The organism is Marinobacter sp. V34, assembly GCF_055524115.1.
This window is the reverse complement of the sequence record NZ_JBUPZY010000002.1, coordinates 401,588-516,930: the sequence shown is the minus strand read 5'-3', so window position 1 is coordinate 516,930 and position 115,343 is coordinate 401,588. Positions and strand designations below refer to the sequence as shown.

Annotated in this window: 107 protein-coding genes (2 of these 107 running past the window's edge); 50 read left to right on the top strand and 57 right to left on the bottom strand. The window is 57.9% G+C overall.

What is annotated here, in order from left to right; all coding sequences use genetic code 11:
* Together AC0B60_RS05400 and AC0B60_RS05395 are read right to left on the bottom strand one after the other, a co-directional pair.
* Positions 1-1,314, bottom strand: partial view of a methyl-accepting chemotaxis protein gene (locus AC0B60_RS05400; protein WP_465084644.1) — the 5' portion only. It extends 264 nt beyond the left edge of the window; the window shows 1,314 of its 1,578 coding nt (coding positions 1-1,314); the start codon lies at positions 1,312-1,314; the stop codon falls past the left edge of the window.
* A 157-nt stretch (positions 1,315-1,471) separates the two neighbouring features.
* Complete coding sequence (locus AC0B60_RS05395; protein ID WP_465084642.1) at positions 1,472-2,338, bottom strand: carboxylate/amino acid/amine transporter; 867 nt, start codon at positions 2,336-2,338, stop codon at positions 1,472-1,474.
* Between the two features lie 165 nt (positions 2,339-2,503).
* Between AC0B60_RS05395 and AC0B60_RS05390 the strand changes: the two genes are divergently transcribed.
* On the top strand, positions 2,504-3,892 hold the full coding sequence (locus AC0B60_RS05390) for an MATE family efflux transporter (protein WP_465084702.1): 1,389 nt from the start codon (positions 2,504-2,506) through the stop codon (positions 3,890-3,892).
* Between the two features lie 14 nt (positions 3,893-3,906).
* Here AC0B60_RS05390 and AC0B60_RS05385 read toward each other — a convergent pair whose 3' ends face one another.
* On the bottom strand, positions 3,907-4,902 hold the full coding sequence (locus tag AC0B60_RS05385; RefSeq protein WP_465084640.1) for a GGDEF domain-containing protein: 996 nt from the start codon (positions 4,900-4,902) through the stop codon (positions 3,907-3,909).
* Positions 4,903-5,141: 239 nt separating this feature from the next.
* Between AC0B60_RS05385 and AC0B60_RS05380 the strand changes: the two genes are divergently transcribed.
* Positions 5,142-6,266, top strand: coding sequence for an HD-GYP domain-containing protein (locus AC0B60_RS05380; RefSeq protein ID WP_465084638.1), 1,125 nt, complete (start codon positions 5,142-5,144; stop codon positions 6,264-6,266).
* Between the two features lie 18 nt (positions 6,267-6,284).
* On the opposite strand, the gene fghA is transcribed toward AC0B60_RS05380, so the two are convergent.
* The 3 genes from fghA to AC0B60_RS05365 all read right to left on the bottom strand — a co-directional run bounded on the left by fghA (position 6,285) and on the right by AC0B60_RS05365 (position 8,675).
* Positions 6,285-7,130: an S-formylglutathione hydrolase gene (fghA, locus tag AC0B60_RS05375; RefSeq protein WP_465084636.1), complete on the bottom strand. Its 846-nt coding sequence runs from the start codon at positions 7,128-7,130 to the stop codon at positions 6,285-6,287.
* A 36-nt stretch (positions 7,131-7,166) separates the two neighbouring features.
* Positions 7,167-7,586: a CBS domain-containing protein gene (locus tag AC0B60_RS05370; RefSeq protein WP_465084635.1), complete on the bottom strand. Its 420-nt coding sequence runs from the start codon at positions 7,584-7,586 to the stop codon at positions 7,167-7,169.
* A gap of 117 nt (positions 7,587-7,703) precedes the next feature.
* Positions 7,704-8,675 (bottom strand): alpha/beta fold hydrolase, encoded by a 972-nt coding sequence (locus AC0B60_RS05365; protein ID WP_465084634.1) that lies wholly within the window; start codon positions 8,673-8,675, stop codon positions 7,704-7,706.
* Positions 8,676-8,918: 243 nt separating this feature from the next.
* Here AC0B60_RS05365 and AC0B60_RS05360 point away from each other — a divergent pair, with 243 nt between their 5' ends.
* The gene (locus AC0B60_RS05360) at positions 8,919-10,277 is read left to right on the top strand and encodes an alanine/glycine:cation symporter family protein (RefSeq protein WP_465084632.1); all 1,359 of its coding nucleotides are present in this window, start codon (positions 8,919-8,921) and stop codon (positions 10,275-10,277) included.
* Positions 10,278-10,415: 138 nt separating this feature from the next.
* Positions 10,416-11,069: a peroxiredoxin gene (locus AC0B60_RS05355; protein WP_465084630.1), complete on the top strand. Its 654-nt coding sequence runs from the start codon at positions 10,416-10,418 to the stop codon at positions 11,067-11,069.
* Between the two features lie 76 nt (positions 11,070-11,145).
* On the opposite strand, the gene AC0B60_RS05350 is transcribed toward AC0B60_RS05355, so the two are convergent.
* The 3 genes from AC0B60_RS05350 to AC0B60_RS05340 form a co-directional block, all read right to left on the bottom strand.
* Complete coding sequence (locus AC0B60_RS05350) at positions 11,146-11,928, bottom strand: MetQ/NlpA family ABC transporter substrate-binding protein (protein WP_465084629.1); 783 nt, start codon at positions 11,926-11,928, stop codon at positions 11,146-11,148.
* A gap of 181 nt (positions 11,929-12,109) precedes the next feature.
* Positions 12,110-12,787 carry a methionine ABC transporter permease gene (locus tag AC0B60_RS05345; protein WP_007155138.1) on the bottom strand — a complete coding sequence of 226 codons (678 nt, stop codon included), beginning with the start codon at positions 12,785-12,787 and terminating at the stop codon, positions 12,110-12,112.
* Positions 12,787-13,794, bottom strand: coding sequence for a methionine ABC transporter ATP-binding protein (locus AC0B60_RS05340; RefSeq protein ID WP_465084700.1), 1,008 nt, complete (start codon positions 13,792-13,794; stop codon positions 12,787-12,789). Before AC0B60_RS05340 ends, AC0B60_RS05345 begins: the two co-directional genes overlap by 1 nt.
* A gap of 201 nt (positions 13,795-13,995) precedes the next feature.
* On the opposite strand from AC0B60_RS05340, the gene AC0B60_RS05335 reads away from it, so the two are divergent.
* Positions 13,996-15,417 carry an HDOD domain-containing protein gene (locus AC0B60_RS05335; RefSeq protein WP_465084628.1) on the top strand — a complete coding sequence of 474 codons (1,422 nt, stop codon included), beginning with the start codon at positions 13,996-13,998 and terminating at the stop codon, positions 15,415-15,417.
* A gap of 18 nt (positions 15,418-15,435) precedes the next feature.
* Here the strand turns inward: AC0B60_RS05335 and AC0B60_RS05330 are convergent, their stop codons facing one another.
* Genes AC0B60_RS05330 through AC0B60_RS05320 form a run of 3 tightly spaced genes read right to left on the bottom strand, consistent with a single transcriptional unit; the run spans position 15,436 to position 17,855 of the window.
* Complete coding sequence (locus AC0B60_RS05330; protein WP_465084627.1) at positions 15,436-16,143, bottom strand: anti-sigma factor; 708 nt, start codon at positions 16,141-16,143, stop codon at positions 15,436-15,438.
* Positions 16,140-16,694, bottom strand: coding sequence for a sigma-70 family RNA polymerase sigma factor (locus tag AC0B60_RS05325; protein WP_465084626.1), 555 nt, complete (start codon positions 16,692-16,694; stop codon positions 16,140-16,142). Before AC0B60_RS05325 ends, AC0B60_RS05330 begins: the two co-directional genes overlap by 4 nt.
* 36 nt (positions 16,695-16,730) lie before the next feature.
* A complete protein-coding gene (locus tag AC0B60_RS05320; RefSeq protein WP_465084625.1) occupies positions 16,731-17,855 on the bottom strand; it encodes a PLP-dependent cysteine synthase family protein in 1,125 nt (374 codons plus the stop codon).
* A gap of 167 nt (positions 17,856-18,022) precedes the next feature.
* Here AC0B60_RS05320 and AC0B60_RS05315 point away from each other — a divergent pair, with 167 nt between their 5' ends.
* From AC0B60_RS05315 to AC0B60_RS05300, 4 genes are all read left to right on the top strand, one after another.
* Entirely contained in the window at positions 18,023-19,495 is a 1,473-nt protein-coding gene (locus tag AC0B60_RS05315; RefSeq protein ID WP_465084623.1) for a DUF4331 domain-containing protein, read from the top strand.
* Positions 19,496-19,505: 10 nt separating this feature from the next.
* Positions 19,506-19,754 carry a hypothetical protein gene (locus AC0B60_RS05310; protein WP_465084622.1) on the top strand — a complete coding sequence of 83 codons (249 nt, stop codon included), beginning with the start codon at positions 19,506-19,508 and terminating at the stop codon, positions 19,752-19,754.
* A gap of 88 nt (positions 19,755-19,842) precedes the next feature.
* The gene (locus AC0B60_RS05305; protein ID WP_465084621.1) at positions 19,843-20,940 is read left to right on the top strand and encodes a tetratricopeptide repeat protein; all 1,098 of its coding nucleotides are present in this window, start codon (positions 19,843-19,845) and stop codon (positions 20,938-20,940) included.
* Positions 20,937-22,058, top strand: a complete 1,122-nt coding sequence (locus AC0B60_RS05300) for a HupE/UreJ family protein (protein WP_465084620.1) — start codon at positions 20,937-20,939, stop codon at positions 22,056-22,058. The genes AC0B60_RS05305 and AC0B60_RS05300 overlap by 4 nt, the downstream gene beginning before the upstream one ends.
* A 58-nt stretch (positions 22,059-22,116) precedes the next feature.
* On the opposite strand, the gene AC0B60_RS05295 is transcribed toward AC0B60_RS05300, so the two are convergent.
* Both AC0B60_RS05295 and AC0B60_RS05290 read right to left on the bottom strand, forming a co-directional pair.
* Complete coding sequence (locus AC0B60_RS05295) at positions 22,117-22,752, bottom strand: hypothetical protein (RefSeq protein ID WP_465084619.1); 636 nt, start codon at positions 22,750-22,752, stop codon at positions 22,117-22,119.
* Between the two features lie 150 nt (positions 22,753-22,902).
* A complete protein-coding gene (locus AC0B60_RS05290) occupies positions 22,903-24,390 on the bottom strand; it encodes an amidase (protein ID WP_465084618.1) in 1,488 nt (495 codons plus the stop codon).
* 52 nt (positions 24,391-24,442) lie between these two features.
* Between AC0B60_RS05290 and AC0B60_RS05285 the strand changes: the two genes are divergently transcribed.
* Entirely contained in the window at positions 24,443-25,561 is a 1,119-nt protein-coding gene (locus tag AC0B60_RS05285) for a lysozyme family protein (RefSeq protein WP_465084617.1), read from the top strand.
* 14 nt (positions 25,562-25,575) lie between these two features.
* Positions 25,576-26,340 (top strand): sulfite exporter TauE/SafE family protein, encoded by a 765-nt coding sequence (locus tag AC0B60_RS05280; RefSeq protein ID WP_465084615.1) that lies wholly within the window; start codon positions 25,576-25,578, stop codon positions 26,338-26,340.
* On the opposite strand, the gene AC0B60_RS05275 is transcribed toward AC0B60_RS05280, so the two are convergent.
* The gene (locus AC0B60_RS05275; protein WP_465084698.1) at positions 26,341-28,695 is read right to left on the bottom strand and encodes a sensor domain-containing diguanylate cyclase; all 2,355 of its coding nucleotides are present in this window, start codon (positions 28,693-28,695) and stop codon (positions 26,341-26,343) included.
* 218 nt (positions 28,696-28,913) lie between these two features.
* Here AC0B60_RS05275 and AC0B60_RS05270 point away from each other — a divergent pair, with 218 nt between their 5' ends.
* The 6 genes from AC0B60_RS05270 (at position 28,914) to AC0B60_RS05245 (ending at position 32,875) form a co-directional block, all read left to right on the top strand.
* Positions 28,914-29,714, top strand: a complete 801-nt coding sequence (locus tag AC0B60_RS05270) for a MotA/TolQ/ExbB proton channel family protein (RefSeq protein ID WP_465084614.1) — start codon at positions 28,914-28,916, stop codon at positions 29,712-29,714.
* Positions 29,701-30,102: an ExbD/TolR family protein gene (locus tag AC0B60_RS05265; protein WP_465084612.1), complete on the top strand. Its 402-nt coding sequence runs from the start codon at positions 29,701-29,703 to the stop codon at positions 30,100-30,102. Before AC0B60_RS05270 ends, AC0B60_RS05265 begins: the two co-directional genes overlap by 14 nt.
* Positions 30,099-30,509: an ExbD/TolR family protein gene (locus AC0B60_RS05260; protein WP_465084610.1), complete on the top strand. Its 411-nt coding sequence runs from the start codon at positions 30,099-30,101 to the stop codon at positions 30,507-30,509. The genes AC0B60_RS05265 and AC0B60_RS05260 overlap by 4 nt, the downstream gene beginning before the upstream one ends.
* The gene (locus tag AC0B60_RS05255) at positions 30,509-31,276 is read left to right on the top strand and encodes an energy transducer TonB (protein ID WP_465084608.1); all 768 of its coding nucleotides are present in this window, start codon (positions 30,509-30,511) and stop codon (positions 31,274-31,276) included. The genes AC0B60_RS05260 and AC0B60_RS05255 overlap by 1 nt, the downstream gene beginning before the upstream one ends.
* Before the next feature lie 197 nt (positions 31,277-31,473).
* On the top strand, positions 31,474-31,992 hold the full coding sequence (locus tag AC0B60_RS05250; RefSeq protein ID WP_250086986.1) for an Hcp family type VI secretion system effector: 519 nt from the start codon (positions 31,474-31,476) through the stop codon (positions 31,990-31,992).
* 445 nt (positions 31,993-32,437) lie between these two features.
* Positions 32,438-32,875, top strand: coding sequence for a hypothetical protein (locus AC0B60_RS05245; RefSeq protein ID WP_465084607.1), 438 nt, complete (start codon positions 32,438-32,440; stop codon positions 32,873-32,875).
* A gap of 46 nt (positions 32,876-32,921) precedes the next feature.
* On the opposite strand, the gene AC0B60_RS05240 is transcribed toward AC0B60_RS05245, so the two are convergent.
* The 3 genes from AC0B60_RS05240 to AC0B60_RS05230 form a co-directional block, all read right to left on the bottom strand.
* Positions 32,922-33,143 (bottom strand): hypothetical protein, encoded by a 222-nt coding sequence (locus AC0B60_RS05240; protein WP_465084606.1) that lies wholly within the window; start codon positions 33,141-33,143, stop codon positions 32,922-32,924.
* Positions 33,144-33,210: 67 nt separating this feature from the next.
* Positions 33,211-34,116, bottom strand: a complete 906-nt coding sequence (locus AC0B60_RS05235; RefSeq protein WP_465084604.1) for a nucleotidyl transferase AbiEii/AbiGii toxin family protein — start codon at positions 34,114-34,116, stop codon at positions 33,211-33,213.
* 30 nt (positions 34,117-34,146) lie between these two features.
* Positions 34,147-34,767, bottom strand: a complete 621-nt coding sequence (locus AC0B60_RS05230; protein ID WP_465084602.1) for a type IV toxin-antitoxin system AbiEi family antitoxin domain-containing protein — start codon at positions 34,765-34,767, stop codon at positions 34,147-34,149.
* Positions 34,768-35,025: 258 nt separating this feature from the next.
* Here AC0B60_RS05230 and AC0B60_RS05225 point away from each other — a divergent pair, with 258 nt between their 5' ends.
* Complete coding sequence (locus tag AC0B60_RS05225) at positions 35,026-35,727, top strand: hypothetical protein (protein WP_465084600.1); 702 nt, start codon at positions 35,026-35,028, stop codon at positions 35,725-35,727.
* Here the strand turns inward: AC0B60_RS05225 and AC0B60_RS05220 are convergent.
* Positions 35,707-38,379 carry a nitrate reductase gene (locus tag AC0B60_RS05220; RefSeq protein ID WP_465084599.1) on the bottom strand — a complete coding sequence of 891 codons (2,673 nt, stop codon included), beginning with the start codon at positions 38,377-38,379 and terminating at the stop codon, positions 35,707-35,709. The genes AC0B60_RS05225 and AC0B60_RS05220 overlap by 21 nt on opposite strands.
* Positions 38,380-38,850: 471 nt before the next feature.
* Between AC0B60_RS05220 and AC0B60_RS05215 the strand changes: the two genes are divergently transcribed.
* From AC0B60_RS05215 to AC0B60_RS05175, 9 genes are all read left to right on the top strand, one after another.
* A complete protein-coding gene (locus tag AC0B60_RS05215; RefSeq protein ID WP_465084597.1) occupies positions 38,851-39,477 on the top strand; it encodes an ANTAR domain-containing response regulator in 627 nt (208 codons plus the stop codon).
* A 22-nt stretch (positions 39,478-39,499) separates the two neighbouring features.
* Positions 39,500-40,735 carry a CmpA/NrtA family ABC transporter substrate-binding protein gene (locus AC0B60_RS05210; RefSeq protein WP_465084595.1) on the top strand — a complete coding sequence of 412 codons (1,236 nt, stop codon included), beginning with the start codon at positions 39,500-39,502 and terminating at the stop codon, positions 40,733-40,735.
* Positions 40,736-40,947: 212 nt separating this feature from the next.
* Positions 40,948-42,303 carry a CmpA/NrtA family ABC transporter substrate-binding protein gene (locus AC0B60_RS05205; RefSeq protein WP_465084593.1) on the top strand — a complete coding sequence of 452 codons (1,356 nt, stop codon included), beginning with the start codon at positions 40,948-40,950 and terminating at the stop codon, positions 42,301-42,303.
* Positions 42,304-42,327: 24 nt separating this feature from the next.
* A complete protein-coding gene (locus tag AC0B60_RS05200) occupies positions 42,328-43,323 on the top strand; it encodes an ABC transporter permease (protein WP_434049977.1) in 996 nt (331 codons plus the stop codon).
* 189 nt (positions 43,324-43,512) lie between these two features.
* Positions 43,513-44,406: an ABC transporter ATP-binding protein gene (locus AC0B60_RS05195; protein ID WP_465084696.1), complete on the top strand. Its 894-nt coding sequence runs from the start codon at positions 43,513-43,515 to the stop codon at positions 44,404-44,406.
* Between the two features lie 304 nt (positions 44,407-44,710).
* Complete coding sequence (locus tag AC0B60_RS05190; protein ID WP_465084591.1) at positions 44,711-45,940, top strand: NAD(P)/FAD-dependent oxidoreductase; 1,230 nt, start codon at positions 44,711-44,713, stop codon at positions 45,938-45,940.
* Between the two features lie 29 nt (positions 45,941-45,969).
* The gene (gene nirB / locus AC0B60_RS05185; RefSeq protein ID WP_465084589.1) at positions 45,970-48,483 is read left to right on the top strand and encodes a nitrite reductase large subunit NirB; all 2,514 of its coding nucleotides are present in this window, start codon (positions 45,970-45,972) and stop codon (positions 48,481-48,483) included.
* Between the two features lie 227 nt (positions 48,484-48,710).
* Positions 48,711-49,079 (top strand): nitrite reductase small subunit NirD, encoded by a 369-nt coding sequence (nirD, locus tag AC0B60_RS05180; RefSeq protein WP_465084587.1) that lies wholly within the window; start codon positions 48,711-48,713, stop codon positions 49,077-49,079.
* A 117-nt stretch (positions 49,080-49,196) separates the two neighbouring features.
* Complete coding sequence (locus tag AC0B60_RS05175) at positions 49,197-50,564, top strand: WS/DGAT/MGAT family O-acyltransferase (protein WP_465084586.1); 1,368 nt, start codon at positions 49,197-49,199, stop codon at positions 50,562-50,564.
* 3 nt (positions 50,565-50,567) lie between these two features.
* Here AC0B60_RS05175 and AC0B60_RS05170 read toward each other — a convergent pair whose 3' ends face one another.
* From AC0B60_RS05170 to AC0B60_RS05135, 8 genes are all read right to left on the bottom strand, one after another.
* On the bottom strand, positions 50,568-50,975 hold the full coding sequence (locus tag AC0B60_RS05170) for an NINE protein (RefSeq protein ID WP_041332848.1): 408 nt from the start codon (positions 50,973-50,975) through the stop codon (positions 50,568-50,570).
* Between the two features lie 60 nt (positions 50,976-51,035).
* A complete protein-coding gene (locus AC0B60_RS05165) occupies positions 51,036-52,181 on the bottom strand; it encodes an iron-containing alcohol dehydrogenase (RefSeq protein WP_465084584.1) in 1,146 nt (381 codons plus the stop codon).
* 45 nt (positions 52,182-52,226) lie between these two features.
* A complete protein-coding gene (locus AC0B60_RS05160; RefSeq protein WP_465084583.1) occupies positions 52,227-53,612 on the bottom strand; it encodes an aldehyde dehydrogenase family protein in 1,386 nt (461 codons plus the stop codon).
* A gap of 9 nt (positions 53,613-53,621) precedes the next feature.
* The gene (locus AC0B60_RS05155; RefSeq protein WP_465084581.1) at positions 53,622-54,989 is read right to left on the bottom strand and encodes a glutamine synthetase family protein; all 1,368 of its coding nucleotides are present in this window, start codon (positions 54,987-54,989) and stop codon (positions 53,622-53,624) included.
* A 101-nt stretch (positions 54,990-55,090) separates the two neighbouring features.
* The gene (locus tag AC0B60_RS05150) at positions 55,091-56,137 is read right to left on the bottom strand and encodes a TRAP transporter substrate-binding protein (protein WP_465084580.1); all 1,047 of its coding nucleotides are present in this window, start codon (positions 56,135-56,137) and stop codon (positions 55,091-55,093) included.
* Between the two features lie 90 nt (positions 56,138-56,227).
* Complete coding sequence (locus AC0B60_RS05145) at positions 56,228-57,550, bottom strand: TRAP transporter large permease (protein ID WP_465084578.1); 1,323 nt, start codon at positions 57,548-57,550, stop codon at positions 56,228-56,230.
* On the bottom strand, positions 57,550-58,056 hold the full coding sequence (locus tag AC0B60_RS05140; RefSeq protein WP_465084577.1) for a TRAP transporter small permease subunit: 507 nt from the start codon (positions 58,054-58,056) through the stop codon (positions 57,550-57,552). The genes AC0B60_RS05145 and AC0B60_RS05140 overlap by 1 nt, the downstream gene beginning before the upstream one ends.
* Before the next feature lie 185 nt (positions 58,057-58,241).
* Positions 58,242-59,348, bottom strand: coding sequence for a helix-turn-helix transcriptional regulator (locus AC0B60_RS05135; RefSeq protein WP_465084576.1), 1,107 nt, complete (start codon positions 59,346-59,348; stop codon positions 58,242-58,244).
* A gap of 244 nt (positions 59,349-59,592) precedes the next feature.
* Here AC0B60_RS05135 and AC0B60_RS05130 point away from each other — a divergent pair, with 244 nt between their 5' ends.
* Complete coding sequence (locus AC0B60_RS05130) at positions 59,593-60,483, top strand: metal-dependent hydrolase (protein ID WP_465084574.1); 891 nt, start codon at positions 59,593-59,595, stop codon at positions 60,481-60,483.
* A gap of 13 nt (positions 60,484-60,496) precedes the next feature.
* Here the strand turns inward: AC0B60_RS05130 and AC0B60_RS05125 are convergent, their stop codons facing one another.
* Together AC0B60_RS05125 and AC0B60_RS05120 are read right to left on the bottom strand one after the other, a co-directional pair.
* Positions 60,497-61,600, bottom strand: a complete 1,104-nt coding sequence (locus tag AC0B60_RS05125) for a GGDEF domain-containing protein (protein WP_465084573.1) — start codon at positions 61,598-61,600, stop codon at positions 60,497-60,499.
* 137 nt (positions 61,601-61,737) lie between these two features.
* Positions 61,738-62,553: an SDR family NAD(P)-dependent oxidoreductase gene (locus tag AC0B60_RS05120; protein ID WP_465084571.1), complete on the bottom strand. Its 816-nt coding sequence runs from the start codon at positions 62,551-62,553 to the stop codon at positions 61,738-61,740.
* Positions 62,554-62,789: 236 nt separating this feature from the next.
* On the opposite strand from AC0B60_RS05120, the gene AC0B60_RS05115 reads away from it, so the two are divergent.
* Both AC0B60_RS05115 and AC0B60_RS05110 read left to right on the top strand, forming a co-directional pair.
* Complete coding sequence (locus tag AC0B60_RS05115; protein ID WP_465084570.1) at positions 62,790-63,248, top strand: NfeD family protein; 459 nt, start codon at positions 62,790-62,792, stop codon at positions 63,246-63,248.
* 2 nt (positions 63,249-63,250) lie between these two features.
* Positions 63,251-64,285, top strand: coding sequence for an SPFH domain-containing protein (locus tag AC0B60_RS05110; protein ID WP_465084568.1), 1,035 nt, complete (start codon positions 63,251-63,253; stop codon positions 64,283-64,285).
* Between the two features lie 32 nt (positions 64,286-64,317).
* Here AC0B60_RS05110 and yfbR read toward each other — a convergent pair whose 3' ends face one another.
* On the bottom strand, positions 64,318-64,911 hold the full coding sequence (gene yfbR, locus AC0B60_RS05105; RefSeq protein ID WP_465084566.1) for a 5'-deoxynucleotidase: 594 nt from the start codon (positions 64,909-64,911) through the stop codon (positions 64,318-64,320).
* A gap of 110 nt (positions 64,912-65,021) precedes the next feature.
* Between yfbR and AC0B60_RS05100 the strand changes: the two genes are divergently transcribed.
* A complete protein-coding gene (locus tag AC0B60_RS05100; protein ID WP_465084565.1) occupies positions 65,022-65,864 on the top strand; it encodes an amino acid ABC transporter substrate-binding protein in 843 nt (280 codons plus the stop codon).
* A 14-nt stretch (positions 65,865-65,878) separates the two neighbouring features.
* Here the strand turns inward: AC0B60_RS05100 and AC0B60_RS05095 are convergent, their stop codons facing one another.
* Positions 65,879-68,791, bottom strand: a complete 2,913-nt coding sequence (locus tag AC0B60_RS05095) for a DUF748 domain-containing protein (RefSeq protein ID WP_465084563.1) — start codon at positions 68,789-68,791, stop codon at positions 65,879-65,881.
* Between the two features lie 233 nt (positions 68,792-69,024).
* On the opposite strand from AC0B60_RS05095, the gene pdxH reads away from it, so the two are divergent.
* From pdxH to AC0B60_RS05080, 3 genes are all read left to right on the top strand, one after another.
* Positions 69,025-69,660 carry a pyridoxamine 5'-phosphate oxidase gene (gene pdxH / locus AC0B60_RS05090; RefSeq protein WP_465084561.1) on the top strand — a complete coding sequence of 212 codons (636 nt, stop codon included), beginning with the start codon at positions 69,025-69,027 and terminating at the stop codon, positions 69,658-69,660.
* A 40-nt stretch (positions 69,661-69,700) separates the two neighbouring features.
* A complete protein-coding gene (locus AC0B60_RS05085; RefSeq protein ID WP_465084560.1) occupies positions 69,701-70,288 on the top strand; it encodes a DNA-3-methyladenine glycosylase I in 588 nt (195 codons plus the stop codon).
* Between the two features lie 219 nt (positions 70,289-70,507).
* The gene (locus AC0B60_RS05080) at positions 70,508-70,960 is read left to right on the top strand and encodes a DUF3429 domain-containing protein (RefSeq protein WP_465084558.1); all 453 of its coding nucleotides are present in this window, start codon (positions 70,508-70,510) and stop codon (positions 70,958-70,960) included.
* On the opposite strand, the gene AC0B60_RS05075 is transcribed toward AC0B60_RS05080, so the two are convergent.
* From AC0B60_RS05075 to AC0B60_RS05040, 8 genes are all read right to left on the bottom strand, one after another.
* On the bottom strand, positions 70,957-71,937 hold the full coding sequence (locus AC0B60_RS05075) for a sigma-70 family RNA polymerase sigma factor (protein ID WP_465084557.1): 981 nt from the start codon (positions 71,935-71,937) through the stop codon (positions 70,957-70,959). The genes AC0B60_RS05080 and AC0B60_RS05075 overlap by 4 nt on opposite strands.
* Before the next feature lie 119 nt (positions 71,938-72,056).
* On the bottom strand, positions 72,057-73,499 hold the full coding sequence (locus AC0B60_RS05070; protein WP_465084555.1) for an aspartate kinase: 1,443 nt from the start codon (positions 73,497-73,499) through the stop codon (positions 72,057-72,059).
* Between the two features lie 51 nt (positions 73,500-73,550).
* Positions 73,551-74,819 (bottom strand): diaminobutyrate--2-oxoglutarate transaminase, encoded by a 1,269-nt coding sequence (gene ectB, locus AC0B60_RS05065; protein WP_465084553.1) that lies wholly within the window; start codon positions 74,817-74,819, stop codon positions 73,551-73,553.
* 131 nt (positions 74,820-74,950) lie between these two features.
* On the bottom strand, positions 74,951-75,466 hold the full coding sequence (gene ectA / locus AC0B60_RS05060; protein WP_465084552.1) for a diaminobutyrate acetyltransferase: 516 nt from the start codon (positions 75,464-75,466) through the stop codon (positions 74,951-74,953).
* A gap of 149 nt (positions 75,467-75,615) precedes the next feature.
* Positions 75,616-76,590, bottom strand: a complete 975-nt coding sequence (locus AC0B60_RS05055; RefSeq protein WP_465084550.1) for a hypothetical protein — start codon at positions 76,588-76,590, stop codon at positions 75,616-75,618.
* A gap of 11 nt (positions 76,591-76,601) precedes the next feature.
* Positions 76,602-78,005 carry a sodium:solute symporter family transporter gene (locus AC0B60_RS05050; protein ID WP_465084548.1) on the bottom strand — a complete coding sequence of 468 codons (1,404 nt, stop codon included), beginning with the start codon at positions 78,003-78,005 and terminating at the stop codon, positions 76,602-76,604.
* Between the two features lie 52 nt (positions 78,006-78,057).
* Complete coding sequence (locus AC0B60_RS05045; RefSeq protein ID WP_465084546.1) at positions 78,058-79,020, bottom strand: radical SAM protein; 963 nt, start codon at positions 79,018-79,020, stop codon at positions 78,058-78,060.
* Between the two features lie 76 nt (positions 79,021-79,096).
* Entirely contained in the window at positions 79,097-81,286 is a 2,190-nt protein-coding gene (locus AC0B60_RS05040; protein WP_465084544.1) for an FAD-dependent oxidoreductase, read from the bottom strand.
* A 216-nt stretch (positions 81,287-81,502) separates the two neighbouring features.
* On the opposite strand from AC0B60_RS05040, the gene AC0B60_RS05035 reads away from it, so the two are divergent.
* Both AC0B60_RS05035 and AC0B60_RS05030 read left to right on the top strand, forming a co-directional pair.
* On the top strand, positions 81,503-82,123 hold the full coding sequence (locus AC0B60_RS05035; RefSeq protein ID WP_465084542.1) for an RNA polymerase sigma factor: 621 nt from the start codon (positions 81,503-81,505) through the stop codon (positions 82,121-82,123).
* The gene (locus tag AC0B60_RS05030; RefSeq protein ID WP_465084540.1) at positions 82,117-82,380 is read left to right on the top strand and encodes an anti-sigma factor family protein; all 264 of its coding nucleotides are present in this window, start codon (positions 82,117-82,119) and stop codon (positions 82,378-82,380) included. The genes AC0B60_RS05035 and AC0B60_RS05030 overlap by 7 nt, the downstream gene beginning before the upstream one ends.
* 25 nt (positions 82,381-82,405) lie before the next feature.
* Here AC0B60_RS05030 and AC0B60_RS05025 read toward each other — a convergent pair whose 3' ends face one another.
* On the bottom strand, positions 82,406-83,350 hold the full coding sequence (locus AC0B60_RS05025) for a DUF3179 domain-containing protein (RefSeq protein WP_465084538.1): 945 nt from the start codon (positions 83,348-83,350) through the stop codon (positions 82,406-82,408).
* A gap of 175 nt (positions 83,351-83,525) precedes the next feature.
* Here AC0B60_RS05025 and AC0B60_RS05020 point away from each other — a divergent pair, with 175 nt between their 5' ends.
* A complete protein-coding gene (locus tag AC0B60_RS05020) occupies positions 83,526-83,936 on the top strand; it encodes a hypothetical protein (protein ID WP_465084536.1) in 411 nt (136 codons plus the stop codon).
* Between the two features lie 87 nt (positions 83,937-84,023).
* Complete coding sequence (locus AC0B60_RS05015; RefSeq protein ID WP_465084535.1) at positions 84,024-84,776, top strand: YiiX/YebB-like N1pC/P60 family cysteine hydrolase; 753 nt, start codon at positions 84,024-84,026, stop codon at positions 84,774-84,776.
* A 121-nt stretch (positions 84,777-84,897) separates the two neighbouring features.
* Here AC0B60_RS05015 and AC0B60_RS05010 read toward each other — a convergent pair whose 3' ends face one another.
* From AC0B60_RS05010 to AC0B60_RS04995, 4 genes are all read right to left on the bottom strand, one after another.
* Complete coding sequence (locus AC0B60_RS05010) at positions 84,898-85,557, bottom strand: hypothetical protein (protein WP_465084533.1); 660 nt, start codon at positions 85,555-85,557, stop codon at positions 84,898-84,900.
* A 38-nt stretch (positions 85,558-85,595) separates the two neighbouring features.
* Complete coding sequence (locus tag AC0B60_RS05005) at positions 85,596-86,159, bottom strand: DinB family protein (protein ID WP_465084531.1); 564 nt, start codon at positions 86,157-86,159, stop codon at positions 85,596-85,598.
* Positions 86,160-86,246: 87 nt separating this feature from the next.
* The gene (locus AC0B60_RS05000; RefSeq protein WP_465084529.1) at positions 86,247-86,546 is read right to left on the bottom strand and encodes a hypothetical protein; all 300 of its coding nucleotides are present in this window, start codon (positions 86,544-86,546) and stop codon (positions 86,247-86,249) included.
* A gap of 81 nt (positions 86,547-86,627) precedes the next feature.
* Complete coding sequence (locus AC0B60_RS04995) at positions 86,628-89,003, bottom strand: amylase (protein WP_465084526.1); 2,376 nt, start codon at positions 89,001-89,003, stop codon at positions 86,628-86,630.
* 225 nt (positions 89,004-89,228) lie between these two features.
* Here AC0B60_RS04995 and AC0B60_RS04990 point away from each other — a divergent pair, with 225 nt between their 5' ends.
* From AC0B60_RS04990 to AC0B60_RS04965, 6 genes are all read left to right on the top strand, one after another.
* Entirely contained in the window at positions 89,229-89,900 is a 672-nt protein-coding gene (locus AC0B60_RS04990; RefSeq protein WP_465084524.1) for a TVP38/TMEM64 family protein, read from the top strand.
* 18 nt (positions 89,901-89,918) lie between these two features.
* Positions 89,919-91,235 (top strand): DsbA family protein, encoded by a 1,317-nt coding sequence (locus tag AC0B60_RS04985; RefSeq protein WP_465084522.1) that lies wholly within the window; start codon positions 89,919-89,921, stop codon positions 91,233-91,235.
* Between the two features lie 89 nt (positions 91,236-91,324).
* Positions 91,325-92,497 carry an ADP-ribosylglycohydrolase family protein gene (locus AC0B60_RS04980; protein WP_465084521.1) on the top strand — a complete coding sequence of 391 codons (1,173 nt, stop codon included), beginning with the start codon at positions 91,325-91,327 and terminating at the stop codon, positions 92,495-92,497.
* 71 nt (positions 92,498-92,568) lie between these two features.
* A complete protein-coding gene (locus AC0B60_RS04975; RefSeq protein WP_465084519.1) occupies positions 92,569-93,324 on the top strand; it encodes an amino acid ABC transporter substrate-binding protein in 756 nt (251 codons plus the stop codon).
* A gap of 26 nt (positions 93,325-93,350) precedes the next feature.
* Positions 93,351-94,025 carry an amino acid ABC transporter permease gene (locus AC0B60_RS04970; protein WP_465084517.1) on the top strand — a complete coding sequence of 225 codons (675 nt, stop codon included), beginning with the start codon at positions 93,351-93,353 and terminating at the stop codon, positions 94,023-94,025.
* Positions 94,022-94,768 carry an amino acid ABC transporter ATP-binding protein gene (locus tag AC0B60_RS04965; RefSeq protein WP_465084516.1) on the top strand — a complete coding sequence of 249 codons (747 nt, stop codon included), beginning with the start codon at positions 94,022-94,024 and terminating at the stop codon, positions 94,766-94,768. Before AC0B60_RS04970 ends, AC0B60_RS04965 begins: the two co-directional genes overlap by 4 nt.
* 18 nt (positions 94,769-94,786) lie before the next feature.
* On the opposite strand, the gene AC0B60_RS04960 is transcribed toward AC0B60_RS04965, so the two are convergent.
* The 4 genes from AC0B60_RS04960 to AC0B60_RS04945 are packed head-to-tail and all read right to left on the bottom strand — an operon-like array spanning position 94,787 to position 97,932.
* Positions 94,787-95,485: an SDR family NAD(P)-dependent oxidoreductase gene (locus AC0B60_RS04960; protein WP_465084515.1), complete on the bottom strand. Its 699-nt coding sequence runs from the start codon at positions 95,483-95,485 to the stop codon at positions 94,787-94,789.
* Between the two features lie 47 nt (positions 95,486-95,532).
* A complete protein-coding gene (locus AC0B60_RS04955) occupies positions 95,533-95,727 on the bottom strand; it encodes a hypothetical protein (protein ID WP_465084513.1) in 195 nt (64 codons plus the stop codon).
* Positions 95,728-95,741: 14 nt separating this feature from the next.
* Positions 95,742-96,956, bottom strand: a complete 1,215-nt coding sequence (locus AC0B60_RS04950) for a YeeE/YedE family protein (protein WP_465084512.1) — start codon at positions 96,954-96,956, stop codon at positions 95,742-95,744.
* A 19-nt stretch (positions 96,957-96,975) separates the two neighbouring features.
* Entirely contained in the window at positions 96,976-97,932 is a 957-nt protein-coding gene (locus tag AC0B60_RS04945; protein ID WP_465084510.1) for a sulfurtransferase, read from the bottom strand.
* A gap of 229 nt (positions 97,933-98,161) precedes the next feature.
* Between AC0B60_RS04945 and AC0B60_RS04940 the strand changes: the two genes are divergently transcribed.
* Positions 98,162-98,326, top strand: a complete 165-nt coding sequence (locus AC0B60_RS04940; protein WP_465084508.1) for a hypothetical protein — start codon at positions 98,162-98,164, stop codon at positions 98,324-98,326.
* 60 nt (positions 98,327-98,386) lie between these two features.
* On the opposite strand, the gene AC0B60_RS04935 is transcribed toward AC0B60_RS04940, so the two are convergent.
* On the bottom strand, positions 98,387-99,229 hold the full coding sequence (locus AC0B60_RS04935) for a DUF547 domain-containing protein (RefSeq protein ID WP_465084507.1): 843 nt from the start codon (positions 99,227-99,229) through the stop codon (positions 98,387-98,389).
* A 154-nt stretch (positions 99,230-99,383) separates the two neighbouring features.
* Between AC0B60_RS04935 and AC0B60_RS04930 the strand changes: the two genes are divergently transcribed.
* Positions 99,384-101,471, top strand: coding sequence for a TonB-dependent receptor (locus tag AC0B60_RS04930; protein ID WP_465084505.1), 2,088 nt, complete (start codon positions 99,384-99,386; stop codon positions 101,469-101,471).
* Between the two features lie 33 nt (positions 101,472-101,504).
* Here AC0B60_RS04930 and AC0B60_RS04925 read toward each other — a convergent pair whose 3' ends face one another.
* Together AC0B60_RS04925 and AC0B60_RS04920 are read right to left on the bottom strand one after the other, a co-directional pair.
* Positions 101,505-102,422, bottom strand: coding sequence for a sucrase ferredoxin (locus tag AC0B60_RS04925; RefSeq protein ID WP_465084503.1), 918 nt, complete (start codon positions 102,420-102,422; stop codon positions 101,505-101,507).
* Positions 102,419-103,285, bottom strand: a complete 867-nt coding sequence (locus tag AC0B60_RS04920) for an ABC transporter ATP-binding protein (protein ID WP_465084501.1) — start codon at positions 103,283-103,285, stop codon at positions 102,419-102,421. The genes AC0B60_RS04925 and AC0B60_RS04920 overlap by 4 nt, the downstream gene beginning before the upstream one ends.
* 111 nt (positions 103,286-103,396) lie before the next feature.
* Here AC0B60_RS04920 and AC0B60_RS04915 point away from each other — a divergent pair, with 111 nt between their 5' ends.
* From AC0B60_RS04915 to AC0B60_RS04905, 3 genes are read left to right on the top strand one after another with little or no spacing between them, the layout of a single operon-like run.
* Positions 103,397-104,353: an ABC transporter substrate-binding protein gene (locus tag AC0B60_RS04915; protein ID WP_465084499.1), complete on the top strand. Its 957-nt coding sequence runs from the start codon at positions 103,397-103,399 to the stop codon at positions 104,351-104,353.
* Positions 104,347-105,351, top strand: coding sequence for a FecCD family ABC transporter permease (locus AC0B60_RS04910; protein WP_465084497.1), 1,005 nt, complete (start codon positions 104,347-104,349; stop codon positions 105,349-105,351). Before AC0B60_RS04915 ends, AC0B60_RS04910 begins: the two co-directional genes overlap by 7 nt.
* Positions 105,348-106,394, top strand: coding sequence for a FecCD family ABC transporter permease (locus tag AC0B60_RS04905; protein ID WP_465084495.1), 1,047 nt, complete (start codon positions 105,348-105,350; stop codon positions 106,392-106,394). Before AC0B60_RS04910 ends, AC0B60_RS04905 begins: the two co-directional genes overlap by 4 nt.
* 48 nt (positions 106,395-106,442) lie before the next feature.
* On the opposite strand, the gene AC0B60_RS04900 is transcribed toward AC0B60_RS04905, so the two are convergent.
* The 6 genes from AC0B60_RS04900 to AC0B60_RS04875 form a co-directional block, all read right to left on the bottom strand.
* Entirely contained in the window at positions 106,443-108,572 is a 2,130-nt protein-coding gene (locus AC0B60_RS04900) for a TonB-dependent receptor (protein ID WP_465084493.1), read from the bottom strand.
* A gap of 119 nt (positions 108,573-108,691) precedes the next feature.
* Positions 108,692-108,913, bottom strand: coding sequence for a formate dehydrogenase subunit delta (locus AC0B60_RS04895; RefSeq protein WP_465084491.1), 222 nt, complete (start codon positions 108,911-108,913; stop codon positions 108,692-108,694).
* Positions 108,906-109,757: a formate dehydrogenase accessory sulfurtransferase FdhD gene (gene fdhD / locus AC0B60_RS04890; protein WP_465084489.1), complete on the bottom strand. Its 852-nt coding sequence runs from the start codon at positions 109,755-109,757 to the stop codon at positions 108,906-108,908. The genes AC0B60_RS04895 and fdhD overlap by 8 nt, the downstream gene beginning before the upstream one ends.
* Before the next feature lie 16 nt (positions 109,758-109,773).
* Positions 109,774-112,689, bottom strand: coding sequence for a formate dehydrogenase subunit alpha (fdhF, locus tag AC0B60_RS04885; RefSeq protein ID WP_465084488.1), 2,916 nt, complete (start codon positions 112,687-112,689; stop codon positions 109,774-109,776).
* A gap of 24 nt (positions 112,690-112,713) precedes the next feature.
* Positions 112,714-114,252 (bottom strand): formate dehydrogenase beta subunit, encoded by a 1,539-nt coding sequence (locus AC0B60_RS04880; RefSeq protein WP_465084486.1) that lies wholly within the window; start codon positions 114,250-114,252, stop codon positions 112,714-112,716.
* 16 nt (positions 114,253-114,268) lie between these two features.
* The gene (locus AC0B60_RS04875; protein WP_465084484.1) at positions 114,269-114,799 is read right to left on the bottom strand and encodes a formate dehydrogenase subunit gamma; all 531 of its coding nucleotides are present in this window, start codon (positions 114,797-114,799) and stop codon (positions 114,269-114,271) included.
* A 93-nt stretch (positions 114,800-114,892) separates the two neighbouring features.
* On the opposite strand from AC0B60_RS04875, the gene AC0B60_RS04870 reads away from it, so the two are divergent.
* Positions 114,893-115,343: the 5' portion of a substrate-binding domain-containing protein gene (locus tag AC0B60_RS04870; RefSeq protein ID WP_465084483.1), read on the top strand. It continues 677 nt past the right edge of the window; the window shows 451 of its 1,128 coding nt (coding positions 1-451); its start codon is at positions 114,893-114,895; the stop codon falls past the right edge of the window.

Below are 115,343 nucleotides of genomic sequence, written 5' to 3'. Positions count from 1 at the left end.
CTCCAGGCCCCTGCCGGCATCCTGCTCCCCTTCACGGGTGGCCTGAACGGCTTGCTCCACCTGGCTACGAAAATCATCAATGACTTGCTGTATACGTACTGTGGAGTCCCGGGTGCGGCGGGCCAGCGACCGGACCTCGTCCGCCACCACAGCGAACCCACGCCCCTGCTCACCGGCACGCGCGGCTTCGATGGCCGCATTCAGCGCCAGCAGGTTGGTTTGTTCAGCAATGTCTGAAATCAGACTGGCGGCCTCACCGATGCTTTCCGTCGAGGCACCAAGTTTCTGGATAGCCGTACCGATGCCGTTAACCCGAGTGACCAGCTGTTCGATGGCCGTCAGAGCCTCACCACTGCGTTTGCTGCCGGTGGCTGCCATTCGATTGGCCTCTTCCGCCACTTTTGCGTTGCCGTTAACGGTTTCGGTAACTTCCTGGATCGACACCGTCATTTCGTTTATAGCCGACGCGGTCTGGTCAGTTTCGGCCCGCTGTTTGCCAATCGACTCGGCGCCCTCACTGATATAACCATGGCTGGCTCTGGCATGCTCATACAGAAGCTCCGCCTGGTCATCAATCCGGGCCAGGGCTGTACGAATCCTCGCTTTCTCACTCATGATCAGCATGGCCATTTGCGAGAACAGGCCGCTTTCATCGCTGTAGGTCCGTGCCACAATGGCATCGCGGAAGGCATCAGGGCGCAAGTCAAGCAGGCTCTGCAGGCGAACGGTAATGGACCTGAGGGTTAGCCCCGCTGCCAGCACATGGGCAAGCACGATCACGCCGATGGCCATCCCGGAATTGCCCAGCATGGTCAACGCCATCAGGCTCAAGACCAGCGACAGGGCAAAGGGCCATCCTGACCGCAAGACGGATGCAATCCGACTCTGGACACTGACAGCTGCCTTGCCGGAAGACAGCTTCGGGTAAAGCTTTTCAGCCCGTGCCACCTGCTCACGGGTTGGCGACACCCGTACCGACTCGAAGCCAGTCATTTTCCCGTTCTCAAGAATAGGGGTCACGTAAGCGCTCACCCAATAGTGGTCACCGGTCCTGGTGCGGTTCTTGACCACGCCCATCCAGGGTTTACCGGCCTTAAGGTACTCCCACATACCCTGGAATACGGCTGACGGCATATCCGGGTGGCGGATTACGTTGTGGGGCTGGCCTACCAACTCCTCTCGAGAGAAACCACTAATGTCGACGAACTCGTCGTTGCAGTAGGTAATTACACCTCTTGGATCGGTGGTGGTAATCAGTCGACCGCTTTCGGACATTCTGACTTCACGCTGGGTAACCGGAAGGTTTTTTCTCATTGCAGGCTGTCTCCCTGACATGGCCATTCCACATTTGGTCTGGCAATTATGGCAACTGTAAGCGTAGACGCCGTCAGCGAATATTGTGAAATATACGATATCCCGAGGATGTCAGAGCGAACCCGGGACCGCCCTTTGCAGGCAACCGGGAATACCGTTACGCCGCCAGCCTTGCCTGCGGATGAAAACGCGCATTCAGCCACAGCGACAGGGCGATAACACCGCCGCCGATAGCCAGTCGCAACAGGTCGGCATCCCGGTTCCATATCACCAGATTAACGAGCAGTCCCGCGGGCACCAACACGTTATTCATGATCGCCAATGTGCCTGCATCCACGTGGCACGCACCCCGGTTCCACAGGAACAGACCGATACCGGACGCTGCCAGGCCCAGCCAGGCAAGAATGCCCCACTGCAGTGAGGTGCTGGGTAGGCGGCTGGCGTCGCCGAAGATCAGGAAAGATGGCAGGGCAATGATCAATGCCCCGAAAAAGAAATAACCAAACGTGCGGTAGGCTGGCAGTTCCGTCGGGAAGCGCATCATGGTGTGCTTGTAGCCGACCTGGCCCGCCGCAAAGGTGAAGTTGGCCACCTGCAACAGCAGGAAACCGGTGATGAAGCCCTGGCTCAGGCCATCGTAACGAATGATTCCCGCACCCAGCGTTGCTACAGCCGCCGCAACCAACGCAACCGGCGAGAAGCGACGGTAGAAGGCGTCGTCGATCAGGGTGACGTACAGCGGCGTGAAAATGGTAAACAGCAGAACTTCCGGCACTGTCAGGTAGCTGAATGAGCGATACAGGCACAAATAGGTCACACCGAACTGCAGCATGCCGGTGACCAGTACGCCCAGCTTCAAGCCGCCTGGAACCCCTCGCCAGCGGGTCAGCGGCAGAAACACCAGGGCGGCAAGAACCACACGGGTCAAGACCGCAAAATCGCTGTCCACACGCCCGGCCAGAAATTCGCCAATCAGGCTGAACGAGAATGCCCACAGGACTGTTACGAAAATCAGAAGACCCATACTACCCGCACCTGAAACATTGGAAAGCGGCACTTTACCCGCTACTACACTGAGTTGTACACAGTGCCCCGGAAACACCTTATGACATCCGGAATGAGGAATAGGGTACCATCCCGCGTTCCTGACAGTTTCCGATTTACGTTTCCGGCCCGGGCTCACGAATCCATGGACGAAACCCACCAGCCATTACCCGAAGTCCGCCAGCCGCTGGTCCAGCGAACGCTGACCGAGTGGCGCACGCTGGCCGTGCTGGGCGGACCGATTTTGATCGCCCAGGTGGCGCAGATGGCCAACGGTGTCATTGATACTGTGATGGCAGGCCATGCCAGTGCAAAGGATCTGGCTGCCGTGGGTATTGGCAGTAGCCTGTGGATGCCGGTGTTCCTCTTTTTCATGGGGCTTTTGGGGGCCCTGCAGCCGATCATTTCCGGTTATAACGGTGCGCGCACCACCGAGAAAATCATGCCCGCAACCTGGCAGGGGCTTTATATCGCAGCCGGCGGTTCGGTGCTCATGATTCTGCTGCTGACCAACGTGCACCCGGTACTGGATGCCCTCAAACTGGAGACCGGCACCGCCCGTATCACCCAGGGTTACCTGGACGCCTTCGCTTGGGGCATCCCTGCGATGTTGATGATCATGGCACTAAGGGGGCTGACGGACGGGCTGGGCCATACCCGGGTGATTATGGCCTTCTCAGTGCTAGGAACCCTGATCAACCTTCCCCTCAACTACATCTTCATATACGGCAAACTCGGCCTCCCGGCCATGGGCGGAATCGGCTGCGGATGGGCGACATCCATTTCCAACGGCGTTGCGGCCCTGGCGTTGCTGATCTACCTGAACCGCAGTGAGGTGTATCGCCGCTTTCACCTGCTGGCGGACTGGGCCAAGCCAGACGCCGAGGGCATCCGCTACATCCTGCGCCTGGGTATTCCCATTGGTTTCACCATCTTCGTGGAAGCCAGCATGTTCTCGGTTATTGCCCTGTTCCTGGCCCCGCTGGGGCCAGTGATTGTGGCAGGGCACCAGATCGCGCTGAACGTGGTATCGCTGGTATTCATGCTGCCGCTGAGTATCGGCATGGCGTTGACCCTGCGAGTGAGCTTCCTGGTGGGTGCCAAAGCGCCGAATACTGCCCGGCTCATCGCCCGCAGTTCGCTGATTCTGGCGTCAGCGGTGGCGCTGGTATTTGCCGTGTTGCTGTTTGTATTCGCAGAGGGTATTGCAGCGCTTTACACCAGCGAGCAGGGTGTTCAGGCCGTGACAGTTACGCTGCTGGTGTATGCGGCCTTCTTCCAGATCGCCGATGTAATTCAGGTGACCTGCATCAGCGCCTTGCGGGGGTACAAGGACACCAGCATTCCCATGTTCATCATGTTGTTTTCGTTCTGGGGAGTAGGGTTGCCACTGGGATGGATACTGACGTTTACCGACTGGCTACTACCTGCCATGGGGGCCGCTGGTTTTTGGGTTGGGCTTACCTGTGGGCTGGCATCCGCCAGCATCCTGCTGGGGTTGCGATTGTTCCTGTACTCGCCAAAACCAGAATAATCTTGCGGGGGCAGTCACGCAGGGCTGGCGACAACATCGTCCGCGTAGACAATACGGTCGCGCCCGGTGTCCTTTGCCTCGTAAAGCGCTTCATCCGCCCGTGCCAGCCAATCGTCAGGCTTTTCGCCAGCCTGGAGTAGGGCAACGCCAAAGGAGGCGGTAACCTGTCCCCCGGGGTGACGCAGGAACTTGTGCATGATGTGCTGCAGGTTGTGCATGACCGCCCTCAACCCGGTTGAGTCCACCCCCGGCATCAGCAACACAAACTCTTCACCGCCGAAGCGGAAAAGTTGATCGGACTTGCGGATGTTCTGCTCGATTAACGCCACCATTTCCACCAGCACGTCATCGCCCACGTTGTGCCCATACTCGTCATTGATCTTCTTGAAATAGTCGATGTCCAGCAACACCAGGGCGTAGGAGATACCGTTTCTGGAGGCGCCGGCAACGGCCATTGCCAGTTCCTGATCCATGGAGCGGCGGTTTTTGACGCCCGTAAGGGGATCGATTGTGGCCAGGTGTTCCAAGCGCTCCCGCTGGTTCTCGTTCCGATGGGCAAAAACATAGGCACAGCAACTAACGACCATAGCCGTGGCGGCAAAGGTCCACATCTGGACAAGAGAGCTGAAGGCCACGCCATGCACCATCAGGGCCAGCACGGCGGCCAAATTGATAAATATTGCGTAGCGGGGCTCCGTCAGGAAGAAACTTGTCACCAGGCACGGATATAGCCAAAACAGCCCAGGCTCTCCGACCAACGCTCCGACTGTGACCGCCCCACCGCAGGCCACCAGGGCCATGGCAAATCCACTGCGGGCGGTATCACCTGTTATCCAGGCATAAAGCGTTCCTGCAGTGATCGCCAACATAATACCGAGATCGACCACCCCGGCCAGCACGTTGCCCTGGACAAACCGCATTACCGCAAAGGGGGTGATTCCCAGAATGGCACTGATGGCCAGCAGCGTGATGATGGACAGCCTGAAATCGGTTTTCAGACGATAGAGCATAGTGACAGTACATCCCTGCCGGGTTCTTGTTAGCAAACTATCATAGCGCAAGATTTACCCCGCAAAGACGGACGCAACGAAATTTAACAAACACACAAATGAAATACCTTGTTAAATAGCGGGACGCTGATTCCCATATCATCACAAACGCCCCATCTCGTCCTTTCAACAACTGGAGTTGCTATCGGCATAGGGGGTAAACTTGAGCATTACTATAATAAGCACCAGGAAGCCATCGAGTGCAGAACCTTCTTCGTATCGCACCCGGCGCATTGACCATCGGAAAACCCTTGCCCTGGACGGTCTATGACGCCGATGGCAATGTACTGCTGAGGCAGGGCTACGTCATCCAGAATGATCTTCAGCTGGAGCAACTGTTCGAGCGTGGATTGTTCCAGCCCCGGACGATTGAGCGCCCCAGCGATGATGATGTTCAGGAAGATATCCGTGCCCGCAACCCATTTGCGGATTACCCCGTGTTGCTGCAAACACTGGAGTCCACGCTAAACACCATTACCAACCAGGATGACAGCGCCCGTCAACGGGTACTTGGCCTGTCGCGAATGATTGACCAGATGTGCCAGGAATCGCCGGAGGCCAGCCTGGCACTGGTGCACCTGTACTCCATCGAACCCACCATTCATGAACAGATCCTGTTCTACGCCATTCTCTGCCAGTTTACTGCACGCCGGTTCGGGCTTGATGACAAACGGACGGCTGTACTGATCAGCGCTGCGCTGACAGCGAACCTGGCCCTGGTGCCGGTAGCCGACAAACTCAATGCTTCCAACCGGGTATTGACCGACGAGCAACGCGCGGTGATACGCAAACACCCGGAACGCAGTGTTCAGGCACTCAAAGAGGCCGACATCACCAGCCCACTGCTACTCAAAATCATTGCGCAACACCACGAACAGGCGGACGGTTCGGGCTATCCCAATGGGTTGAGTGGTACCGACATACGGGGTGAGGCGGAAATCCTGGCGCTGGCGGAACGCTATGTGGCGATGATAACGAAGCGGGCCTACCGCGAACGAATGAATATTACCGAAGCCCGCAAACTGATCGCTACGCTGGCCGACGGCAAGTTCCGCCCTGCCATTCCGCGGGCTCTGCTGGCGATTCTGACCGACTATCCGCCGGGAACTCTGGTGAGGCTCGCTAACAACGAGGTGGCGGTGATCGTTCGGCGTCCGCACCGGCACCGTGGCCCGTTCGCCAAAGCCATCATCGGCCCCAGGGGCAACCGTTACGGCGGAACCTTTGAGCGGGACTGCAGCCAGCTGGATTTCAATATCGTGGACGTTGAGCAGCCTGAAGTGATGCCTTCCATGGATTTCGGGCTGCTCTGGGGCTTCCACTAACGCCCTACGCGTTCCGCATTATCCCAAGCCCAGCGCCTGGGCATGATGTTCGAGATGATCGTCAATGAACGAGGCGATGAAGAAGTAGCTGTGATCATAACCCCGGTGCATTCGCAGGTTGATGTGGTGATGGACTTTCTCACATGCTTCAACCAGCGCTTCGGGATTGAGCTGACTTTCAAGGAAGTCATCCGCTGTACCCTGGTCCACCAGCAGCGGTAAGCGTTCCCTCGCTGCGGAAATCAACAGTGTCGCATCCCACTCTTCCCAGGCTTTGGGGTCATCCCCCAGATAACCGCTGAACGCTTTCTGACCCCAAGGACACTCGCTAGGGTTGGCAATCGGCGCAAAAGCAGACACTGATTTGTACTGCCCGGGATTCTTCAGCGCAGCGATCAGTGCCCCATGACCACCCATGGAATGGCCACTGATACTGCGATCCTCCGTCACCGGCAAGTGGCCTTCCACCAATTGCGGCAATTCCTTTACCACATAATCGTACATGCGGTAGTGAGGGGCCCAGGGTTGCCGTGTGGCGTTTAGATAGAAACCGGCACCGCTGCCGAAGTCGTAACTGTCATGCTCTCCGGGCAGATTCAGACCACGAGGGCTGGTGTCAGGGCACACTATGGCGATTCCCAGCTGCGCCGCTTTTTTCTGGGCTCCGGCCTTTTGCATGAAATTCTGATCGGTACAGGTCAATCCTGACAACCAGTAAAGAACCGGCACTTTTTGAGGGTTGCTGCCCACGGCAACAGGGGGAAGATACACCGCAAACTCCATATCGCAGTCCAAAGCTGCCGAGTGGTGCTGGTAGCGCCGGTGTTCGCCGTCGAAACAGACGTTGGTGGAGAGCAGTTCCATGGGTACCTCTCAGTAGGAAAATTCACAGTCTTCTGACTACGCGTATTTCGGTACTTCTATGCCGTAACCGGCCTTTGCAAACTCTGCCAGGATGGCGGTGCGGGTCACAATGCCGATCAAACGGTCATGATCAACCACCGGATAGACTTTGGGCTTGCCTGCACCGAGGTTCTGGGCCAGATCCACGACAGACATTTCCGGAGATATGGTGACCGGATTGCGAAACATAACGTCGTCCACGATCGGGTCACCTTCGTGGTGGTAGTTGCTCACTAACAGGGCGTGAATACAGTCCTGCTCGGAAACAAACCCGATCACCTTGCGGTGATCATCTACGACCGGCAGACCCGTGACGTGGTTATGAAGCAGTGTCTTGACCACTTTGGTTAAAAGCGTTCCACGACGAATGGGCTCGATGTGGTTCCACATGACATCGGATACTTTTAGCGATTGCATGGCAGGCTCCCTGACCAGTCATATTCTGGATTCGTCCCTCTTTAAACATAGGCAATGGGGGCGAAAACTGGAAGTATAAACCCTCCACCCGCGATCTCTTTTTGCGGGCACGGGCCGTCAGCCGTTGCCCTGCCATGGCTGTGGCGACATGGTTTCAAACCCGATCTCGGCAAAACGCGACAACAGAGGTTCCGGAAGATCGTGGCCCATGCCGTCAATCATCTCAACGCGGGCATGGGGCATCAGGTATCCCAACTGCTCCGCAGCCACCGGCCGCACCAGCGGGTCAGCCTTACCATGGATCACAGATACCGGCACCCGTATACGGCGTGTCGCCGATGACAGGCTGCCAGTGGCGAGGATGGCACGGGTCTGGCGGAGAATCCCGGCCGGATGATAGCTACGCCGGAACTCCCGTACGATCCGGTCCCTCACTTCCTGTTCGCGAGGTGGGTAGCCTGGGCTCTGAATCGCCTTCCAGAAGTCCAGGGAGCGTGCGACGACCGCAGCCTCGTCATGCCCTTTCGCTCCGATCCCTGCCAGGCGCCAGATCAGCTTTGATTTCGGCATTGGCAGGCGCGGGCTGTTGGTGGAGGTCATGATCAGCGTTGCAGAGCGCACGCGCTCGGAATGGTTGGCCGCCACCAACTGGCTGATCATTCCTCCCATGGACACACCCACCAGATGGGCACTGGTCAAGCTCAGAGCGTCCATCACGTTGCACACATCCTCCGCCATGTCATGCAGGGTATAGGGCGCGGCGATCGGCAGGCCCATCCGGTGCCTCGCCATGACCGCAACCGGGTGGCCCTCAAGACGATTCTTGAGGTGGGATGAAAGTCCAATGTCACGGTTATCAAACCGGATTACCCGGAAGCCCTCACGGGCGTACTGGTCCAGAAGCGCTTCCGGCCAGAGCGTCATCTGCGCCCCCAACCCCATTACGAAGATCACAGGCTCCCCGGCGGGATCTCCCCGGGTTTCCACACAAAACGAAAGCTCGCCTGCCTGGACGTTAACGGTCTCGGGCGTGGCGTTGACCAACGTATCGGCAGCGCTGCAATCAGAATGTATTAGGGTTTCCGGCATAGAGGGACTCCTGAGATAACCAATCCACAGCTTAACCCGAGAGCCTCCAAATCCAATAGCTTTGCAGACCCACGGCGCGTCAGAACGGCAAATTCTTTACAGCGAATATTTACAGACAAAAATAAGCATATAAACTCAATGAGTTATACGCCTCCGCCAAGCTCAGATCTGTATTATTCAGATCCATATTTTCCTTGTCGCGGAAGCGCCTCAATACCAAGGCACAAACACAGGGAGATTCCCATGGAAGCCTTTGAGTCGTTTATAAGCAGCATTAACGCACTGGTCTGGGGCCCACCCATGCTGGTGATGATTCTTGGTGTCGGCCTGTTTCTGAGCATTGGCTTGAAGCTGATGCCGGTATTGAAACTGCGGGCCGGTTTCCAACTGATGTGGAAGGGCCGAACCGGCGCCGAATCAGAGGGTGAAATACCCCCGTTTCAGGCCCTGATGACCGCGCTGTCAGCCACTGTCGGCACCGGTAATATCGCCGGCGTTGCCACGGCGGTGTTTCTGGGCGGGCCCGGTGCCCTGTTCTGGATGTGGCTGACCGCCCTGGTAGGGATGGCGACCAAATATTCGGAGGCGGTACTGGCCGTGCGGTTCCGGGAAGTGGACGAACGCGGCGCCTACACTGGTGGCCCCATGTATTATATTCGCAACGGCCTGGGCAAAAAGTGGGCCTGGCTGGGTGTGCTGTTTGCGATCTTCGCAGCAGTGGCCGCGTTTGGCATTGGTAACACGGTGCAGGCCAATTCGGTGGCTGATGTTCTGGAAACCAACTTTAACCTGCCACACTGGATTACCGGCCTTGTGTTGATGGTACTGGTGGGCCTTGTCCTGATCGGCGGCATCAAACGCATCGGGCAGGTGGCGAGCACGTTGGTGCCGTTTATGGCCATCGCTTATGTCCTGGTTGGCCTGATGGTACTGGCCATTAACGCCGATCAAATCCCGAGTGCCATCGCCATGGTGTTCACTCACGCATTCAGCCCGGTTGCCGCCGAAGGTGGCTTTGCAGGCGCCGCCGTCTGGGCCGCTGTTCGCTTTGGTGTGGCTCGCGGCATTTTCTCGAATGAGGCCGGCCTGGGTTCCGCCCCTATCGCCCACGCGGCAGCACAGACCAAAAACCCGATCAACCAGGGCATGGTCGCCATGCTGGGCACATTCATCGACACGATCATCGTGTGCAGCATTACCGGTCTTGTCATCATCAGCTCTGGCGCCTGGACCTCTGGTGAAACCGGTGCCGCGCTGACCTCGTTGGCCTTTGAAACCGGCCTCCCCGGGTTTGGCAATTACGTTGTCGCCATCTCCCTGGCGGTTTTTGCTTTTACCACCATTATTGGCTGGTCGTTTTACGGCGAGCGCTGCATTGAGTTCCTGTTCGGCGTCAAAGCCATCGTGCCGTACCGCGTGATCTGGATATTGGCGATACCGGTCGGTGCCACCATCAACCTTGGCCTGATCTGGCTGATCGCCGACACGCTTAATGCCATGATGGCGCTGCCGAACCTTGTGGCCCTGCTGTTATTGAGCCCTGTGGTGTTCAAGCTCACCCGTGAACATTTCGAGAAGGAGCGTTCACTCGGTGTTGACTGATACGCAGTCGGAGACGGATGAGGCAGGTCAACGCCCCTTGGTTTTCCCCCATCCGTCTCCACTGTTTATCGTATAGACTGAATCTTATGCCGGCGCTTCGTCCGGCCGGACTTTTGTGTCATCAAAGGAGGAAACGCGATGAGTTTACGTCTGGGAGATACCGCACCGGATTTTGAACAGGATTCCAGTGAAGGCAGGATCGATTTTCACGAATGGCTGGGCAACAGCTGGGGCATACTGTTCTCACACCCCGCTGATTTTACCCCGGTGTGCACCACAGAGCTGGGCCTGACGGCCAAGCTGAAAGACGAATTCGCCAAACGTGACGTCAAGGCGATCGCTCTGAGCGTGGACCCGGTCGATTCCCACAAGGAGTGGATCAAGGACATCAACGAAACCCAGGGTTGTGCCGTCAATTTTCCGATCATTGCAGACCATGATCGCAAGGTGTCCAGCCTTTACGACATGATCCACCCCAGCGCCAATGAGACGCTGACCGTGCGGTCGCTGTTCGTGATCGACCCGAACAAGAAAATCCGCCTGATGATCACCTACCCGGCGAGCACCGGCCGCAACTTCAACGAAGTGCTCCGGGTAGTCGATTCTCTGCAGATGACCGACATCCATAAAGTGGCGACACCTGGCAACTGGGAGCCCGGCGGCGACGTGGTGATCGTGCCGTCCCTGCAGGATGAGGATGAAATCAAGGAACGTTTCCCGAAAGGCTATAGGGCGGTGACGTCCTACCTTCGGATGACGCCGGACCCAGGGTCGAACTGGAGTGGCGAATAAGCGCTGAACGCGCGATTCGCTGAAACGAAAAAGCCGGGCTGATGCCCGGCTTTTTTATGCCATATCGTTCCTGGCCTCAGAATGCCGGAACCACGGCTCCCTCGTACTGCTTCTTGATAAACGCCTTGACCTCATCGGTGGTCAGCACCTTCGCCAGTTTCTGGATTGTCTCGTCGTTGGCGCGGCTTTCATGGGCCACCAGGATATTCACGTACGGTGACTCAGCACCCTCGATCACCAGTGCGTCCTCAGTCGGATTAAGCCCGGCTTCCAACGCGTAGTTGGTGTTGATCAGCGCCAGATCCACCTGGTTCAGAATACGCGGCAGGGTAGCTGCCTCCAGTTCCTTGAATTCCAGGTCTTTCGGGTTATCAGCGATATCACGCGGCGTAGCGGTGATCTTGCTGCCGTCCTTCAGGGTGATCAGACCGGCTTTCTGCAGCAGAAGCAATGCGCGGCCACCGTTGGTGGGATCGTTGGGAATCGCCACTGTGGCGCCGTCTTCAAGGGCTTCCAGAGAGTCAATCCGGCTTGAGTAGGCACCGAACGGCTCAACGTGAACACCCACTACGCTGACCAGATTGGTACCACGGCCGTCATTGAACTCGTCCAGGTACGGCTGATGCTGGAAGAAGTTCGCGTCCATCCGCTTTTGATCCACCTGTACGTTCGGTTGAACGTAATCGGTAAACACCTTCACATCCAGCTCCACACCCTGTTCCGCCAGCTTGGGCTTAACAAATTCCAGGATCTCGGCGTGAGGTACCGGGGTGGCTGCCACGGAAAGCTTTTCCGCAAGGGCAGCGGAAGAGAATGTTGCAACGGCAGCCACTGCCACCAGAGTCTTCTTGAAGTTCATAAGCACGTTCTCCTGCGGGTATTGTCAATGAATTCATCTAGCCTTTGGAGTACGGCAGACGGTGGGAGGCAACTGCCGAAAAACGCCCGTGAATACATCCCTGTAGGGCTCGGTCGCGCCATCCTTGGCGCTCTACGTTTTCGGAAGTTGCCTCCCACCGTCCGCCTAGATCAGGCTTCTGTTATTTGCGGCTGAAATACAAAACCAGGCGATCGCCAGCCATTTGTAGCAACTGTACGAAAATAACCAGTAATGCGACGGTAATGACCATGACATCGGTCTGAAATCGTTGATAACCGAAGCGGATGGCGAGATCGCCAAGACCGCCGCCGCCGACAACGCCGGACATGGCCGCGTAAGACACCAGCGTAATGGCTGTGACCGTAATACCGGCGATGATGCCCGGCAACGCCTCTGGCAGAAGGGCTCCGAACACTATCTGCTTTACCGTGGCGCCCATCGCCTGGGTCGCTTCAATAATCCCCCGATCAACTTCGCGCAGTGAGGTTTCCACCAGGCGCGCGAAGAAAGGAGCACCACCGGCCACCAGTGGCGGAATCGCACCAGCCACGCCAAGAGATGTACCGATCAACATCACTGTGAACGGGATCATCACGATCAGCAGAATGATAAACGGTACGGAGCGCAGCACGTTCACCACAAAGGACAGCACCGCATAGGCGATGGGCTGCTCCAGCAGTTGGCGCTTGCCGAACAGGAACAGCAGCACACCGACCGGCAACCCAATCAGCACGCTGAACAGCAGTGACATGCCCACCATCACCAAGGTGTCCCAGCTGGCCCAGCCGATTTCGGTCCAGTCCACGTTACTCAACAGGTCTCCCATCAAGGCTTCCATCAGCGCAGTACCTCCACGTGGACATCCGCCGCTTCAAAGGCCTGCATGGCGGTATCGAGATTGCCGCCCACCAGCGACAGTGTCAGCTGGCCGTAGGGCGTATCCTTGATGTGGTCGATGCGGCCGGAGAGGATGCTGAAATCCACGCCGGATTCCCGCGCCACGCTACCGAGCAACGGCGTGTAGGTGGATTCGCCACGGAAGGTCAGGCGCAGAATTCGCCCTTTGGCGTGCTGCAGGTCCTGCTGCATTTCCTCGTGGTCGATGCTTTCGCTCTCGAAGACGAAGTCCCGGGTGGTGGGATGTTTCGGGTGCAGGAAGACATCACTGACCGCGCCCATTTCAACGACTTCACCGGCATCCATCACCGCCACCCGGTCGCAGACACGGCGCACCACGTCCATCTCGTGGGTGATCAGTACGATGGTCAGGCCGAGCTCGCGGTTGATGTCCGCCAGCAGCTTCAACACCGATTGGGTGGTTTGCGGGTCCAGGGCACTGGTAGCTTCGTCGCAAAGCAGTATTGTCGGGCGGCAGGCCAGGGCGCGGGCGATGCCAACACGCTGTTTCTGCCCGCCCGAAAGCTGCGACGGGTATTTATCGGCCTGATCCACCAGGCTGACCCGTTTCAACAACTCGTCCACCCGGTCACGGATCTCGGTGCGGGAATAAATGCCAGCCAGTTTCATGGGAAAAGCGATGTTATCTGCCACGGTTTTGGAAGACAGCAGGTTGAAGTGCTGGAATATCATGCCCACCTTGCGGCGGAAGGCCCGCAGCTCGCTGGCGTTGTAGCCGGTGATGTTTTCATCGTCAATCAGGATGCGCCCACCGGTGGGTGGTTCCAGCAGATTGATCAGGCGCACGAGGGTGGACTTGCCCGCGCCGGAGTGGCCGACGATGCCAAACACCTCGCCGGTGTCGATGGTCATACTGGTGGGGTGTAACGCGGGGATCGCCCGCCCACCTACCTGGTAGGACTTCTGTACCTGGTCAAATACAATCACAACGTTGCCTTGTGAACGCTTTGTCAGCGCCTTGTGGGTGCAGAGGTAAAACGCGCGATTATAAACCAAACCGATGGCAAACCCGAATCCGCCACCTTGGTAAATCCCCTTACACCATTCGACACCTGACACAGAGGCCACGACTGAACTAGACTGATTCATTACAAGAACATGACAAACAACTCCGAGGCGCGCGAAATTTTGACCACAAAAACCGAGACTCCGCCCTCAAGGATGAACTCGACCCAGGCATGGGTGACCTACCTCAGCAAAGTGGAACTGCCGGTACTGGCAAACACTCTCCGCAGAATTGATGAACTGACCGACAGCAGCAATAGCACGGTCAACGAACTTGCGAACGTTATTCTCAATGACGCCCAGCTCACCTCTCAGGTGCTTCGGCTCTCCAATACGGTGTTCTACAACCAGACCCGCACCCAGGTAAGCACTGTCAGCCGCGCCATCACCCTGATCGGTTTCGACGCCGTGAAATCCATGGCCATCTCGTCCCTGATCGTGGACTCCCTGCTCAAACGCAACGACCGCCCACACCTGCTTCGCTGCCTGGCCCGAGCCATCCACGCCGCCGTCCAGGCCCGCTGTCTGTTGCCAAAGCGCAACGAACACGCCTTGGAGGAGGTATTCATCGGGGCCTTGCTGATGAACATTGGCGAGTTGGCTTTCTGGTCCTGCGAGACTGAACAGGCCAGTGAACTGGAATCCCGGCTGCGCGAGGGGGAACCGACGCTGGAAGCTCAGAAAGCCACGCTTCACACCACCTTTACCGAAATCACCCGCGGGCTGGTGGACGCCTGGTCACTCGGCCCCTTTATCCGCGAGGTGGTCGCGCCTGGACAAGCCAACTCCAAGGCCGCCAGCCTGGTGCGCCACTCCGTTGAGATGGCAAGGCTGTCCGAGAATGGCTGGCACGGTGAGGACATGGACAAGGTCACGGATGCCCTGGGGCAGGACATAGGAGAAAACCCTGCGGCTGTTCGGGACCAGCTCAAGGTGAACGCCGGAGAGGCCGCCCGGGTCGCAGTGTCGCTGGGCATACCCCAGGTGACCGCACTGATGCCTGGCAGCCAGACCAGCGCCGGTGAGGAGGCGGTGCGCGCACCAGAGGTGGACCCTAATCTGCAGCTACAGATCCTCCGTGATCTTACCCACAGTCTCACCGACAAACCGGACATCAACGAAGTCTGTCAGTTGGTCATTGAGGGCATTCACCGGGCAATTGGCATGCAACGGGTGGTGTTGCTGATGAGCGACCGCAGCGGGCTTGAACTGGTACCTCGCAAACTGGGTGGCAGGGGCACCGAAGCCTGGAAGGACAACTTTACTGTTCGCAAGGATGGCACCGGCCCTCTCGGTGCGCTCTTACCCCACGCCGATTGCTGTGTCTATCTGCCAAAATCGGAAACCGAAGGCGTTGCCTATGATCGCTGGCTGGGCAATGTACCGGCGCTGATCGGCCCCCTGAAAGCCAAGGGGCGGCTGGTTGGCCTGTTTTACGCGGACAACGCGGCGGCGGGCTATGTGCCCTCCGATGATCAGCTAACGGCGTTTGGGCACTTTGTCCAGAACGCCCAGCTGTGTATCACGCTGCTGTCGAGCCAGTGATCCACCACCACTCTACGGTCATAGCTCGTACAACTTCGCAACGTGCAGGATCGGCCCGGTCGGCTGGCCGGTGGGGGAACCTCCCACCGGTTCCAGGCTGATGGCCAGTGTTCGGCTGTTGCTGAGAAGCGCCCGCGCCTCGTCGTCCAGAGTTACCTGATAGGTTCCGCCTACCGGAATAACCCCGAGAGACAGAGGCTGGCCGTTCTCCGGCACGATCCACAATTCGTAATCCTTACCCTGTTGGGCCGCCGGCGCGGCAACGGGGCGTAGCTTCAATTGCCTGTCGAGCGAGGATTCGCTGACCAGCCAAAGGGGATCGCTTACGTCCGCCTGTACGATGGCACCCGAAAGACGATCATCCATCTCGGGCTCTGGCTGTTGCACCAGGATAACGGCCAGAACCAGCGCGGCGGCCGTTGCCAGCATGCTCCAGCCAGGCCAGAACCAACGGCCGGACGCATCATTGGCCGCCACTGCCGACACGGTTTTATCCTCCCGGGGCCAAAGCCGGCGTTCGATTCCAGCCCAGACCGACGCCGGCGGCTGCTCTTCCTCAATGCGTGTGCCGAGATGCCCCAGCTTCTCTTCCCAGAACCAGACTTCCTGACGGACACGAACCGATTCCATCATCCAGCGCTCGAAACGTCGCCGGGCCGCTCCGTGAAGGGCACCCAGCACATACTCCGCCGCTAACGCTTCAACTCTTTCCGGTGTCTTTTTCATCGTTCCAGACACCTCTTCAGGGCTATCAATCCGCGACGAACCCAGCTTTTTACAGTTCCGACAGGGGAACTCAGCGCCTCAGAAAGTTCATCGTGGGTGAACCCACGATAGTAGGACAGCAGTATGCTGTCGCGCTGCGTCTCTGAGAGTTCATCCAGGCACCCGTGAAGCTCGGCGCTACCTGCAACTCGAAGCGACTCATCCAGTGGGCCGTCACGTTCATCGGCAACACGCTCAAGATGGGCATCGCCGGATGTCGGCCTCGATTTCCTGTTCCTCATAATGTCGAGTGTGCGATAGCGGGCAATCGTCAGCATCCAGCTCAGGGGAGCCCCACGCTCATTGTGATATTCACCGGCGTGGTGCCATATCTGCACAAAGGCATCCTGGACGGCCTCTTCTGCCAGATCCCGCTGACTGGCCAGTTTCAGGCAAAGCCCGAACATCCTGCCGGAAATTTTTTCATACAGCCGCTGAAAGGCCAGTCGGTCTTCCCGGGACACTGCAACCAGCAGTCCCATCAGGTCATCCTGCTCAGAGTCGCTGCTCATGATTATAACGGTCCTTTGTTTTTTTGTTGGGGGTGTTCAGGTAGTACGCTCCAAATTGGCATTAAGATGCGTGCAGGCCAGATCAGGTTCAAATATGCCGCTGCGATCAAAGGTCTGGAGTGCTTCTTCCCATTTCGTTAAGTCCAGTCCTTGATTCACAAGCCAGGCGGGATTGAAATAGGTGTCGGTGTAACGGTCACCACCATCACACAGGAGGGTAACGACCGAGCCTCCTTCTCCAGCTCTTTGCATTTCACTGGCCAGACTCAACGTCGCAATCAGGTTAGTCCCGGTGGACCCACCGCACCGCCTGCCAAGATGACGTTCCAGATATCGCAGCGCTGCAAAACTGGCGGCATCGGGTACACGGACCATCCGCTCGATCACCGTTGGGCTAAAGGAGGGCTCAACCCTGGGACGGCCAATCCCCTCAATACGTGAACCGCACTGGCCGGTAATATCAGACCGGCCGCTGGCGAATGCGTCATAGAAAACCGAGTTTTCAGGGTCCGCGACACACAGTTCACAGCCCTGGGCAAGGTGGCCACCGTAGCGGATATAACGACCTATGGTGGACGATGTTCCGCCCGTGCCGGCGCTGACAACAATCCAGCGCGGTATGGGGTGGGGCTCTCGCTGCAACTGCTCGAATATGCTTTCTGCAATGTTGTTATTACCACGCCAATCCGTCGCCCGTTCAGCATAGGTAAATTGGTCCATGTAGTGGCCGCCCAACTCTCTCGCCAGTCGTTGCGACTCCGTATAGATATCGCTGGCGTTCTCCACCAGATGACACTCGCCCCCATAGAATTCGATTTTGGCAATTTTCTGTGCCGACGTCGTTCGGGGCATGACCGCGATAAAACGCAGTCCGAGGAGCTTAGCAAAATAGGCCTCGGAGACCGCTGTCGATCCACTCGAAGCCTCGATGATCGGGGTGCCTGGCGTAATCCAGCCATTGCAGAGTCCGAACAGAAACAGCGAACGTGCCAGTCGATGTTTGAGGCTGCCGGTGGGGTGAGTCGACTCATCCTTAAGATAGATATCGACATCCTGTAGGCCCGGCAGGTCCAGCTTGATCAGATGGGTGTCTGCAGAACGATTGAAATCCGCATCAATGCGGGCAATCGCTTCGGATACCCATTGGGTGCGATGGAGCATGTTGTTGGTCCTGAAATCAAACAGTCACCATGGAGCATAGTCGTTCTGGGTCAACTTGAAGAGCAGCGCTATAAGGCGTCTTCAATTTTTTTTGTGAGAACTGCATCCTTTTATCCAATCGCTCCGTAACCCCCTCTGCAACACCAACAATACAAGAGGAAAACGGAATGAATACATTACTAAAACGCTCCGGCCTCGCCATTGCGGTTGCCGGACTCTGTATCAGTGCCGGCGCAGCAAATGCCTCAAGCCACCGCGAAGCACCTTTTATCACCGAAGTACCCAAGGTGGACGGTACCGACTTCTACATGTTCCGCAGTTATGAGACGGGACGTGAGGATTTCGTCACCCTGATCGCGAATTACCTGCCGCTGCAGGATGCGTATGGCGGTCCCAACTACTTCGATCTGGATGAAGACGCGGTTTATGAAATCCACATCGACAACAGTGGCAACGCGCAGGAAAACCTCACGTTCCGCTTTCAGTTCTCGGACAACCTGAACGATATTCAATTGCCGGTCGGCCCAGACGGTGACCAGCAGATGGTTTCCGTACCGCTCAAGAACATCGGCGATGCCACCAACGGCGACAACGTTCAGGTCAGCCAGGAATACACGGTGTCCGTAATTCGCGGCGATCGCCGCACCGGTACCGTCGAATCCGCTACCAACGTCACGGATGGCACCGCCACCTTCGACAAGCCCCTGGACAACATCGGTGGTAAGTCCTTTGCCGATTACGAAGCCTATGCCAACCAGCACATCTTCGAGATTGGCATCCCGGGCTGCGCCGCCAACGGCCAGGTCTTCGTGGGTCAACGCAAGGAGGCTTTCGCAGTCAACCTTGGTGAGATCTTCGACCTCGTCAACACCAACCCGCTCGGCCCGCGTGGCGGCGAGGGCGCCGGTGATCTGGCAGACAAGAACGTGACCTCGTTCGCGCTGGAAGTTCCGACAGAGTGCCTGACCGGAACCGCAGTCACGGGAATGGATCAGTCTGTTATCGGCGGCTGGACCACCGCCAGCGTGCGACAGGCCCGGGTCATCAACCCAGAGCCCACCGTGACCGGCAAAGGTGCGACTGTTGAAGGCGGCGCCTGGACCCAGGTGTCGCGCCTCGGCATGCCGCTGGTAAACGAAGTTGTGATCGGCCTGAAAGACAAGGACCGGTTCAACGCCAGCGAGCCCATGAACGATGGTCAGTTCGCTACCTACGTGACTCATCCGACCCTGCCCGAACTGCTGGAAATATTGTTCAGCAGCGCAGGCGCTGAGGCACCGAATAACTTCCCGCGGACCGATCTGGTGACAGCGTTCCTGACGGGGGTGCCCGATGTGAACATGCCGGTAGGCGTACAAACGTCGGAAATGCTGCGACTGAACCCGGAAATCGCGGCCACGCCTGCAGCCATGCAAAACGACTTGGGTGTTCTCGGTGGTGACAACGCCGGCTTCCCGAATGGTCGTCGTCCGGTGGATGACACCGTGGATATCGCCCTGCGTGTAGTGATGGGCGCATTGACCACTGATGCCCCGAACAAGGACACCCCGTTTACCGACGGTGTGCAACTTGACCCTGCCGAGCTCCAGGAGGTGTTCCCATACCTGGCGACTCCGCTGGCCGGCTCACCCAACTCATAAGGAGTGAATCATGAAACTCACTATGAAGTTAGCCGGAACGGGCCTGATAGCCCTGGCACTGGCGGGGTGTTTCGACGGCTCCAGCAGCAGTGGTAGCCGTGATTCCAATCCGGACCCGGCTGTGGACTTTACAACCTTTGTGAAGGCACAGATCGACAACACGGACGATACTCGTGAAGCCGTTCAGATCAACGACAAGGAGTTCAGCTTCAATGACCAGAATAATGAACAGGCCTTCGACGATCTGTTCATCCAATAGGACCCCTTGCCGGCCTTCAGTACGCCTGAAGCCGGCAAGCACATTCCCTGCCCTTCGGGGCGGGGCTTTTTGTGTCGGGCTGTGGTTGATGGCCGGTTTTCCAAACGTCGCAACCGCTGCACCCGGACCTATTGAGAAGGATTTCGCCGATACCGACATTCTTGTTGAACTGCCAGAGCCGGCACTGACCACGTCCGAATTACCGGATGCGCCAGAGCAACTGGCAGACACCGTACAGAATCAGATCTCCCGCGCCAGAAGCACCGGAGACCCCCGCTTCCTGGGCTATGCCGACGGGATGTTGCAGCGATGGCCCGGAGAAATGACCGACCGACTACTTACTCTCAGGGCAACGCTGGACCAGAGCCTCCACCGTTTTGACAGCGCCAGGAAAGACCTGGAAACCGTCATTGCCCGATCCAGCGCCACAGTCCAGAAAAACCAGGCTCGCTTGCTGTTGGCCAATCTGGAGATTGTTCAGGGCAATTACGAAGACGCACGAAAGCACTGCGGACAATTGCAACAATCCTATCCTGGATTGATCGCCGACAGCTGCACGGCTCAGGTTGACGCCCGCACGGGTAGCCCCAAAGCGGCCTATCAGACGCTCCGGAGCCAGACAGACGCAACCGATGCCGATGTCACCAGCCGGCTTTGGGCGGAGGGAACCCTGGGGGATATCGCCGCGCAGATGGGCAGTCGCGCTGCGGCAGATCACTGGCAAACAGTGCTCAGTATCGCCCCCGACGATCTCTATACCCGCACCCAACTGGCAGACTGGTATCTGGGCCAAAACCAGAACGACAAGGTACTGGCCCTGACCGACGACTATGAGCAAGTGGATTCGCTGGCCGTTATTCGGGCTATTGCCATGGCTGAGTCAGGACACCCGGATGCCGAGACGTTGGCGGAAAGTCTCAGAGAACGCTTCGCAGAGGCCCGTTGGCGCGGAAACCTGTTGCATCAGCGGGACATGGCGCGTTTCCAACTGGATGTAGAAGGCGACGCCGAAACCGCATTGACCTTTGCGGCGGACAACTGGCGCAGCCAACGCGAGCCCCTCGATACCCGACTGCTGCTGCGTGCCGCCGATGCGGCGGGTGACAACGAGCCGGCCCGGAAGGTGAGAGCCTGGCTGAAAAAACAGGGGCAAACCGATACCCGCTACCCGGAGGTTGAATCATGAGGAGTATGAAGCAATGGGGTAGCCTTACCGTGTCAATGGTCCTGCTTGCCCTGATCTCCGGAACGGCATGGGGCCACAAAGCCAGCGACAGCTTCATCTACCTGAACCAGGACCGAGCCGAGATACGGATCGATGTGGCACTCAGAGACGTGGCGGTGGCCTTGCCGCTGGACCGGAACGGGGATCGCCAACTCAGTGGTGCGGAGCTCCGTGCCAACCGGGATCAGATTACCCGATGGGTAGAGCAGGGCGTAACCTTGTCCAGCACCCAGGCTGATTGCCGCCTGACAGGTCAGCAATGGGGTCTTTCCAGCCATAGCGACGGCGCCTATGTCGCCGGTCTCTACAACATTAGCTGCCCTGATGGAGCAACGCCCGACACCCTGACATACAACCTTTTGTTCTCACAGGACCCGTTGCATCGCGGCCTGATAAGCCTGGAAAGCGACGGGGCCAGCACGCTGGGGGTAGTAGGCCCTGACAGCCCACAACTAGCGCTCTCCGCGGGAGACGCACCGGGAAGCCTGCAGCTGTTCGCAACCTTCCTGTACGAAGGTGTCATCCATCTGCTCATTGGCCTTGACCACATATTGTTTCTTTTGGTGCTGATGCTGCCAGCCACACTGAGAAAAAACGATGGCAGCACGCCGGTCGGCCTGAAGCAGCGGCTGTGGGAGCTGACGGGTATCGTGACTGCATTCACGGCGGCGCACTCCGTCACCCTGGCACTGGCGGCCCTTGGCATTGTTCGTCTCCCCATCGCCTGGGTCGAGACCATCATTGCCCTGTCCATAGCGCTGGCAGCCATGAACGTGATGTGGCCGATACTGGGCAGAAAAACCTGGAAACTGGCCTTCGGATTCGGGCTGATACACGGGTTCGGGTTCGCCAGCGTGCTGGGAGATCTCACCAGCGGCGTGTCTCAAACCGTTCTGGCCCTCGCCGGGTTCAACATTGGCGTAGAGCTCGGGCAACTGGGTCTGCTGGTTATTGCCTTCCCGCTGCTTTACCTCTGGGGTAAGACACACCTTTACGGCAGGGCGGTAGTTCCAATCACGCTGGTCGCGGTGGGTGCGATCAGTCTGTACTGGGTTGCCGAGAGGGCGATGGCCATCTGAGCCAGGCCCGGTGCCTTTCGGCACCGGGCAAACAGCGGCTATCTCAAAGGCAGATTAATCAGTGCAGGGCACGGAGTTGGCGTGGATACAGGGCTGCGCTGACTTCGGGCTCATCCAGAAGATCCGCCAGTTCCATATCCACCTCGGTTTCCTCGCCTTCATCGGGCAATGGCTCAAACAGTGTGTTCAGCCATGAGGTGACGGAGGGCGCTTCGTCGCGGCCGTACTCCGTCGACAGCGCCTTGATCCGTCGGAAGCCAATGATCCGCTGGTGCTTGGGATCACGGATCTGCTCAAAGCCACGCCAGTAGATGCGGTCACGGGTATGCAACTGCACAAACAGGGTGTCTATGGGCTCTGCCGGATCTTCACCACGCGCGGGCTGCTCTTCGTCGCTGTCTGCCACTGACGGGGCGTCCTCTGACCCTGCTTCGGCTTTCGCTGGTTTCTTGTTGCGGATGGTCGTCCATGCCGGGTACAGCACGGCAACCGCATCGGCTTCCACATGCTCTCGAGCTGCGCGGAGGATCAGTCCCCAGCGGGCCTTATCGGCATCGGTTTCAAGAGAGTTAATGGGCAAGTCGTAGCTTTGTTCGCTGGACAGTACGATTGCCATCATCGGGGCATCAAGCTCCCCCATGGCTTCGGCCTGTGCTACAGACACCAGTTCGTCGATTGCCATCGGTTGGTTCATAATACGCTCGCCTCCTCGATGCCATCAGGGTCGTTCAGGAAGAATGGGCTCTTCCTGACTCACAGCATAGCCTGTTCCTGCCATAAAGATAAACGTGGATACGTTGCTCCTGGATCACAATGCGTTATTTATTGTTATCAGTGCGTGGCGTCAAATCATCGCTTCCAGCAACTCGTAGCGCCCAAACCAAGGGTTGGCCTCTTCCAGTTGTGCCGCCAGCTGAAGCAGCGTGCCTTCGTCCCCGTGCGGAGCACCAAACTGGACACCCACCGGTAATCCGGCGGCCGTCCAGGCGAGCGGGACAGACATCGCAGGCGTACCGGTAAGGTTGGCAAGTTGGGTAAATGGCGTGCGGGCGAGACTTTCCATAGCCATCTGATCCACTTGCCCGCTGCGGTGCACCAACTTGCCAGCTTTCAGCAGCAACATCAGCCGGGCAACCACCTGCAGATGGGATGGGGTATCCAGTTCGCCAATTTTCGCCGGTTGCTGGCCAGCCGTCGGGCACAGGTACATGTCGTAACCTTCAAAGAAGGCCCCCAGGGCGCGGGCAAAATCGTTCCACTGCTGGCGACGGCGCACGTAATCCGGAAGTGGCATGGTGCGCCCCAACATACCGATCAGACGGGTATCCAGTTCGAAGTCATCATCGCGGGCACCAAATTCCGCTTTCGCCCGATCCATCAGGGTGGACACCTCCCCGAAATACAGCCCCAGATAACAACGGGCGAGTGCCATACCGTCGAATTCCGGACGCGCATATTCCACCCGGTGTCCGAGGTTTTCCAGAGTGCGCGCGGTTTCTTCGACGGCATCGACACACTCCCTTGCCACGTCGGTGTCGTAGGGCGACGACGTGAAAACACCGATCTTCAGTGTGCGTGGCGCCCGCTGCATCAGCTCAGAATAGGGGGCGACCGGCGGCGCAATAACGAATGGATCTCCTACGCCGGGACCTGCCAGAATATCCAGCATGGTGGCACTGTCCCGAACCGTACGGGTGACCACGTGATCAGTGGAGGCCCCTGTCCATGCCTCACCCACCGAAGGGCCGGAAGAAATGCGACCGCGCGACGGTTTCAACCCGAACAGCCCGTTGTAGGCCGCCGGAATACGAATCGAGCCGCCACCGTCATTGGCTCCCGCCATGGGTACGATACCCGCCGCCACCGCAGCACCGGAGCCGCCACTGGAACCACCCGGTGTCCGATCCGTATCCCATGGATTACGGCAGGCACCCCAGAGTTTCGATTCGGTGACTGCCTTCAGCCCGAACTCCGGCGTTGCGGTGCGGCCCAGGAATATCAGGCCCGCAGCCCGTGCACGGCGTACAAACTCCGAATCCCGGGACGCGATGTTCTTCTTCAACCCCCGACTGCCGTATGTACAGGGCTGGCCTTGCTGTTCCTGGGCCAGATCTTTAAGCAGCATCGGAACGCCCGAGAAGGTACTATCCGGTGTAGACGCTTGGGTCAGCGCATCGGAGAACTGGGGATGGCAGATCGCGTTGAGCTTGCCATTCACCGTGGCCGCACGCTCAATGGCCGCTTCACATACGTCAGTGGCCGCGACTTCTCCGCGGCGAATCAGGTCGGCTAGCGCTACCGCGTCGTACCGGAGGTATTCGGATTGCTTCATGATCGATTCCGTTTGTTATTCTGTTTTCGGGAGATTGGAGAAACCGGTGTTTATGAACATGAGCTTTAAGTCTTACTTACTTGCTGTCGTTATAATAGTCACATCTATTACTGCGTCCACTTCCCAAGCGAGTGAGAAGCCCCCGGAACCTGCCGAGAGCTGGACCAGCGTTGTTCGCAGCTCTCCCTACTGGTCGAGCCAGGGGGTTTACCAGAACATCACAACCATCCGTCGCTGGGTATTGAAGGAGTCCGGCTACTGCTCTGACCCCGATCGGCACATTCTGTTCGATATGCGCGGCCAGTTCCTTGGCTACATCGACGATGGCTCTGACCGTGAAGCCACCCAGGTTCGCCTGAATGATACCAGAGCCTCTCTGGCAGCCTCTGGCCGCGCGGACGACTGGACCCCGGGCGGCCCTGACAAGACCGGATACCCCTTCGCCCTGTCCTGTCGACAGCCGCACGTCAACCTGGATAAAGCCTTGGCACGCTACCTTGGCACCTTGCCTTCGGAACTGATGTGGGGCACCTGGGACGATCTGTCGTTCGCCTCTCAGGAAACACCACAGCCCCTCCACAAGGCATTGATGTATGTCTATGGCCTGCGTGAACAACAGCAACGGCTCAACCTGCCGCTGACTCTGCCAAAATATCTCGGCGGTCAGGTATTGATCGAAAGCGGCGGTCAGCAACGGGCACACTCCGCCGCCAACGCCAAAGGCATACTTCAGCTCTCGCCCTCCGCCCTCAACGACTGCCGCATCAAATCCGCCAACCACTGGCATCGACTGGCACAGATTGACTGCGCCCTCAAACTGATGAATCAAAATGCCCGCAACCTCAGGCCGCCCTTCGAGGCGCGCTTCGGTCACCTGCCCGACGATAAGCAGGACCAGCTTTTTACGCTGCTTCTGGTCCAGGCCTACCATGGCGGGGCCAGCCGCGTTCAGACTTTGCTAGAGGATGGGACGCTGTCGAAGCCCGCGGTTTACTTTGCCAAGGAGCATGAGCGATTCAGCGCGGGAGATATTGCCTTCGGCATGGTGTTCCACAATTTGGGGCGGGATCGCTTCGGGCTCGCTTCGTTGTATTATGTGGCCGATGTTCAACTTGCCACCGAGGCGCTGTGCCAAACCGCGCGCCTCGGTGATACCAGCGTTTGTCGGTAACCCCGGAGCTCCCGTTGGAACTGACCGTTATTCCCGAAGGCCTGAGCACAGCGACAGCGATTTTTCTACTGCTGAGCTCTGTTATCACATCAATGATTACCGCCAGCCTTGGCGCCGGGGGCGGTGTTCTGCTGTTGGTATTGATGGCGTTCTGGATACCACCGGCGGCGATCATACCGGTTCACGGTATGATCCAGTTGGGTTCCAATGCCGGGCGGGCCACATTTACCTGGCGGCATACCGATTGGAAAGCCATTGTCGCCTTCGCACCGGGAGTATTGATTGGAGCGGGGCTTGGCGCCTGGCTGCTGATCGACCTGCCGCCCTATCTGTGGCAACTGACCATTGGCGTTTTCGTGCTGTACCTATGCTGGGGCCCAGCCCTGCCACGAGGTGCCTTCGGCAGCGTCGGGGTTTTTCTTGCCTCTGCGTTGACCAGTTTCATTTCCCTGTTTGTGGGCGCAACCGGCCCCCTGGTGGCATCCTTTATCAAGCAGATGCACACCGATCGCTTCAAAACGGTGGCGACCTTCGCCACGGCGATGACGCTCCAGCATGCGCCCAAGGCTTTGGTTTTTGGCCTGGCCGGTTTCGTTTTCCGCGACTGGCTGATGTTCATTCTGGCCATGATCAGCTTTGGTTTTGCCGGCACCTGGCTAGGGCTCCACGTTCTCAAATCCTTGAGCAATCGGCATTTCAGCCGCGTCTTTAACGTTCTTCTGACCCTGCTCGCACTGCGCCTGCTGTGGCAGGCGGGTGGCTCTGCGGGATGGTGGTGATCAATCCGGTGACGGCGACGATGGCAGGGGCACCGTCATCACCCGATTGCGACCTTGGGCTTTCGCGGCGTAGGTACCCTCGTCGGCACGGGCAATCACCTCGCGTGGGCCGGAATCGGCTTCATACATTTTTGTCAGGCCAATACTGGCTGTTACACCAAAGGATTTGCCATCCTGCTCTATACGAAGGGCCTCAATGCCGGCCCGGATTTTCTCCGCAAGCTCGACCGCGCGCTGCTGACCACAGGCGGGCAGGATTATGCCGAATTCATCGCCACCGAGGCGTGCCACCGTATCCGACTGGCGCACGGACTGCGTGAGCAGGCCCGATAGCCGCCCCAGCAAATCATCTCCCAGCAAGTGCCCGCCTTCGTCGTTGACGGGTTTGAAGTAGTCCAGGTCGATCAGCATCAAAACGCTGGCCGCCGTTTTCTTGTTGGTATCCGCCAGGCATTTGACCAGTGACGAATTGAACGCACGGCGATTGAGCAAGCCGGTCAGGCTGTCGTGGGTCGCCTCCCAGGACAGCCGCTCTTCTTCGCGACGGCGGGCGCTGTCATCCCGGATCACGAACACCATACGGTGATTATGGCTTTTCCGCCGAAGATGGAGCATTGCCAGGTCTATATCGAATAGTCGGCCTGTCCTGTTTCGCAGAGTGGCATACAAGCTATCCACATCGGCACTGCGCAGAAAATCGTCCGCTTCCCAGCGATGACTTTCGTCTTCAATCGACGCCAACGCGAAAAAGTTCTGCTGCTCGCCGTTTTCGGCCAATCCCAGGAATCCACTGGCGGCTTTGTTGGAGTAACGGATAATGCCATCGGCATCCACCATCAGTACGCCTTCCTGCAAGACACCCAGAATGCTGTCTGCGCGTTTCTGTTCCTCAGCCAGTTCCGCTTCAATTTCCAGCTCGTGGGTGATATCCCTGACCACGGTGATGGTACCCAGGGAACGCTCCTCCGTCTCAATCACCGACGTCATGGCATCCGCCCACACCACGCCATCTCCAGATCGGCTTTTCAGACGGAATCGCCCTCGGAACACCGACTTACTGCGCAAAGCCTCTCGCCAGGCTTCAATAGTGCCAGCCTGGTCTTCTTCATAAACACCTTCGATCAGGGGAGTGTGCTGGAGATCGTTGGTGCTGACCCCGATGATCCGCTCAAACGCCGGGTTAACGAACTCAATCCTGCCCAGAACATCGGTCTGGATAATGCCGATTGGCGCACTCTGGGTGAGCGAGCGAAAAAACGCCTCGCGCTCGGCCAGGGAGGACAGCACTTCGTCCCGTTCTTCCATCACGGTGTTGAAGGTCTCCGCAACCTGTCGGATTTCCGTGCCTCCCAGAACGTCCACTGGCTCACCCCGTATTCCCAGGTGGCGCTCACTGATCTGGAACCCCAGATTCCGCATGGGCGCCATCAACCTGCGAAACACCACCAGCGCCAGGGGCGCCACGATTAAAATCACGATCAGGAGTGTCTGAGCAAAGCTGTCCGTCAACCGGCTGAGCGGCGCATAGGCCTCTTTCACCGGCCATACTGCGGCCACAAACCAGGGCACCTGTGACATTTGCCGCACCGAGGTGATGGTTTCGGTGCCCTCCTGGTCAAGTGTCTGCATAGTGCCTTCAAAACCCGCCATTGCCTTCTTGTGGGCCTCGTTCTCAAGCCTGAGCGGTACCATGGTTTCACCGGTACGGCCGTGGCCCAGGGTTACACCAGTACGGGTGGCAATGCTGACATATCCGGTTTTGCCGATACTGACACTGCTGGTGTCTTCCATGAAGTTGTCACCGTCGAGAAAAACCGCCCCTCCCAGCACTCCGATAAACCGTTGGCGATGGTCGAAAATCGGCGCCGTCATCATAACGGCGGGCCGATCCCGATAGTTCGACACATAAGGATCACTGATAATGGAGGTGAGCTGGCTTGAGGTCTGGCGGAAATAATCACGGCCACTGATATCCAGCCCCGTCTGCCGGAAGCTTTGCGGATACTCGGCAATGACCTTGCCACTGGCATCAAACACGTAGAGCCCATCGAACATGTGTTGCAACGCGATCTCGCGACGAATAAGAAGACGGGAGCGGGATCGCAGCACAAGCTCCTCCATGGTGAACCCTTCCGCGACATGAGTCAGCGTATCCCGGCGCTGGGCCAGGCGAGCATCAAGATCGCTGGCAACCAGCTCCGCGATGGTTTCCACCTGCTCCCTTGTCTGCCCCGCCAGTTCCAAGCGACCCACCAGAGAACTGACCACGGCCACCGCCAGTGCAGCCAGCACGATGGCCAGGATGACAAAAGCAACAGCACGGTTGACCAGGCTTGCAAGCCAGCGCCTTATCATCACAACGGCGTGACTCCCGGTTCATGGCTGCAGGATAGGTTCAGATTGGCGCCCCTAAGTGCTAAATGTTTGTTTTTCACTGGACAGCATGTCGATTATTAGAGGATTTCATATTGTTAAGTCTAACAGAGACTCGACTTTCGACAGGTTACAGAACTTGCAATTTCAATGATAATCGTTATTATTTAGACCTATTTTCTTAATCGAGGTTTCCCCCAATGTCCGAGTCCCTGCTCGCCGACACCACCGGAATCAACGCCGGCCCGGTCAGTCAGCTGCTGGAAATGGGCGGCCCCGTCATGATTGTATTGCTGGCCATTGCCCTGGCGGGTGTTGTCACCTTTTTTTACCTCATGTTATTCGGCACTTTTTTTGCGCCCAGGTTTACCTCCAAACTTAAAAAAGCCATTACGGAATGGCAACAAAAGCCTCACGGCAACGTAACGGAACACCTCCAACAGAGCGCCGGCCGATACGCCCGACTGAATCCATTGCACCACTTGATCGTCAACACCATGAACGCCCGTAATGCTGGCACCGATCCCCAGCAGATTCGGGAATCCGTCGCCAGGGACGCCCATGAGGCCCTCGAGCCGTTCGAGGCACCGCTGAAGATCATCGAAGTAATTGCCGCTCTGGCGCCGTTGCTAGGCCTTTTAGGCACCGTTCTGGGCATGATGGAGGCGTTTGGAGCCATGGCCGCTACCGAAGGGCGCGCCAATGCCTCCCAGTTGAGCGGCGGCATCTACGAAGCACTCACCACAACCGCGGCCGGCCTGGTTATCGCCATTCCGTTTGCAGCGTTGGCCGCCTGGATTGAGTTCCGCCTGCGGCGTATCCAGAAAACCATTAATAGCGCACTGGTTACCATCCTTTCGGTCCCCGTCGCCACAACAGATAGCGAACCGGAGATGAATGCCCACGATGAACCGGCACCAGCTTCCGGCACCAGGACTGGGCGCGTCGTGGAGTATTCCGGGGACGAGCATCAGGGTCGCCTGGCCAATGCAACTGGTTGAACCGCGCCCGGCGCGCCCGATCCCGATCCGCATCACCCCACTGATCGATGTGGTCTTCATTCTGTTGGTGTTCTTCATGCTCACCAGCCGTCTTCTGCCGGTCAGCTTCATGGAGCTGAGCAACAGCACGGGCGAGACCAGTTCAGTAACCGGAGAGCCAATTCCCGAAGTGGTTATCCAATCTGACGGCCAAGCTCGCTGGCAGGGAGAAACCTATGGGTTGGGCGCGCTGATCAAGCAACTCCGAGCCGGCGGCGTCAGCGAAATCAACCTTGCCACAGAGTCTGCCACCCAACTGACCCATTTCACCCAGGCCTACAGTCAGCTCACTGACAGTGGCGTTACCACCCATTGGAAACGCACCCCTGACGCTGCGGAGCAGCCATGACGGATCTGGTGCCGCCGCCCGTTACCTCGGGAAAGTCATTGATGGAGCGTCTTGAGGACGCTCTCCTGCCGCTCATTAACCTGGTGTTCCTGCTGCTGATGTTCTTTATTGTGGCGGGTCAGCTGTCGGACACTCCGTTGCCAGAGCTGCCCGGCACCGGGCAACAAGCCGGCAACGAGCAACCCCATGCGGACCTCACCGTCACCGCAGAAGGCGATTGGCAAGTCGACGGACGCACCGTAACGTCTGATGGCCTGTCCAATGCATTGCCGGCACCGGATGACGAAGCCCCGTTAAAAATCGCCGCTGAACGCGAGATTGCCATGTCTGATCTGGAATCTCTGCTTCGCGTGTTGGAAGAAAGCGGCTATCAGGAAGTTATCCTGCTGACGGAGCCCGCCAGTTGATGGGTGCCAGCAAGACCGTCCGTTGCCTTCTTCTGCTCGTTTCCGTTGTTATCACTGCAATTGTGGTGGTGATCGCCACCCCCGAGCGAATTCCCGAGCTGAAACCGCTCGGAAACGCCGCCGTTAACTCAGCCCCGGCGATCAAAATTTCCCTAGCCGGCAAACGCGAGCCCGAAACACCCGAACCCCAGCCGCCCGTTGAACAGGAAACACCCCCAGAGCCAGAGCCAGAGCCAGAGCCAGAGCCAGAGCCAGAGCCAGAGCCAGAGCCAGAGCCAGAGCCAGAGCCAGAAATTGTGCCGGAACCGGAACCCGAGCCACAACCCGAACCTGAGCCGACACCGCAACCCGAAGTGACAGAACCTGAGCCCCAGGTTGATGCGCCTGAAAGCGACACGCGTTCGGAGGAGGTGTCCGAAAACACCGCTGAAGAAGAAAGCCTCAACCAGCAGATTGAACTCACTGCCGGAGCGTCCTCCGACGTAGACCGCTACCTCACGGAACTGAGCCGGCACCTGAGCCGTTTTTACGAATACCCACGCCGCGCCCGACGCCTGGGGCAGGAAGGCACCCCAGTGGTAGAATTTGAATTCAGTCGCGACGGTTCTCTGGTCCGCCATTCCCTCCACAGTACGTCAGGCCACGCATTGCTGAACGACGCTGCGCTAGACATGCTCAAGGATGCGGAGCCCTTGCCTGAAGTGCCCGACTCCATGAAAGGTCAGACCTTCACTTATACCCTGCCGGTACGCTTCAACCTGCGCTGAGCAATTTTTCGCCCACCCAGCAAGATCTCGCTTCAAAGCCAGCAATCCTTTGCCTGCCTACCAATACACTATCCGATAAGAAAAGCTTACTCATTGTAATTTCAGTGGTTTTAAATTATGGCACGGCGTTTGTTAACTGTTATGTGTCCAGGGAAAACCCGAGGACATTTACTCATTCACACGTCATGGAGCAGACTATGCCAACTCCTTGTTATATCAGCATCGAAGGCCAAACTCAGGGCAACATCACCGCCGGCGCATTCACTTCCGATTCCGTAGGCAACATCTACGTTGAAGGTCACGAAGACGAAGTGCTGGTTCAGGAATTCAGCCACGTTGTCACCGTTCCGACTGACCCCCAGTCCGGTCAGCCTTCAGGCCAGCGCGTTCACAAGCCGTTCAAGTTCACTTCTGCACTGAACAAAGCAACGCCGCTGATGTACAACGCCCTGGCTTCCGGCGAAATGCTGCCTAAGGTTGAGCTGAAGTGGTACCGCACCTCTGTTGAAGGCAAGCAGGAGCACTTTTTCTCCACCATCCTCGAAGATGCCACCATCATCGACATCAACTGCAACATGCCGCACTGCCAGGACGCCGCCAGCGCTGACTTCACCCAGCTGGTTACCGCGTCTCTGTCCTACCGTAAAGTGACCTGGGAACACGCTGTTGCCGGTACTTCCGGTGCAGACGACTGGCGTTCGCCGATCGAAGGCTAAGCCTCGCTATAGTGAGCAGAGAGGGGGACTTCGGTCCCTCTCTTCACATTCCCAACTATCAAAAGGAGATTGGTAGTGAGCGACGTAAGCCTTAACGAAGAAGAAATTGCGGCCATTCAGGCAATAGTCACCGCTTTCTAGGGTGAACGCATAGCGAACCGTTTTCATGCCGGAAGCATAACGTCAGAAACCATAGAACTTGCCGCGCATCTCATCACTGAAACTGAGGAATGCAGCAAGTGGATCGACTCCGTTCCAAATCCGAAAGATCTTCTCACTCCAGCCAACGGTATTCGAAAGTGGGCCCTTCGCGTTATCCGGGCAGCAGGCGAGCCGTTCATTAGAGGCTCAGTTAGAATCAGCCTTACCTGCAAACTAACTCGTGGGTTACAATTCAAGAGTCCGCTGGAAACCTCTCTACGATAAGAAATGGATGTGGGAGCATATGAAATTTTTCGTATCAATCGTTCTGGGCTTTGTACTCGCCGGTTGCGCATCGACACAGTCAGTATCGTTTTCACCCAGTAAGGATTATGCGGTATCCATTCGGTCGGAGTTGTTCGATGCCGTTCGTATCGACAAAAACGACATAACACTGTTTCGTGATGGAAAAGCCATCGGATACCTACGGGTCGAACCAATACCAGCCGACGTGGCCTCATCGCCCGATATTCTGAAAACCCTGAGATCCGCCTCAGAATCTGACACTGTAAAGACCCAAGCACTGAACGTCTCCTCGGGATTTACAGGGTTCTCGGCAAAGGTTCGTGAGTACCTGACAGGCTATCTGATACATGACGACCACCCAGACACCATCCTGATTATCAGTTTCCCCGAAGGCCAGTTTGACGAAATTAGTAGCACAGTTTCGTCCGGCATATGAAACACATACAGGTTCATAAAGCCCACTGCGGTGGGCAAACGAATACTCAAATTAGCAACGTACCCGCCGCCTTATTGAAAATACCGATGTTCTTGAAGCGGGCCTTCTCCACCTCGTTGCCCGACTCCCTGGTTAGTGTCAGCAGGCGCCTCTGCTCAGCTTTCCAATGATGCTGTACCTTGTCGTACATACGCACGGCGGTGAACTTATCCAGGGTGACCACCATGCCTTTACCCAAGTAGCCACGACGTGTATAGCAATCCAGCACGTTGAAACCGTGAATGTGCTGGAGGCGCTGCAGCAGTGCTTACTCAATGTTGTCTTCCGAAATAAAACTAGCCATTGGCCTGCCGACTCCATGGACCGGGTGGGTGCCAGATTTCCTCCGGTGTCTTAGCGAGCGTGCCTGCCATTACAGGGCCGAGAAATTCAATCACCGCCTTTACAACCTCCGAGAACACCTCTGGCACATGGTCTTGGCCAAGGCGTTTACGGAAAGCCTGCCACTGAGGCTGCTTGCTGTCTACAAAAGCGGCAGGAAAGGGACTTGCTTCAGGGATATCCGTCCCACGCTTCCGAAAGGTGCCCTCAACCGCACCCTTGAGGTTTTCCAACCGGAATTCGTGCTGGCGCGAGAGCAACCAGATATCATAGAAGTCCTTCATCCGGCTGTTCAGCTCACCAAGGTTCACCATCGCCTGAAATTTCTCAGCAATGGACGACTCCGGCGTGTAGCACTTGATCCGTGCAGCCGGAAAATCCAGTAAGGCCGGGAACTCCAGCCAGGATGGAAACGGAGATATGGGATCACCAAAGCCGATATCCAGTTGCATCTGAATCTTTGCCTTGTCGAGAATGCCGGTAAATGTCACCCGCAATCCCTGGTAGTCCGCATCCTCAGTGATAGCCTCAGCCTTCAGGCTATCCGCGTCAAAACGCAAGCCATCATCCGTCACCTCAGCCGCTATGATGTCTCGCACCTGGGCCAGAATCGACTCCGGTTCATTGCTGGTCTGGCCCAACATATCAATATCCCGTGTCGGTCGGCTGTTCGGCCCCTGCATCGCCCAGAGCATTAATGCACCCTTGAGGGTAAAACAGTCACTACAGGGCGATTGGCTGAGCCGATACAGAAACCGCTCCATGGCGTAATACTGCAACAGCTCCTGGAAGGGGCGTTTTTCTTCCCGGGATTTATTCAGCAGTTTCTGTCGAACAGATGCGGCGGTATTTTTAACCATCGTGATCTCCTTTCACTTTGTTGATTCCATTCACAGCTTTGCTTCCACATAGGGTGACATCACCTTGGCAACACGACAGATTCTGGCGTATTCCATAAGTTTGCCTGGAAGGAAGGTTTTACGGGTCCGATAAAGCTCCAGCGCCTCCAGCACCACATCCATGCCGATGCGGTTCCGGAACTTGAAACAGTCCGCCAGGGTTTTCTCCGGACTGTAGACGTTCAGGATGATGCCATCCACATCCACCTGTTCAATGCCTGCAGTGAAGGCCCGTCCGGAGAAGCGGTACCCGGCCACCGGCGGATAATCGAGTACGGGCAAACGGGCATTCCGCTCCACCGCCAGATGCACCTGATGGGGAATCTGGGTGGTGATTCCGTGCCAGTCCAGCGCGGAAATCAGGCAAAGCACGGCATTGGGGAAACGGGTAGCGGCGGCCACCAGATCCGGGTTTTCAATGGATGGCAGATCCGCCAGCCGATAAAGCCCACGACTGACGGGCTCAATCAGCCCCTCGTCCCTGAGCTGATAGAACTGGTACCGACTAAAGCCCCAGGCCAGGGCCTCACTCAGGCGAAGCTGGCCGCCGTGCTGGCGGAACAGGGTTTGCAGTTGTACCCAGGAGGATCGGGCAGAGCCGGAATCAGACAAACTGTCACCACTAATCGATATCTGGTGACAGTTTGTCTGATTACCGTTTAGTGTTCAAGCGGCGGCTTCGTCGGCGTTATCTGATTCATCACTCTGCATGGCTGGGCGTTCGCTCCGGAGGCAAGCACTATACAAAATGTGGAGGAGGCTCTAAACAACAATGCGCTACAGGGCCATAGCAAACTGGCAAACCGAAAGGTACCCTTGGCGTGTTCAAATCGATTCGCGGTAGAAGACTTTCACCCAGGCTCACCCAGAATGACCATTCCAACAAACAGTGCCATTCAACTTGGCAACCTGATGTGTGCAGTAACCGAAGAAGTTCTCTGGTCACCCGCCCAACAATGGGTTCGCAGTCAACTCCCCGCCACTACCCTGCTTTGCCGTGTCGGCTCGGGACAGGCCACCTACCATCGCTTTGACCCACGTCTGAAACAGCACCAGATTACCTACGGTAAACGTATGATCATGGCCAAGCACGAGCCCGACGCGGTTGGCGGCTGGCTGTCCGGTCGGGAAATCCGACAGCGAGAGTATTTCGGAGGCACGGTCACAACCCTGAACCTGCTGGCACACACGTGTTGCCACGAGTTCGCGCACCTGCTCCAACACGTGTCGGGCCAGCGCTATCGCGGCTCCGTCCATAATCAGCACTTTTACCGGATTCTGGACGAACTCCACACCAGTGGTGGCGCTGAGGCGGCCAGGCATCATCTTGCCGTTCAGGCCGAGGAGGCGGGGCTTGCGGCCCCTGACGAACCTATTCCGGAGTCGGACTCCCGTCAGCTCATTGCCAACTGGACAGTGGGTGATGCCGTGGGATTTGGTGCCGGCAAACGAGAGCTGGAAGGTCGGATCATCCGGGTGAACCGGAAAACCTGTACCGTCGAGGGAACCGGGCGCTGCCGCGGCTTGCGATACCGGGTCCCCCTGGTTCTGCTACGCGCTCTCGCGGACTGATACCGCAAGCAAATCGCGCAACTCCGGAATACAGGAGCCGCAATTGGTGCCGCATTTCAGGCTATCACCCAGGGCTTCTACGGACTCCGCCCCTTCGGCGATGGCACCGGCTATCTGGTTTTCCCCCACCTGAAAGCAGCTGCAGATCATCGCGCCCGGATCATCCACGTCTACATCCCGTGCAGCCAACAGCGCCCTGCGGCTGGACTCACAAAGTTCTGCTTCCGCGAAACAGCTATCCAGCCAACTGGCGTCCGGTATCAATACCGGGTTGCTATCGACCATCAGCACAGCCTCCAGTTGGCCATTCACCACCCGGGCCGCGCGGAACCTGCCCTGGGAAGCGTCGGCCATAACCAGATGCGCCTTTCCGCCCAGCCACTCGGTCATGGCTGCCGGCCATTCAACAGGTTGCCGACCGGCGAGCCACCAGCTGTCGCAGTTATGCAATGGCACCTGGCACCAGTAGTCGGCCCGCCAGCGCCGGGGCCGGTTGCGCCTGACCAGTAATCGTCCGTGCCAATGGGCGCGAAATGGCGCTAGGGCCGCCCGCCCGTGTTTGGCTTCCGGCTGGCCCGACACTGGATCGGTCATGGATTCCGTCAGCAGGGTGGCCACCCCACTGGAGGCAAACTGGCGGTTCCAGTGGATGGGTATGAACACCTCACCACGCCGCTGTTCGGCGCTTTTTCGGACTCGCCCCACGTAACTGCCGTCATGAAGGCTCAACCTGGCCAGGTGCCCCTCGGTAAGCTGGTGCGCGACAATGTCGTCGGGATGCACGTCCACATAGGGCTCCGAGCGGTGAGTCAGTAACCGTGGCGTATTGGCGGTCCGGGTCATGGTGTGCCACTGATCCCTAATGCGGCCGGTGTTGACCACCATGGGGTAGTCTGCGTTGGTTTGCTGCGCCGGCCATTGGGTGTTGATGGCGACAAACCGGGCACGCTGGTTGTCGGTGACAAAACGGCCGTCAGTAAACAGTCGTGCCGAGTCGATTGCGCCAGACGCAGCGCTGTTCAAAACCGGCCATTGCACGGGTTTCAAGGTGTCGTAGCCGGAATCCGACAGGTTGGCCAGCCCAGCGAGATTGAATAGGCGCTCGCCGTTGTTTTCATGGGCCGAAAGGCAAGCATGCTCGCGAAAGATGTCCGCCGGCTGGTCGTAGTCAAAGGCCTCGCCAAACCCCATTTTTTGGGCCACGGAACTCAAGATCCACCAGTCCGGCTTTACCGCAGCCGGCAGGGGCAGGAAGCGACGCTGCCGCGAGATTCGCCGTTCCGAATTGGTGACCGTGCCATCTTTTTCACCCCATCCGGCAGCAGGGAGCAGAATGTCGGCAAGGTCCGTGGTGTCGGTGTGGGCTACGCAGTCCGAAACGATGACAGTGGGGCAACGTGCCAATGCGTTCCGGACCCGAGCCGAATCCGGCAGGCTGACCGCCGGGTTGGTCCCCATAATCCAGATCACCCGGATATCGCCACGATGAACCGCCTCAAACAGGTCCACCGCCTTGAACCCCGGGCCATCGGCCACCGCACCGGTTCCCCAGAAATTCGCCACCCGTGATCGAGCGCCGGGGCTGTCGTAATCCATATGAGCGGCGAGCGTGTTGGCAAGCCCGCCGACTTCCCGTCCACCCATGGCATTGGGCTGGCCGGTCAGGGAGAAGGGCCCTGCACCGGGCTTACCAATCCGGCCTGTCGCCAGATGGCTATTAATAATGGCATTGCCTTTGTCGGTGCCGGCAATCGACTGGTTTATCCCCTGGGAAAAGCCGGTGACCGTTCGCGGCGTCTGTGCAAACCAGGTATAAAAGGTTTCGACGTCCTTGGGTGCAAGATCACACTGTTGTGCCACCGATTCGACGCTTGGGGCTGCTGCTCGTGCGCTTGCCAAAGCATCATCAAACCCCTGGCAGTGGTCATCAATGTAGGCCTGGTCCAGCCCACCGTGCTCTGTAAGCCAGCACAATAAACCATTGAACAACACCGTATCGGTGCCCGGCCGTAACGTCAGGTGAAGGTCCGCCAACTCACTGGTGGCGGTGCGGCGCGGATCAATAACGACCACCCGGCGCCCATCGCGTGCACTGGCTTTCATGCGCTGATAGAGCACCGGGTGCGCCCAGGCAGCGTTACTGCCAGCCAGCACCAGCAAGTCCGCCAATTCCAGATCTTCGTAGCATCCGGGAACCACATCAGCCCCAAAGGCCCGTTTGTGAGCAGCCACGGCCGACGACATACAAAGCCGGGAGTTGGTATCCACATGAGGTGTGCGAATGAAGCCCTTGGCCAGCTTGTTGGCGACATAGTAGTCCTCAGTCAGCAACTGGCCGGACAGATAAAAGGCCACCGACTGGGGCCCATGAGTCTTGACGCTGTCCTGTATCGCATGAGCCACCTCATCCAGCGCCTGCGCCCATTCACTGCGGCGCCCCCTGACAACCGGGAACAGCAACCGTCCGTCTTCCTGGCCGGTGGTTTCGTGAAGGCTGGAACCCTTGACGCAAAGGCGTCCCTTGTTCGCAGGATGGCCTTTGTCCCCAGCCACCGGTGTACCAGTATCGGAATAGGCCAATACACCACAACCAACCCCACAGTAGGGGCAGGTGGTCTGCACCGGAGCCTCGCCAGGTTTGAATACGTCCACAGTGTCTCCTGAGTGTTACACGCACAAAAAAGCCCGCCGTGCCCCGTTCTCCACAAAATGGTTGTCGGGCATGCGGGCTTCATCGCCAGCGTTCATGTCCGGAATCAAAAGGCCCGGACATGGCTGTTTAGGATTTACGTTCCAGCTGTCGCTGCAAACGTTCGTCATGATATGTGCAAATCCAGGGCCATTCCCTGAAAAAACGAGCCATCTGGCGTTTTTGCAGATTCTGTAACGGCTCAAGACGCTCTATTCCGGGTCATAACGGTGCAAGGCACCCAAATATGCCCAATCAGGGCGCATATTTGGCGAACAAATAATCCGACTCCAGAACCAGGAAACGGCTACATCACCGTACTCAGGCCACTTCAAGTAACCCTGGCAAATTTATTGCAATACCGCTGATGGAACCGTTTTTTCTGACAGCGTTAAGTGAAAGGCATCCAATGCCTGTACATTGAGGAAACCATCATGAATTCGCCAGAACCCCTTCGTATCCTTCTGATCGACAAGGACCCCGAAAGGGCGAGCCAGGTCTGCCAGGCGCTCAGCCACGAGGGCCATGAAGTGATTCGCCAGCGCCCGGATGCCACCGGTCTGACCGCAGCGGTTGCCCGCGACCAGCCGGACATGGTGATTATTGATATGGACTCGCCTGACCGGGATACCCTGGAAAACATGAGCACCCTCAACACTCATGCCCCCCGGCCCATCGTATTCTTCGCCGACCAGCCCGGTGACCGCGCCACCATCCATGCCGCAGTGAAGGCTGGCGTCAGTGCTTACGTTGTCGACGGCATTCAACCGGAACGGGTTCGCTTGATCATCGACTCAGCCGTAGCGCAGTTCGAATCCTTTCAGGCGCTGAGAACCGAGCTGGAAGAAACCCGTTCGGCACTGGAAGACCGGAAGGTGATTGAGAAAGCCAAAGGGCTGATCATGCGGCATGAAAACTGCGATGAGGAAACGGCCTATCGCATGCTGCGCAGCTCCGCCATGGAGCACAGTGAACGCCTGGCGGTTATGGCGGGGCGTGTCATTACACTGTTGGAAAGATGTAGCCAGGGCTCAGTGGGCTCCATCAAGAAAGCATCCTGATCAACACTGTTAGGGAGCACCCATGGTTCGCCCAACCCCGCTTCACAAACATCCCGGATTCAAGGTCCGTCTCGGCTTTGTACCCCTGCTGGATAGCGCGCCACTGATCGTTGCGCGTGAGCTGGGGCTGTTTGACGCCGAAGGGCTGGATGTGGAACTGGTGCGCGAAGGCTCCTGGGCTTCATTGCGCGATAAGGTCAGCTTCGGCCTGCTGGACGGCGGCCACATGCTGGCGCCGATGCCGCTGAGTATGTCCCTGGCAAGCGACCGTCCCAAAGTGCCCGTTGTGGTGGGCATGGTGCTAAGCCGCAATGGCAACGGAATCACCCTCAGCGCGCGGCTGCATCACGAATTGATCCGTTCAGCTACGGATCTGGAGAACCCGATAGCCACCGCACGCGCGCTGATACGACTGGCCAAGGGCAGGGGCGAGCCAATACGGTTAGCCTCAGTGGCGCCCTGGTCAAGCCATGACCTTCAGCTCCGGGACTGGTTGACCTCTGCCGGGCCAGACGCAGAACAGCATGTACAAATCATCCCGGTTTCTCCTATTCAAATGGTGGACGCATTCCGCTCAAACGCCATTGAGGGCTGCTGTGTCGGTGAGCCCTGGAACAGCCTTCTGGAATATGAAGCACTGGGGCACATTCTTCACTCCGGTCACCAGATCTGGCAGAACGCCCCGGAAAAAGTACTGGGTATGCGCGCCGACTGGACGGAGCAGCACGATGTTATGCACAGGCACCTACTTCGGGCACTGCTTGCAGCCTGCCAGTGGCTGGACAACGCCCATAACCATCGCCTGTTGCGGGATATCCTGGCAAAGCCCGAATACCTTGGGCAGCAGATCAATGTACTGGATAATCACCCGTACAGCCTTTTTCATCCACGACTGCATCAACACTTTTTTCACCATTCCGCCAACTTTCCCTGGCTGTCACAGGCCCACTGGTTGGCAACCCGCCTGACGCTTCGGGGCCAACTCGGCCCGGTGAACGGCGCCATGGTTCGGCAGGTAGTCAGGCCGGATTTGTTCCGCGACGCGGCGGCGTCCATGGGCATTGACTCACCGGTTATAGACAGCAAGACCGAGGGCCGACATCAACTGCCCTTTACCCTGTCCGGCCGTTACGGCCCGGTGGACGTTGCCAGCGACCGCTTGTTGGGAGAACACCTTCACGACTGGCTGGCCGATAACGCCGCGCCCAATAACGAAGCGTCACGCACTAAAACAGCCACGAAAACCCGCCTCCAATAACGCCCAATTTCGAAAAAATCCATATTTTAATATACAAATCAACATCTTAAAAACATGGCACGCGGGCTGCTTTGTAAATACAGACGATCTTGCATCCACTGCTCCGATAAACGGCGGTGATGAAAACTGACAGAACACCAGGCATTGACGCCTGCGTCCCGGAAACGGGGGGCAGGCTTTTTTTTGTCTGGATAATACTCCGGGAGAGCACCATGCACCTGAAAACACTCGCAGCGACATTCCTGATCTTAACAGCGGCGTGCTCTGCACACGCCGACATCGGCCCGGCCGAAAAGCCGGACCTGAAGCTCGGCTTCATCAAACTGACGGACATGGCGCCACTGGCCATTGCTTGGGAACAGGGGTTTTTCCTGGATGAAGGCCTGTTCGTAGAACTGGAAGCCCAGGCCAACTGGAAAGTTCTGCTTGACGGCGTGGTGACCGGCACCCTTGATGGCGCCCACATGCTGGCAGGCCAGCCACTTGGCGCGACCATCGGTTACGGCACCCAGGCAGACATCATCACCGCGTTCAGCATGGACCTGAACGGCAACGGCATCACTGTGTCGAACGACGTCTGGGAGCAAATGCACCCACACATTGAAGACGGCAGTGACGGCCATCCCGCTCATCCCATCAGTGCCGCTACCCTGAAACCGGTCATCGACCAGTACCGTGACAAGGGCGAGCGTTTTCGCATGGGCATGGTTTTCCCGGTGTCCACCCACAACTACGAGCTTCGTTACTGGCTGGCGGCCGGCGGACTGAATCCCGGCTTCTACGCTCCCCATCGCGGTGATACCAGCGGCAACATAGACGCAGACGTTCACCTGTCGGTCACGCCACCACCGCAAATGCCCGCCACCATGGAAGCGGGCACCATTCAGGGCTATTGCGTGGGTGAGCCCTGGAACCAGCAAGCAGTATTCAAAGGCATCGGCGTGCCGGTCATCACCGATTACGAAATCTGGCCCAACAACCCCGAGAAAGTGTTTGGCGTGACCGAAGCCTGGGCCAAGCAGTACCCCAACACCCATCTCCGGCTGCTTCGTGCACTGATCCGTGCCGCCCACTGGCTGGATGAAAATGACAACGCCAATCGTGAAGAGGCGGTGAAGATCCTGTCCCGCTCAAGCTATGTGGGCGCCGACGAGGAAGTCATCGCCAATTCCATGACCGGTACGTTCGAATACGAGAAAGGCGACGTGCGCAAAGTGCCAGACTTCAACGTGTTCTTTCGCTACTACGCCACCTATCCGTATCCCTCCGATGCCATCTGGTATCTGAGTCAGATGCGTCGCTGGGGACAGATCCCCGAACCGAAATCCGACGACTGGTATATGGAAACCGCGGCCAAGGTCTACCGCGCCGACATCTACAAGGAAGCGGCCCGGACTCTGATTGAGGACGGCACGCTGAAGGCAGAGGATTTCCCGGACCTGGGTGCGGAGAATTTTGTTCGCCCTCACCAGGGCGAGCTGATCGACGGCGTGGCCTTCACTCCGAGGACACCGAACGCCTACATCGACAGCTTTGAGATTGGCCTGAAAGGCTCGCAAACCCCTTAAGACTTGAGTGTCAGGAGACATCACATGACCACGCTCAGCCAGACCGACTCGTTATCATCAGGCCAACGCTGGCTCCGTGCGTTGACGGAAAAGCTGTCCGGCCAGAACCTGGCCGAAACCTTCCGCCAGTTGCTTCTACCAGCCATTGGTATCGCGCTGTTCCTGGGTTTCTGGCATCTGGCCGCGCCCCAGGTGCAAACATCCCTGGGCGCCTTTCCGGGCCCGGCCGATGTGCTGGAACAGTCCGGTCAGCTCTGGCAGGAGCACAGCAACCAGCGGGACCGGGCGGCGCAGTTCGTGACCATGCAGGAGGAACGCAACGAACGCATCCTGGCGGAGAACCCGGACGCGGAGGTGAAGATCCGCGACTATCCCGGCGCACCCACGTTCATCGACCAGATCTTCACCAGCCTCGGCACCGTGCTGGCCGGCTTTGTGCTGGCCACCCTCATTGCCGTGCCTTTAGGCATCATCATAGGCCTCAACCGTCACTTCTCGGCGGCCATCAATCCGTTGATCCAGATCTTCAAGCCGGTCTCCCCACTGGCGTGGCTGCCGCTGGTCACCATGGTGGTGTCAGCTACGTACGTCAGTGATGACCCGATGTTCGAGAAGTCATTCCTGACATCGATGATCACGGTCACTTTGTGCAGCCTGTGGCCGACGCTGATTAACACGAGCGTTGGGGTTTCAGCAGTCAATCCTGATCTGTTGAACGTGTCTAAAGTGCTGCAACTGTCGTTCTGGACTCACGTTCGCAAGGTCGTGTTGCCGTCATCTGTTCCGATGATCTTCACCGGCCTGAGAGTGTCCCTGGGCATCGCCTGGATGGTTCTCATAGCGGCCGAAATGCTGGCCCAGAGCCCCGGCCTCGGAAAATTTGTCTGGGACGAATTCCAGAACGGCAGCAGCGAATCCCTGAGCCGAATAATGGTGGCGGTACTGGCCATCGGTTTTATTGGCTTTTTGCTGGACCGAATCATGTTGTTGATTCAGAAGCGGGTTGCCTGGAACGAGTAGCCTCTGACTTTGGTGAAGGCCGCACCGGGCGGTATTGGCCTCCCGGGACACGCGGTGAATACGTCCCTGTACGCTCGACAAAAACATCCATGTTTTTGACGGTCCCGGGAGGCCAATACCGACCGGCGCTCCGCAAGTTTTGAGGAGATTGTTATGAGTAAGTCGCATCTTGAATTGACCAATGTGCAGATGGCCTTTGATACCAAGGATGGACCGTTTGTGGCCTTGGAAAACGTAGACTTGAAGATCCGCAAAGGTGAATTCGTATCACTGATCGGGCATTCCGGCTGCGGTAAATCGACCGTGCTCAATATTGTCGCCGGGCTTTTACAGGCTACGCGAGGAGGTTGCGTACTGGATGGGCATGAGGTGAACACACCGGGGCCGGAACGTGCGGTGGTGTTCCAAAATCACTCACTGATGCCCTGGCTGACCGTGTACGAGAACGTTGAATTGGCCGTACAGCAAGTGTTCCGAAAATCCATGAGTAAAACCGAGCGGAAGGAATGGATTCTTCACAACCTCAAGCTGGTCAACATGGACCACGCTCTGGATAAACGCCCCGGAGAGATCTCTGGGGGCATGGCCCAGCGGGTCGGGATTGCCCGGGCACTGGCGATGAAGCCCAGCGTGCTGTTAATGGACGAGCCATTCGGCGCACTGGATGCGCTGACCCGGGCCCACCTGCAGGATTCGCTGATGAACATTCAGCAGGACCTGAACAGCACCGTGATCATGATTACCCATGATGTGGATGAGGCGGTGCTGCTGTCGGACCGGATTGTGATGATGACCAACGGGCCGGCCGCCACCATCGGGGAAGAGTTGCACATTGAGCTGGAGCGACCACGAAACCGGGTCACCCTGGCCGATCATCCAGAATATGTGCGCTATCGCCAGGCAGTGCTGTCCTTCCTTTACGAAAAGCAGCGTTTTCCCGGCAAAGACGACGAGGCACAGAAAGAAACAGCGGCTGAAACGCCTTCAGAATCTGAAGGGTCGTCACGCGAACTGACTGAGGGTGACGACACACCGAACGCCGGCAGCGACGACCGGGAAAGTCCGGTTCGCCGTATAGCCTGATTTTGACGTATCAGAGACGGGCGCTCAGCACCGGTCTCAAGCACCGATCCGGTGCACGCCGCCCCGCAGGAGCGCACTGCTGTCGGGCCACACTGAACATCTCACATTATAACTCCATGTAAATAAAGGACTAATCATGTTGGCACGGCGTTCGCTACTGTAGATACAGGGAAGAATGTCCCGGCTATGGATCGGCCGGACCATCAGATCATTGTTGTTGGCATTGGCGCCGGACCATCGAGTTCCTTCGGGGATCAGATGCTCCGGCTTTTTTTGTTTCGGGCACAAGAAGGGCATCACGATCATGAGCGCACAGGCAGAACAGACTCTCGTTATCTGCGGGCACGGTATGGTGGCCCAGCGTCTGCTCGAAAAACTGGTTGCTCAACCGCACCGACCTTTTGAGCGCATTGTGGTGTTCAATGGTGAGACGACTCCTGCCTACAATCGCATCCAGCTTTCGTCACTCCTGGCCGGCGATGCCAACGAAGACAGTCTGCAACTGCAGCAATCAGACTGGTACCAGCACAACAACATCACCGTGCATCAGGGAGACCCCGTTACCGCCATTAACCGGGAAGACCGCACGGTCACCACGGCCAGCGGGCAAACTCAGTGCTACTCCAAACTGGTTCTGGCCACGGGCTCCCGCTCCGCCAGTCTTGGGCTGGAGGGCGAGGGCCTCGAAGGTGTCATGGGATTCCGAGACCTGAAAGACACTCGCCAGCTCATCCAAACCAGCCAGCGCCATCGCCGCGCGGTGGTCATCGGTGGTGGCTTTCTGGGTCTGGAGGCGGCTGAAGGGCTGCGCAGCCGGGGTATGGCGGTCACTGTTCTGCACCGCGGCAGCCATCTGCTGAACCGACAACTGGACGAAACCGGCGGCGCACTGTTGAAACAGGCCCTGACCGAACGCGGCCTGACCATTCGCACTCAAACGTCCCCCTTGGCCCTTCTCGGTCGCAATCTGGTGAGGGCCGTACAACTGGACGATGAAACCCTGATCAGCACCGACCTGGTGGTGATTGCCGCCGGTATTACGCCAAACACCGAACTGGCACGGGAGGCCGGTCTGAATTGCGATCGCGCCATCCGCGTGAACCCAAAACTGCAAACCAGCGACTCACACATCTATGCTCTGGGGGAATGCTGCCAGGTGGAAAACCAGACCTTCGGGCTGGTGGAGCCGGGCTACCAGCAGGCCGATGTACTGGCGCAAGTGCTGTGTCACTCCGACAGCCACGCAGCCTTTGAGTCGTCCACGATCCCGACACGCCTGAAGATCAGCGGCATTCCGATATTTTCCTGTGGCCAGACCGAAGCAGACCCCGACACCGAGTCCGTGGTCTGGCAGGACTACGACACCAATCGCTACTGCCGCCTGCTGATCCGTAACCAAAAACTCACGGGCGCCGTGCTCTTCGGCGAAACCAGCGACGGCCCCTGGTACAGCGAACGCATTCAGCAAGCCGATGACATTAGCCCTTACCGGGCCCATCTGGCCTTTGGCAAGCACTACTGCGAAGCCGCTTAAAGCGGCCGGGAACAGAGAGAGGAATTACCATGAGCAAGAAATCCCTGATCGTGATTGGCAACGGCATGGTCGGCCATCATTTCCTGGAACAGCTGATAGAAACACCGGCAGCAGCAGACTTCGACATCAAGGTGTTTGGTGAAGAGACACTGCTGGCATATGACCGGGTTCACCTGTCCGAGTACTTTGGTGGTTCCACCCATGCCGACCTGGCCATGGGCACCGCCGACTGGTACGCCGAGAACCACATCGACCTGCGCCTGGGCGAACAGGTAACCGGCATCGACCGCGCCAATCAAACCATTACCACACCGATGGGCGATTACGCCTACGACGAACTGGTGTTGGCCACCGGTTCCTATCCGTTCGTGCCGCCGATCAAGGGCAACGAGCACCCCCATTGCCTGGTGTATCGCACCCTGGAAGACCTGGACAGCATCCGTGCCAGCGCCGACGGTGTTAAAACCGGCGTTGTGGTGGGCGGTGGCCTGCTGGGTCTGGAAGCAGCGAATGCACTCAAGAGCCTGGGACTGGACGCCCACGTGGTGGAGTTTGCACCCCGGCTAATGCCGGTGCAGCTCGACAGCGACGGCGGTGCCCTGCTCAAACGCAAAATTGAGGAATTGGGCGTTCAGGTGCACACCGAAAAGGCGACCACTGACATCGTCGAGGGCGAAGAAGCCCGCCTGCGGATGAATTTCAGTGACGACACCCATTTGGAAACCGACCTGATCGTGTTCTCCGCGGGCATCCGCCCGCAGGATGCCTTGGCACGCGCCAGCGAACTGGCCATCGGTGAGCGCGGTGGTATTGTTATCAATGACCAGTGCACCACCTCGGACCCGCACATCCATTCCATCGGCGAGTGTGCCCTGTGGAGTGAGAAGATTTTCGGCCTGGTGGCGCCAGGCTACACCATGGCCCGCACCCTGGCGTCGGTGCTGAATGGTGACCGTGAAGCGGCCTTTACCGGCGCCGACATGAGCACCAAACTCAAGCTTCTGGGGGTGGACGTGGGCTCCATCGGCGATGCCCACGCCCAGACTCCGGGCGCCCGCAACATCCGCTTTAACGATGAGCAGGCCGGCCACTACCGTCGCATGGTGATCAGCGAAGACGGCAAGGCCCTGCTGGGCGCGATCCTGGTGGGCGACAACAGTCACTACGACACTCTGCTGCAATACGCCTTGAACGGCATTGAGCTGCCGGAGAACCCGGAGACCCTGATTCTGCCGGAAAACCAGGGCGGTGCTCCCGCCCTCGGCCCGGACGCCTTGCCCGAAACCGCCTCGATCTGTTCTTGCCACAACGTGTCCAAGGGCGATATCTGTGGCGTGATTGATGCCGGTTGCAGCGACCTGGCCGGTGTGAAAGCAGAAACCAAAGCCAGCACCGGCTGTGGCGGTTGCGCGGCACTGCTGAAGAACGTGGTGGACAGCGAGCTGGAAAAACGTGGCGTGGAGGTCAGCAAGGATATCTGCGAGCACTTCCCGTACAGCCGCCAGGACCTGTTCAACATCGTCAAGGTCAATGGCATCCGCACCTTCCGGACGCTGATCCGGGAGCATGGCAAGGGCCACGGCTGCGACATCTGCAAACCGACAGTGGGCTCCATCCTCGCCACCTGCTGGAACGAACACATCCTGGCAACGGACCATGTACCGCTGCAGGACACCAATGACACCTTTATGGCCAACATGCAGAAGAACGGCACGTATTCCATCGTGCCACGGGTGCCGGGTGGCGAAATCACTCCAGACAAGCTGATCGTGCTGGGCGAGGTAGCCAAGGAATACAACCTTTACACCAAGATCACTGGTGGCCAGCGGGTGGATCTGTTCGGCGCCACTTTGAGCGAGTTGCCGGAAATCTGGGAGAAGTTGATCGCCGCCGGCTTCGAAACCGGCCATGCCTACGGCAAATCCCTGCGTACCGTTAAATCCTGCGTGGGCAGTACCTGGTGCCGCTATGGGGTGCAGGACAGTGTGGGCATGGCGATCTTTCTGGAAAATCGCTACAAGGGCCTGCGCTCGCCCCACAAAATCAAGATGGCTGTGTCTGGCTGCACCCGAGAGTGTGCCGAAGCCCAGAGCAAGGACATCGGCGTGATCGCCACGGAAAACGGCTGGAATCTCTACGTATGTGGCAACGGCGGCATGCGTCCGCGCCACGCGGATTTGTTTGCCACGGATCTGAGTGATGAGGAGCTGATCAGTACCATTGACCGCGTTCTGATGTTCTACGTTCGCACGGCGGACCGTCTGCAGCGCACCAGTGTATGGATGGAGAATCTGGAAGGTGGCCTGGATTACCTGAAGCAGGTGGTTCTGGAGGATAGCCTTGGCGTTGGTGAGGAGCTGGAGCAGCACATGGCGGATCTGGTGGATACCTATCAGTGCGAGTGGAAGACGGCAGTTGAGGATCCTGAGAAGCGGAAGCGGTTCCGGGAGTTTGTGAATGCGCCTGAGAAGAAGGATCCGGTGCAGGAGTGGACTACTGAGCGGGATCAGCGTCGGCCTTTGCTTGAGGGGGAGCCTGCTTAGGACTGGTGGCTTGGGGTGGAGCGCGGGGGTCGATATTTTTTCCCTTGGTAAAAAGAACTCGCTGCGCTCGGACACCTTTTTCCTGGCGGGAAAAAATATCGACCCCCACGCTCATCCAGGCACGAGTTAACGCTTTTAAAAAGCAAACAGGGCGACGCATCACTTTTACTCAGAACTATTGAATTGTGATTGGGCGCGCTGTAAACGACATGAAATTGGAGAATGTTATGAAAGCACGCACTTCCTGGGACGTTGTTTGTACCGTTGATGATCTTGTGCCGGAGTCCGGCGTTGCGGTCTGGACCGAAGATGGGCCGGTGGCTGTGTTTTATCTGCCGCATCGGTTGCCGGCGTTGTTTGCGATCAGCCATACCGATCCGTTTACCGGTAAGAACGTGCTGGCGCGGGGCATTACCGGGGACCTGAAAGGGCAGCCGGTGGTGGCGTCTCCGTTGTACAAGCAACACTTCAACCTGCAGACCGGTCAATGCCTGGAAGACGACGAAGTCGCCGTTCGAACCTACCCGGTCCTTCTGGACGGCAATAGCGTTCGGGTCGAAATCCCGGCAACCAGTAGAGAGTCAGCCGTAGCATAACCTGGGAATCGCCTCCTGGCAGGCCTCGAAACAGGTACGAAAAGCCGCTTCCACCCAGCCATAAATACTGCAACACTGACGGCCAGACAAGAATCATAATAAGGCGACGTTTATACCGTGAAAGCACTAAGCCCGGTAGATCAGGTGTTCCTGTGGCTGGAAAAGCGCCAGCAGCCCATGCATGTTGGTGGCCTGCAGCTGTTTTCGTTCCCAGAGGATGCGCCCGACGACTATGTCGCACAACTTGCTGAACGGTTACGGGAACAGACCATTGTCACACCCCCTTTCGACCGGCGCCTGAGCCATAAGTTTGGCCAGCCAGTCTGGGTGGAAGACGAACAACTGGACTTGGAGCACCATTTCCGCTTCGAGGCCCTGCCCACCCCGGGTCGGATTCGTGAGCTGTTGTCGTTTGTCTCTGCCGAGCACAGCCACCTGATGGACCGGGAGCGGCCGATGTGGGAATTCCACCTCATTGAAGGCTTTCAGGAGCGGCAGTTTGCCGTTTACACCAAGGTGCACCATTCGTTGGTGGACGGCGTGTCCGCCATGCGACTGTTTCAGCGTATGCTCTCGCAGGACTCTGAGCAGCGTGACATGCCGCCTATCTGGTCGCTGCCAAAACGCAGCCGCAACCATGGCGATTCCGATGGCCCATCCATGTGGCGCAATGTGGCACATCTGCTCGGGGAATCCGGTAAACAGCTGGGCACGGTTCCAGCCGTCACCAAGGCGTTGTTGACCACGGTAAACCGGGCCCGCAAGGACCCTGCCTACGATTCTATCTTTCACGCACCCCGCTGCGTGCTTAACGGCAAGATCACCGGTTCACGCCGCTTTGCCGCCCAGTCCTATTGCCTGAAGCGCATCCGCGCCGTGTGCACCGCGTTCGGCACAACGGTCAACGACGTGGTCATGACCATGTGTGCCACGGCCCTGCGGACCTACCTGATGAATCAGGACGCGTTGCCAACAAAACCGCTGGTCGCCATGGTACCGGTTTCCCTGCGCACGGATGACAGCTCCGGTGGCAACCAGGTGGGTATTATCCTCGCCTCCCTGGGCACCCACCTGAACGACGCGGCTGAGCGGCTGCGCTATATCCACGAAGACGTGAAAGCCTCCAAACAGCGCTACGCGGCCATGTCCCCAGAGGAAATCCTGAATTACACGGCGCTGCTGCTGGCCCCGGCGAGCTTCAACCTGCTAACGGGGCTGGCGCCGAAGTGGCAGACCTTCAATGTGGTGATTTCCAACGTACCGGGGCCCAAAGAACCCAGTTACTGGAACGGCGCCAAGCTTGAGGGGATGTATCCGGTATCCATTGCCATGGATCGGATCGCTCTGAATATGACCCTGACCAGCTACTGCGATCAGGTGGAATTCGGGCTGATTGGCTGCCGTCGCACCCTGCCCAGCCTGCAGCGCATGCTGGATTATCTTGAAGAGGGCCTGACCGAGCTGGAGCAGGCCGCTGGGCTGTAACGCCTAGCCGAACTTCACTTCCTGATTGCGTTCCGAGATCTGGCTGTTCAGTGTCCAGAAATCATAAAGCACACCCACCAGGAACAGACCGCCCGTCAGCAAGTAAATGATTCCGGTGATCCACTTGCCCATGTACATCCGGTGGATACCAAACACACCAAGGAAGGTCAGTAGAATCCAACCGATGTTGAAACTGACCTCGCCCTCACGGAATCGGTGATCCGCCTCCCGGTCCATGGCCGGGATCAGGAACAAGTCGATAATCCAGCCGATGAACAGCAACCCCAGTGTGAAGAACCAGATGGTGCCGGTGATAGGCTTGCCGTAGTAGAAGCGGTGCGAGCCCAGGAACCCGAAGATCCAGAGCAGGTAGCCGATGAGTTTGCTGTGAGTGTCCTGATTGTCTGCCATTTGCGTTCCTTTTGGCTCGGGTTTTGGCGTGACATTTGGCCAAAACCGACAATAGATCAATCAGATGCAGGCTTCAAACAAAGCTCGCGTGTTTTCCGCTGTCATCTTCACCGGATTACCACCGGCGCTGGGGTCTTCAAGCGCCATTTTAGTCATTTCCTCAATGCGATCCGTCCCCACACCCATGTCCCTCAAACGTTCGGGCACGGCCAGCGACTCCCGTAACGTCATGATGAACTGGGTAAACCCGTCAAAGCCATTGGCAATGCCCAGGTAGCGGGTAATATCGCCGACCCGGTTTTCGATCGCAGGCCGGTTCATGGTGATGACCGATGGCAGTACCACGGCGTTGGTCATACCATGGTGGGTGTTGTAGATCGCCCCAACCGTATGAGAAACCGCGTGGGTCGCTCCCAGGCCTTTCTGGAACGCCACAGCGCCCATGGCGGCAGCGACCAGCATCTGCCCGCGCGCCTCGATATCAGCGGCATCCGCGTACACCCGGGGAAGATTTTCCTTCACCAGCCGCATGCCCTCCAGCGCAATGCCCTGGCTCATGGGGTGGAAGTTGGGCGAACAGAACGCTTCAAAACAGTGAATAAAGGCATCCATGCCGGTTCCCGCGGTAATGAACGGCGGCATACCGACCGTCAGTTCCGGGTCGGAGATAACAATCGACGGCAGTATCCGGGGGTGAAAGATGATCTTTTTGACGTGGGTCTGGCTGTTAACGATCACACTCGCTCGCCCCACCTCCGAGCCTGTGCCGGCGGTCGTCGGTACGGCGATGATGGGCGCAATCACGTCGGCGTCCGCGCGCTTCCACCAGTCACCGATATCCTCGAAGTCCCACACTGGCCGGGTCTGGCCCGCCATGAAAGCCAGCAGTTTTCCAAGGTCCAGGCCGGACCCGCCACCAAAAGCAATCACACCATCATGGCCGCCATCAAGGAAGACCTTCCGGCCCGCTTCCATGTTGATTTCCGTGGGGTTGGGGTCAACGTCCGAAAACATGGCCCGCCCGAGGCCGACTTGCTCCATTAAATCGAGCGTCTGTTGAGTGATGGGCAGGTTTGCCAGCCCCCGGTCGGTCACCAATAATGGCCGGGTTATGCCTGCCTCCGCACAGCACTCGCCGAGTTCGGCAATGCGACCGGCGCCAAAACGAATGTCCGTGGGATAGGACCAGTTTGCGGAGAGTGTCATTGTCAGCCCCTCGTCTGAGAATCGGGTTGTCGGTTGATCCGGCGTTCAGTTCGTCGGCTTTTTCAGGTAGTACGACTTGGGACGCGTCAGGTTATGGTAGCCAATGATCGAAAGCCCCCCGCCGCGGCCGGTATTCTTGCAGCCGGTCCAGCAAAGCGCCGGGTCCAGATAGTCACAACGGTTCATAAACACCGTGCCGGTCTCAATCTGACCGGCCACCCGCTCAGCGCGTTCAATGTCTTTCGTCCACAGTGACGCAGTCAGGCCGAATTCGCTGTCGTTCATCAGCGCCACCGCCTCGGCATCGTCTTTGACTTTCATGATGCCCACCACCGGGCCAAACGACTCCTCCTGCATTACTCGCATGGAATGATCCACATCGATAAGGATCTGCGGCATCAGATAGGCCCCGCCCTGATCCGGAAACAACTCGGGGTCGATCAAGGCCCGGGCGCCGCTGGCGACGGCTTCTGCCGTCTGCTTCCGGACATGGTCGGCAAATCGGACATGCGCCATCGGGCCAAGCGTTGTATCCCTGTCCAACGGGTTACCCAGCCGGTGGGCACTGACAATGGCAACGGCTTTCTCAACGAACGCATCGAACAGGTTCTCAGCAACATAAATGCGCTCAATACCGCAACAACACTGGCCGGCGTTGAACATGGCGCCGTCAATCAGTGTCTCCACAGCAGCATCCAGGTCTGCATCGTCCATCACATAACCCGGGTCCTTACCGCCAAGCTCCAGCCCAACGCCGGTAAAGGTGCCGGCGGCGGCTCGCTCGATGGCCCGCCCCCCATCCACCGAACCGGTAAAATTCACGAAACCGAAGGCTTTTTCCTCGATCAGCGCAGACGTAGTCTCGTGGGACAGGAACACATTCTGAAAGACCTCTCTCGGGACGCCAGCGGCGTGGAACGCCTCCGCCATGTGCTCACCGACCAGAGGCGTTTGTGACGCGTGTTTGAGAAACACGGCGTTACCGGCAATCAGAGCCGGAACGACCGTATTCACAGCTGTCATGTACGGATAGTTCCAGGGCGCGACCACCAGCACGGCGCCATGGGGTTCGCGCCGGATATAGCGTTTAAGGGATGAGCTGTTTTCAATCTCGATCGGGGCGAGCCCCTGTTCGGCAAGGTCGGCCATCATTCCGGCACGCTCATCCACACCGCCAAACTCGCCGCCGTATCGCACAGGGCGCCCCATCTGCCAGGCCAGTTTTTCAACGATGTCGTCGTTCATGTCTCCCAGACGGGCGATGCCGTCGCGGACCCGTTGAACCCTGTCCGACAACGGCAGGGCGGCCCACTCAGGTTGCGCTTTTTTTGCCGTGACAACCGCCTCTCTGGCTGCTTCCAGGGAAAGCGTTGCGCGCTCCACGTACACGGAGCCATCGATGGGCGATATGCATTGAATAGTGGTGCTCATAGCTGTGTCCTACGCCTGTTCAAATCCACGTTTGACTTCGTAATCGGTGACGACACGATCAAAATCTTCCTGTTCCCATTCGGCACAGCGAACGTAGTGATCCACCACGTCGTTACCCATGGCTTCCCGCAACATGGTCGAGCCGCGTAACGAATCCGTGGCTGCTCTCAGTGTGGATGGAATACTGCGCGCAGACTCGGCGCCATAGGCATTGCCGGAGAACTCCGGTTCCAGTTCGAGCTTGCCTTCGATGCCGGCGATGGTGGCGGCAATCTGCGACGCCAGAGCCAGATACGGATTGAGATCTGAACCGCCGATGCGACACTCCACCCGCACGGCGTCGGTATTCGGTGCAACAACGCGGTAACCGGCGGTGCGGTTGTCGATGGACCAGACGGTGCTGGTAGGCGCAAAGGTGCCGGCGGCAAAGCGCTTGTACGAATTGACGTAGGGCGCCAGGAAGAAGGTGGTGTCATTGGCGTATTCCAGTAGCCCAGCCAGCGCATGCCCCATGGTTTTGGACATGCCGTGGGCGCCGCTGGGATCGTAGAACACCGATTTGCCCGTGCTGTCCGAGAGGGCCTGATGGATATGGCTGGACGACCCGGCGGCGCTGTGATTCCACTTGGCCATGAAGCTGACACTGCGCCCATGCTGCCACGCAATCTCCTTGACGGCGTTTTTCACCAGAACGTGGGTGTCGGCCATGGTGAGCGGGTCGGAGTAGTGGATATTGAGTTCGGCCTGCCCGGCATCGGCCTCACCTTTGCTGCTCTCAACCGTGATACCCGCCTGATAGAGCCCATTGCGGATGGGCCGCATCACGTCTTCCTCACGGGTGGTCTGGAAGATGTGATAGTCCTCGTTATAGGGGCTGATAGGCGTCATATGATGATACTGACGCTTCTGCATTTCCTCGAAGGTTTCCCGAAAAATGAAGAATTCCAGTTCGGTGGCCGTGGTCATCTGCAGCCCCATGGCCGACAGCCGTTCCAGCTGTTTTTTCAGCACCGCCCGGGGCGAATGCGGGACCGGGTCGTGGGTGACGTGATCAATCAGATCGCAGAGGATGAAGGCAGTGCCTTCAAGCCATGGCAATCGGCGCAGCGTGGTCAGATCCGGCTTCATCACATAATCGCCGTAACCGGCCGCCCAACTGGTCGAAGCGTAGTTCTCCACCGTTGTCATTTCGAGATCGGTGGCCACCAGATACTTGCAGCAGTGGCTCTCTTCCCATGCCGTATCGATGAAGTACTGGGCCTGAAAGCGCTTGCCCATGAGACGCCCCTGCATATCAGGGATCGCGGCCACAACGGTATCAATCGTGCCGTCTTCGACACTTTTTTTCAGTTCTTTAAAGGACAGTTGAGCTGCCATCTCACGGCTCCGCAATATCAATTAGGCTAAAAGACGCCGCGTCCAGTGGCGAACCGATTCGGGATTATTGCCACTGAACGCCGTGGTTCTCCGCGACCCGTTCAGGTGTAACGATAGGGCCGCCCCGCCTTCTCCATTTTTTCGTTATATTCCTTGAGAATCTTGACGACCCGCGCCTTGGTTTCGGATTCCTGGGCAACCTCGTCCCAGAACACACGCGCCGCCTTTTCGACTTCTGCCCATTCCTTGTCCGGAATCGTGGTCAGCTCCATTTTCGTGCCGTCTGTACGCAGTTTGGCCTCGCCACCCCAATACCACCACTGGCGGTAATAGTGTGAGCTGTCCATGGTCAGTTTCAGCAGTTCCTTGAGATGGTCCGGAAGCTCGTTGTAGCGATCCATATTGGCGAAGAAGGACCCCGCCCAGGCACCGGAGATATTGTTGGTCAGGAAGTAGTTGGTCACATCTGCCCAGCCCACCGTGTAGTCCTCGGTAATGCCCGACCAGGCGATACCGTCGAGTTCCCCCGTCTGCACCGCGACTTCGATGTCTTCCCAGGGAAGCTGCACCGGCACCACCCCGAACTGGCTCATAAACCGGCCCGCGGTTGGAAAGGTGAAGACACGTTTGCCTTTGAGATCCTCGAGGCTGTGAATCGGCTCTTTGGTGGCAAAATGACAGGGGTCCCAGGCACCGGCAGACAGGTGCTTCACCCCCACCTTGGAATATTCCTCATCCCAGATTTCATTCAGCCCGTACTGATTGAACAGCACGGGGACGTCCAGCGAATAGCGGCTGGCGAACGGGAAGTAACCACCAAAAACAGTGACTTCGGTGGGCGAGGCCATGGAATCGTCATCGGATTGAACCGCGTCGATCGTGCCTTTCTGCATGGCGCGGAAGAGTTCACCCGTGGGGACAAGCTGATCGGCAAAATAGAGCTCGATCTGCATCTCTTTGCCGGCAATACGGTTGAAACTGTCGATAGCGGGTTTGACCACATGCTCGGCCAGTGCCGGCCCGGCATAGGTTTGCAGTCGCCATCGGATTTTCGGCTCCTGGGCGTAAAGTCTGGGCGGCGTAAGGGCGGCGGCCCCTGCCAGTGCTGCTACGGATGCTGATGCGAGAAATTTACGTCTTGTGGTCATGGCGACCTCCTTGACTGACGCTTGTTATGGAAGCCGGCCCGGCTTCCGGGGTGTTACTCGACATTCGTGTTCATCCAAAACGTTGACGGTTTATCGGTTATAAACGTACTCCGGCAGCCAGAGCGCAATCTGTGGAAACGCCATGATCAACGACAGTGCCACCAGCATCACGCAGACAAACGGGAGAATCGAACTGTAGATATCTCGTAGGGAAATTTCCGGCGGCGCCATCGCCCGCATCAGGAACAGGTTGTAACCGAAAGGGGGCGTCATGTAGGCAATCTGGGTGGTAATCGTGTAAAGCACGCCATACCAGATCAGATCAAACCCCAGGGCCGCTACCAGCGGAACGTACAGGGGTGCAACAATCACCAGCATTGCGGTGTCGTCCAGAAAGGTGCCCATCAACAGAAACGATAACTGCATCATGATCAGGATCATCCAGGGGTTTAGCCCCAGCTGCTCGGTAAACAGGCTGTCGATAGCCTTTACCGCGCCCAGCCCGTCAAACACGGCACCGAAACCAAGAGCGGCGAGGATGATCCACATGAACATGCAGGAAATGGCCAGTGTCTGGCGCACGGAGGCCTCGAAAACCGACCGGTTCATCCGGCCCTTGACGATTGCCGCGATGAACGCCGCCATCGCGCCTATGGCCGAACTTTCCACCAGGCTGGTCCAGCCTTTGACGAACGGCACCATCATGGTGGCGAAAATAACCACCGGCAGAACCCCGGCACGCAACAGACGCAACTTCTCGCCGAGGCTGACCTGGCGCTCTTCTTTTGGCAACACCGGCCCGAGTTCCGGCTGAAGGCGACAGCGAACAGCAATATAGACAATAAACATCACTGCCATGATCAGCCCGGGCACAACGCCCGCGAGCCAGAGCTGCCCCACCGGCTGGCGGGCAATCATGGCGTATAGCACCAGTACCACCGAGGGCGGAACCAGTATGCCCAGGGACGAACCCGCCTGAACCACGCCCGTCACCATGCGTTTGTCATAACCTCGCCGGAGCAACTCGGGCAGGGCGATGGTTGCACCAATGGCCATACCGGCAACCGACAAACCGTTCATGGCCGACACCAGCACCATCAGGCCAATGGTGCCAATGGCCAGCCCGCCATGAACGGGCCCCATCCAGACATGAAACATGCGATAGAGGTCGTCGGCGATTTTCGATTCCGAGAGCACGTAGCCCATAAAGATAAACATCGGCAGCGTCAGCAGCGGGTACCAGTTCATCAGTTTCATGGCTGATGAGAACGGAATATCGGAGCCTCCTGTTCCCCACAGCGCCAGCGCTGACGCTGCCGCGACGGCACCGATTGCCCCAAAAACCCGCTGTCCGGTCATCAACATCAGCATCATCGAGGCGAACATGAAAATGGCGATAAGATCGTAAGACATCAGAGGTCTTCTCCCCGAATGCGGGCGATGTCTTTGAACAGCTCCGATACCGCCTGCAACAGCATGAGTGAGAAGCCGATGCACATCACCACCTTGATCGGCCACATGTAAGGCCGCCACGCGGAGGGGCTGCGCTCGCCGTATTGAATTGCATAGCTGGTGCTGTCGTAGGCGCCATAAAGGAGCACGCCCAGAAAGAAGATCAGGAAGAAAATGGTGAAGACATCGAACCATGCTTTCTTACGGGCAGACCAACCGCCGTAGAACAGGTCCATGCGCACGTTGGCGTCCAACTGGATTGAATAGGGGCCACCCAGGATGTAATAGGCCACCATGGCGAACTGAGCGGCCTCGAGCGTCCATAAAGAAGGAAGGAAGAAGGTTTTGGAAATGGACGACCACAGCAGAATTCCAACCATGACAAAGATGCCGTACATCACCGCTCTACCGACACGGTAATTTACGGCATCCACGAAACGGATGTAGCCGTTAACGAAAGGTGGCACCCACAGACCTCACTCAATGCGTTAGTGAGCCAGTCAGACAGCCGCGCGGCCATGGACTGCTGTTGTTCCCTTGTCGCAATCAGGTTATCGCGGTGTGCAATCGCAATAATGTCCCGTTTTTTCTCTAGCCGAGTTTTTAAGCTAGCACAGCATTTCTCACCTGTCGCATTATCAGGTGGTTTTCGTCACGGACCCACTTCGGGTGCGGGGTCCGGGCCGCCCTCACGGAACTCACTGGCGGACTTGCCCGTCCACTTGCGGAAGGCGCGGCTGAAGTTGGACAAGTCCGCGTACCCCAGCTCATAAGCGATCTCGCTAACGGACTGGTTGGTGTACCGCAGGAGCTGGATAGCCCGGTCTTTCAGAACCGCTTCCACAATTTCACGGTAGGTGGTGTCCTTTTCCGACAACCGCCGTTTCAGCGTGCGGGACGATACACAAAAGCGCTCCGCCATCGCCTCCAGGGACGGCAGCGGCCCGGGCATCACGTGGAGCATATTACGGATGGCGTAAGTGATGTCGCCCTGGTCTTTCAAAGCCTTCTGAAGCTCGAACTCGCACTGATCCCTTGCCATGCGAGAGGCTTCCGCATCCGCCAGACGCATTCGGGTATCCAACAGGCCCTTGGGAAACACCATGGTTTCCTCGGGCTGGCCGTATTCGAAAGGCACTGGCAACTGGGAGGCAAACCTGCCGTAATAAGAGGGCTCCGGGGATGCCAGCTGAACCTTCACGCCGGGAAGCTTGCCGTTTACCATGGAGAATCCGCGCTTTTCAGCGTCCTCGCGATCGATCAGCTGTTCTGCCAGCATCATCAGCGTGGCGCTGACGGTTTCCGCCAGAAACCGGTATTGGGTGGGCACATCGAACTCCGTGCGTAAACGCACCAGCACATGCTCACCCGTATCGGTCACTGTCATGGTGAGGAACGGCACGCGCAACTGCAGGTAGCGCCGTACTGAATCCAATGCGCCCGCCAGGGTGGGGCTGGTCAGGGCCGCAAACCCAAGGGTGCCATGGATGGTAACCCGCAGCTCTCGCGCCAACATGAAACTCAGGCCGTCTTTCCCCGCCAGATCCAGTGCCCGCTCTACCATCACAATGGCATCGGTAACGAACACCCTGCTGTCATTGGACTTCAGATCCTGAGGCGTAAATTTCATGCCGTCATACAGCGCACGGTCGTTGTAACCCAATTGCCGCACCACATCCGCCAGCACCCGGAGATACACACCGGGAACCAGAAACAGTCCCAGCATCTGCCGTTCTTTTTCCGGGCCCGGGTTCGCCATGCAGGTTCCTTTTTGTTGTGTGAGAGTTGTTGTGGAAAGACTCACTGTCACCGATGCTATCAGAAGCCCGGCACAGCGACACTGTGACTGGAGGCACCGGCAACCACGTCAGCATAGTCAATTGAGGCCGTCGCTGGCCCTTACTCCACGATGGCCGTCCCCTTTTCGCATTCAAAGCCTGCATTGACTCACCCACACTGAACCCATCACATCAGCCATAGCGCCCAAGCGCAGGAGTAACGACATGCTGAGAACGAAAACCACTGAGTCAAAGCCGGTTGCACGCACCCCGGACAACGTTGCCATCAAACCACAGCGCATGGGGTTTGAATTCGGGGAGAAAGTCCCCCAATACTGGCTGGACAACAGCTACATCCTGAGCCACACCATGAACGCCTTATCGGTGCTATTCCCGCAGGGTGAGCAGTTTTTCGTGGATGCTGTCCGCTACTACCAGGACCAGATCAATGACCCAAAGCTGAAAAAAGAGGTAAGGGGATTTATCGGCCAGGAGGCCATGCACTCGCTGGAACACAAGTCCATGAACCAGCACGTGCGGGATCAGGGCATGCCTGTGGAAGAACTGGAGCAAAATCTCGAAGTGATTCTTGGCATTGCCAAAAAGCTGCCCAAGCGTCACCAGTTGGCGATTACCTGTGCCCTGGAGCACATGACGGCGATGATGGCGGACATGCTGCTGGAGCGGAACGACGTTCGCGAAGACATGCACGAAACCATGCGCCCGCTGTGGGTGTGGCACGCCATTGAGGAAACCGAGCACAAGGCAGTGACCTATGATGTGTTCAAACAGGTGGGCGGCACCTATGCCGAACGCACATTTTACCTGGCGTTCAGCACCGCGGCACTGGGCGTTGTGGCCAGTTACTACACGGCGCGGATGATGTTGCATGACCGGAAGAACTTCTCACTGAAAGATTCCGCCCGTGGTCTGTGGCGCATGTGGGGCAAGAATGGCACCTTCTCCAGCCTGGCACCAACCTGGCTGGAATATTTCAAGCCTGGCTTCCACCCATGGAACCACGACAACAGCGAGTTAATTGCCCGTTTCAAGGAACAGATCAACGAGTACATTGCCCCGCAGTATCAGAAAGGGAATCGCCGTACCATTCAATAGACGGCCATCAGGCTCAGGTCCCTGCGTGCGGTTGTACGCGGGGACCTTTGACCGAAGACACGCCGGCCCTGACCACCGTATTACGGCCGGCACGCTTTCCGCTGAACAGGCAGCGATCTGCGATACGGAACAAAGTTTCTGCCTCAGTCGCATGATCAGGATAATGGGCAATGCCAAACGACGCCGTTACCCCGATAGTAGCCTCGCCGTATGACAACCTGCTGTCCGCAATGCGATGACGCAGTTCGTCCATCAGCTCGAAAGAGTCCTCTGGTTTGACATCTCGCAGGATCAGCCCAAATTCCTCTCCTCCCAGCCGACCAACGGCGTCCGTCGTGCGCAGGCGTTCTGTCAACCTCTGGCCGATGCTTCTTAGCACATGATCTCCGGCATCATGGCCCATGGTGTCGTTCACTACCTTGAAGTGGTCGATATCCATAATCACCAGGGCAAACCCTGAACCACTGCGGGCACACTCCGCGAGGGTACGGGCCAGGGTGCTCTGGAAGTTGGCACGGTTGGCCAGCCCTGTAAGCGCATCGGTCTGTGCAAGAGTAAACAGTTTTTGCTCAGCTTCCTCGCGACGGGTTTCATAAAGATGGATAAAACCCAGCATCAGAATGGCGCAGAGCACCATGTTTAGAAGGTCGATCATGCCGCCGGCATCAGCGACGAATTCCAGGTGGAAATAGTAGGTTACACAACCTGCCAACACGAACGGCGCGCTGAGTAGGAAACCTTCTTTCTTACCCAGCAGCAAATACGCCAGAACTGGCATCATCAATACCCACACAAAGGCAGACACCGAGGCTTCGGGTACCAGCATGATCAGCAATGCAAAGGAAAATCCCGCCATCAGGTAACTGTAGATCCAGACCTGGAGACGAGGCGTGCGGTTGATTCGGGTGGCCCCAAGGAACAGGGCAAGGCTGGCGATAAACTCCCCCGTCGCCAGCCAGATATAGCCGTTCAGAATCTGAAGACAGCCAAACATCACCAGCGCGGAACCGGTCACCAGGAACAACGCCCGCATCAGCGAGCGACGATGAGTATCCCGGAGCCCTGAGCGGCTTTGCTCAAGCGATGCACCGAGGTCCGGGTGCTGGAGTGCTTTCATGCTGCCTCTTTCCCTGAAATACAGCGTGGTTTGGAGTGAGTGACTGTATGTAAAATATACAGCGGCAATCACCGGGCTTCAATCATCCCGGCTGCCGATCCAGCAACCATGGCAACACGACAAGCATGAAAAAGGAATCAGATGTAAAGATTTTTCCGTGAAAAGCGCTCAACCAGGGGCTGGTATGCGGAACCCAGAACCCGGTTCAAGGCGTCGATGCCCCAGGCGTCGGGCCCAACCAGAATACGGGATTCGTCCTTCAGAATGCCCCGAACGATGGTATTCGCAGCCTTTTCCGGGGTGGTCATTGCAAGCTTGTCAAAGCCCTTGCGCTGGGCTTCGGCGTTCTCCGACTTGCCCATACGCGCCGCATTCGCAATGTTGGTGCGGATGCCACCGGGGTGAACGCAGCTGACTGCGACAGGCTGTTTTTCCAGTTTCATTTCCTGGCGCAGTGACTCGGTAAAGCCCCGAACCGCGAATTTGGCAGCGTTGTAAGCACTTTGTTTGGGAACACCGATCAGTCCGAACACACTGGAAATATTCACCACGTGACCATCCCCAGAAGCAATCAGGTGTGGCAGGAATGCCCGGGTACCATAGGCCACGCCCCAGAAATCGATATCCATGACCCACTTGAAGTCTTCGTCGGTCATCTCGCGCACGGACGCCGACAGGGCAACCCCGGCGTTGTTGATCACCAGGTTTACCTGGCCGAAATCCTTCATCACTTGTTCGGCATGGGCGTAGATGGCATCCCGGCCTGACACGTCCAGAACATAGGTGCGAACCTCAACCTCACTGCAACCGGCTGCCGTTTCTGCAAGACCCGCCTCATTAACGTCGGAAAGCGCCAGGCGACACCCCTTTTCTGCCAGTGCAACAGCCAGTGCCCTGCCAATACCAGAACCGGCGCCGGTGACGACAGCTACCTTGTTATTCAGATTCTTCATGGTCGACGATCTCTTGTTGTGCGATGTGTTACTCACTCTAACAGGTGCTCCGCCACAGGATATGGCAAAAGCGCACCTTCCACCGGGGCATTCGGGCCACCTTCCATCTATACGATTTGCCACTCGCGAAATCGTGACTCCCACACTCTGAGCGTGCACAATTCACGACGACACAGGCCCGATTTCGTTACAATCGCTTGCCTACCCCTTTTTCTGTCACAAACGGATGTTGCTATATGGAATGGAGCCTCACGCACTTTTGGCTGATACTCGCGCTCGTATTGAGTCTCGCGGAGCTGACCTCCGGCGTGCTGGTCCTGCTGGCACTGGGTATCGCCGCTGCACTGACGGCACTTCTGACCTCACTGGGCACGCCTTTTGAGTGGCAACTGGTGGGTATGGGCGTATTTTCAGGCATTCTGGTGCCCGTCGCCATTCGCTGGATCAGACCACGATTTTCGCCAAAAGGTGTCGCCTATGGCACAACCGGTACGGGCGTTGAACAAGGCAAACCATACCGGACTCTGAAGCGGGACTTCGATGGCGCCAGCGGTATCAAGGTCAACGGCGATTTTTATCGCTTGCGCACCAGCGATACCGGCATGACCGAACTGCCAGAAGGCACTGACGTTATTTTCGAACGTTTTGATGGCACCACCGCCGTTGTTCACACGATCACTCACAAGGAGCAGTAAACATGGAAAACGTTGTTTCCCCCGGGCTGGTAATCAGCCTCATTTTTGTCGTCATTGGTATTTTCATCATCACCAAGGGCCTGGTGATCGTGCGCCAGTCCGAGGTTATGGTCATTGAGCGGTTGGGGTCGTTTAACCGCATTCTGGAAAGTGGCGTGAACATCATCATTCCATTTATCGAACGTCCCCGGGCCATTACCATGACCCGCTACATGCGCATCGGCGACGAGTATCACCCCAGCAGCAGCTTTGAAACCCGCATTGACCGCCGTGAGACGGTCATGGACTTTCCCGGCCAGCCGGTGGTGACCACCGACAATGTGACTGTGAACATCAATGGCGCGTTGTATTACCAGATCATCGACCCGCGCCGCGCCGTTTATGAGGTCGCCAATATGAGCCAGGCAGTGGAAGTATTGGCGAAAACCACCCTGCGCTCGGTGGTAGGCAAGATGGAGCTGGACAAACTGTTTGAGTCCCGCAGCGAGGTGAACAACGCCATCCAGGCTGAGATGGAAGAAGCCGCCTCGAAATGGGGGGTCAAGCTGACCCGTGTTGAGGTTCAGGACATCAGTATGCCGGAAGAAGTGGAGGAGGCCATGCGCCTTCAGATGGCCGCCGAGCGCAAGCGCCGGGCCACGGTCACCGAGGCAGAAGGTGAGAAGTCTGCCGCCATTGCCATGGCCCAGGGCCAGCGAGAGTCCGCCATCCTGAACGCCGAGGGCGACAAGGAATCCGCCATCCTGCGCGCCCAGGGTGAGCAGGAATCCATCCGTCTGGTATTAAGTGCCATGGGTGAAACCGAAGAGAACAAACAGACCGTTATCGGCTACCTGCTGGGCCAAAGCTACATCAAGGTGCTGCCAAACATGGCCAAGGACGGGGAGCGTGTCTTCGTGCCTTACGAGTCGTCCGCCCTGCTGGGCTCCATGGGCATGTTCCGTGAACTGGCGGGCAGCCCCGAGGACATCGTGCGCCAGAGCGTGAAGCAGGATGGCCTGCGCGGTGGCATGGTGGCGTCAGCCGGCAGCAACTAAAGTACCCTGACACTCAGCGGCCCCGGCAACCTCTATTCCAGGAGGTTGTCGAGGGGTCGCTGGTAACCCGGGGCAAACACTTCCAGGAAATACATCACTTCCGGTAAGGCGTCATCCTCCAGTTTTTTCAGGATGTGTCCCGCAGCTGGCTCGAATTCCTTGTTGCCGGCCTGCATTTCAGCCTGGCATTTCAACAATGCCGAGAGCCGGTCGGCCGCCTTGATCAACTCCTTCTCCTCCTTCCCCCATTTGGACTCGCGAACGTAGGGCGCAAAATCCTCCTGCAGATCCGCCGGCAGTAGCGCCAGCAGTTCAGCCTCAGCTTTGTGTTCGATGTCTCCGAAGGCTTCCCGCATAACCTGCGAATGATATTTGACCGGTGTCGGCATATCGCCTGTAATAACCTCTGTGGCATCGTGATAGAGGGCTGCGGCAGCGATCCGGTCAGCGTTGACCTGCCCGCCAAAATGGCGGTTACGAATAATCGCGAGCGCATGGGCCAGAGTAGCCACCTCCCAGGAATGAGTGGCAACATTTTCCTCGATTGCGTTGCGCATCAGCCCCCATCGCTTGATCCACCGCAGGCGAGACACATAGGCAAAGAAATGACTAAGAGGGCGTTTCATATTGAGCGCTTCACGTTTTGCATGAGTTTATAGTTGGCCTCTTTTGACTAAGATTAAACAGTGGTAATGTGAATGAACGTTCAAACCTTGATGCCGGGAAGCACTCTACTTTGAAACTCCAACTCCGATTAAAGCGCAGACACCTACGGAAAGTCGTCGCCCTTCTGATACTGGGCTTAACGCTGACTATCGGTTTTACAACCACTGTTTCGGCCCAGACCGACATTGCTGTCGGTGTCTACAACTTCCCCCCGGTTGCCAGTGTGAACGATAAAAACACGGTGGAAGGCCTACTCGGTGATCTGCTAAGAGAGCTGGATTCAACAAACAACAACGTCACGTTCCGGATTGTCTACACCTCCCCGAAGCGCAGGCACATGGATTTCCACGCGGGATTGTACGACGTCATTTTCTTCGAGAACCCGAGCTGGGGCTGGGAAAACCTGCCCGTTAACACCACCCGACCAATTCTGATGGACGACGATATCTATGTCGCCCTCAATAAACCCGGCCGTGACCAAAGCTTCTTTGACAACGTCACCGAGCGACACCTCGTTGCCATTTCGGGCTATCACTATGGCTTCGCCGGCCTGTCTACGGATAACGCCGAGCTTGAGAAACGATTCAGTATAGAGTTCTCCCACAGCCACAGCCGCAATCTTGAACTGATCAAGGCAGACCGCCCGTCACTGGCCGAAGTGGCCGTGGTCAGTCGCTCCTATTTTCAGAGCCACCTGAACGACAATCCCGAGGACAGGGACAGGTTCCTGGTATCCGATACCCCCGATCAAACCTACCTCCTCCATATCATGGCACGGGAAAACGGCCCCATCGACGCAGAAGCATTGGAGCAACTGCTGTCACCGTTGCTCAAAGACGGGCGGTACCAGCAATTTGTCGGTAAACGCGACCTCCAGTTACCGCCGGGCATCCCCGAGCCGGCAACGCCTTGATCCGAGCCGCTCTGTCACCGCACATCCAGCTCAAAGCTGATGGTTACGGTACCGGCCTCATCGGCCGTGGCATCGCGCACAGGGTCAAGCAGGTATACCTGACTTTCTGATGCTCCATGCTCCTGCAGCATTTGCTCCCGGAGCCATACACCGCGGGATGTTGCCAGGTTGCCCAAGGCCTCTGGCGGCAGATCCACATCCGCTACCAGTCGTTTCACCAGCGCCTGTTCCCACTCCCGTTCGCCCGGTTCTGCGTTCCCGCCGGTAACGTCGTTTCGGAAAGCTTCCACCGATGCCACGTAATCCGAATCCGCGTACGCCTGCTCAAGCCGAGCGATACGCGCTGACGCGGGAGCCCCATCCGCTATGCCCAGTTGCTCGAACAGCTTCTTCCGCCGCAACGCGTCTCCGTCTGCCTCTGGTGCGACGGCTCCACGAACATTGAGCGCCAGGCCAGGGCGCTCATTCAAAGCCTTGCCCAGTGCCTCCAGTTTGACGTCTTCCCCATCGGCAAGCTCGGTGCGCCCCGCTTCAAAACGCACATTGCCCAGCTCTTCTCCCGACAGGCCCGCAAAATCCGCAATCGACCCCAGCATGCTGAATGGCGAAGTGGCGGCTTTGGCAACGAGGTTTACGAATGTCCTCATGACAACCTGACCAATACTGAAGTCCGGACTTTCCAGGTCTCCGCTGATGGGCAGGTTGATATCGATGACACCCTGCCGGTCGCGTAGCAACGCCAGGCCAAGCTTGACCGGTGCACTGACGGCCTCGTCACTCGAAACGGGGCCCCCAAGCTCCAGCCGATCCAGGATGACGCTGTTGGCAGCATCCAGACGGCTGCCGGAAAACTCATAATCCAGATCAAGCTTGAGCTTGCCACTGTCCACGCTGTATCCCAAATAACGACCGAAATACGGCGACAGCATAGGCAGTGAGACGTTCTCCATCGTCAGCTTCAGATCGCTGGTATCTTCGGTTCCCAGGGCGCCCACGGAACCATCCAGTGCCATGGTTGCCACATCGCCAACCCGCCCCTGGATCGAGACCTTGCCCTGTTGCGGCGTCACGTTGCTAAGCCCTGTCACCGAGCCGCGCAACTGGTCGAACCGGGTTGCGAATGTCGGGTCCAGGGTCCGGTCGGTGTAGGAAATGGCGCCTTCTTCCAGCATCAGTTGGCCAATACGGAAGATGACGTCGGGTTCGCCGTCGCCACTGGTGGTTTCCTCGGCTGGAGAGGGGTCATCCGATGGCGAGGATCTGACAATCCGCTCAACGTTGTGCACGCCGTCGCTGTCACGAACCACGTTCACTACGGGGCCCGCCAGGGTAATGGTGCCAATTTGCAGCCGTGCTGGCGCGACGTTGTACTCCAGTGGTTCCAGACGTACGCTCTGCCAACGGATCAGGGGCTGGTCACTGTCGCCAAGGCGCATATCCAGGGATGCCACCTCGCCAGTACCACTAAACGTACCCGTCAGCGGGTCTTGCTGTTGATCCAGATCCAGGTTGCCATCGACAGACAGCAGGCCATCCCTGACCTCCAGGTTCGCCGCCTGGTCGATATAAGCGCCAAACTGCGAAAGGGCAATCCCACTGCCAGACAGCCCGGCTTCAAGTGTGAAAGGTGCCAACGTGGCCTGACCGTTGATCGACAGTTTCCCACCGCCGTTCAGTGCACCACTGGCGTTGTAGTTGACGGGTTCTTCCAGGCGATGGGACATCTCACCAATACTGATCGACAGGTCCTCAAGTGCCAGTTCGGCGGGCATTTCCGGCTGCTCGTCCCGCCAGTTCACTGTGCTGTTGGCCAGTTCCACACCCGCCACCGTCCAGCGAAATGGCGTGCCTGTTCCACCTTCGTCATTGCCTGTTTCGTCCGCACCGTCCTGAAATGGCGCCAGCAGATCGAGTTGGCCGTTCGTGTCGCGGCGCAGGGACAGGCTGACGCCATCGATATTCACGGTGCCGGTGGACAATTCCCGTTCGTTAAGGCCAAAACGGATACCACCCACACTCAGACGGTCGGCGCTCAGCAGCCTATCGTCGTTTCCGGTTTCAAGGCCGATATCGACATCGTCAATCGTGAGCTGGCCCTCCGAGGTGGTTAGATACAGTTCACCGGAAGAACGCAGTTCGTACTGGGAGCTGAGGGTCACGCTGCCGTTGCGAAGCTGGTAGGGAAGATAGGGCTTGAGGAAATGCCGCAGGGTTTCGTGGGACACCTCGCCAAGTTTGAGGAATCCTTTTGAATAGAGAGGGGAGATGCTCAGATTGCCTTCCCACTCAATGGTCTGGCTGCCGACGGCCGCCAACAGGTAATAGTTGCTGTCACCGTCGTCACGGGGCCAGGTTGCCAGGTCGTTCAATGCCAGATCCAGGGGCGTAACCCGGAATTCCTCCTGACCTTGCTGACTGAAATCCCGAAACAGCAGTTCGCCGCCAGAGATCCTGACCCGGTCAAAATAGACTTTGGGCGGCTCGCCGGGATCCGCGTCGTCGGTCGCCGGTTCTTCCCCACCCGGGTTATTGGCCTGCCAGTCCCGGGCGAAGTTAACACTGTAGTCCTCCAGCAAATCCAGGCGAACGTAGGGTTCTTCCAGTTCGATGTCCTGCAGCGCGATGATTCCGGTGAGCAATCGCCAGACGCCGAGGTTGGCATAAAAGCTGTCAAAGGCAACCACCGGTTCCCCGTCAGCGTCCTTGGCCTCCAGCCCTTGGGCTTCAACGCTCATGGCAAAGGGATTCACCTGGATTTCTTCAATCTCGGCCTGCCACCCCATGTGTTGTTCCAGCCGCTCCGGCAGCGTTCGCTCCAGCCACCACGGCAGTATCGCAAACCCGGCGAGTGCATAGATCACCACCAGAACCAGTACCACTATCGAGATGTTTCTGGCAGACAATCGTCGTTTACGGTTCGCAACCACCGGGCTCTCCTTGTTTTCCATTGCTGACAGGCGCGATCTGTCGCCAATCTGTCCACCAAGGATAGCCCGCCAATGACCGGTTTGTCAGCCGGATGGGTTGATGAGGAGGGTGATGAGGAAGGTGATGGGGCTGATGGAGAGTGATGGAGGGTGATGGACTGACATGGGGCAACGAACCCGATATTCTGTTTTCAACGTAACAGGCAACGAAAACCCTCATTCAGGAAACCCGGATGGATATTAGCGATATGCGCCGCGACTTCGAAAGTGAAGGTCTCGAGCGCGATGCCCTTGATGACGACCCCGTCAGACAATTTCAGGTGTGGTTCGAGGATGCCCGTGAGGCCGGCATTCTGGAACCCAATGCCATGTCACTGGCCACCTCGGGCGGAGACGGTATGCCCGACATACGAACTGTATTGCTGAAATACTTCGACGCCGCCGGCTTCGTGTTCTACACCAACTACGGCAGTCGCAAGGCCCAGGAGATGGCCGAGAACCCAAAAGCCGCCCTGCTGTTTCCCTGGATCGGATTGAATCGCCAGGTGCGAATTCAGGGCCATGTGGAAAAAGTCAGCAAATCCGAATCCCTGAGGTACTTCACCTCACGCCCCCGGGGCAGCCAGATTGGTGCCTGGGTATCGGAACAGAGCAGGGCGATCAACTCCCGCGGTCTGCTGGAACAGAAAGTGGCGGAGATGAAACGCCGGTTCAAGGACGGATCGATCCCCCTGCCGGATTTCTGGGGTGGCTACCGCGTGGTACCCGAACGGATCGAGTTCTGGCAGGGACGGCCAAGCCGCCTGCACGACCGCTTTGAATACGTCAAGCAGGGCGATGGCTGGCACATCGACCGTCTACAGCCGTAATCCAGGCGGCTCCACCAACCTCTGACAAGAAGGCAGGACTATGGACAACCACCAACGCTGCCCCTGGTGTGGCGATGACCCACTCTATGTTCACTACCATGACACCGTCTGGGGCCGGCCCGAATACGACGACCTGGCGCTGTTTGAGAAACTCTGCCTGGACGGCCAACAGGCAGGTTTGAGCTGGATAACCATACTCAAGAAACAGGAGAACTACCGCGCCGCCTACGACCATTTCGACCCTGAACGGATCGCCCGTTATGACGAGGCCAAAGTCGAGTCCTTGATGCAGGACAGGGGCATCGTCCGTAACCGCCTGAAAGTCGAGTCCATCATTCGCAACGCCCGGGGCTACCTGGAGCTACGGGATCAGGACCACTCGTTCAGTGACTTCCTGTGGTCGTTTGTCGGTGGAGAGCCTATCCAGAATCACTGGCAGCGCTTTGCCGACGTGCCGGTTTACACCCCCGAGGCCGAAGCCATGTCCAAAGCTTTGAAGAAGCGCGGTTTCAACTTTGTGGGGCCCACCATTGTGTATGCCTTCATGCAGGCCACCGGCATGGTCAATGACCACCTGGTTCAGTGCCCTCAACACGCCGCCTGCCGCGAGCTGGCGGGTAGTTCCTAACCGGCTTCGCGGCGGTGCTGTACGACTGGAATGATCCCAAACGATTCATTGCTCGTAAGTCCGTGGGTAGCACATCATCCCCGCGTTTTACGGTGAGAGTCATACGGTGAGAATAACCCTGGAAGAACTCAGGCAGTCGACCAGCCCGGCCATTGAGACGGTGGGTATGGGATCCGCCGCTATTGAACCAATGAAAGTATGGGTTCAGGGGAAAAGCTCGTGATTGCCGTCGCCAGACTGGCGATCGTTGTGGGCATTGGCGGCCTCCTGCCGTTCCTTGCCGCCATTCTCGGGCTCTTTGCGTTGCCTGATCAGAGCGTGACTATCTCCAGCTATTTCTACCTGTACAGCGCAGGCATTCTGGCATTTATGGCGGGCATTTACTGGCCGCTGGCCATGCAGCTTGAGAATCGCTGCTACCCTATTTCTCCCCTGGTGACCATGTTATTGAGCCAGGTATTCTTCATTACCGCCGGCATTGGTCTGCTACTGCCCACTGCCGCCCAGATTGTTGTTTATACGCTGGCTTATGTCGCGCTCTATGTCGTCGACGCTCGCTGGATGAAAGGCTATTGGCCGGACTGGTATCTGAGGTTGCGACTGGGACTGACGGCTGTCGTCCTGGGGTGTCAGGTAGCGGCGGGCGTCTGGTTCGTTATGGCCCAGGGTTAAGCCGGTCGATATCGGCCCTGCAACTTCTTCAGGGCGCTTTTCTCTATCTGCCGCACCCGCTCCCGACTTATTCCCAAGTCATCGGAGATGACCTGCAGGGTCTCCGGCTCTGGAAGACCCAGGCCGTATCGCCTCGCCAGGACATCCTTCTCCCGCGAACTCAGTTCAGCCAAGAGAGCGGTCAGTGTCCGTCTGCGGTCACGCTGGGCCATGTCGTGGTCCGGCGCGGACTGGTCATCTGCGCTGAGGCTGTCACCCAGCGTAATACCACCCTCCGTGCCCACCGACAGATCCACCGACAGATCCATGCTGGCCAGCGCCCGCAGCTCACCAATGCGGGAAGGCGAAACCTCTATCTCCCGCGCCAGTTCGGTCTGCGACGGCGTGCGGCCCAATGTCTGGTGCAGCATCAGGGACTTTTTCTGCAACAGACGGATTTCATCGACCACGTTTTCAGGGGTATGCACAAGCCGGGTTCCACGCTTCATGCACCGCTTCACCTCTTCGCTGATCCACCAATAGGCATAGGTCGAGAAACGAAAGCCCTTGGTAGGATCAAACCGCTCCACCGCCTTGATCAGACCGACATTGGCATCCTGAATGACATCCGACATGGGAATGCCGCGGTTGGCGTAGCGCCTTGCGATGTGCACCGCGAGCCGGAGGTTACTGCGAATCAGCCGCTGACGGCTTGAGGTGGCAAGATGGTAAGCACGACGACACCGCGTCGAAAAAGCACAGGCGTCACCCAGGCTCCCAACCACGTCGCGGTATGTCTGAGGGATATCTTCCGGCAAGGCCAACTCGGCGGAAATGATCCGATAGCAGAAGGTCAGGCGCCGCGAAAGTCGGCGCTCGCCTTCATTGGTGAGCAATTCGTAACGGGACGCATCCCTGAAGTACAGCCCTACCAGGGATTCCGTTTCTCCGGAATGGGCTATGGTCGGAGACGGCCCCGGGCTCTGAACATCAGTCATGGCACAGGTTCCGATCGCAGATTTCCAGAGGATACGCGCGGAACAGCGTGATGGATCCCCCGTTTCCGGGGGCACAGAGTGTCAGTCGCGGCAATTACCGACGCAGAGAAACCAGCAGATTACGCAGCAACAATCGCGTATTCGTGGTTATGAGGTTCAATCAGCGTGCCGTGAAGCGCCACGATAGTCTTTTCATAGGCGTCTTCATCCACCACAAACTGGATGTCCACCTGCCGCATACACTGGTGCACGGCCAGGACGCTGATGTTCTCATCCGCCAGTGCCTTGACTGACCGAGCCAGAATGCCCGCCACCTTGATGTCACTGCCAATGGCAGACACGATCGCCACCTTGCGGGTGCTGATTTCGGCGTTGGGAAACTCGTCTTTCAGCGCCCTGACGACCCGCTTGACGTGTTTGAGCGTACTGTCCACGTAGTGGGTAATGGTGTTGGCGTTGGTATCCTTCGATACGAAACGCACCTTAAAGCGACCGAGCACCTCCAGAATGCGGCGGTCAGAACCGGGCTCACCCTGCATGTCCTGATCGAACACCTCAATAGCAAACACGCCTTTATTACCGGCGATGATCTCTACCTGAGGCTTCTCACTGACATAGTCGCCGGTGATCAGCGTACCGGTGTGCTCTGGCTCGAAGGTGTTCATCACCCGCAGTGGAATTTCGTTCTGACGCATGCCCTTGCCGGCGCGGGGGTGAATGGCTTCCATACCAAGGTTCGCCAACTGGTCGGCAACATCGTAGTTGGTACGCCCCAGGGGCACGACCTTGTCCGCACCGACAATGTTGGGATCAGCGGAACTGAGGTGGTATTCCTTGTGGATGATCGCTTCGCGGGAGTTGGTAATCACCGCTACCCGGCTGAAGGTCATCTCGCTGTAGCCCCGGTCAAAGGTACGCATCAGACCTTCCTTGCACTGGGCGTAGCCGGTCACAATCGGCAGCTCACGGCTCAGGTCCACCGCATCGAACGCCTGCTTGAGCTTCTCATCCAGCGGCAACAGTTCGTTGTCGCGCCAGCCGGTCAGATCCACAAACCTCGCGTTGATGCCTTCCTGCTGAAGCTTCAGGGCCGTGTTGAAGGCACTGTGAGCCTCGCCAATACCCGCCAGCATTTCACGGACCGTCAGCAGGTGCTCCTCAAGCTGAAACTGGCCATAGGAACACAACCGCTGCAGATCAATCAGGCAGCCGCGAACGCCTTCAATGCGGTCGGTTATGAACTGGTCCGCCTGCTGCTTGAGCATGGGGTCCGGAAACAGCTCGCCATTGATATCGGTCAGGAACTGGATCAGTTTGGTGAGGTCGTCGCCCCAGGCCCAGTCTGACTCGGCATCGGCGAACAGGGCGTAGACGCCCGGCTCTCCGGTTTTCTTGTGCTCCAGCAGTTCGTCGGTGACGCCACCATAGGCAGAGACCACGAAGATGCGCTGGTACAGATCGTCCTTGGTGCGCCCGCCGAGAATAATGTTGTCGCGTACCGCCTCGTAGTTGCTCATGGAGGTGCCGCCGATTTTCTCTACGGTATGTAGTTCGCTAGTCATAGTGTTACCGTCGTTATCCTGCAGAATGAGTGTCGGGAGATGGCCGGCGTCTCAGGACGCCTTGCTCATTCCCTCCTGCATGATTTCGTCCACGCTTTGACCCAGAAGTTTAGCACCTTTGCGCAGATCGTCCTCGCTGGTGGTCAACGGCATCAGGCATTTGATGACTTCATCGTTGGGGCCGCTCGTTTCAATGATCAGGCCCTTTTCAAATGCCCGGCCGGTGATCTTGTCCGTCACTTCGGCGTGGGTGGCTTCAATGCCACGCATCATGCCCCGGCCTTTCATCTTGAACTCGCCCGGGTACTTGTCACAGATCGCCTGCAGCCCTTCAGCCAGAACCTGGGTCTTGGCTTTCACTTCATTGGCAAAGGCATCGTCTTTCCAGTAGGTCTCGACGGCAGCGCGGGCCGTTACGAACGCCATGTTGTTACCCCGGAAGGTACCGTTATGCTCACCCGGTCCCCAGACATCCAGCTCCGGCTTGAACAGCACCAACGCCATCGGCAGGCCGTAACCGCTCAATGACTTGGACACCGTCACGATATCCGGCTTGATGCCCGCGAATTCGAAGCTGAAGAACTCGCCAGTACGTCCGTTACCTGCCTGAATGTCGTCCACAATCAAAAGGATATCGTGCTTTACACACAGCTTCTCAAGGCCCTGCAACCACTCGGCACGGGCCGCGTTGAGGCCGCCCTCGCCCTGGACTGCTTCGACAATGACGGCTGCTGGCAGCTCAAAACCAGACGAACCGTCAGACAGAACCTTGTCCATGATCTCCAGAGTATCAACGTTCTCGCCCAGATAGCCGTCGTAGTACATGAAGTCGACGTTGCCCAGGGGAGTGCCCACACCACCGCGATGGTGCTTGTTACCCGTTGCTGCCACGGCACCCATGGTAACGCCGTGGAAACCGTTGGTGAACGAGATGATGCCGTTACGGCCTTTGACCTTACGCGCCAGCTTCAGTGCTGCTTCCACACAGTTGGTGCCGGTCGGGCCGGTGAACTGCACTTTGTAGTTCAGGCCGCGCGGATCCAGGATGTGCGTCTTATAAGACTCAATGAAATCGTGCTTGGCGGTGGTAAACATGTCCAGGCCCTGGCTGACACCATCGCTTTCAATGTACTCGAGCAGCGCTTTTTTGAGAATGTCGTTGTTGTGGCCATAGTTCAGTGATCCGGCGCCGGCCAGGAAATCGAGGTATTCCTTGCCGTCCTCGGTGTACAAGTGCGCGTTCTTGGCACGGTTAAAAATCACCGGAAAGGCACGGGAATAAACACGTACTTCGGATTCGGTCGACTTGAAAAGTTCCATTGTCTTGCCTCTTAGCATGTCAGGTTCGAGGTAACTGTGCGGTAGCACGTTGGTTGAAGCCGTTGTGACAGATTCACCTCAGCAATCTGCCGGCTAGTCCAAACAGGGGTATCGGTCGTTCGGGAAGGCTGCTACGCCGTCTTTGTGAAAGGCCCAATGCGGAGCAGGAACTCAGAGTCGTGCTTACCGCCAAAGTGGGTGTTTTTCTCAAAGTGCTCGTGGTAGGTCAGTTCAGCACCCATGTCACGGGCAAAAGACCGGAACAGCGCCCAGGAAGCCTCATTGTCTTCAGTGATAGTGGTTTCCATATGGGTCACGTCTTTGCACGCGTCCCGGGCCACAATCGCCTTCAGCATCCGCTTGGCAAGACCTTGCCCACGACCTTTCTCGTGAACGGCCACCTGCCAGACAAAAACGGTTTCGGGCTGTTGGGGGGGAATATATCCGGAAATAAAGCCGACCAGATCGCCGTCTATCTCCGCCGCCACGCCTGTTTCGGCAAAGTGGCTGCACTGCAGGAGGTTGCAGTAGATCGAGTTGGGGTCCAGCGGGGGGCATTGTGCCACCAACTGGTAAAGCCGATAGCCATCATCCTTGACCGGTGTCCGGAGGTTGATGGCGGCGGTATTCGAGCCTTCAGATGTCATAACGTGATCGATTCGCCTCAAAAAGTTAGCGTTAAATTATATAGACCACAAAATATATTTCAAGTCGGCGCTCCGGGGCCGCCAGCCCCGATGGCTACCTCTCACCTTCAGAATAGACATTATTACACCAACCGCCAGTGACAAATTCGTTACCCCATTGAGGACCCCATAGAGGCCCCTATAGAGGGGAACGTAACGTCATCGGCGGTTATCGAAGTCCCCCTGACAATTCGGTCCCGGTACGACACGGCGGCCGCTGAACCGGCCGGCCAGAGCCGGTCAAACTGCGCCAACCAGGCGGCAACATCATAAGCCACCGGCAGCAGTGAGACATTCAAGCCCTGGCGCTCCAGACCGACAACCGGCTCAGCCACGGGGCTCGCCAGACCAATCCGGGTAATCAGCCCGCGGGAATCCTGCAACAGGTTCCCCATTCCGGCTGCCCCGTTATTGGCAACCACACAACTTCGCTCGCTCACCGTGCCCGACCACAGCACTGGCAGGCAGGTGTGAGTGGAGACAATCACATCAGCGCCGCTGGCTCGAAACCACTCCGTCAGCTTCGCCTCGTTTCCAGCGATAAAGGATTCATGAGCCAACCCCCAACCAGCAAGGGATTCAGGATCTCCGTGAATCACCAAAACCTTTAGGCCTCCAAATAACAGGCAACGATAGCGGGGCAGAACGGATAATCGCGCCTGAATATCAGAATGCTCCCCGGCCGCCCCCTGCAACCGCTCCATGATGGCGTTGGAACGCTCCACGACGCCCTCATCCACGAAGTCCGGATAGGCGCATCCGCAGCCAGCGCCGTCATTGGGGTTAGCCAGTTCGTAATCCACATTGCCCAGGCTGACAGTGTGCTCCAGTACCCGATTGTTGATCTCCCGGAACAGCCCGTCGCTGACGTTAAACCAGTTAAAGTCCCCGTTGAACACCAAAGTCACCCGGTGGCCCAGGCGCTCCTCTGCCAGTGCCAGTCGCTCGATTTCATCCAGGGCATAGGGATTTCCGTACAGGCCGCCGATGACATACAGAACGTCCCCGGCCACCTGTTGCGGCTCAGCACACAGCGACGCTGGATCGTAACGGTACGCCAGCGGACAACTCCGGCCCTCGGTCATGCCACCACCTCCTAAACTTCACCGGCCGCCAGAGAGCGCCCGGCAAGCCGGCGGACCAACAGCGGCATAAAGAAGCCTGCCGTACAGACCAGGAAACCGTAGGCGTTTACACCCAGCAGTATGGCGTATTTTCCGTCACCGATGGCCCAGCTGGCGGGAATCATCCCCGTTGCCAGCAGTACGCCCAGGCCCAAACCGGTCCAGAAACTGAGATGGAAACTCCAGGGCGACCAGCGGGTGAACCCGTAAAACAGGAACACCGGTGCCAACCCCATCACCATGGTGCCGGAAATGGTGGTAGCCTTGAGAATGTCGGTGCCGGCGAACATCGGCAGGTTACCCAGCAGCGCGAACACAATCATGATCACCCCGCCAACACGAACACTCGGCAAGCGGTCTTTGGCGCGTTTCGCCAGTCGTGGCAGATCCACCGCCAGGGACTTGGCCAGTGAACTGAACGTGGAATCCAGCGTGGAACCCGCGGAGGTCATCATCACCACACTCATGAAGAACAGCGCAGCCAACCCAAGCGATTGCCCGACAGCCGCAGGCGCATTACCCATGGCCTCAATGCCATTGAGCCGTGCGTGAACACCGACGAGGCTGAAGATAAACACCGCCACAAAGCCCAGCAGTCCTGCCACCACGAAGCTCTTCAGCATGGTTTTTTCCTTGTTCACAAAGCCGCGGTCGGTTAACACCGGATCGTGGAAGGGGTAGCTGAACATCTGCAGCAGCGCGACAAGCAACAGGTCAAAACCGGCATTGAGCTTGAATTCGCCGTCAGTCAGCAGGGCACCGGTGTCGTTGGCCGGCACAATCAAAAACAGCACTGCGCCGACAAAGAACACAAACACAAAAGTCTGGAGCACGTCGGTAAAAATTGATGACCGCAATCCTCCCTTGAGGCTGTAGGCAAGTGTGAACACGGTAAACAGCATGGCAGCGCTGTAGTACTCCCAGTCACCCGGCAGGCCGAAATAGCCGCCAACCACGGCCGTATTACTCCACACTTCGTTATACAGTCGAATCAGAATGGCCGCCGCAAACGCCAGACTGGCCAGCCGGCCAAAGCGGGAGGTCAGAAAGTCCTGAAGGCTTCGAGCACCGGTCTGGGTCCGGATCAGGTAGATGATGTAACCTGCCACGGGAATCGACAGCCAGTAACTGGCATACGCCAAGCCACCAGTAACACCGTAAGCCGCACCAAGATTGGCGGCATTGGTCACCGACTTGGCAAAGATCCAACTGATAAAAATACTTGCCGTCAGCGACCACTGACTTACCGGGTTACCCTGATCATCCGCCCCCTTATAGAACGAGTTGGCATTTTTGCTCTTCGGCGACAGCACATACATCACCACCCCATAAACCACCAAAAATCCCCAAAACAGGGAGGCTTCTGTAAAGTTCATTGCCTGTCTTTTCCTCGTTCTTTCTTAGTATTACCCAACGAATGGCAGTGCATTAACCAGGCGCCGAACAACTAGCCCCAAACCGGTAACACGCAAAACACCGGTGATGTCGCAACATAATGCGCTCATCCATACTCTCCGCCAGCGTCCCGCCAAGATCGTACTGCGGATCATCATCCACCAACGTACAGGCATACACCCGCACCCGGTCATCCCGCTTCACCAGCATCCGCGTATAGGTACACATGAAATGCGACCGCGCCTCTTTGGTGGGGTATTTCTCCATGCAGGTCTCGGTAATCTCCGGGCTGCCATCCTCAGAGCCGGGAGTGCCCAGGTCAGGAAACGCCGTAAATGCCAGTGTTTCAGGAATGCCCCAGTCCCGCAGAATCTCTCGGAAAGCCGCTTCCACATTGGCTGGAATCTCATCCGCGTCTGTCTGGCGAGCGATGGACACCTCAAACCCCTGATCCACCAGCCAGCGGATGCCTTCAAGGGCCTTGTCAAAGCTGCCCTCGCCCCGATCCACGTCGTGGCGGGCACGATCCGGAAAGTCCAGGCTGACGCGGAAGTGGATCGGGAAAGGGTTATCCAGCAATGGCAGCACCTGGTGGCGGCGTTTGAGCAGCGGGTCCGTGGCATTGGTCAGCACGAAACAGGGCCGGTGGTGGCTGGCGTAATCGAGGATATTGATGAAATCCTTGATCACGAAAGGCTCACCGCCGGTGAAAGAGAACTGCTCCACGCCCATACCCAACGCTTCGTGGATAAAGGGTTTCACATCACTCAACTTCATGCCCGGAATACGGCCATCGCCGGGATGGGATCCCTCAAGGCAAAACGGGCAGGCCAGGTTGCAGGCAGTGCCGGTATGAATCCACAGCTCCTTGAGCTTATCGGAATCAATGTAGCCGCGCGGATCGCCGTTGCGGGTATGGGTCCAGCTGTCGCGGGCCCTTGGTTCCAGCACTTCCACGGCGGGGATACGTCTTTCGGCGGTTTGAGTCAGGGGCATAGCTGCTCCGTGTTGACGGTGAATCTATTGTTGCAACGAAAAAAGTGCAGGCCGTAAACACCTGCGCTTTATGGTTTTACGTGGTTACTTCCCGTCCAGCCTTATCTCCAGACGGCATGCCACGACGCCACCCATGAAGCTTCTCCAACAACTTGAGAATGCCTTGTGGTGCGTGTTCACGTTTCCATTCTCCGGCTGCGTATTTGGCAGACTCGTTCCAGGTCGGGTAGGGGTGGATCGTGCCCAGAATTTTGTTCAGGCCCAATCCATGCTTCATGGCCAGGGTGAACTCGGCCAGTATCTCGCCGGCGTGCATACCCACCACGACGGCGCCCAGAATCTTGTCTTTCCCTGGCGGCGTGAGCACTTTGATAAACCCGTAATCCTCACTCTCAGCAATGGCACGATCCAGGTCGTCCAGGCCATAGCGGGTGACTTCGTATGCCACACCTTTTTCCGTCGCTTCCGCCTCGCTGAGGCCGACCCTGGCCACTTCCGGCGAGGTGAAAGTCACCCAGGGCATCACCCGGTAATCGACCTGGAAACGCTTGAACTCGCCAAACAGACCGTTCACTGCCGCGTACCAGGCCTGGTGAGCCGCCGCATGGGTAAACTGGTAGGGGCCGGCCACATCGCCACAGGCGAAGACGTTGGGGAAACGCATGCTCATGTCTTCTGCCACTGGCACAGTGCCATTGGGTAGGGTGTCCACCCCAATGTTTTCCAGTCCCAGGCCGTCGGTGCGAGCGGCACGGCCAACGGCCACCAGAACCTGGTCAAACGCGATCCTCACGCGCTCACCGTTGAATTCGCAGTAAACCACCTTCTCTCCGTCCTCGGCGGCAAACTCCTTCGCGGCATGGCCCAACCTCAGGTCAATACCATCCTGTACAAACTGCTTCTTCACCACGTCCGATACGTCGCTGTCTTCCTTGGCCAACAACCGGTCGCCCATTTCCACCTGAATCACCTTGCTGCCAAGCCTTGCAAAGGCGTGAGCCAGTTCCGAGCCGATGGGGCCACCGCCGAGGACCAGCAGGCGTTCCGGCTGGGTTTCCAGAGACCACAGATTGTCGGACGTCAGCGGTTCCATGTCAGCCAAACCGGGAATAGGCGGCACTGCCGGCTTGCCCCCAGTAGCTACCACGATACTGCGTGCGGTCAGGCGCTCAGTGTGGCCGTCGTTATGGACGACCTCCAGTTCCCAGGGCGATACGAAGCTGGCGGTGCCGGAGATGCAGTCAACACCCAGTTTGCGGAAGCGCTCGGGCGAGTCGTGGGGTTCTACCTTGGCGATGACGTCTTTCACCCGCGCCATGATATTGGCAAAGGAGCCTTTTACCGGCACCGACTCCAGGCCATAACGATTGGCGTGGCGCAGGGTATCGGCCGCCTTGGCACTGCGAATCAGCGCCTTGGACGGCACACAGCCGGTGTTGAGGCAGTCTCCGCCCATTTTGTCTTTCTCGATCAGCGCCACCTTGGCCTTCACCGCAGCGGCAATGTACGCCGACACCAGGCCGGCCGAGCCACCGCCGATCACCAGCAGGTTGTAATCAAACGACTCAGGCTTCTGCCAGCCGGCATACACCCGGCGCTTTCGGACGAAACCGACAACAAATTTTGCGATCAACGGGAATACACCCAGCAGCGCGAAAGAAAGCAGAATATTGGCCGACACAATATCGCTGTTTGTTTCAATCGTAGACAGCTGAGTGCCTGCGTTCACATACACAAAAGTGCCCGGAAGCATCGCCGCCCAGCTCACCAAAGCGTAGGTCTTCAGCTTCATGGCTGTCAGCCCCATCGCCAGGTTAATCAGGAAAAACGGGAACACCGGTACCAGGCGCAGGGTGGCGAGATAAAATGCACCATCTTTGCTGATGCCCCGATCCATTTTCGCAACCGTTTCCGCATACTTTTCCCGCAGGGTATCCCGCATCAGGAACCGAGCCACCAGGAAAGCAAGGGAAGCGCCGACGGTCGACGCGATGGACACCGCAACCAATCCGTAGATATTCCCGAAAAAAGCACCGCCGGCTAGCGTCATGATGGCCGCGCCGGGCAGTGACAGAGCCGTCACCACCACATACACACCGGCAAAGCCAAGCACCGAGGACAGCAGGTTCTGACTAATCCACTGCTCAATGTCAGACTGATGTCTCTGCAGGTTTTCCAGCGTAAGTATCTCGTGACCGCCAAAGCTGATAAACAGTGCAATCACGACACCGATCATCAACAATGAAACGAGCTTTTTTGGGTTCATAGCAATGTCCATAAACTAAGGGTGAATGCGCTTGCTCTTTAAGACACAGCCTGGCACTGGATGTTACAGCGACCTGCATCTATATTTTTGAGCAGTTGTTCATCAAAACTGGAACTAATGGCGGTAACCATGGACATACCTTTGTCCAGGCAGTTCCGCAAGTCCAATAACATCTTTATAACGACGCTCTAACACAGGTATTCGGGGGTATACGGAATGGAAACCGCAACGCATCAATCTGACGATGACACCCTGGTCGACGGTCTCAAGTCAGGGGACCAATCTGCGTTCAAAAAGGCCGTACGTTTGTATACGCCCAGCATGATGGCGGTCGCTCGCTATTACCTTGACCACTCCTCAGCAGAGGAAATCGTTCAGGATTGCTGGGTCACGGTTATCGACGCCATTCAGACGTTTGAGGGTCGGTCTGGTCTTAAGACCTGGCTGCACCGCATCGTGGCCAACCGTGCAAAAAATCACCTCAGGAAAGCAAAGCGGGAAATCAATGAAGATTTTTCTGAGACGCTGGACCCTGACCTCGCCAACCGCTTCGCGCCGAACGGCCGCTGGGCGACACCACCCAGCCTGAAGTCCAACGAATCCGCCCAGGCATTGATGGAAAACGGTGCGTTGAGCGACTGCCTGGACCAACACCTGTCCAAGTTGCCGGAAACGCAACGGTCAGCACTGATGCTGTACGAAGCGCATCAGCACAAATCCGATGACGTGTGTAACATTCTGGATGTCAGCGCCTCTAACCTGCGCGTGCTCCTGCATCGGGCACGGCAGAAAATCTTTCTGATGGTCGAGACATTTCGGGAGACAGGCGAATGTTAATGTGCCGGGACCTGGCTCGCATCGCCAGTGATTATATTGACGGTGAACTAAGCACCGGGAAGGTGATGTCTGTGAAGATGCACCTGTTGATGTGCGGTCGCTGCCGCAGCTTTATTGGCAGTCTGCGGGCCAGCATCGAGCTTATGAGCGCCCACTCCAGTCAACAACCGGACGAAGATTTGGTACGCCGGATTGACGAGCGTGTCAGTGAGTCGCTCAGCGCTCGGCGCTCCGGAAACGACACGTCGGACCCGTAATCCTCTTCGCTTTCATGCATCACGATTAATCGGTTTCGAATATCTGCGTCTCTGGGTGAAACGTGTACCAGGCAAACCAGAATGCCCGCGTCGCTGGCAGGAGTTTGCCAGACTCATCGCGAAGCTCTGCAGAAGGTACGTCTGCATCAAAGTGAATGCTGACCTTTTTCCCTCCTATTCGGTCTTCAAGTACGCCATCCCCATGCTGGGCAAGCTCCGGAAAAGGCCAGGCCTTACTTACACCATCGTGGGTCCAGCCCAACACCCAGGTTTTCGGATGGTATTTCCGACTGGTGCTGGATACCGGAAAGTACAACCGTTCAGAGTGGTCGTAGTCACCGTAAGGTGATTGGCGATAATTCCGACGATGGCCGGTGTCGGTGGAAAGCACACGCCCATTTTCACCAACCCGGTTCCGCCACTTCTGCCATAGCTCATGGCGAATGGCGACAGGCTCCAGCTCTGAGCCAGCCAGAGGGCCGGAAATGGCACGCCCCTCGATCTGTGACCAGAGTGATTCGGTCTTGTGATCGTACATCAGCAGGTCGCTGTTATAGAGCAGGCCTGAAACGCCGAAGGTCAAAGGGCGGCCTTCCACTTCCGGATCAAATGCCATACCGGTTCCGCACAGAGGGCAGAAGGTGATCAGGACATGCTTTCCGTTTGCTTCATGATTTACGATCTCGTGCCAGTTCAGAATACCGACCGGAAAGGCATACCGTTCCTGCCCCTGGTCATAGGTCATGACGAGGTCGTCCTCCCGCCAGGGCAGCTCACCACCAGCTGGCTCAAACTTCGGACTGTCAATGGAGGGAATACCGTCACGGGGTGGCCCACCACGATGAATCTCATCTACCGGTATCAGCGCGTTGCTCAAGTCAAACCCGTTCTTCTCCTGGGCCAGACTCAAACGCGTCCCCATCAGCAGTGAGGCACACAACACCATCAAAGCGACATTCTGAATTCTCATTGTTTTTCCTCCACCGTGTCGTCGCGCATCGGGCACGCAGTCCCTATAACGACACCTGACCCTTGCGGGCGTTACACCAAGGGCTGACAGAACCATTTTTTCGCTTGCCGATGGAACTCCAATAACCGTCCTTTGTCTCTGGGACGACTATTTGAAACTTAAAAGGAGAAAAGGAATGCCCAAGCATTTACCCCTCGCCCTGTTGCTACTCCGGCTCAGCATTTTTGTTGTTTTTCTGTTCTGGACCCTGGATAAACTGGTTCAACCCGAGCATGCCATTAAGGTGTTCGCCTCTTTCTACGGGCTTGGTGGCCTTGGCGAAACGGCCTTCTACATCATTGGCGTTGCGCAACTCGTACTGATTCTGCTGTTTGTGGCAGGCCTGCTGAAAACATGGACCTACGGCGCAATCCTGATCTTCCACGGTGTTTCTACTCTCTCCGCATTCGCGAAGTACCTGCAGCCCTTTGATAATCTTCTGTTCTTTGCGGCCTGGCCCATGCTTGCCGCCTGCGCGGCACTGTTTCTGCTTCGTGATTACGATACCCTTACGATGACCAGGCAACCGACACCCACTACAGCCTAAAACGACCCTGTGGTGCTGTAACAGTTACTCCGGTTGCTTGTCTTGAATATCAGACCGCCCTCCAACAAACAACAACCGGGGTATCCGATGCTAATTAACTGGCTATCACGGCACCTGGCCGCCTACCTTTCGAAACAGGTCACCGAACAGGCTGTGCGCACATCGACCTGGGAGGCTCTGGAAAAGGCGCTTCAGCCCGGCGATGTTCTGCTGGTGGAGGGCAACACGCGAATCAGTGTGGCGATCAAATACCTGACTCAGTCAACCTGGTCGCATGCCGCTCTTTACCTTGGGCCGAATGCAGGCCTTGGAGTCGCGGACAATGGCGAGCCCCATGTACTGATCGAGGCGGATCTTGAGGAAGGCATTCGCCCGCTCTCGCTGTCGGTTTACCGCAACACCCATACCCGCATCTGTCGCCCGGTCGGACTCTGTGACAACGATATCGGCAAGCTTATTGACTACTCGACAAGCCGACTCGGCCACCAGTACGACCTGAAAAACGTCTGGGATCTGGCACGCTACCTTTGCCCGACGCCACCGGTACCTTCCCGCTACCGACGTTCGCTGCTGGCCCTTGGCAGCGGTGATCCCACCCGGGCGATCTGCTCCACATTCATCGCCGAGGGATTCCAGTCCCTCCGTTACCCGATATTGCCCGTTAGCCTATCCGAGTCAGAAGACGATCCGGCTTGCGCCGCCCAGAAGCGCGAGTACTTCCGGATTCGCCATCACTCTCTGTTCGCGCCCCGGGATTTCGACGCATCCCCCTATTTCGACGTCATCAAACCTACTCTGGAACAAGGGTTCGATTATCGGAAATTCCAGTGGGCGGAGTAAGCCGCCCGCTGAGCTGTAATCGGAATTCCGGCACCCTCTAGCTGTACCAAGTATAGTAGCCGCAACGCTCCTGATGCAGCCCGCAGCACCCCGACATCAGACTCACTGATGCAAAGCGATGCTATGGCTTGTCGATGAATTTCTTTTGCTCCACTCGTGAATATTCGGTCAGTGCAGCCAACTCTTCAGAGCCCCATTCCAGAGGCTCCGCCGCCATCGGTGCCACCATGCAGATCTGAACCATCTCATCCAGGTGCACCATATCCATACCGAAATCACGCTGGCCCATGGCCACAACGTGGGGATACTCATTCTTGAAAGTCGGGTTGTAGAGCCCTCCGTTGACATGACAAGTGGCACAGGCAAGGCCGTTGGAGGACAGGCTGGTGTCGTTGAACAACCTCTCACCCTGTGCTCTCAGGTCGGCTACGTTGCCCTGATAAGGCGTGTAACCTTCGGGCCGCCGAACCGCCTTCTTAAGGCTGGCGGACACACCCTCGCCTTCAGCTTCCCCCTCAGCCTCGCCTTCAGCGCGACCTTCCGCTTCTCCTTCGGCACGGCCCTCGGCTTCTCCTTCTCCTTTGGCAGAACCTTCTGCCTCACCTTTGGCTTCTCCTTCTGCTTCACCCTGCGCGGCTTCCGCGGATGGGACCAACCCGAGATGCATGCCTGAGCCAGCATTGAAACCGGCTACCGCCACCACCGTCATCATGGGAACGGACACCATAAGGTTCCGGGACAGTTTGCGTAAGAGCGCCTTTCGATGTTTGTTGGTAGACATATCAGTAACCTCCCGTGGTGTTGTTTTTGCGCTCGTATTCAAGCGCTTCTGGCCATATCCGACGCCTGCCTTTGCAGGTAGCGCAAGGTCGAGGGGTGGACTCCGAAGTCGCCACCGACGTCCACACCGGCCCGCTCAGCAAGCATTCCGACAATGGCCATGTGATGAATGGTGTGGCTGGCCAGAAACACCAGTTCACGATCCACGCTGGTGGTTACCACCTGTCGCTGGCCATCACTGTTGTGCAGCAGTGAAAGCTCGTTGGCATACTCTGTGCCGAACCTGTTGCGCAACGTCTCCAGGATGTCTGAAAGACGGTTGCCCGCGGCCTGACGATCTGTTTCCAGCAACAGATCCCTGTTTCGGCTTTCATAGTCAAGCAATGCCCCAGGGGACGCGGTTGCCGTCAACAGGGCACTGTAGTGATCAATGATGTGACGGACGTGCTTGCCAATCACATGTTGTTTCCTGTGACCAAAACGTTGCCGATAGAGGTTTCCGGGCAAGGCTTCCAAAAGGTCGACGAGTTGCCCGATGGCGTGAGCACTCTCTTCAACAACATCATTCACGACCCGACGTCTGTCTGAAACTGGCTGTGTCATGGTAGTCATCCGTTGTCTGTTGGTCGTTTAAGTTCCGGAAGCGGCCGTGTGGGCACAGGCGCTACCCGTGCCCACACGGCCAGCGGCTCAGCTCTCGGATTCGCCTTCAGCCTCACCCTCTGCTTCGCCTTCTCCCTCTGCTTCACCTTCACCTTCACCTTCGGCCTTGCCTTCCGCTTCGCCTTCGCCATAGGCTTTCTTCCCGGCTTCACCCTCAGCTTCCGCCTCTCCGGCGGCAAGCATCAGGTAACCCGGTTCTGCCGTAACATCAGCGGCTGAGACGTTGAACGCCGAGGCACCCATAACGACTGCGATTACAGGGCCGGTGTAGGCCATGCCCCGGGCAAGCTTGCCGAGCAGTCTGTGTCTCTGTGCTTCTCTGGACATGATGTGTCCCCTCTGGTTGTAACGTGACTGCCAGGTTTCGTACCCGGCCTTTTGATACCCGGAGCCGCAGAACGCAAGGATTCAACGGCTCCGGGATGCCTGTTTCGGCGCCCTTTCAGAACACCGCCCGGACAACGCCGCAGCAGCGGCCTCCAGATTATTCATATCCACCAGATAGCGTTCGCAGCTTTCCAGCCAGGCCGCCAGCCTGGTGAAACCTTCCGTATTCAATGGCAGACCGTCTTCCGAACAACAGCAGGAAATCAGATGCCTGAGGGCCTCGTTCACGGTCATGGCCTGTAACCCTGCTTTGTTCCCAAGTGGATCTTGGGTGGGAACAAGTACCGCGAGTACCTGACCGGTGTTGCCGGCCAGGCCTGATTGAGCGGGCACAAATGCGCCTTCCCGGCCGATGTCCTGAAGCGGCAACCCCAGCCCCTTAACGCAATACTCGCCCGAACCCGGCAGGAGTGCTCCGCGGCCACAATCGACACGCCAGTGAGCAGACAGCGCCAGGGTGAGCGCGTCACGCAGGGCCGGCTCGCAATGGCCGACCATAAACAGCGGGGCAGATTGATCGGGGCTGACGAGCAGGCCGGCGTCAACGGCGATGTCATCGCGCCTGGCGGCGTGCGTTGCCAGGCAGTTGGCAAGCGCAGCAGCGACCGCCGAAAGCGGCAACCGGGAATGGACCACCTGGCCATCGAGAATCAATGTGAAGCCCGGCGTATCGCGGACAATTTCGAGCCGGGGGAGCGAGTCCTTACCCGCCTCATCGGAAATAGCCATCGGTTCAAGCAGGTTTTCAATCCGACTGACCAGCGGAGCACTGTCGGTAAAGAACCGGGCCCGGAAGCGACCGCAGGACAGCACCATCGACATCATGGCGGACGTCTCCGGAAACGGTGACCGCAGGGCTTCCGGAGTAGTCCGGGCCGCCGATTGCCCCTCCGACTGAATCAGAAACCGGTTGTTGACCCACTCAGCCAGCGTGTTCCAGACATCGTTGCGGATCGCCCAGGCATCCGGGGCGGCAGGCATGCTTTTGGTAGCAGAATCGACCAGTGCGGACGCGATGTCGTCTGGTCCGGCGCCCTCGGTGGCCATCAGCCAGATCAACGAAGCGGTCTCATTCAGGCTGCTCAGATGACCCAGGCGGGTGTCATAGAGATAGACCTGATCCTCACTGAAGGTATCCTCAGCCAACCATCTCTCAAGCTGAGGCTGTTGCAGAGGGCGGTCCGACAGCGCCTGTGCGACAACCCAGTCCGAAAGCCGTGGCAGGGCCATAAACGGGAGGTATGCCGACGGATTCGCCCCCGGTATCAGATTCCTGAAGCCACCGCTGCGGGCCAACTCATCCTGCGCTTCCCTCACCAGTCGCTCAACCATTGTGCATGCGGAATCCTCGTCGACCGGGCGATTCAGGCCCACCAATTCAACCATGTCGGCAACCAGGGCACCCTTGATGGACTCTTCGATGTCGCCCCCACTTTCCGGACCAGCACACACCTCAAGGGAAGGGCTCAAATTGCATTCGAGGACCCAGGGTTTAAGACTGTCATCAATAAGACAGTCAATGCCCATGAGTTCGTAACAGCCGCTGGTGTCGGCACCGATGACCCGGGAACGTTCACGCATGGCTTCAAGCGCTGCCAGACAGGTCAGGGCAACCATGTCCTCGACTTTGGCGAACAGTGCTTCGTCGTCATGGCCCTGCGCCTTCAGCCAGGCCCGGTAACGATCAAAATCCACAAACTCCACCGGCACTTCGGCGTCCAGATTCAGGGCATTGACGTCGGGGTTGGTCAGATAGCTGTATGGGTTATCGGCGTTCTCTTCGTCGTAGGGTGCCGAGGCCAGCTTGGCGAACCCCTGGTGATAGAGGTAAACGCGAAACGGTGAAACCGAAGATACCAGCACGTAGAGACGCAGGACGTATTTCCTGCCGTGCATAGTGTGGGGGTTCTCGAGGTACTCCTGAACCATCCACGACGGCTCCATGGGCACCTCGGCTGGGTCACCGACCAACCGAATACCTTTGCCACGGGCGGCGTTCTTGGGTTTGAGTATCCAGCGCTTGCCCGAGTTCTCCAGCGCCGCTTCCTGGAAGGCATGATAATCCTCGGGCATGGAGAAAACCCGGGGCACAAATTCCAGGCGGTCTGTCAGATGCCTGCTGCCTTTCTCCTGCCGTTGCACCCGTTCCCGCAGATCCATCAGGCTGCGGTATAGCCGGCTCTTGACGGTGAGGGCAGCGTTGCCGGGTATGTGGTTAATCTTTTTCTTCGGCCCTACGTCGGCGAAATAGTGGGGGTCCGGCATGCCGGTATACCAGCAGGCGTCCCACTGTTCGGGGCCATCCGCTTTCTGCCACAGGGACTTGTCGAGATAGTGCTCAAAGAACCGGTCCTGCTCGTAAGACCGGTTTCCACCCATCCAATAGTGCCGAGTCATCTTGTCGCGCTCTCCATTCCGGTAACTCACTGCCCAAAGATTCCGAGGGCCCCGTTTACTGGCGTTTCACGGATACCGACACATGAGGATTGCAACTGTTACAGCGAAACAGGAATTATCTGATCAATTTTCCGGGGTCGCGTGATCTTTGTGACCGGCCCTGTAACAATGGGCGTTCCGATCTGTCCCTGATTCATCATTTCTGGTTGTAGACGAGCGCACTGGATGACACTGAGAATCGCCATCGTTGTTGTAGTAATTGCGGCCCTGGCAGGTGCCTGGTGGTTGCTACAGATATTGGGAATACCTGCGGACCTGTCTCCAGATGCCCTTGCACAATGGCTGAAAAGCCAGGGGGCTGCCGGCCCACTGTTGCTGATGCTGCTGATGACGATGGCGGTTGTGATAGGCCCGATTCCCACGCTTCCAGTCAGTGCAACCGCGGGTCTGGCGTTTGGTGTGCTTAAGGGAACAGCCATCGCAGCAACCGGGGCGCTGCTGGGTGCCATGGCGGCGTTCTGGATTGCCCGTTGCCTCGGACGCGAAGTGATCTGCAAACGGTTTCCGGACAACCCTGTGCTTGCACGGGATGGCTCGCAACGCTTTCTGACCATTGCCATTCTGCTGACCCGGCTGATTCCCGTTTTCTCGTTCGCCCTGATCAGTTATGCCGCCGGCGTCACCGCCATAAGGTCCTGGCGCTTCGCTATCGCCACCTTCGTTGGCATGCTGCCAATGACGGTGGTGTTTGCAGGCCTGGGGAACACGTTCACCTTGAATCCGGTACTTACCGTCGCCGCAGGCGCGGTTATCCTGGCTGTGATGGTATGGTTGCCGTGGTCCATCAGCCGACACCCCGGCTCGCAACTGGCGCGCTGGCTTCAACTTAACCAATAACAACAAAGAGACGACCTTATGCGCCGTCCGGTCAAAGCCGATGTTATGCCCTGGCTCGCCCGTGCACTTTCCAGTGCGCCGCGATATTCCCTGCAACGCTCCCTTCACAACATCCGGGCCAAGGTGCGGGGCGAGCGTGATCTTGTTCAGGTATTCATAAATCCCCGTGATCCTTTTGGTCTGCCTCTGCTGCAGGCCCTGATCCAACTGCAGGGACGCTTTCATGTGCGCTTCCGGCTCCACACCGTCTGGCAACTGGACGACGACATGTACCCTGAGCCAACTCTCTGGCACTCATGGGCTCAACAGGACGCCGAAAGGATCGCACAACTATACGGCTTCACGTCTCCAGACCGCCCTACGGCGCCCTCAGAGACGGAACTGATGGCTGCAACGGCCCATCTGCTTGAAGCAGAGAAAACCGATGACGGACTGAAGACCGCGGTCCGTGTGCTAACCGATCTGTGGAGTTCAGATTCCGACTCACCACCAGACACAGCGCCCGAAAGGTATGACCAGGCAAGGCTATCTTCGAATGAACGATTGCTCCGGCAACTCGGACACTACCAGGGCAGTATGACCAGGTACCTGGGTGAATGGTTCTGGGGCGTTGACCGGCTAGACCATCTTGAGCGGTGTTTAACCGAACAGGGGCTGAATCGCGATGCCTCCAATTCAGCCGTGTTTACGCGCACATGGTCTGAATTGACGAGTAGCGCCCCCAGCATGGCTGACGACCACAGAGCAACCGACACCGCCCTTGAGGTATTTTTCTCCATCCGCAGCCCATACTCCTATCTGGGTCTGGAGCGAGCGGTCCGGTTGGCCAAGGCGTGGAATATTCCTCTTCAACTCCGTCCGGTTCTGCCCATGGTGATGCGTGGGCAGTCGGTACCGGATGCTAAAAAATGGTACATCTTCCACGACACCAAAAGAGAGGCCAACAAGCTGGGCATTCCGTATGGTTTCGTCGCTGATCCTTTGGGACCCGGCGTGGAAAGATGCTATGCCTTGTTTGAATACGCCCGCTCACTCGGTCGCGAGACCAACTACATGCTTACCTACGCCAGGGCCGTCAATGCCGAGGGCATCCGCTCCGAAACCGATGCCGGCCTGAAAATGATCGTTGAACGAGCCGGCCTGGATTGGCAGAAGGCCAAGGCTTTATTGGGCGATCAGGGCTGGCGAGAGTGGGCGGAGGAGAACCGTAAAGCCATGTATGACTGCGGGCTATGGGGCGTTCCCAGCTTTCGTTACGGGGCGGTCAGTTGTTGGGGCCAGGACCGGCTTTGGATTATCGAGGATGAGATCAAAAAGAGGGCGGAGACCAACTAGACCGGGATCAGTGCCCGGAATCACAGGACGGACGCAAACGAGGAAAAGACAGTACCGTCAATTCTGAACACGACCAATAAGGAATGACGATGACCGGTAAAACACCTTGGAACGGAAAAGCCGCCATAACTGCCGCTCTCTCCGGAGGCTGGGTTGCAGACGCGGCCAGCCTCGGGCTGCATTGGCTTTACGACAGCCAACGCATCTGTGAGGTTGCTGGCCAGTCACCGGAGTTCCTGCCGCCGAAGGCCGACTATTTCACCGGAGGCTTCGGTTATTTTGCCCATGATGGCAAACAGTCTGGCGATGTCAGCCATTACGGCGCAGCTACGGGAGTGTTGACTAGCAGCCTGCTGGCCAATGAAGGAAAGCTGGATATCCGCGATTACCAGCGCCGCTTTCGGGATTTCTTTGGCCCTGGTGGTGATTGGCGGGGCTATATCGACAACCCGACCCGGGTCACTCTTAACAATCTGGACACCATTGAGCAGAATGCCATCGAAAAAGCTCAATCGACCACTACCGCCAAGCTGACCGACAGACAGAAACGAGTCCTGGTGCAGAAGGTTTTACCCTACACCCGCCGCCTGAGAGGCGTTCACCTGGCTGACCCGGTCCGTAAGGCCATCAGCCTCACCTACCAGGAACCGGAGATACAGGAAGCCGGCGTGCATCTGGCCACAACAATCGACCATCACCTGCTGGCGGAAAGCGGCGCCGACGACATGCAACTGCCGGCGGTTTCCAAATTGGCGCCATTAGTGGCCTGCTACTGTGGCAGCGAGAGACTGATGGTAGTAGCGGAGGCCGCCGTCCGGGTGACCAATCACAACGATGAAGCCGTGGCCTGGGCGAGGTGCGCAGCGCGACTACTGGACCATCTTTTCCGGGGTGAACCCCTGTCAGCGGCCCTGGACGCCGCGACCCGCGAAGCACCGGATCCGCAACACCTCAACAAGGCCAGATCCGGCTCCGTTCTGGATGCTCCGGGCGCTGGCGACACCTTTGGCCGCACCTGTTATCTGCATGAGGCAATGCCAGTGATCTTTCATGTCCTGAACCACGCCCCGGGCTTTACGGAAGCCGTTCGTGCCAACATCCTGTGTGGGGGCGACTCCTGTGGGCGTGCGTGGATCATCGGGCCGGCCATGGCGGCAATTTACGGCGTGGGTGGGGAACGTGGCATACCCCTGAGCTGGTTGGCGCGGGTAACCGATGCCCCTGATATCCTTATGGATATCGAAAGACTTGTTAAAGGCTGATGATGTGTATCATTGCCCATTTTTCACCCCAGACTATGCTTCAGATAGGATGCACGCCGGAAGGAGGTTTTATGAAAACACTACTGATCAAAACGCTATCGATAATTACGCTGCTCGCAAGCGCAGCTCTGCACGCCCAGGATGCCCCCTTGAGAGTCGGGATGTCTGGCCAGTATTTCCCGTTTACCTTTGTGGAGCAGGATGAACTGAAAGGCTTCGAGGTCGATGTGATGAACGCTCTGGGCAAGGAAATGGGGCGCGAAATCCAGTACCAGACCGCCAACTTCTCTGGCCTGTTTGGCATGTTGGAATCCGGGCGCATCGACACCGTCGCCAACCAGATCACCATCACCGAAGAACGCCAGAAGGCGTACATTTTCAGCGAGCCTTATGTCTATGACGGTGCTCAGGTGGTGACCAAGGAAGGCAACACCGAGGTCGAGCGCGTGGAAGATCTGAAAGGTAAGACCGTCGCCGTAAACCTGGGCTCCAACTTCGAGGCCCTGTTGCGGGAACTGCCCTATGCGGACGAAATCAATATCAAAACCTACGAGAGCAACCTGGAGCGGGACACCGCACTGGGCCGGGTGGACGCTTTCGTGATGGATCGAGTCAGCGCCAGCCAAATCATCAAGGACAAGCCCCTGCCTCTGGAACTCGCCGGCCCGACATTCTCACAGATCACCAACGCCTACCCGTTCCCTGATACTGAAGCGGGGAGGGCCCTGCGGGATGAATTGAACCAGGCCCTGACAACCCTGCGGGACAACGGAACCCTGGCGTCCATCTCAGAGAAGTGGTTCGGCACCAACATCACCCAGCCCTGAGGGGCGCCACCAAGGCCTGACTCGTTATGGACGTGCTGAACGTCGAATATATGCTTGGGCTGGTACCTGTGTTGCTCGGGTACCTGCCCCTCACCCTGCAGCTGGCCGGCGTCGGGATGGTGCTGGCGCTGATCCTTGCCTGCCTGTTTGCCGTCGTTCGTGTGCTGGGCATTCCGGTACTTAATCAGCTGACCATCGTATTCATTTCCTTTTTCCGGGGCACTCCGCTGCTGGTGCAGTTGTTCCTGTTCTATTACGGGCTGCCGCAACTGGTCAGTGCATTAACGGTCATCGACGGCGTTACGGCGACCATCATGGGCCTGACCATGCACTTTTCGGCGTACATGGCGGAATCGATACGAGCCGCGATCATGGGTGTGGACCGCAGCCAAACCGAAGCCGCCCTGTCGATCGGCATGACCAACGGCCAGCTAATGCGCCGGATTGTCCTACCCCAGGCCACCCGGGTAGCACTGCCCACGTTGATGAACTACTTCATCGACATGATCAAGGCCACCTCCCTGGCATTTACCCTGGGGGTTACCGAGCTGATGGGTGCCACCCAGAAAGAGGCCGCGGGTAGCTTCCTGTACTTCGAGGCCTTCATCGTCGCCGCTATCATGTACTGGATCGTCGTTGAGATGCTCTCCAAGCTTCAGCACTACCTGGAAATCCGTCTGAACAAGGCCTACAGCCGATGATCAAACTGGCATCACTGAGCAAGCATTTTGGCAAGACGGTGGTTCTCGATGGGATTGATCTCACCATTGAAGAGGGCGAAATCGTTGTCATCATTGGCCCGTCGGGCACCGGAAAATCCACGCTGTTGCGCTGCGTCAATTTTCTGGAACAACCCACCGCTGGCACCATGACCGTGGGTGATCTGACCGTGGATGTGAACCGCGCCAGCCGCGCGGACATCCTCTCCATGCGCCGGCGAACCGCGTTTGTTTTTCAGAACTATGCGCTGTTCTCCAACAAGACCGCATTGCAGAACATTGCTGAACGGTTGCTCGTGGTGGACCGCTGGCCGAAAGAAAAGGCCTACCAGCGCGCCCGGGAAATACTCGAGCAGATTGGCCTCGCTGACAAGGCCGATGCCTATCCGGCGTCCATGTCCGGCGGCCAGCAGCAACGGGTGGGCATCGGCCGCGCCATGGCCGCTGGTGCCGAAGTGATGCTGTTTGACGAGCCCACGTCATCCCTGGACCCGGAGTGGGTGGAAGAAGTGCTGGGGTTGATGAAACAGCTGGCGTCAGAGCGTCAGACCATGATGGTGGTCACCCACGAAATGTCCTTCGCCCGGGATGTCGCCGACCGGGTGATATTCATCGACGGCGGTCGAATCGTGGAACAGGGGCCGCCCAGTGAGATTTTCTATAACCCAAAAGATCCCCGAACGAAGGACTTTCTGAAGAAGATCCTGGCCACCAATCCGGTATGAACGAAGGCGTTAACGCCGTTACCAGGTTTCCCCAAACGGCCGGATGTCCAGCTCAAAGGTCCAGGCGGACGGATGCTGCTGGCACAGATTCCAGATGGCGTCCGCTACCGCAGCTGGTTTTACGAAGAAATCGTCAGGCTTGTCTGCCAGCGCCTCGCGGGTACGAGGCAGGTCCACCACACCATCAATCACAACGCTAGCCACATGGATCTTCTCCGGCCCGAGCTGGCGGGCCATCGACTGCGCCAGACTGCGTTGGGCGGCTTTTGCCGAAGCAAATGGCGCGGTGTTTGCCCGTCCGCGGGTCGCCGCCGAAGCACTGGTAACGACAATACTGGCCGAGTCATGCTCCCGTAGCTGCGGCAAGACCGCCTTGGTGGCGGCCACCAGACCCTGGACATTGATTCGCCAGTTGGCTTCGAAGTCCTCCAGGCTGGCGTCTTCGACGCTCTTGAAAACTCCACCACCCGCGTTATAAAGCAGCACTGAGGCGGGCCCAAGTTTGTCCCTGATCGAAGCCAGTACCGAACCTATCTGTTCCGGTTCCATCAGGTCGCAGGGAAAGGCATAGGTGTTGGATATCGATTGCTCAAGCTGCAGCAGGTAATCTTTACTGCGCGCCAGCATCGCCACCTGGTAGCCTTCATCGCTGAACCGTCGCACAAAGGCCTCGCCATTGCCCGGTCCTACACCCATCACAACGCATACCTTGTTCATTTGCTTTGCCTCCCTCCGGCTAAACCGGTTGGCTTGTCAGAACGTAGTCAGTCCCGGGTTGACGGGCAAGGCGCTCCGCATGGGGCACATGCTGTCTCATCCCGCTGGCTCAACGCCGTTTCCACATTGCCTTGCCCGGAGTTGAACGCAAAAGTGGGGCTTCTCAGGTGGTCCGCCAGGATCAGCGCCAGAATAATCCCCAACAGTATTACGATACGGGTTCGACTGTAAGCGCGCTCCATAACGTCCTCCCGTCTCAGTTTGGCAGCCGGAACCAGGGCCGCAGGCGAATGCCGATCAGTGATCCGACAAACGCGCTGGCAAACCAGACCCAGGCGTGCAAGCTGGCCGATGCAATGCCGGAGAACAGCGCCCCGATGTTGCAGCCAAAGCCCAGGCGGGCACCGTAACCGAGCAGCAAACCACCCACCACGGCAGCGAGGAACTGGCGACCTTCGGGGCGGTTGCGGCTGGCTTCATTGAACCGGTTGGCCAGGCCCGCCGCCAGCATGGCCCCCAGCAAAAGCCCGAAGTTCATCACCGACGGAATATTGGTAAGCACCGAATCCTTCAGGGCCATGGCAGGGTAGTCCCAGGTCCAGAACTCAAACTGGGCCATGTTTACGCCAACCACTTCCAGGGCTTTCGCGCCCCAGACGTTGAACGCGAAAGTGATGCTCCAGGGCGCACCGCCTATGGCCAGTGTCAGGGCGTTGCCAACGGCCAGGATCAGAATGGCCCAGGTGAATGGCCAACGACCACTCAACAGGGTTCTCATCACGCCTTGGCCCTGGCTTTTCCAGAGCAACTCGCCGCGCTCAACATTACCATGTGCCTTACGCTCAATGCGGTTGACCCACCAGGTAATCAGCCCGAGCCCCACAAATTGCAGCAGAATGGCGCCACTGACGCCGAAAGTGTTCACAAGAGGCACCGGATCATAGCCAGGCTGGTCCAGCCACCAGGGCAGATGGAGGGAGCCCAGGACCGCGCCGGCGATAAAAAACACCAATGTGACCACCATGCGGATATTGCCAGCTCCCACGGTGAACAGGGTACCCGAGCCGCAACCTCCGCCCAGCTGCATGCCGATGCCGAACAGAAAAGAGCCCACCACCAGGGACAAGCCTACCGGTGCAACGGCGCCCACCAGCCCTGCCTGGCCGCTGTGGAGCATCGGCACCATGATCAGGGAGGTCAGCCCGAACAGCAGAAGCTGGGCGCGCATGCCGGCGCCGCGCTTCTTCACCGCCAGGTTACGCCAGCCTGCTGTGAAGCCGAAGGCACCGTGGTACAGGGCCATGCCCAATACGGTACCGATCACAAACAGCGCCACCATGAACGGCGCGGTTTCCAGCCAGATCAATCCACCCAGAAGGGCAAGGCCCAACAGCGCCGTTGAGACAATGAATCGGTCCACCTGCCAGCCGGGCTGCTCAAGCCCGGGTTGGAGGACAGCGGAATCAACCATGAGCATTCACTCGTTCAGATCAGTTGAAAAAATCCAGTAACTTGCCGAGGCCTTTTTTGGCAACCTGCAGGGGGCGGTCGCTGTCCTGGGACCACTCCGCCATGGAGCCGTCGTAAAGCGCAACCTCCTCAAATTCCGCCAACTCACTCAACACAAACCAGTCTGTGGCGGCCCAGTGACCAGTGTTGCAAAAGGCGATGGTGCGCGTACCCGGGTTCAGTTCGGCCTCATTCACCCGCGCGGTGATGCTGTCCTCATTGAGGTACCAGGCACTGTTTCGTTCACCTACAAAGCCTGCGTGGGGCAGGTTTCTGGAACCAGGGATAGTGCCTGGCGCCCTCGCTGCTGGCGACTGATTCTCGCCGCGAAAATAATCCGCTGGCCGAGCATCCACCAGTTGTGCCTGGGTGCCGCGTGCTTCTTCAACTTCTTCCAGAGAGGCAATCAGATTTTGCTGGAGCGAACCTATGAAGTCGGTAACGGCACGCTGATTGCTCTCGCCGCTGGCAATCTCGAATCCCTCCGCCTTCCAGCCGGCAAAGCCGCCGTTAAGAATGGACACCTCATCGTGCCCGAGAACCCGAAACGTCCAGTACACCCGGGCAGCGCTGCCAAAATCCGTCGCTCCGGTGCCGGCAGGTACAATCACCACGGCATCGTCATTACTGATGCCCAGGCCACCGATGAGGCGCTCAAGGCTGGAGACGGGTGGTAACAGCCCAGAGACGCCATCCCGGCTTTCTCTCCAGCCATCGCCGGTGTAGCTGCTGTATAGGGATCCAGGGATGTGAGCTTCCTGGAAGCTGCTGCGGTCGCCGCCATTATCTATGCCGGAACGCACATCCAGAACCACCAGGTCGTCCCGGTGAAGGTTGTCCTCCAGCCAACCGGCGTCCACCAGAGGCGTCGTTCCATTACCTGCAGCCATAACCAGTGAGCTGGCAAAGACCAGAACAATGGCAGACAGTCGACTCATGGCAACTCTCCTTTTCTGTTCATTTTGAACGGTTATTATGAAACCAATAGAACGGAATGCATAGGTGAGGTTCTATGCCGTTTATTTATATGCAAATCTCTGATCTTTCCTCCCAACCTCAATGAACCCTGTAACGAAAAGAGACAGTCCGGTGTCTATACCTCGTAAGCGCGGAGTGACCGTTCCTCGGAACGCCCCGCATTTCGTCAGCAACACGAGGTAACAAGCCATGAAAAAAATGACCCTGATTCTCACCACCATTGCGCTGTTATTCTCTGCCAATGTCACACTTGCCATGAATGGCAAGGCCGACCGGGTAAACGAAGCGCGAAGCTTCCCCAATAAAACCGTAGACGTAGAGAAGGTGCCAAGTGTGAAAGAATCTGCAGAATAACCTGCAGCGTCAAAAGCCGCTATTCTCAGGAGTAGCGGCTTGCTTGCAAACGCAATCCCGCTAGCGGAATTCCGTGAAATTGGCAGGCTTGTTCAGAGACCAGTCGTAATCGATAAGTTTTATGTCTGCCGTGTCTGCAACCCGATCTGCCACCGACGACTCCACCCACTGCTCGATAAACGCTTTGCGCGAGCCGGAAGCCTCCACGAAATCATCCTCATACCACTTGAACAATTCGGTGACATAGAGTGTGTCGCCCTTGATCTCAAGATGGCGTTCTGTTGCAAAGGCACGACGGGTGTTCTCCGCAAGCAGGCCTTCCAGGTTGTCGGCGGTGTAAACCACATCCCTTAATGGAGGGCAACCAACAGAGGCACAGTTCACCGCAAAGTGGACTCGCGCGTCCTTCCAGCCTTTGTCCGCGTATTCCTCACCGAGCAGGATGTCTTTTTCCATCTGGTTCAGACTGTATTCCTGCCCGCCTATCTGAAATTTTTCCCGGTCGAACACACTGTCCACAAACGGGTTCACGCGACCCCCGTAGTCCCAGACCGAGTCGACGAGCTCTCCGTTCGGCCGCTCAGTCAGGATCTGGTCGATCATGAAAAAGTTATAGGCGTTGACCCAGAAGGCGACGGATTCAGCCTCACCGTCGAGAGTACCGGTATCGAAATCTGCCAGGCGGTCACGCTGATCCGCCAGCAGAGCGTCAGTCTGTGATGAGGCCAGGGCCGCCTCATAGTCAAATGCGGAGACCAGGCCACCCTCGGTCGTTGTCGACTCTGTCAGATGTTGCGTCAATAGACGCTGAAACGGGTCAAAATTAGCTTCGTCGGCGGTAGCGGTCACCGGCATGATTACGACGAGCGTTATCAGGTACATCAATAGTCCAGGTTTGTTCACTTCACCCTCCACAGGCAAACTAAGTTCATCATCTTTGCTCTTTCACCGACACGGAAAACCGGCCATTGTTACAATACAATTAGTATTGATAATCGATTACATTTAGTTTAGCTTCCGCACCGTGACTAAAAATAACCATCAGGTGCCGATAACAATGCTCAAGCAACCCAACCCACTACGCTATTCCCTGGTCCTCGCGCTTGGATGCGCTACAACCGCAACTGCTCAGGAAGGCACCGATCAGGCACCGAAATCCCTTGATACCCTTGAAGTAACGGCTACTCGTGGCCTCGACTCCCTCAACGTCAACCCCGGTGCGGTTACCGTGGTTGACCGAGACGCCATCGACAAACAGTCCTCGTTGGGTGGCAACGTGGGCGATATTCTGGCCAAAACCGTTCCAGGCCTGTCTCCTTCTACGCACGGTTTAACCAGTGTGGCGCAGACGCTACGTGGCCGAAACCTGTTCGTGCTGATTGACGGCATCCCCCAGACCATCAGCCTGCGCGATGGTCTGCATTCACTGAATTCCATTGACCCGTCATCGATCGAGCGCATCGAAGTGATCCGGGGTTCCAATGGTGTATACGGCTTTGGCGGTACCGGTGGCATCATCAACATCATCACTCGCAAGAACGAGAAAGGTGCCCCGCTATACCGCACCGAACTGAATGGTGGTTTCTCCACCGAGCACATCAAGGACAGCGAACAATTCGGGCTATCCCAGAGCGTGACCGGTGGTACAGGAGCCTTTGACTACCAGTTCCGAGGCTCCTACGAAAAACGCGCTAATTTCTTCGATGCCGATGGCGACCGTATCCCGCCGGACCCGAACGGCCAGGGGGGCATTGCCGACTCCCGCGAGTTCGATGTGCTGGCAAAGCTCGGCTTCGACCTTGACGTCGACAAGCGCCTGGAACTGACCACCAGTTATTACGACATCAAACAGGACACCGATTACATCCTCGAAGCAGGCGTGTACGGTGAGCAGAAAACCCGCGCTGTGAAAGGTGACCCGGGCGGCAAGGATCAGGGCACTGAAAACCTGAACGTGAACCTGACCTACAGTGACCGACAGCTGTTCGGCGATACCTCGCTGGGTGCGCAACTGTATTATCGCGATTACATGACCCGCTTCGGATACTTCGCCACCTTCTATCCCGGGGGTGGGCAGTCTCTGACCGAATCGGAGCGCATCGGCTCCCGCCTCGACTTTGAGACGCCATTTGAGGTTATGTCCGGCGCCAAACTGCTCTGGGGCCTGGATACACTGATGGAAACGACAGCTCAGCCATTGGAAGACGGACGTATGTTCGTACCTGAAATGGACCAGAACAGTGTGGCTCCGTTCCTGCAGGCGGAACTTCGGCTGAATCCGAAGTGGACCGTTAACGCCGGTGTTCGCTACGAAAAATTCTGGTTCGAGGTGGACGACTACACCACGGTGTTTGGTGCGGACGTGGAAGGCGGTGAGTTGGAGTACAGTGAAACAGTCTTCAATACCGGGGCCCGATATCAGGTGAACGATGTCTGGGCAGCGACTGCCAGCTTCTCCCAGGGCTTTACGGTGCCCGAGATTGGCCGAACCCTGCGCCAGCCCCAGCAGGGCACATCGCTGGATCAAATCCGTCCTGAACCACAGGTGGTCGACAACTACGAGGTTGGCACCGAGGCCGTCTGGGATCGCGCCGATCTCGCGCTGACGCTGTTCTACAGTGAGTCTGAACTGGGAACCAGCCTGGTCGCCGCGAATGCAAACGAGCCCATTCCCGTGATGCGCAGCCCAGAGCGTATCTATGGTTTCGAAGCGGAGCTAAACACCTATCCCACCCGCGATCTGAGTGCCGGCGGTACCTTTACCTGGATGGAAGGCAAAGTCGATTCTGACGACGACGGCAGCTACGACACCTATCTTGCCGGCAACCGGATCTCACCACTCAAGCTCACAGGCTATGTGGAGCACGATACCACTGCGCGCTGGAGCAATCGCCTTCAGGCCATGGTCGTGGGTGATCGAGACCGCTTTAGCGGTAGCGGATTTGGTCAGGGCGAGGTGGAGTCCTTTACCGTTCTGGATCTGACCAGCACATGGCGGACCGGCAATGGGGATATCACGCTGGCCATCAACAATCTGCTGAATGAAGACTACTTCCCGGTGATCTCGCAGATCTACAATTTCGACACCCAGTACACCACCGCACCAGGCCGTTCGGTCATGGTAAGTTATGGGGTCGACTGGTAAACGGAAGACTGGCAGAACCACACATAAGGCCGCTCAAAGCGGCCTTATGTCTTTTACCACCCAGCAAGCAGACGCCGTAGGACCTTCATCCAGGTCCGCACAGGTATCCACACGCATGACCTCCATCTTGCCGCACCGGGCTGTCAGGGCCCCGGAATTACCCTTCGAAACCCAGCTCACCTGTACCGTAACCTCCTTGCTGTCATGGCAGGCAACCTCCGGACCGACCGACAGTTCCGCATGGACGTTTCTGTTCTCAAGCCACTCCAGGGCGGATATCTCAGCGCACTGCTGGGCAGGCGTTAGCAGGGACTGGCCGCGATAACAGGGCAGGTAGGGAAGGCCGTCCGCCTCATGCTGCAGGAAAGGCAGTACCTGTTCCTGCTCAACCCGGCCGTATTTGCGCATAGCCGGGAACACCATGATGCTTGCCGCAAGCCGACACCCCCCCAGATGAGAACTTTCCCAGACCTCGAACGGGAGATCCCGGTCTGTGACAGTACTGGAGAGCTCCTGATAGGTCGCATACCCAAACTTGGCGCAGCACTTGTCCTTGCGGCCATGGGTGCAACACAGCACCAGGGAGCCTGTCATTGCCTCACTGTTCCAGCCGCTCAGGTCATTACCCGCCGCCAGGGCATCCAGAAACGCCGGCAAGTCGCTCCGCTCAACATCAAAGCTAAGGCCTTCCGGCAACAGGTAAAGCCGGTGACTGAACGCCGGGCGACCGCGTTGGTCAATCAGGTTCACCCGCCGCCCGCTGGCCGCAAGACGGTTGATCTGTGATGCCAGGTCGTCATCCATATCACGGGCGACTCGCAGGCTTCGCGACCACTTTGGCCGCGGCCAACTGATCAGCAGATTGCTCTCGGCATGGGTTGCCGTGCCGGCAAGAGGATCGCCGGCCTTAATACTGTCAACAGCGCAGAACCGATGGGCGGAGGCATTCATACCGTTGCCACCGACGAGGCGAAAGAGGCGGTCTCTGCCACGGTCCGTTTTACCGGCACACAAACTGGCCGGCCAGCCAAAGGTTCACGGATAACCTGAGCATCAAGATCAAATACCTGCTTGAGGTTATCAGCGGTAAACACAGTCTCCGGCGGGCCATCGTGCAGAATCCTGCCCGCCTTCATCATCACCAGCCGGTCGGCGTAGGCCGCCGCCAGGTTGAGGTCGTGGAGCACAACCAGCAGGGTCCGGCCCTGCTTGTGAGCCAGGGATACCAGCAGTTCCAACAGGTCCACCTGCACCTTCAGATCCAGAAACGTGGTGGGTTCGTCGAGCAGAAGCAGGTCGGTTTCCTGGGCCAGCACCATGGCGATCCAACAGCGCTGACGCTGCCCACCGCTGAGCGCATCTACCGGCCGCTCTGCAAACGTCGCAACATCAGCCACCCTCATGGCCTCCTCAACGGCGGCTTCGTCGTGTCGGGACCACTGACTCATCAAGCTCTGATAGGGAAAACGGCCCAGTCCCACCAGCTCCCTGACGGTCAGGCCATCCGGTGCGGAGGGGCTCTGTGGCAGTATTCCGAGCCGTTGCGCAACAGTCCGGGTGGGTTGACGATGGATATCGTTACCGTCGAGAAACACGTTGCCAGCGCTGGGAGCCAGCGTGCGGGCCAATGTTTTGAGCAGCGTGGATTTGCCCGAGCCATTCGGTCCCAAAAGAACGGTGACACTGCCCTCGCGCACCGTGAAATCCACGTCCGTCAGCACCTGCCGGCCGTCGTATCCCGCACACACTGCTTCACCCCGCAGTCGCGGCTGACCATCGTAATCCGGGGATGAGGAATGTCGATTCAGGGGCATATTGGCGTCGCTTTCAAGTAAAGTCGGATGATATTATCTCCCATTCTCATTATCAAATCGGCACCATCAAATCAGCCCCTAGTTGCTGTTCGCCAAACAACCGGATTTACCATGCATCGCTACGCCAGCTTTCTGCTGATCGTTACCTGTCTCTTTCAATCCCCCGCTGCCATCGCTGCCATTGCAACTACCCCGGTAACCACCGTGGAGCATGCCCTTGGTGAGGCAACCATCGCTGGCCATCCTGATCGCGTTGTCTCTCTGTATCAGGGCGCCACCGATACCGCTGTGGCTCTTGGGATCAAACCCATAGGCGTGGTGGAATCCTGGACCGAAAAGCCGATGTATCAGTATCTACGTGAAGCCCTTCAGGGCGTGACCTATCTAGGGCTGGAAACCCAGCCTGACCTGGAGCGCATCGCCTGGCTGTCGCCAGACCTGATCGTCGGCGCCAGGAACCGGCATCGCACCATCTACCCATTGCTGGAGCGCATCGCCCCCACGGTCATACCGGGCGATGTCTACGACTTCAAGGCGCTGCTTACGCTAATGGCAAAGGCCACCGGCCGCACCGCTCGAGGTGAGGAACTGCTAACTCACTGGCAAGAGCGGGTCGAAGATTTCAGAGCCCGTATCCGCCAAAAGCTGGGGGAACAGTGGCCCCAGGAGGTCGCAATTCTGAGTTTTCGGGCCGACCATGCCCGCATTTACTATGGCGGTTTCGCCCGCTCCGTGCTGGACGAGCTTGGCTTCACCGCGCCTGCGCCCCATCGCCAGGAAAGCTGGGGCATAAAACTCACCAGCCAGGAAAGCATCCCGGCCATGGATGCCGAGGCCGTCTTCATCTTCATGGAGGACGACCCCGCCGTTCAGCGCACGTTCAACACCTGGTCCAGCCACCCCCTTTGGAAAAACCTGAAAGCCGTGCGGCATAACGACGTCTATCAGGTGGACCCGGTCACCTGGAATATGGGCGCTGGCATCATCGCCGCCAACCGGATGCTGGACGAACTCTACCAGCACTACGATCTCCATCAGCCAGAACACCGGGGGTGCATTCAATGCTGACCACCCCACAGGCAAGAACGCTGGGGACCCTGGTTTGTCTCGGTCTTCTGCTATCAGCCACGGTATCGAGCCTGATATTCGGCCACACTCCTGTGTCGCTGGAGATGCTGATCAATAGCCTGACGGACTACGACCCCGGATCCCTCGAGCATCTGGTCATTCACTCCGAACGCTTTTCGCGCACCGTGACCTCAGTGATCGTGGGGGCTGGCCTGGCCATTGCCGGGGCGCTGATGCAGACGCTGACCCGCAACCCACTGGCATCACCCGGTATTCTTGGCATCAATGCCGGCGCCATGTTTTTCGTTGTCGTCGGCGCCACACTGTTTTCGCTGACCTCGCCGTCGCAACTGGTGTGGGCCGCCTTTGCGGGCGCGGCCACGGCCGCCGCCCTGGTGTACTTCCTGGGGCAGGAAGCCGGGCGCGGTGTTTCCCCCGTACGCACAGTGCTCGCCGGCGTCGCGATTACAGCGCTGTTCGTGTCCTTTGCCCAGGGATTGCTGATCCTCAATCAGGACCGCTTCGAAAGCATCCTGTTCTGGTTGGCGGGCTCGGTTTCGGGGCGCGAACTGGATGCAACCCTGCCATTGCTGCCACTCTTTGGCGGAGCGCTGATTCTGGCGTTGCTGTTGTCCCGGCAACTGAACCTGCTAGGGCTGGACGATGAGGTCATCCGCGGCCTGGGTTTAAGGGTGGGGCAGGTACGACTGTTGATCGGCCTTGTGGTGATCGTACTGGCTGGCACCTCTGTGGCCATGGCAGGGCTGATTGGCTTTGTCGGTCTGATCGTGCCACACGTGGCCAGGGGGCTCTTTGGCACGGATCACCGCTGGCTGCTCCCCCTGTCGGCCATTATCGGAGCCACGCTGCTGCTGGCTGCCGACACCATCGCCAGACTGGTTATACCACCCCAGGAGATTCCCGTGGGGGTCATGACAGCGCTGTTGGGCACACCGCTGTTCCTCCACCTCGCCCGACATGTGAGGAAGGTGTCATGAGCCGACCCCTGATTCTTCGCTCCCGCAATGACCGCTGGTCGATCAAACTCAATACCAGGGTTCTTGTGGTCACGGGTGTTCTGGCGGTATTACTGGCCGCCAGTAGTGTTCTCGCGCTTACGTCCGGCAGCCATCCCACCTCGGTTACAGATGTACTCGGCACACTGGTCGCCCCGAGCCAGTCCGAGCTGGCACTGATTGTCCTGGAAATTCGACTGCCCAGAATACTCATGGCCATCCTGGTGGGCGCTGCTCTGGGCTCGGCCGGGCTCATTCTGCAAGGCCTGGTGAGAAACCCGCTGGCATCACCGGATGTCATTGGCATCACCAGTGGGGCGTCAGCCGCAGCGGTGCTCTTTCTCTGGCTCGGGGGCGTCACCGGAACCTCGCTGCTACTGGCACCCGTCGCCATGGGGGGCGCCTTTGTCGTGGCCCTGAGCATTACAGCTCTGGCCTGGCACCGGGGTATCAGCCCCGCCAGGCTGGTACTGGTGGGCGTCGGGTTGGCAGCCGGGCTGACCGCCGTGACCACCTTGCTACTGGTGCTGAGCCCCGATGCCACCGCGATGAATGCTTATATCTGGCTCACTGGCAGCCTCTACGCCTCGCAGTGGCACGATGTCACTGCCCTGGCACCCTGGCTGATGGTGTGCTGGCCCCTTGCGCTGATAAAACTGAGACACCTCGATGCACAGTCCATGGGGGAAGATATGGCGGTGGGGCTGGGTAGCGCCCTGCAAGGCCATCGTCTGCTGTTCCTGATGCTGGCAGTGGCACTCGCTGGCTCAGCAGTGGCCTACGCCGGTGCGGTCGGGTTCATCGGCCTGATTGCGCCGCACATGGCGCGACGGCTGGTCAACAGTGGCCACACGGGGCTGTTGCCCATCGCTGCACTGATCGGTGCATTGATTCTTCTCTATGCAGACTGGGTTGGTCGGGTTGCCTTCATACCCCGGGATTTACCGGCAGGCATTTTTGTTGCAGGTATCGGCGCGCCCTTCTTCGTGTACCTGCTTTACCGGCTCAGGCGGGAACTGGGGTAAGGGCAAAGTCCGGAGCACTGTGGCCCCGGACTGTGGAATACCGACTGATCAGAAGTCGAGCTGATAACCAAGGGTGATGGTGCGGCCACGGCCCTGGAAATAGTACTCATCACTGGCCCGGGCAGACTGGGAGTAGTACGTGAAGTAGTCCTTGTCCAGCAGGTTCTCGATACCCAGGGACAGCTTTCCGGCGCCGGTCCGATAAGCCACAGAGCCATCCAGCAATCCGTAACCATCGAAGTCCAGGTCATCCCCTTCGATGTCGCGGTCCAGGAACTGGCTGTACTGAAGGTGACTCGACAGCGTCTTCGTCCAGGCAGCTGACCAGCTGAGCCGCAGGGTTTCCGGCGCAATATTGATGCCGCTCAGCTCCGTGTCTACATCGCCATCACCGTCGGTGTCGGATTCACCATCGGCATAGGTGTAGGAAAATGCCAGGTTATGCGCGTCGTTCAGGTCCGCATCGGCAGTGACCTCCACACCCTGGATCTCGGTTTTTTCCCGGTTACCGACCCAGGTGCCATCCTCCTCGGTCAAGCGCTCGCCAAAGTCCGAATCTGACTGGTAGTAACTCACCTCCAGGTGATAACGGTCCCAGTCGAAACGACCACCGATCTCACGGTTATCGGTGATGATCGGCTCCAGAACCAACAGATTATCGACATCCTGTCCAGAATCACCGATTCCCCTCAGCACACGGCCGACATCTGGCATACCAAAACCTTCTGAGTAATTGGCAAACAGTTGCAGATTGTCAGTCGCCTGAAAAACCACACCGGCATTAAACAGGGTTTCGTTGAAGTCAGGGTTACCGCCCTGGACGGTGACGTTGTCCTGGGTGACATTGCTGCGGTCGATGGTGTTGTAGGTGTCTACCTTAAGCTCCGCATGCTCATAACGAACACCGGTGTGCAGGGTCAAACGGTCGGTGACCGCAACATCGCCCTGCAGAAAAGCAGCGTAGTTGCGAAACTGCGATTTGGGCACGTAGGTACGCCCGGTTTCCACCAGCGTCTGGCGGGTTTCATCCTGAAGAACATCCAGCCCCGTTGTCAGAGTCAGGTAGTCGTTCAGCAGGCCGTCGCGGGTGAGGGTGAACTTGGCGCCCACCTTGTCGGATTCATTGCGGGTCTGGTCGAGTTGATCGTTGCCATTGGCGTCCACGTAGGGGAAGAACGGCGTGGTGGCAAACCGGGCCCTGAAGGTCTGGCTGTATAGCTGGGTATCCACCTGGTTGCCCAGCCAATCGCCGTGCGAGTATGAAAGACGGGCGGTGGTGACCTCATTCTCTCCGGGTTCCCCATCAATGATGCCTGGACTTGCGGTTGTGGGTACTCCGTTGTCGCGGTCGCCGGGTACCGGTACGTAACCGCCTTTGCCTTCCAGTTGAAAACGGTTGATGAAAAACTCCACGTTCTGATCGTCGTCCAGCCAGTAACCCAGCTTGGCCAGCACGTCATAGCTTTCGGTGTTCTGAAGCTCACCAGGATAGGCCACACCGATCAGGCGGTCCTCACCGTCGTAGAACACGCCGCGCTCCTGGATGTTCCCGCCCAGAAGATAGTCCCAACGGCCCTGCTGACCGCTGATTCTGTAGCCCACCTTGTAACCCTGGCCATCGGAATCCACGTTGTCGTCACTGGTCACGCTTGCCGACACAGACTGGGAAATCTCCCCGCTGTCGGGTCTGCGGGTTACAAAATTGATGATGCCGCCCGTCGCACCCAAACCGTGCTCGGCACTGGCACCGTGGATCACCTCGATACGCTCGACCATGTCCAGATCAATGGTGTAGCTGTCCCGTGCACTGTCTCGCAGTGGATTACTCTGCGGCACACCGTCCACCAGGAACAGGGGCGAACGACCCCGGAAGGTTTCACCGGCGTTGGACAGTTTCTGGCGGCCCGGAGAGTAGGAAGGAATCAGGTTGCTCAGCACCTCGCCGGGGTCATTGGAAATCGCCTGCTGTTGCTCAATCTGCTCGCGGGAAATAATGGTGGTCTTCTGCGGAGTCTCTCCCGCTGTGCTTTTGTTGCGGGTGGCGGTAATCACCAGGTCAGGCAACGCTTTGGCGTTGTCGCCGGACTGGGCGCTGGAGGAAGATTGCGCCAGTGCAGGGCCGTGAACAGCCGCTATGGCCAGCGCCAGCAGCAGGGGACGTGACTCCGGAGTTTTCATAGACAAATCTCGAATGGTTAATGCATTTTGCCAACACCCTGGTGGATAGAAGGCATTACCTCATGTTAATGAGGCGCAAATGCTAACAATTCTCATTGTCTAAATCAAAACTACAATCCTCACGCTGAGAGGCGTTTGACCGCCAGCCGGGAAACGGTATTCAACTCCGTGCCGTCCGACGTTGCGTAATCGCTGATCTGCTGCTTCATACTCCGGGCCCAAAACTTCCTGATGTGGGTGGCGACCACCTCCGCCGCTTCCCCTTCATCACCGTGATGGAGGTTGTTATCGCTGATCTGATTGATCATCTTGATCAGATTCTGCAGCTGCTGATCACTCATCCTCACGTTCCTCAGAAGATTGGCTGTCGGCCCGATAGTAGATGACATGCCGCCCGGGGCGGGCAAAACCAATCAGGGTCATGCCGGCCTTTCGCGCTTCCCGGACCGCCAGTGCCGTGGCCGCTGAGACAGCCACCAGGCAACCGATACCAACACTCGCACTTTTCTGCACCATTTCGAAGCTGGCGCGGCTGGAAACCAGTGCGAAGCCATCAGCAAAGGCCAACTCGCCATCCTTCCGTATCCGTGCACCAATCAGTTTATCGAGCGCGTTATGACGGCCGACATCTTCCCGAACCAGCTCGATACGGCCCTGATTATTGCACCAGGCGGCACCGTGGGTGGCGCCGGTCTGTTCCTGCAGGGGCTGGTAGTGCCGAAGATTGCTCAGAGCCTGCTGCACCTCTTCATCACCCGGCACCGGGCGAAGCGGCACGCGGCGGATCGCCCGGACCGCATGGGCCAGGGATTCAGTGCCGCATAGCCCGCAGCCGGTTCGACCGGTCATATTCCGTCGCTGTTGGCGCAACCGGGCAAAACAATCGCCGGCGATGTGCATCTCGATGGAAATGCCTTCGTCGACAGCATTCACCTCCAGATGAAACAGCTGCCCGGGACTGTCGATGATGCCTTCGGTCAGGCTGAAACCCAGTGCAAAATCCTCCAGATCACAAGGCGACGCCATCATTACAGCATGGGATATGCCGTTGTAGACCATTGCCACCGGCACTTCTTCGGCCACAACATCCTTACCCGGCGCACCCTCAACGCCCCCACGAACCTCTACCGGGAGGTCACAGGATGCTGATGCGCCCTTCTCTGGAGCCGGCCCCATCGCGGGCATGACTGCCCTTTCCGAATTACTTGAGTGACGAGGCATCGGGTTGCTCCACGTGGCTGGCCGACGGTTCCAACAGCCCTTGCTGGCGCCGGTCTAATCGCTCGAAATGGCGCTGCCATTCTGACGGCTGCGAAACCTTCTCCACCTGCACGGCGGTGACCTTGTATTCCGGGCAGTTGGTGGCCCAGTCGGAGCTGTCGGTGGTGATCACGTTGGCGCCACTGCCGGGATGGTGGAAGGTGGTGTAGACCACTCCTGGCAACATGCGATCGCTGATTCTTGCCCGCAGTACCGTCTGGCCCACGCGGCTGGTGATGCCCAGCCAGTCGCCCTCGCGGATACCCCGGAGTTCGGCATCGCTGGGATGAACCTCCAGCACGTCCTCCTGATGCCACTGGCTGTTTTCGGTGCGCCGGGTCTGAGCACCAACATTGTATTGGCTCAGGATGCGACCGGTGGTCAGCAACAGCGGGAACTTGCGATTGGTTTTTTCCTCACTGGCGACATACTCGGTGACCGCAAACTTGCCCTTGCCGATCGGAAAGTCGAGAGTGTGCATGGTCGGCGTGCCGTCCGGATGCTCATCGTTGCAGGGCCACTGAATGCTGCCCAGCTCATCCAGCTTGTCGTAACTGACACCGGTGAAGGTCGGCGTCAGCCGGGCGATTTCATCCATGATTTCGGACGGATGGCTGTATTGCATCGGATAGCCCAGCGCGTTCGACAACGCCATGGTGACTTCCCAGTCTTCCATGCCCGCCACCGGCGCCATCACCTTACGCACCCGGTTAATGCGGCGCTCGGCGTTGGTGAAGGTGCCGTTCTTCTCCAGGAAGGTAGACCCCGGCAGTAACACGTGGGCGTATTTGGCAGTTTCGTTCAGGAAGATGTCCTGCACAATCAGGCAATCCAGCGAGCTGAGCGCGGCTTCCACATGCTGGGTATTGGGGTCGGACTGGGCAATATCCTCGCCCTGCACATACATAGCCTTGAAGCTGCCAGCGATGGCGGCATCAAACATGTTGGGAATTCGCAAGCCCGGCTCGTCGTCGATGACCACATTCCAGGCGTCCTGAAACCTGGCCCGGACTGCCGGATCGCCCACATGCTGGTAGCCCGGCAGCTCATGGGGAAAGGAGCCCATGTCACAGGAACCCTGAACGTTGTTCTGGCCCCGCAGCGGATTCACCCCCACCCCTTCACGGCCAATGTTGCCGGTGGCCATGGCCAGGTTAGCAATGCCCATCACCATGGTGGAGCCCTGGCTGTGCTCGGTGACACCGAGGCCATAATAGATGGCGCCATTGCCCGCTTCGCCATAGGCCCGCGCGGCCTGGCGCACCAGGTCGGCCGACACTCCAGTGACCGCCTCGAGGGCTTCCGGAGAGTGTCGCTCCTCGGCAATGAACGCCCGCCACTGGTTGTACTGCTTGGGCTCACACCGGCTTTCGATGAAGGTTTTGTCTTCCAGGCCCTCAGTCACAATCACATGGGCCAGGGCGTTGATCATCGCCACGTTGGTACCCGGGCGGAGCGGCAGGTGAATGCCTTCGGTGCCGTGGGGTGTTTTCAGCAGGTCGATGCGGCGCGGATCAATCACGATCAGCTTCGCGCCCTGGCGCAGACGCTTGCGCATCTGGGAGGCGAACACCGGGTGGGCGTCGGTGGGGTTGGCACCGATCACAATCATGGTGTCGGCCTTCATCACTGAATCGAAAGTCTGAGTCCCTGCGGACTCCCCCATGGTGGTCTTCAGGCCAAAGCCGGTCGGAGAGTGGCAGACGCGGGCACAGGTGTCGGTATTGTTGTTACCGAACGCGGCGCGGATCAGCTTCTGCACCAGATAGGTTTCCTCATTGGTGCAGCGTGAGGAGGTGATACCACCGATGCTTTCCCGGCCGTATCTGGCCTGGGTGTCCTTGAGTTTCCTGGCGGAGAACTCGATGGCCTCGTCCCAGGACACCACTTCCCAGGGGTCATTGATGGAGTCCCGGATCATCGGCTCCTTGATGCGGTCCTTATGGGTGGCATAGCCGAAGGCAAACCGCCCTTTCACGCAGGAGTGACCGTGGTTGGCATCGCCACCCTTGTAGGGAACCATGCGCACCAGCTGGTCGCCTTTCATTTCCGCCTTGAACGAGCAGCCCACGCCGCAATAAGCGCAGGTGGTGACCACGCTGTGCTCGGGCTGGCCGGCGTCGATCACGCTCTTTTCCATCAATGTGGAGGTAGGGCAGGCCTGTACGCAGGCACCGCAGGACACGCACTCGGAATCCATGAACGGATCGTTCTGGCCGGCAGACACCTTGGAGTCGAAGCCACGGCCGTCAATGGTCAGGGCAAAGGTGCCCTGCACTTCTTCACAGGCGCGCACGCAGCGGGAGCAAACAATGCACTTGCTGGGGTCGAAGCTGAAATAGGGGTTGGAGTCGTCCACCTCGGCGTCCAGGTGGTTTTCACCCTCAAAGCCGTAACGCACCTCTCGCAGGCCCACGGCGCCGGCGACATCCTGCAGTTCACAGTCGCCATTGGCCGGGCAGGTCAGGCAGTCCAGCGGGTGGTCGGAAATGTACAGCTCCATGATGTTGCGACGCAGCTTCGCCAGTTTGCCGGTCTGGGTGGTAACCGACATGCCTTCGGCGACCGGTGTGGTACAGGATGCGGGATAGCCCCGGCGGCCCTCGATTTCCACGGCACACAGGCGGCAGGAGCCAAAGGCTTCGAGGTTGTCGGACGCACACAGCTTGGGGATGTTGATCCCTGCCAGGGTGGCTGCCCGCAGCACCGAGGTGCCCTCAGGCACAGCGATATCGGTGCCATCGATGGACAGGCTGACCAGGGTTTCGGATGTGCTGGCCGGCGTACCATAGTCGGTATTGGGGTTCAGGCCGCCTGTGCCTCGATTAACCGTGCCGGGATCGAAATATTGCAACATGGGTAGTGCCTCCATTCGCGTCGGTCAGGCCGTCAGGTCGTCCGGAAAATGTGTCATCACACTCTGCACCGGGAACGGGGTCATACCGCCCATGGCACATAAGGAACCATCCACCATGGTCTCGCACAGTTCCTCCAGCAGAACCAGGTTGGCGTCGCGATTCTCGCCGGCTCGTATCCGGTCAATCACCTCGACACCACGCACTGATCCGATCCGGCAGGGCGTGCATTTGCCGCAAGACTCCACGGTGCAGAACTCCATGGCGAACCGGGCCTGCTCGCCCATATCCACGGTGTCATCAAAGACCACCACGCCGCCATGGCCGATGCCCGCACCGAGTTGGCCGAAGGCCTCGTAATCCATGGGCGTATCCCACTGGCTTTCCGGCATATAGGCCATCAGCGGGCCACCCACCTGGACGGCTTTCATGGGTCGGCCTGAGAAGGTGCCGCCGCCAAAGTCTTCCAGGATTTCCTTCAGGCTGACCCCGAAGGCAAGTTCAATCACACCGCCCTGGCGAATGTTGCCCGCCAACTGGATTGGCAGCGTGCCCCGTGACTTTCCCATCCCATAGTTCGCATAAGCCTGGCCACCCTGAGCCAGAATGAACGGTACCGCGGCAAACGACAGTACGTTATTGACCACCGTTGGCTGGCCGAATAGCCCCTTGATCGCAGGCAGGGGCGGCTTGGCGCGAACCAGGCCACGCTTGCCTTCCAGGCTTTCCAGCAGAGAGGTTTCCTCACCACAGATGTAGGCGCCCGCCGCCAGCCGCACTTCCAGATGGAAGGCACAACCGCTGCCACGGACATCCTGGCCCAGATAGCCTTCGGCTTCGGCACGGCGGATCGCTTCATTCAGAATGCGGTGCGCCACCGGGTATTCCGAGCGCAGATAAATGAATCCCTGGGTCGCCCCCACCGCCAGCCCCGCAATGGTCATGCCTTCAATCAGCATGTAGGGGTCGCATTCCATCACCAGCCGGTCGGCGAAGGTGCCGGAATCGCCCTCATCGGCGTTGCAGACAATGTACTTCTGCTGCTGCCAGGGCTCATCGTGCACCGTCTGCCACTTGATGCCGGTGGGGAAGGCGGCACCACCACGACCGCGCAGGCCGGAGGTTTTGACCTCGTCAACAATGCCTTGAGGCTCCAGGCTGATCGCCGTTTCCAGTCCTTCAAATCCGCCATGGGCCCGGTAATCGGCAATCGACAGTGGATCGGTGATGCCAATACGGGAAAAGGTCAGGCGTTGTTGGCGCTTGAGATAGGGAATATCGGCCACCGAGCCAAGAAACAGAGGGTGGTCGGATGCACCATCAAACAGCCCGGCCTCTACCAAGCCCTGAACGTCATCCGGCTCCACCGGACCGTAACCAATCCGACCCGCGCTGGTTTCAACTTCCACCAGCGGCTCCAGCCAGAACAGCCCCCGGGAGCCATTGCGGACCAACTCAATATCCACACCCCGAACTCGGGCGTAGTGTTCTATCAGTCCCGCCACGTCATCCGCCCCCATGGACAGGGCGGTGGTATCGCAGGGCACGTAGATTTTGGTTGCCATGATCAATGCTCCGTGATTACCGGATGTCCAGCGCGGACGTGGTGAGTTTGTCCGCCAGACGGTCAAACTTCTGCGGCGTCATGCGGCCGTGGATATCGTCATTCACGCGGATGGAAGGGGCACAGGCACAGTTGCCCAGGCAGTAGACAGGCTCGAGGGTAAACTCGTTGTCCGCAGAGGTACCGTGATAATCCACCCCCAGGCGGTCCTTGATATGCGCTTCAAGCATACGTCCACCCATGGCCTGACAGGCCTCGGCGCGACACACGTGAATCACCTTGCTACCCACCGGATGAGTACGAAAATGATGGTAGAAGCTGATCACGCCATGGACTTCGGCACGGGTCTGTTGCATCGCCTCGGCGATGATGGCCACGGCGCCCTCGGGAATGAAACCAATGCGGTTCTGCACGGCGTGCAGGATGGGGAGCAGGGCGCCAGGCTTGCGTTTCAGGGCGTCCACTTCGTCCCGAACCATGTCAGGTGTCCAGTCGCTGGCGTAGTCCATGGCGCCAAGTGGTTGCTGATTCACCTCTGACATATGCATGTTTGTTCCTATTATTTTTTGTTCTGTTACAGTATCTGAGCAGCTATAGAAACACGCTAACACTCCATCATCGCCGACGGAATATGAATAGAAATGCATAAGAAGAGGCTGTCCATTTCCCCTGCCTGGGTCTTCCGAACCGATACCGATGAGCTGTTCGAGCCGGTATTATTCCGCCTGCTCGAAACGATCCGCGACAGCGGCAAACTGACCGCAGCGGCAGAGGCGGCCGGCGTGTCTTACCGCCACGCCTGGAACCTGCTCAATCGCAGCACCAACGTCTTCGGAATGCCACTGGTGATTATGCGCAAGGGTCATGGCACTGAGCTGTCCGCCCTGGGTGAGAAACTGCTGTGGGCGGATCAGCGGGTCAAAGCCCGGCTCGGGCCTCAGATCGACAGCATGGCGTCTGAATTTAACGACCAGATCCAGCAATTGCTGGCCGGCGAGCATCCTGTCCTTCGCCTTCATGCAAGCCATGGGTATGCAGTAGCTCTGCTCCCCGAGTTCTCTGATCAGGTTGAAATCAACCTCCAGTACCGCA

Bases quoted from the DNA above. Each gene is read 5' to 3' on its own strand.
- AC0B60_RS05395 (WP_465084642.1), bottom strand. From the start codon at position 2,338: ATGGGTCTTCTGATTTTCGTAACAGTCCTGTGGGCATTCTCGTTCAGC.
- AC0B60_RS05390 (WP_465084702.1), top strand. From the start codon at position 2,504: ATGGACGAAACCCACCAGCCATTACCCGAAGTCCGCCAGCCGCTGGTC.
- AC0B60_RS05385 (WP_465084640.1), bottom strand. From the start codon at position 4,902: ATGCTCTATCGTCTGAAAACCGATTTCAGGCTGTCCATCATCACGCTG.
- fghA (WP_465084636.1), bottom strand. From the start codon at position 7,130: ATGGAACTGCTCTCCACCAACGTCTGTTTCGACGGCGAACACCGGCGC.
- AC0B60_RS05370 (WP_465084635.1), bottom strand. From the start codon at position 7,586: ATGCAATCGCTAAAAGTATCCGATGTCATGTGGAACCACATCGAGCCC.
- AC0B60_RS05365 (WP_465084634.1), bottom strand. From the start codon at position 8,675: ATGCCGGAAACCCTAATACATTCTGATTGCAGCGCTGCCGATACGTTG.
- AC0B60_RS05360 (WP_465084632.1), top strand. From the start codon at position 8,919: ATGGAAGCCTTTGAGTCGTTTATAAGCAGCATTAACGCACTGGTCTGG.
- AC0B60_RS05355 (WP_465084630.1), top strand. From the start codon at position 10,416: ATGAGTTTACGTCTGGGAGATACCGCACCGGATTTTGAACAGGATTCC.
- AC0B60_RS05350 (WP_465084629.1), bottom strand. From the start codon at position 11,928: ATGAACTTCAAGAAGACTCTGGTGGCAGTGGCTGCCGTTGCAACATTC.
- AC0B60_RS05345 (WP_007155138.1), bottom strand. From the start codon at position 12,787: ATGGAAGCCTTGATGGGAGACCTGTTGAGTAACGTGGACTGGACCGAA.
- AC0B60_RS05330 (WP_465084627.1), bottom strand. From the start codon at position 16,143: ATGAAAAAGACACCGGAAAGAGTTGAAGCGTTAGCGGCGGAGTATGTG.
- AC0B60_RS05325 (WP_465084626.1), bottom strand. From the start codon at position 16,694: ATGAGCAGCGACTCTGAGCAGGATGACCTGATGGGACTGCTGGTTGCA.
- AC0B60_RS05320 (WP_465084625.1), bottom strand. From the start codon at position 17,855: ATGCTCCATCGCACCCAATGGGTATCCGAAGCGATTGCCCGCATTGAT.
- AC0B60_RS05315 (WP_465084623.1), top strand. From the start codon at position 18,023: ATGAATACATTACTAAAACGCTCCGGCCTCGCCATTGCGGTTGCCGGA.
- AC0B60_RS05310 (WP_465084622.1), top strand. From the start codon at position 19,506: ATGAAACTCACTATGAAGTTAGCCGGAACGGGCCTGATAGCCCTGGCA.
- AC0B60_RS05305 (WP_465084621.1), top strand. From the start codon at position 19,843: ATGGCCGGTTTTCCAAACGTCGCAACCGCTGCACCCGGACCTATTGAG.
- AC0B60_RS05300 (WP_465084620.1), top strand. From the start codon at position 20,937: ATGAGGAGTATGAAGCAATGGGGTAGCCTTACCGTGTCAATGGTCCTG.
- AC0B60_RS05295 (WP_465084619.1), bottom strand. From the start codon at position 22,752: ATGAACCAACCGATGGCAATCGACGAACTGGTGTCTGTAGCACAGGCC.
- AC0B60_RS05290 (WP_465084618.1), bottom strand. From the start codon at position 24,390: ATGAAGCAATCCGAATACCTCCGGTACGACGCGGTAGCGCTAGCCGAC.
- AC0B60_RS05285 (WP_465084617.1), top strand. From the start codon at position 24,443: ATGAACATGAGCTTTAAGTCTTACTTACTTGCTGTCGTTATAATAGTC.
- AC0B60_RS05275 (WP_465084698.1), bottom strand. From the start codon at position 28,695: ATGATAAGGCGCTGGCTTGCAAGCCTGGTCAACCGTGCTGTTGCTTTT.
- AC0B60_RS05270 (WP_465084614.1), top strand. From the start codon at position 28,914: ATGTCCGAGTCCCTGCTCGCCGACACCACCGGAATCAACGCCGGCCCG.
- AC0B60_RS05265 (WP_465084612.1), top strand. From the start codon at position 29,701: ATGCAACTGGTTGAACCGCGCCCGGCGCGCCCGATCCCGATCCGCATC.
- AC0B60_RS05260 (WP_465084610.1), top strand. From the start codon at position 30,099: ATGACGGATCTGGTGCCGCCGCCCGTTACCTCGGGAAAGTCATTGATG.
- AC0B60_RS05255 (WP_465084608.1), top strand. From the start codon at position 30,509: ATGGGTGCCAGCAAGACCGTCCGTTGCCTTCTTCTGCTCGTTTCCGTT.
- AC0B60_RS05250 (WP_250086986.1), top strand. From the start codon at position 31,474: ATGCCAACTCCTTGTTATATCAGCATCGAAGGCCAAACTCAGGGCAAC.
- AC0B60_RS05245 (WP_465084607.1), top strand. From the start codon at position 32,438: ATGAAATTTTTCGTATCAATCGTTCTGGGCTTTGTACTCGCCGGTTGC.
- AC0B60_RS05235 (WP_465084604.1), bottom strand. From the start codon at position 34,116: ATGGTTAAAAATACCGCCGCATCTGTTCGACAGAAACTGCTGAATAAA.
- AC0B60_RS05225 (WP_465084600.1), top strand. From the start codon at position 35,026: ATGACCATTCCAACAAACAGTGCCATTCAACTTGGCAACCTGATGTGT.
- AC0B60_RS05215 (WP_465084597.1), top strand. From the start codon at position 38,851: ATGAATTCGCCAGAACCCCTTCGTATCCTTCTGATCGACAAGGACCCC.
- AC0B60_RS05210 (WP_465084595.1), top strand. From the start codon at position 39,500: ATGGTTCGCCCAACCCCGCTTCACAAACATCCCGGATTCAAGGTCCGT.
- AC0B60_RS05205 (WP_465084593.1), top strand. From the start codon at position 40,948: ATGCACCTGAAAACACTCGCAGCGACATTCCTGATCTTAACAGCGGCG.
- AC0B60_RS05200 (WP_434049977.1), top strand. From the start codon at position 42,328: ATGACCACGCTCAGCCAGACCGACTCGTTATCATCAGGCCAACGCTGG.
- AC0B60_RS05195 (WP_465084696.1), top strand. From the start codon at position 43,513: ATGGCCTTTGATACCAAGGATGGACCGTTTGTGGCCTTGGAAAACGTA.
- AC0B60_RS05190 (WP_465084591.1), top strand. From the start codon at position 44,711: ATGAGCGCACAGGCAGAACAGACTCTCGTTATCTGCGGGCACGGTATG.
- nirB (WP_465084589.1), top strand. From the start codon at position 45,970: ATGAGCAAGAAATCCCTGATCGTGATTGGCAACGGCATGGTCGGCCAT.
- nirD (WP_465084587.1), top strand. From the start codon at position 48,711: ATGAAAGCACGCACTTCCTGGGACGTTGTTTGTACCGTTGATGATCTT.
- AC0B60_RS05170 (WP_041332848.1), bottom strand. From the start codon at position 50,975: ATGGCAGACAATCAGGACACTCACAGCAAACTCATCGGCTACCTGCTC.
- AC0B60_RS05165 (WP_465084584.1), bottom strand. From the start codon at position 52,181: ATGACACTCTCCGCAAACTGGTCCTATCCCACGGACATTCGTTTTGGC.
- AC0B60_RS05160 (WP_465084583.1), bottom strand. From the start codon at position 53,612: ATGAGCACCACTATTCAATGCATATCGCCCATCGATGGCTCCGTGTAC.
- AC0B60_RS05155 (WP_465084581.1), bottom strand. From the start codon at position 54,989: ATGGCAGCTCAACTGTCCTTTAAAGAACTGAAAAAAAGTGTCGAAGAC.
- AC0B60_RS05150 (WP_465084580.1), bottom strand. From the start codon at position 56,137: ATGACCACAAGACGTAAATTTCTCGCATCAGCATCCGTAGCAGCACTG.
- AC0B60_RS05145 (WP_465084578.1), bottom strand. From the start codon at position 57,550: ATGTCTTACGATCTTATCGCCATTTTCATGTTCGCCTCGATGATGCTG.
- AC0B60_RS05135 (WP_465084576.1), bottom strand. From the start codon at position 59,348: ATGGCGAACCCGGGCCCGGAAAAAGAACGGCAGATGCTGGGACTGTTT.
- AC0B60_RS05130 (WP_465084574.1), top strand. From the start codon at position 59,593: ATGCTGAGAACGAAAACCACTGAGTCAAAGCCGGTTGCACGCACCCCG.
- AC0B60_RS05125 (WP_465084573.1), bottom strand. From the start codon at position 61,600: ATGAAAGCACTCCAGCACCCGGACCTCGGTGCATCGCTTGAGCAAAGC.
- AC0B60_RS05120 (WP_465084571.1), bottom strand. From the start codon at position 62,553: ATGAAGAATCTGAATAACAAGGTAGCTGTCGTCACCGGCGCCGGTTCT.
- AC0B60_RS05115 (WP_465084570.1), top strand. From the start codon at position 62,790: ATGGAATGGAGCCTCACGCACTTTTGGCTGATACTCGCGCTCGTATTG.
- AC0B60_RS05110 (WP_465084568.1), top strand. From the start codon at position 63,251: ATGGAAAACGTTGTTTCCCCCGGGCTGGTAATCAGCCTCATTTTTGTC.
- yfbR (WP_465084566.1), bottom strand. From the start codon at position 64,911: ATGAAACGCCCTCTTAGTCATTTCTTTGCCTATGTGTCTCGCCTGCGG.
- pdxH (WP_465084561.1), top strand. From the start codon at position 69,025: ATGGATATTAGCGATATGCGCCGCGACTTCGAAAGTGAAGGTCTCGAG.
- AC0B60_RS05085 (WP_465084560.1), top strand. From the start codon at position 69,701: ATGGACAACCACCAACGCTGCCCCTGGTGTGGCGATGACCCACTCTAT.
- AC0B60_RS05075 (WP_465084557.1), bottom strand. From the start codon at position 71,937: ATGACTGATGTTCAGAGCCCGGGGCCGTCTCCGACCATAGCCCATTCC.
- AC0B60_RS05070 (WP_465084555.1), bottom strand. From the start codon at position 73,499: ATGACTAGCGAACTACATACCGTAGAGAAAATCGGCGGCACCTCCATG.
- ectB (WP_465084553.1), bottom strand. From the start codon at position 74,819: ATGGAACTTTTCAAGTCGACCGAATCCGAAGTACGTGTTTATTCCCGT.
- ectA (WP_465084552.1), bottom strand. From the start codon at position 75,466: ATGACATCTGAAGGCTCGAATACCGCCGCCATCAACCTCCGGACACCG.
- AC0B60_RS05055 (WP_465084550.1), bottom strand. From the start codon at position 76,590: ATGACCGAGGGCCGGAGTTGTCCGCTGGCGTACCGTTACGATCCAGCG.
- AC0B60_RS05050 (WP_465084548.1), bottom strand. From the start codon at position 78,005: ATGAACTTTACAGAAGCCTCCCTGTTTTGGGGATTTTTGGTGGTTTAT.
- AC0B60_RS05045 (WP_465084546.1), bottom strand. From the start codon at position 79,020: ATGCCCCTGACTCAAACCGCCGAAAGACGTATCCCCGCCGTGGAAGTG.
- AC0B60_RS05040 (WP_465084544.1), bottom strand. From the start codon at position 81,286: ATGAACCCAAAAAAGCTCGTTTCATTGTTGATGATCGGTGTCGTGATT.
- AC0B60_RS05035 (WP_465084542.1), top strand. From the start codon at position 81,503: ATGGAAACCGCAACGCATCAATCTGACGATGACACCCTGGTCGACGGT.
- AC0B60_RS05030 (WP_465084540.1), top strand. From the start codon at position 82,117: ATGTTAATGTGCCGGGACCTGGCTCGCATCGCCAGTGATTATATTGAC.
- AC0B60_RS05025 (WP_465084538.1), bottom strand. From the start codon at position 83,350: ATGAGAATTCAGAATGTCGCTTTGATGGTGTTGTGTGCCTCACTGCTG.
- AC0B60_RS05020 (WP_465084536.1), top strand. From the start codon at position 83,526: ATGCCCAAGCATTTACCCCTCGCCCTGTTGCTACTCCGGCTCAGCATT.
- AC0B60_RS05015 (WP_465084535.1), top strand. From the start codon at position 84,024: ATGCTAATTAACTGGCTATCACGGCACCTGGCCGCCTACCTTTCGAAA.
- AC0B60_RS05010 (WP_465084533.1), bottom strand. From the start codon at position 85,557: ATGTCTACCAACAAACATCGAAAGGCGCTCTTACGCAAACTGTCCCGG.
- AC0B60_RS05005 (WP_465084531.1), bottom strand. From the start codon at position 86,159: ATGACACAGCCAGTTTCAGACAGACGTCGGGTCGTGAATGATGTTGTT.
- AC0B60_RS05000 (WP_465084529.1), bottom strand. From the start codon at position 86,546: ATGTCCAGAGAAGCACAGAGACACAGACTGCTCGGCAAGCTTGCCCGG.
- AC0B60_RS04995 (WP_465084526.1), bottom strand. From the start codon at position 89,003: ATGACTCGGCACTATTGGATGGGTGGAAACCGGTCTTACGAGCAGGAC.
- AC0B60_RS04990 (WP_465084524.1), top strand. From the start codon at position 89,229: ATGACACTGAGAATCGCCATCGTTGTTGTAGTAATTGCGGCCCTGGCA.
- AC0B60_RS04985 (WP_465084522.1), top strand. From the start codon at position 89,919: ATGCGCCGTCCGGTCAAAGCCGATGTTATGCCCTGGCTCGCCCGTGCA.
- AC0B60_RS04980 (WP_465084521.1), top strand. From the start codon at position 91,325: ATGACCGGTAAAACACCTTGGAACGGAAAAGCCGCCATAACTGCCGCT.
- AC0B60_RS04975 (WP_465084519.1), top strand. From the start codon at position 92,569: ATGAAAACACTACTGATCAAAACGCTATCGATAATTACGCTGCTCGCA.
- AC0B60_RS04970 (WP_465084517.1), top strand. From the start codon at position 93,351: ATGGACGTGCTGAACGTCGAATATATGCTTGGGCTGGTACCTGTGTTG.
- AC0B60_RS04965 (WP_465084516.1), top strand. From the start codon at position 94,022: ATGATCAAACTGGCATCACTGAGCAAGCATTTTGGCAAGACGGTGGTT.
- AC0B60_RS04960 (WP_465084515.1), bottom strand. From the start codon at position 95,485: ATGAACAAGGTATGCGTTGTGATGGGTGTAGGACCGGGCAATGGCGAG.
- AC0B60_RS04955 (WP_465084513.1), bottom strand. From the start codon at position 95,727: ATGGAGCGCGCTTACAGTCGAACCCGTATCGTAATACTGTTGGGGATT.
- AC0B60_RS04950 (WP_465084512.1), bottom strand. From the start codon at position 96,956: ATGGTTGATTCCGCTGTCCTCCAACCCGGGCTTGAGCAGCCCGGCTGG.
- AC0B60_RS04945 (WP_465084510.1), bottom strand. From the start codon at position 97,932: ATGAGTCGACTGTCTGCCATTGTTCTGGTCTTTGCCAGCTCACTGGTT.
- AC0B60_RS04940 (WP_465084508.1), top strand. From the start codon at position 98,162: ATGAAAAAAATGACCCTGATTCTCACCACCATTGCGCTGTTATTCTCT.
- AC0B60_RS04930 (WP_465084505.1), top strand. From the start codon at position 99,384: ATGCTCAAGCAACCCAACCCACTACGCTATTCCCTGGTCCTCGCGCTT.
- AC0B60_RS04925 (WP_465084503.1), bottom strand. From the start codon at position 102,422: ATGAATGCCTCCGCCCATCGGTTCTGCGCTGTTGACAGTATTAAGGCC.
- AC0B60_RS04920 (WP_465084501.1), bottom strand. From the start codon at position 103,285: ATGCCCCTGAATCGACATTCCTCATCCCCGGATTACGATGGTCAGCCG.
- AC0B60_RS04915 (WP_465084499.1), top strand. From the start codon at position 103,397: ATGCATCGCTACGCCAGCTTTCTGCTGATCGTTACCTGTCTCTTTCAA.
- AC0B60_RS04910 (WP_465084497.1), top strand. From the start codon at position 104,347: ATGCTGACCACCCCACAGGCAAGAACGCTGGGGACCCTGGTTTGTCTC.
- AC0B60_RS04905 (WP_465084495.1), top strand. From the start codon at position 105,348: ATGAGCCGACCCCTGATTCTTCGCTCCCGCAATGACCGCTGGTCGATC.
- AC0B60_RS04900 (WP_465084493.1), bottom strand. From the start codon at position 108,572: ATGAAAACTCCGGAGTCACGTCCCCTGCTGCTGGCGCTGGCCATAGCG.
- AC0B60_RS04895 (WP_465084491.1), bottom strand. From the start codon at position 108,913: ATGAGTGATCAGCAGCTGCAGAATCTGATCAAGATGATCAATCAGATC.
- fdhD (WP_465084489.1), bottom strand. From the start codon at position 109,757: ATGCCCGCGATGGGGCCGGCTCCAGAGAAGGGCGCATCAGCATCCTGT.
- fdhF (WP_465084488.1), bottom strand. From the start codon at position 112,689: ATGTTGCAATATTTCGATCCCGGCACGGTTAATCGAGGCACAGGCGGC.
- AC0B60_RS04880 (WP_465084486.1), bottom strand. From the start codon at position 114,252: ATGGCAACCAAAATCTACGTGCCCTGCGATACCACCGCCCTGTCCATG.
- AC0B60_RS04875 (WP_465084484.1), bottom strand. From the start codon at position 114,799: ATGCATATGTCAGAGGTGAATCAGCAACCACTTGGCGCCATGGACTAC.